The organism is Gemmatimonadota bacterium (assembly GCA_026705765.1).
Taxonomy (GTDB): Bacteria; Latescibacterota; UBA2968; order UBA2968; family UBA2968; genus VXRD01.
In genome coordinates this window covers 115,344-206,620 of sequence record JAPPAB010000104.1, presented here as the reverse complement: position 1 = coordinate 206,620, position 91,277 = coordinate 115,344, and the positions used below count along the sequence as shown (strand labels likewise).

General features: G+C 51.4%; 66 protein-coding genes and 1 tRNA gene (1 of these 67 only partly in view). 39 read left to right on the top strand and 28 right to left on the bottom strand.

The window, feature by feature from the left end:
* The 5 genes from OXH16_14740 to OXH16_14720 form a co-directional block, all read right to left on the bottom strand.
* Positions 1-726: M55 family metallopeptidase (locus tag OXH16_14740; GenBank protein MCY3682656.1), on the bottom strand; the 726-nt coding region annotated here is incomplete at its 3' end.
* A gap of 11 nt (positions 727-737) precedes the next feature.
* Positions 738-1,871 carry a hypothetical protein gene (locus OXH16_14735; GenBank protein MCY3682655.1) on the bottom strand — a complete coding sequence of 378 codons (1,134 nt, stop codon included), beginning with the start codon at positions 1,869-1,871 and terminating at the stop codon, positions 738-740.
* A 36-nt stretch (positions 1,872-1,907) separates the two neighbouring features.
* On the bottom strand, positions 1,908-3,299 hold the full coding sequence (locus OXH16_14730) for a hypothetical protein (GenBank protein MCY3682654.1): 1,392 nt from the start codon (positions 3,297-3,299) through the stop codon (positions 1,908-1,910).
* A 10-nt stretch (positions 3,300-3,309) separates the two neighbouring features.
* Complete coding sequence (locus tag OXH16_14725; protein ID MCY3682653.1) at positions 3,310-4,725, bottom strand: sulfatase; 1,416 nt, start codon at positions 4,723-4,725, stop codon at positions 3,310-3,312.
* Positions 4,726-4,737: 12 nt separating this feature from the next.
* Positions 4,738-5,559 carry a sugar phosphate isomerase/epimerase gene (locus OXH16_14720; protein ID MCY3682652.1) on the bottom strand — a complete coding sequence of 274 codons (822 nt, stop codon included), beginning with the start codon at positions 5,557-5,559 and terminating at the stop codon, positions 4,738-4,740.
* Positions 5,560-5,995: 436 nt separating this feature from the next.
* On the opposite strand from OXH16_14720, the gene OXH16_14715 reads away from it, so the two are divergent.
* The 12 genes from OXH16_14715 (at position 5,996) to OXH16_14660 (ending at position 21,663) form a co-directional block, all read left to right on the top strand.
* On the top strand, positions 5,996-7,000 hold the full coding sequence (locus OXH16_14715) for a hypothetical protein (protein MCY3682651.1): 1,005 nt from the start codon (positions 5,996-5,998) through the stop codon (positions 6,998-7,000).
* A 72-nt stretch (positions 7,001-7,072) separates the two neighbouring features.
* Positions 7,073-8,140, top strand: coding sequence for a hypothetical protein (locus OXH16_14710; protein MCY3682650.1), 1,068 nt, complete (start codon positions 7,073-7,075; stop codon positions 8,138-8,140).
* 14 nt (positions 8,141-8,154) lie between these two features.
* Entirely contained in the window at positions 8,155-8,748 is a 594-nt protein-coding gene (locus tag OXH16_14705; protein ID MCY3682649.1) for a sigma-70 family RNA polymerase sigma factor, read from the top strand.
* Between the two features lie 14 nt (positions 8,749-8,762).
* Positions 8,763-9,212 (top strand): Rieske (2Fe-2S) protein, encoded by a 450-nt coding sequence (locus tag OXH16_14700; protein MCY3682648.1) that lies wholly within the window; start codon positions 8,763-8,765, stop codon positions 9,210-9,212.
* A 138-nt stretch (positions 9,213-9,350) separates the two neighbouring features.
* Positions 9,351-10,616: a DegT/DnrJ/EryC1/StrS family aminotransferase gene (locus tag OXH16_14695; protein MCY3682647.1), complete on the top strand. Its 1,266-nt coding sequence runs from the start codon at positions 9,351-9,353 to the stop codon at positions 10,614-10,616.
* 2 nt (positions 10,617-10,618) lie between these two features.
* On the top strand, positions 10,619-14,026 hold the full coding sequence (locus OXH16_14690; protein MCY3682646.1) for a GWxTD domain-containing protein: 3,408 nt from the start codon (positions 10,619-10,621) through the stop codon (positions 14,024-14,026).
* Between the two features lie 9 nt (positions 14,027-14,035).
* A complete protein-coding gene (locus OXH16_14685) occupies positions 14,036-15,967 on the top strand; it encodes a hypothetical protein (GenBank protein ID MCY3682645.1) in 1,932 nt (643 codons plus the stop codon).
* An 18-nt stretch (positions 15,968-15,985) separates the two neighbouring features.
* Positions 15,986-17,278, top strand: coding sequence for an amidase (locus tag OXH16_14680; protein ID MCY3682644.1), 1,293 nt, complete (start codon positions 15,986-15,988; stop codon positions 17,276-17,278).
* 24 nt (positions 17,279-17,302) lie between these two features.
* On the top strand, positions 17,303-18,370 hold the full coding sequence (locus OXH16_14675; protein MCY3682643.1) for a Zn-dependent alcohol dehydrogenase: 1,068 nt from the start codon (positions 17,303-17,305) through the stop codon (positions 18,368-18,370).
* Between the two features lie 37 nt (positions 18,371-18,407).
* A complete protein-coding gene (locus tag OXH16_14670; protein ID MCY3682642.1) occupies positions 18,408-19,232 on the top strand; it encodes a hypothetical protein in 825 nt (274 codons plus the stop codon).
* Positions 19,233-19,578: 346 nt separating this feature from the next.
* Positions 19,579-21,156: a winged helix-turn-helix transcriptional regulator gene (locus OXH16_14665; GenBank protein ID MCY3682641.1), complete on the top strand. Its 1,578-nt coding sequence runs from the start codon at positions 19,579-19,581 to the stop codon at positions 21,154-21,156.
* 165 nt (positions 21,157-21,321) lie between these two features.
* A complete protein-coding gene (locus OXH16_14660; GenBank protein MCY3682640.1) occupies positions 21,322-21,663 on the top strand; it encodes an STAS domain-containing protein in 342 nt (113 codons plus the stop codon).
* Between the two features lie 51 nt (positions 21,664-21,714).
* On the opposite strand, the gene OXH16_14655 is transcribed toward OXH16_14660, so the two are convergent.
* Positions 21,715-23,259 (bottom strand): hypothetical protein, encoded by a 1,545-nt coding sequence (locus OXH16_14655; GenBank protein ID MCY3682639.1) that lies wholly within the window; start codon positions 23,257-23,259, stop codon positions 21,715-21,717.
* A gap of 191 nt (positions 23,260-23,450) precedes the next feature.
* On the opposite strand from OXH16_14655, the gene OXH16_14650 reads away from it, so the two are divergent.
* The 3 genes from OXH16_14650 (at position 23,451) to OXH16_14640 (ending at position 30,285) form a co-directional block, all read left to right on the top strand.
* Complete coding sequence (locus tag OXH16_14650) at positions 23,451-26,798, top strand: TonB-dependent receptor (GenBank protein MCY3682638.1); 3,348 nt, start codon at positions 23,451-23,453, stop codon at positions 26,796-26,798.
* 126 nt (positions 26,799-26,924) lie between these two features.
* Positions 26,925-29,144: a hypothetical protein gene (locus tag OXH16_14645; protein MCY3682637.1), complete on the top strand. Its 2,220-nt coding sequence runs from the start codon at positions 26,925-26,927 to the stop codon at positions 29,142-29,144.
* 19 nt (positions 29,145-29,163) lie between these two features.
* Complete coding sequence (locus tag OXH16_14640; GenBank protein ID MCY3682636.1) at positions 29,164-30,285, top strand: PorV/PorQ family protein; 1,122 nt, start codon at positions 29,164-29,166, stop codon at positions 30,283-30,285.
* A 138-nt stretch (positions 30,286-30,423) separates the two neighbouring features.
* Here the strand turns inward: OXH16_14640 and OXH16_14635 are convergent, their stop codons facing one another.
* From OXH16_14635 to OXH16_14620, 4 genes are all read right to left on the bottom strand, one after another.
* Positions 30,424-31,209 (bottom strand): hypothetical protein, encoded by a 786-nt coding sequence (locus tag OXH16_14635; protein ID MCY3682635.1) that lies wholly within the window; start codon positions 31,207-31,209, stop codon positions 30,424-30,426.
* A gap of 41 nt (positions 31,210-31,250) precedes the next feature.
* A complete protein-coding gene (locus tag OXH16_14630) occupies positions 31,251-34,178 on the bottom strand; it encodes a putative Ig domain-containing protein (protein ID MCY3682634.1) in 2,928 nt (975 codons plus the stop codon).
* A 515-nt stretch (positions 34,179-34,693) separates the two neighbouring features.
* Positions 34,694-35,749 (bottom strand): zinc-binding dehydrogenase, encoded by a 1,056-nt coding sequence (locus OXH16_14625; protein MCY3682633.1) that lies wholly within the window; start codon positions 35,747-35,749, stop codon positions 34,694-34,696.
* A gap of 15 nt (positions 35,750-35,764) precedes the next feature.
* A complete protein-coding gene (locus OXH16_14620; protein ID MCY3682632.1) occupies positions 35,765-36,745 on the bottom strand; it encodes a GDP-mannose 4,6-dehydratase in 981 nt (326 codons plus the stop codon).
* 187 nt (positions 36,746-36,932) lie between these two features.
* Here OXH16_14620 and OXH16_14615 point away from each other — a divergent pair, with 187 nt between their 5' ends.
* The 5 genes from OXH16_14615 to OXH16_14595 all read left to right on the top strand — a co-directional run bounded on the left by OXH16_14615 (position 36,933) and on the right by OXH16_14595 (position 43,966).
* A complete protein-coding gene (locus tag OXH16_14615; GenBank protein MCY3682631.1) occupies positions 36,933-37,571 on the top strand; it encodes a hypothetical protein in 639 nt (212 codons plus the stop codon).
* Positions 37,572-37,743: 172 nt separating this feature from the next.
* A complete protein-coding gene (locus OXH16_14610; GenBank protein MCY3682630.1) occupies positions 37,744-39,696 on the top strand; it encodes a hypothetical protein in 1,953 nt (650 codons plus the stop codon).
* 4 nt (positions 39,697-39,700) lie between these two features.
* Positions 39,701-40,528 carry a 50S ribosomal protein L11 methyltransferase gene (gene prmA, locus OXH16_14605; protein MCY3682629.1) on the top strand — a complete coding sequence of 276 codons (828 nt, stop codon included), beginning with the start codon at positions 39,701-39,703 and terminating at the stop codon, positions 40,526-40,528.
* 8 nt (positions 40,529-40,536) lie between these two features.
* Positions 40,537-41,928 (top strand): GIY-YIG nuclease family protein, encoded by a 1,392-nt coding sequence (locus OXH16_14600; protein ID MCY3682628.1) that lies wholly within the window; start codon positions 40,537-40,539, stop codon positions 41,926-41,928.
* An 88-nt stretch (positions 41,929-42,016) separates the two neighbouring features.
* Entirely contained in the window at positions 42,017-43,966 is a 1,950-nt protein-coding gene (locus tag OXH16_14595; protein MCY3682627.1) for a hypothetical protein, read from the top strand.
* A gap of 16 nt (positions 43,967-43,982) precedes the next feature.
* Here OXH16_14595 and OXH16_14590 read toward each other — a convergent pair whose 3' ends face one another.
* From OXH16_14590 to OXH16_14580, 3 genes are read right to left on the bottom strand one after another with little or no spacing between them, the layout of a single operon-like run.
* Complete coding sequence (locus OXH16_14590; protein MCY3682626.1) at positions 43,983-45,062, bottom strand: threonine synthase; 1,080 nt, start codon at positions 45,060-45,062, stop codon at positions 43,983-43,985.
* Positions 45,055-46,521, bottom strand: coding sequence for a M81 family metallopeptidase (locus OXH16_14585; protein ID MCY3682625.1), 1,467 nt, complete (start codon positions 46,519-46,521; stop codon positions 45,055-45,057). The genes OXH16_14590 and OXH16_14585 overlap by 8 nt, the downstream gene beginning before the upstream one ends.
* A 27-nt stretch (positions 46,522-46,548) precedes the next feature.
* Positions 46,549-47,331 (bottom strand): M55 family metallopeptidase, encoded by a 783-nt coding sequence (locus OXH16_14580; GenBank protein ID MCY3682624.1) that lies wholly within the window; start codon positions 47,329-47,331, stop codon positions 46,549-46,551.
* Positions 47,332-47,423: 92 nt separating this feature from the next.
* On the opposite strand from OXH16_14580, the gene OXH16_14575 reads away from it, so the two are divergent.
* The 7 genes from OXH16_14575 to OXH16_14545 all read left to right on the top strand — a co-directional run bounded on the left by OXH16_14575 (position 47,424) and on the right by OXH16_14545 (position 54,313).
* Positions 47,424-47,499, top strand: a tRNA-Thr gene (locus OXH16_14575).
* Between the two features lie 293 nt (positions 47,500-47,792).
* On the top strand, positions 47,793-48,251 hold the full coding sequence (locus tag OXH16_14570; GenBank protein ID MCY3682623.1) for a hypothetical protein: 459 nt from the start codon (positions 47,793-47,795) through the stop codon (positions 48,249-48,251).
* Positions 48,252-48,313: 62 nt separating this feature from the next.
* Positions 48,314-50,536, top strand: a complete 2,223-nt coding sequence (locus tag OXH16_14565; protein MCY3682622.1) for a TonB-dependent receptor — start codon at positions 48,314-48,316, stop codon at positions 50,534-50,536.
* A gap of 7 nt (positions 50,537-50,543) precedes the next feature.
* The gene (locus OXH16_14560) at positions 50,544-51,479 is read left to right on the top strand and encodes a DUF4249 family protein (protein ID MCY3682621.1); all 936 of its coding nucleotides are present in this window, start codon (positions 50,544-50,546) and stop codon (positions 51,477-51,479) included.
* A gap of 120 nt (positions 51,480-51,599) precedes the next feature.
* A complete protein-coding gene (locus OXH16_14555) occupies positions 51,600-52,406 on the top strand; it encodes a phytanoyl-CoA dioxygenase family protein (protein ID MCY3682620.1) in 807 nt (268 codons plus the stop codon).
* Between the two features lie 39 nt (positions 52,407-52,445).
* Complete coding sequence (locus tag OXH16_14550; protein ID MCY3682619.1) at positions 52,446-53,429, top strand: Gfo/Idh/MocA family oxidoreductase; 984 nt, start codon at positions 52,446-52,448, stop codon at positions 53,427-53,429.
* The gene (locus OXH16_14545; protein MCY3682618.1) at positions 53,429-54,313 is read left to right on the top strand and encodes a carbohydrate kinase; all 885 of its coding nucleotides are present in this window, start codon (positions 53,429-53,431) and stop codon (positions 54,311-54,313) included. The genes OXH16_14550 and OXH16_14545 overlap by 1 nt, the downstream gene beginning before the upstream one ends.
* Positions 54,314-54,320: 7 nt before the next feature.
* Here OXH16_14545 and OXH16_14540 read toward each other — a convergent pair whose 3' ends face one another.
* From OXH16_14540 to OXH16_14490, 11 genes are all read right to left on the bottom strand, one after another.
* Positions 54,321-55,805 (bottom strand): alkaline phosphatase family protein, encoded by a 1,485-nt coding sequence (locus OXH16_14540; GenBank protein ID MCY3682617.1) that lies wholly within the window; start codon positions 55,803-55,805, stop codon positions 54,321-54,323.
* A gap of 12 nt (positions 55,806-55,817) precedes the next feature.
* A complete protein-coding gene (locus OXH16_14535) occupies positions 55,818-61,490 on the bottom strand; it encodes a C25 family cysteine peptidase (GenBank protein ID MCY3682616.1) in 5,673 nt (1,890 codons plus the stop codon).
* Positions 61,491-61,502: 12 nt separating this feature from the next.
* Entirely contained in the window at positions 61,503-63,011 is a 1,509-nt protein-coding gene (locus tag OXH16_14530; protein MCY3682615.1) for a glycosyltransferase family 39 protein, read from the bottom strand.
* A 62-nt stretch (positions 63,012-63,073) separates the two neighbouring features.
* Complete coding sequence (locus OXH16_14525; GenBank protein MCY3682614.1) at positions 63,074-63,769, bottom strand: methyltransferase domain-containing protein; 696 nt, start codon at positions 63,767-63,769, stop codon at positions 63,074-63,076.
* Complete coding sequence (locus OXH16_14520; GenBank protein MCY3682613.1) at positions 63,766-64,884, bottom strand: glycosyltransferase; 1,119 nt, start codon at positions 64,882-64,884, stop codon at positions 63,766-63,768. The genes OXH16_14525 and OXH16_14520 overlap by 4 nt, the downstream gene beginning before the upstream one ends.
* Positions 64,885-64,985: 101 nt before the next feature.
* Complete coding sequence (locus tag OXH16_14515; protein MCY3682612.1) at positions 64,986-65,960, bottom strand: GDP-mannose 4,6-dehydratase; 975 nt, start codon at positions 65,958-65,960, stop codon at positions 64,986-64,988.
* Positions 65,961-66,141: 181 nt separating this feature from the next.
* The gene (locus OXH16_14510) at positions 66,142-66,969 is read right to left on the bottom strand and encodes a DUF3473 domain-containing protein (protein MCY3682611.1); all 828 of its coding nucleotides are present in this window, start codon (positions 66,967-66,969) and stop codon (positions 66,142-66,144) included.
* A complete protein-coding gene (locus OXH16_14505; GenBank protein MCY3682610.1) occupies positions 66,948-68,042 on the bottom strand; it encodes a glycosyltransferase family 4 protein in 1,095 nt (364 codons plus the stop codon). The genes OXH16_14510 and OXH16_14505 overlap by 22 nt, the downstream gene beginning before the upstream one ends.
* Positions 68,039-69,091: a Gfo/Idh/MocA family oxidoreductase gene (locus OXH16_14500; protein MCY3682609.1), complete on the bottom strand. Its 1,053-nt coding sequence runs from the start codon at positions 69,089-69,091 to the stop codon at positions 68,039-68,041. The genes OXH16_14505 and OXH16_14500 overlap by 4 nt, the downstream gene beginning before the upstream one ends.
* Positions 69,092-69,107: 16 nt before the next feature.
* Positions 69,108-70,112, bottom strand: coding sequence for a zinc-binding alcohol dehydrogenase (locus tag OXH16_14495; GenBank protein ID MCY3682608.1), 1,005 nt, complete (start codon positions 70,110-70,112; stop codon positions 69,108-69,110).
* A gap of 15 nt (positions 70,113-70,127) precedes the next feature.
* Positions 70,128-70,919 carry a phytanoyl-CoA dioxygenase family protein gene (locus OXH16_14490; GenBank protein MCY3682607.1) on the bottom strand — a complete coding sequence of 264 codons (792 nt, stop codon included), beginning with the start codon at positions 70,917-70,919 and terminating at the stop codon, positions 70,128-70,130.
* Positions 70,920-71,080: 161 nt separating this feature from the next.
* On the opposite strand from OXH16_14490, the gene OXH16_14485 reads away from it, so the two are divergent.
* Together OXH16_14485 and OXH16_14480 are read left to right on the top strand one after the other, a co-directional pair.
* On the top strand, positions 71,081-71,665 hold the full coding sequence (locus OXH16_14485) for a hypothetical protein (GenBank protein ID MCY3682606.1): 585 nt from the start codon (positions 71,081-71,083) through the stop codon (positions 71,663-71,665).
* 12 nt (positions 71,666-71,677) lie between these two features.
* Positions 71,678-72,883, top strand: a complete 1,206-nt coding sequence (locus OXH16_14480; protein ID MCY3682605.1) for a mandelate racemase/muconate lactonizing enzyme family protein — start codon at positions 71,678-71,680, stop codon at positions 72,881-72,883.
* Between the two features lie 60 nt (positions 72,884-72,943).
* Here OXH16_14480 and OXH16_14475 read toward each other — a convergent pair whose 3' ends face one another.
* From OXH16_14475 to OXH16_14465, 3 genes are all read right to left on the bottom strand, one after another.
* Complete coding sequence (locus tag OXH16_14475; GenBank protein ID MCY3682604.1) at positions 72,944-73,837, bottom strand: hypothetical protein; 894 nt, start codon at positions 73,835-73,837, stop codon at positions 72,944-72,946.
* A 168-nt stretch (positions 73,838-74,005) separates the two neighbouring features.
* Positions 74,006-74,896 (bottom strand): transporter, encoded by an 891-nt coding sequence (locus OXH16_14470; GenBank protein MCY3682603.1) that lies wholly within the window; start codon positions 74,894-74,896, stop codon positions 74,006-74,008.
* Between the two features lie 16 nt (positions 74,897-74,912).
* The gene (locus OXH16_14465) at positions 74,913-76,100 is read right to left on the bottom strand and encodes a DUF3179 domain-containing protein (GenBank protein ID MCY3682602.1); all 1,188 of its coding nucleotides are present in this window, start codon (positions 76,098-76,100) and stop codon (positions 74,913-74,915) included.
* Positions 76,101-76,241: 141 nt separating this feature from the next.
* Here OXH16_14465 and uvrB point away from each other — a divergent pair, with 141 nt between their 5' ends.
* The 4 genes from uvrB to nadC are packed head-to-tail and all read left to right on the top strand — an operon-like array spanning position 76,242 to position 80,833.
* The gene (gene uvrB, locus OXH16_14460) at positions 76,242-78,230 is read left to right on the top strand and encodes an excinuclease ABC subunit UvrB (protein MCY3682601.1); all 1,989 of its coding nucleotides are present in this window, start codon (positions 76,242-76,244) and stop codon (positions 78,228-78,230) included.
* Positions 78,231-78,237: 7 nt separating this feature from the next.
* Positions 78,238-79,371, top strand: a complete 1,134-nt coding sequence (locus tag OXH16_14455; GenBank protein MCY3682600.1) for a site-specific DNA-methyltransferase — start codon at positions 78,238-78,240, stop codon at positions 79,369-79,371.
* 36 nt (positions 79,372-79,407) lie between these two features.
* Entirely contained in the window at positions 79,408-79,977 is a 570-nt protein-coding gene (locus tag OXH16_14450; protein ID MCY3682599.1) for an MjaI family restriction endonuclease, read from the top strand.
* A gap of 1 nt (position 79,978) precedes the next feature.
* A complete protein-coding gene (nadC, locus tag OXH16_14445) occupies positions 79,979-80,833 on the top strand; it encodes a carboxylating nicotinate-nucleotide diphosphorylase (GenBank protein ID MCY3682598.1) in 855 nt (284 codons plus the stop codon).
* A 105-nt stretch (positions 80,834-80,938) separates the two neighbouring features.
* On the opposite strand, the gene OXH16_14440 is transcribed toward nadC, so the two are convergent.
* A complete protein-coding gene (locus OXH16_14440; protein ID MCY3682597.1) occupies positions 80,939-83,308 on the bottom strand; it encodes a hypothetical protein in 2,370 nt (789 codons plus the stop codon).
* Between the two features lie 335 nt (positions 83,309-83,643).
* On the opposite strand from OXH16_14440, the gene OXH16_14435 reads away from it, so the two are divergent.
* From OXH16_14435 to OXH16_14410, 6 genes are all read left to right on the top strand, one after another.
* A complete protein-coding gene (locus tag OXH16_14435; GenBank protein MCY3682596.1) occupies positions 83,644-84,579 on the top strand; it encodes a TraR/DksA C4-type zinc finger protein in 936 nt (311 codons plus the stop codon).
* A complete protein-coding gene (locus OXH16_14430) occupies positions 84,572-85,519 on the top strand; it encodes a hypothetical protein (protein ID MCY3682595.1) in 948 nt (315 codons plus the stop codon). Before OXH16_14435 ends, OXH16_14430 begins: the two co-directional genes overlap by 8 nt.
* A gap of 103 nt (positions 85,520-85,622) precedes the next feature.
* The gene (locus tag OXH16_14425) at positions 85,623-86,216 is read left to right on the top strand and encodes a sigma-70 family RNA polymerase sigma factor (GenBank protein MCY3682594.1); all 594 of its coding nucleotides are present in this window, start codon (positions 85,623-85,625) and stop codon (positions 86,214-86,216) included.
* Positions 86,217-86,257: 41 nt separating this feature from the next.
* On the top strand, positions 86,258-89,344 hold the full coding sequence (locus tag OXH16_14420; GenBank protein MCY3682593.1) for a hypothetical protein: 3,087 nt from the start codon (positions 86,258-86,260) through the stop codon (positions 89,342-89,344).
* Between the two features lie 146 nt (positions 89,345-89,490).
* A complete protein-coding gene (locus OXH16_14415) occupies positions 89,491-89,877 on the top strand; it encodes a BlaI/MecI/CopY family transcriptional regulator (protein ID MCY3682592.1) in 387 nt (128 codons plus the stop codon).
* Positions 89,877-91,277: the 5' portion of a M56 family metallopeptidase gene (locus OXH16_14410; GenBank protein ID MCY3682591.1), read on the top strand. 996 nt of this gene lie beyond the right edge of the window; 1,401 of the gene's 2,397 nt are visible here — the first part of the coding sequence; its start codon is at positions 89,877-89,879; the stop codon falls past the right edge of the window. The genes OXH16_14415 and OXH16_14410 overlap by 1 nt, the downstream gene beginning before the upstream one ends.

Here is a 91,277-nt window from a genome sequence, read left to right as displayed (position 1 = left end):
GTCTGGTACGGAAAGGCGACCGGGGTCAGGGCGCGTTACTTCCATGATCACAGGGGGTTCGGCGACGAGAGGTTCGATATTTTCGACGATCTCCATTGCTTCTTGTACTCGGGTCTTGATGAGGGCGCGGGCATCCACTGGTGCCATGTGGAGCGCACATAATTCGCCCAGGCCTTCTTTTACAGGTGCTGTGACAATGTTATTGACCCAGCGCTCGGATTCGGTACATGCGTGCAAATCGCCCGATGTAAAGACCCAGGGAATCCCCAGATGGCCACACAAATAAGCCGCCATTTCCATCTCGCCGACTTCGGCACCATTGACGCGATAGATCATCCTGCGGCTCATCGAATGTGCGAGACATCCGTTGGGCGTGCCAGTCATCGCATGCATGCCCAGTTGGATCAATGCGTCAAATCTGGGGGATAATCCCGGCAGCCAGCAGGGGCGGTTGACACCCTGTACGAGTTTTACGCCTGAGATCAATTCTTCTGACAAGATGGTGCGCCCCGCTCCATGTGCGTCATTGATGATTATCTCTTCTACACCCGCTGCAAATAGTCCTTCGGCTGCGGCGTTGACTTCACCTGTCAATAATCGCTGCATCTCTGCGCGGTCGTACACGCCTTTTGCCGTTGTCGCATCTTCCCGGTGTCTCGGATCCCAGTCATCTACTCCGGCTGAACCTTCCAAATCGGTCATCATGTAAACGGATTTTACGGACATGGGGTTCTCCTTCACACGTCAATCACGCACAATTGGCAAATTTCAGATGCGTCGCTGGCGTATAGAATCTGCGAGCTATCTTGCCGCCATACCGGGTGCAGATGGGTTCCGGCATGGGAGTGGTCGAAGACCGGGAGTTCCAATAGTGTTTCAATAGTATCGGTTTCGACATCTACAAGCAGGAATTTGGCTTCTTTTGTCGTGTGGTTCACGACATCTATGACAATGTATTTGCCGTCTGGAGAAAAGGAGGGATGTCCCGATCCCTTTGCGCAGGTTACAGCCAGACGCTCTTCACCGGTTTCCACATCGGTCAATATCAGTTTATTGCCCGGTGAGCCTTCAAATGGGCTGTTGGTCAGTATTTCTCGACCATTGGGATGCCACAGCGGGTGGTTGCCAAATTCTCCTACGCGCTTGAGATTTGAGCCGTCGGCATTGATGACGTACACATCTTTCACTCTGGGAAGTTCGCCGTATTTGCGGTCAAAATGGATTTCGTTGGTGAATACAAACATCATCCGAATGCCATCGGGCGACCATTTGGTGTGCTTGACAAACAAATGCCAGTCGGCAATTTCATCCCGGCGGGGATGGAGTGCCAGACAATCGGCGAGGGTTGCGAGTTGTTTGGATTCCCCTGTTTCTAAATCCTGCGCGAAGACACCGTGTACATCCTTCATTTTTGGCACGTCGTCTTCGGCGTAATCCCCATGCATTGTGTGATAGGCATGCAGGTGTCCAGCAGGTGAAATCATCCGCAGGTCTCCGGGATGCGTACCCGATATGCCGGTGTCCGGATCGACCCATCCGATCAAACGGGTTTCGCGGTCCCGATCCTTAAAGTAGATCCGCGACCCATCCGACGCCCATTGCGCCAGCGCGCCGCCATTGGCGGACATCGCACGGGATTCGGCTACTTTGTGCAAGTTGTCCCCATCGGCATCCACGACGCAAATATCGCCCACCTTTGAATCGGGTGCATCCATGCGGCTAAATGCAATGCGCTCATCTACGGGAGACCACGGGGGTAGATCGTAATACCCATGCACCGACCGCCGCGCATTCGTCGTCAGTTGCAATACGCGCCTTCCAGTCGGATTTATTACTTCAATAGCTTCGGACGTTATGGTATCAATTGCCATGTTATATCCCTCCAATATCGACATTGTTACCTGACCTTATGGGCTGTAATAGTTCCAGGTCATCTTGCTGCGGCGGTAGTGGTCTTGCGACCACAGGCGCTGACGGTCAGAACCCCGATTCTCAGACTCGTTGAAGTAGATGTGGAGTTGGTTGCCGTGCAAGACGATCAGCTCTTCGCGCCAATCTCCAGCCACATCGCCCACATAGAGCCGGTCGGCCTTTTCCTCAAACCGGTGGAGAAAGCGCCCGCTAAGTGGATCGAAGATGCCAATATCCCCGGAGATATGGCGCTCTTTGGCTGCGGCAAGCTGTTTTCGGTCACCCGTCCAATCGATCTTGTGGATGACCTCGACCCCTCTTGTGGTCCAGCCCTCGGGTGCTACATCGTCCATCTGGTAATCCGCGATTTTCTTTCCCTGCGCGTCAAAAACAAAAGGCTTCTGATGCTCGTTATAGCGGCTCCGACACCATATCTCCAGGCCTGGTCGCTCCAGGTCGAACTCGCCGACCGCCGCATTCTGGGGTTCCTGGTGGCGAAAGTGCGTTTCCCAGAAGAGTTGTTCGTGGTTGTAGAGGAAAATGCGATTGCCGCCCCCTTCTTCTAAGGCGACGATTTCCAAGCCCGGTATATCGGGCCGCACGTCGTAGATGAAGATCGAGTCGATGTGACCTTTTAGGGGAATCCGCAGTAAAATTTTGCCATCGGCAGAGACGACCGTAGCGCCGATCACTTCGTCTTGTCCATCTCTATTCAGATCCGCCAGCCGTGCGCCGTTGTGGGCGCAGGCAACGAAATCGTCGCGTTCCCACAGGGGGACAAAATGTCTGCGCCGGAGATCGGCCAGCGCATAGGCCGCCAGAAAGCGCCCCATGCGGTAACCTTTGGCATTGGTGGCCTGGAGGAGTAAATCTCGATCTCCCGCGCCACGGAAATTGGCTACGACCAGGTGCTCCCAGCGTTGGGCGCCTTTGGGGATGGGCGGCTTTGCGGTCCACTGCTCGCGCCCTGTCGTGCCATCAATTACGTGGAGCGTGCCATCCCGGGTAAGGAACAGCACTTCGACCTGTTCATCGCCATCGACGTCTGTAACCTGAACACCTGGGCCGTGATGACCGGGTAGGCCGACGCGCTCTGAGGAGCCGCCTACACAGAGGTCGGTTTCGATTACCCAGAGTTTGCGGCCATCGTGGGAGTGAGCTGTGAGATGATTGGGAACGGTGACGAGGTAATCCATGCGTCCATCGCCATTCAGATCGGCGACAATGAGGCCGCCAGCTGAATCCGTAGGGCCGGGAACGTCCAATTGGATGACGAATGGATTTACGGGGTATTCAGGCCAGTGAGACCGCATGTTCCCAGTGGTGGAACAACTGGCTATCATCAACAGCGTCAGAAGACTTTGCAATGCCAATGTGATTATTCTCATATGCTTTCTCTTATTTCTTTTTGGCAACCGTCCCTTCCACCTTTTTATTTCCCGCCTGCAACCGCGCGGCCTGGCTGGCAGAGCCGATGTGCATGTTGTTATACGCATCTTCTGAGGATTTGAAAGGTCCGTCATAATTCTTGCGGCCGTGCCAGTTCAGGTTTGTGTACATGGGATTGGTATGCCCCACTTCTTTTTCGCGTTTGGCAATATAGGCTTCCATTCGCCCGCGCAACAGGGCGACCATTTCGGGTTCCTGATCTGCCAAATTCGTGGTTTCGCCCGGGTCCTGAATCAGATTGTAAAGTTCCACTTCGGGCTTAAAATGGAAGTCGGGTTCCAGTGCCACGATCAGCTTCCACTCGGGGGTGCGCCAGCCGTGTTTTCGCATCCATGTACACTCGGTGATATAAAATTCCGATTCGTGCGTGTGGCGTTTTCCCTCAATCATCGGAATCAAGCTGCGTCCGTCAAATGCGATGTCTGTTTTTATGTCTAAGAGTTCCAGGATCGTCGGTGTCAGATCTTTGTGCTGATTGTAGCCCTTTACGCGCACGCCTTCGGGCAATTGCCCGGGCAGGCGCATTGCGAGGGGTACTTTCAAGGTGCATTCATACATCCCGTGGTGATCAAAATAACAATCGTGCTCGTCGAGGGTCTCGCCGTGGTCGCCGTTGATTACGACGAGGGTATTATCTCTCAGGCCCAGTTCATCAACACGGGTGAGCAGGTGCTGGATACACGCGTCCATATAGGCGATTTCACCGTCGTATTGCGCCACCACAAAATCGGCGTCGGTAATGCCTGGTGGCATCCAGCTCAAATGGAAATCTCGAAATGGCTTGAATGCTTTTACCGGTTCCATGGTGGTTTTGGACGGGTCGCACGGGTCTTTGCTGTAGAACATCGAATCGTACGGTGGCGGCGGCAAATAGGGCGCGTGCGGATCCATGTGTCGCAAAAATAGGAAAAACGGTTTGTCGCCCGCAGCCAGGCGTTCCAATTCGGGCAATGTCACTTCGTTGAGCAATTCGGCTTTGCGCAGCGGACGTTCGTCCCAACTTCCCCAGGCTCTAAAGTTCACATATTCGTCAAAGCCGCGAGAACTCGGATTTCCCGTAAAGCCCACACACACGGTTTCATAGCCTTCTCCGCTTAAAATTTCGGGCAAGGTGGTGACATCTTCTGTCAACCCGCCGCGGTGGCGCAGTGCCACGACATCAGTCGAAAAACAATCCATGCCCGTGAGCATTGACGCATAAGCCGGTGTGGTGGGGATATGCGCGCTAAATGTGTTTTCGAACAAGACGCCCTGTGTGGCAAATTTGTCGATGTGCGGCGTTGTGAGCCGATTATAACCATAACAACTCATGTGATCCGACCACAAACTGTCGATTCCAAATAAGATTACATTCTGTTTTGCCATGCTATTCTCCAATTAAAAATTTGCGACAATTTTTCTGAATCCATCGCCATAAGCTTTCAAGGTTGCATCTGCATCGTGATCGCTGCCGGGCTTGTGGATTACTTCCACGGAAAAGAAGCCGTCAAATCCGGCATCATGCAATAATTTTAAGGGCGTGACATAGTCCAGGTCGCCTTCCCCGAGACCGACTGTGGCAATTTTTCCATTTTCGGTGTCATAACGCCCGTCGTGTGCGTGCAGGTGTTTGGCCATTGCGCCAATTGTCTGCATGGTTTCTTCTGGTCGCTCCATATAGCGCTGCGTGTGCATGAGGTCCCACAAGACGCCAAGGTTGGGGTGATTTACCTTTTCTACCACTGCGCGCACCTGGGTCGAGACACACCATTCGTCGTGTGTTTCCATCATGACAATGACGCCGCGTTCGGCCGCGTGATCCATTACGCGCTTGTATGCTTCTGCGGTGCGGTTCACCATCCAGAATACTTCGCCTTTACCGCGCGCGCCGCCAAATGTGCGAATCAATCCGGCACCCAGATCGGCCGCGAGATCTATTGCGGCGTTGGCCTCGGCGATGGATTTGTCCAGGTCTGCTGGATCTTCTGCGGCAAATTTTGCCCCGGTAGCTACGCAGGATATTTTTAGTCCGGCATCTTCCATTTTCGCCCGGGCTGCATCTCGGTCAGCCGCAGACATGTCCAGTTCAAAACCCGAGGCGTGTCCCCATCCCGCGCGGGGTTCCAATCCTTCGAATCCATGGCGCTGCATTCCATCGATGACCTGCTCGATAGACCAATCCGGACACACACTCGTCATTGTTCCCAACCGAATCATCATCTGCTCCTTTCCCATTCCAGTGTTGTTCTCGAAATATCGATGCTTAACCTAATGCCATACTTCCACTATCGCAAGCGGAAAAGGAATCAATAATAATAGATCGATTTTTTTTACTCTGTATGGAACGCGCGAGACTATTTTCTGATCTAAGGATACAAGACCGGGGATCGTTTCTGCATGGATGTGGAGAAGGTGTAGCCACATTCCAGGACTTAGCAGTGCGGGTTGTCGGCCTTTTTTATGTGTACAAACTATAACAATTTTAACAATTTATTACAATTTTTATGGGAACGAAGTGACCTGCGATTTGTTTAAAATACTGTAGCCGCAAAGTGCGGCAGATTGATGGTACAGATCGGATTTTGGTTCCGGCCGGACAAAATGTGATCGATGCCTGAGAGCGGTTCACAGAAATTCAACAGTGAGGAGCAAGGCCATGAAAAAGTGGATGACATATAGCATCGCGCTGGCACTGACATGTGCCCTGTGGGGCGGTCAGGATGCGGAGGCGGCAGGACCTGTATTTGTGGATGAAAATGCCGATGGTATTGATGATAATGTGCGAACGTTGTATCATCGTGGGCGCAGGGGTGTGTTGGGACAACGCGGCACATCTTCGCAACTGACCAAAGAGCAACGCGCAGAATTGAAGACTCTGGTTGACGGCTTGAAGGAATCGGATACGTCGCGGGAAGATATTCGCGCGGCAGTGAAGGCCAAATTGGAAGAATGGGGTGTTGAATTTTCCGGACGCCCGGACATTTCTCCCGGTCTGGCAGAGTTGCTTACCGATGAGCAGGAAGCAGAGCTCAAGACGTTGATTGATGGCTTGAAGGAATCGGATACGTCGCGGGAAGATATTCGCGCGGCAGTGGATGCGAAGTTGGAAGCGTGGGGTGTAGAACGTCCCGAACGCGGTTTGGATGCGCTGTTGACTGAGGACCAGGAAGTTGCGATCAGGGTTCTGGTTGAGTGGCTGAGAGCAGAGGGTAAATCCAGGGACGAAATCCGCGCTGCTGTGAATGATCAGCTTGAAGAATGGGGTATTGAACGTCCCGAGCGTGGACTGGCAGCCGTGTTGACCGATGAGCAGGAAGCAGAGCTCAAGACGTTGATCGACGGCTTGAAGGCATCGGATACGTCGCGGGAAGATATTCGTGCAGCGGTGAATGCGAAGTTGGAAGCGTGGGGTGTTGAGCGTCCCGAACGCGGTTTGGAGGCCCTGTTAACCGATGAGCAGGAAGCCGAACTCAAGACGTTGATTGAAGGCTTGAAAGAGTTGGATATATCCAGGCGAGTCATTCGCGCGGCGGTGGATGAGAAATTGGAGGAGTGGGGTGTAGAACGTTCCGAACGCTCGCGAGGCGGGAAGCGCGGGCAGGGGCGGCGGGGTGGACCCCGGGGCAGAGGTCATAAACCGCCATCCACAAGTTCGGGATAATTCACAGGTTCATGGGGAGGGGTATCTGCCCTTCCCCGTTTGATAAACCCATCGCTATAAAAGGGAATGCGTATGAAACGACTGTCAATCTTTGCCTGTGTGTTGCTTTTGGGACTGAAAACAGCAGATGCAGATGTGCTTACAGATGTGACTGTGGGAACGATTTACGATACCAATGTGGATGGTGTTTATGGGGGAGCGAGTGCTTTTGTGACGCAACTTTCCGCTTCTGTGATGCGACCCGTGGAGATGGATGCTTCATATTTGCGGTTCTTTTTTTCGGGCGATGGCTTTTTGTTTGGTCACAATGGCGACAGGACATTTGCCACCAATCGGTTGGGCGTGGATTTTGCGCGCAATCTGAATAGCGGTGCGCGCGATAGGATATTTGCGGGTTTTTCGCTGGCTGCGCGTGCGAATCGCTCTATTTACGATGTGTATGATTATGCCGGGCTGGCGGGATACGTGCAGGGTAAATGGTATAGCGACGAGAATACGATGAAGCGGGTGGGATATCGGCTCAACTGGCGGTCGTATCCAAATTTGAATGTGTCGCGTTATGTCGATCATTACGCGTCTTTTCAGATTAACCATTTTTTGCCCACGCGCACGACATTGAGGGGCGATCTCGGTTTGGGCTATAAGTTGCGCGAGGGGGCTGAAGGACAGGTGGTTTTGGGTTTGCAGGTGGCGCAATCTCTGGCAGATCATACGGGCTTGCGGGTGCGCTATCAGCGGCGCATCAATTTGCGGGCTGCAAATGATGCACCCACGCGATTTAATGCACTAATTTACGGCGATGACGATATATTAAAGGATCGCTACGATTATAGCGGCGATCAAATAACTGCGCGGCTGACCCAGCAATTGCCCTTACAGGTTCGGTTTATTCTGGAAGGCGGGTATGAAAAGCAGTCTTATAAAGACGATCTGGCACGGGATGTCAGTGGCGCGATTTTGCAAGGGGGCGCGTTGCGCCAGGACGAGTACTCGTTTTTTGACGCGTTTTTGGAGTTGCCTTTAACGCAGCGCGTGACAACGGAATTTGGATATGGTATCTCGCGCAATTTTTCAAATGACGAATTTTATCACTACGACAGGCGACAAAGTGTATCTTTTGATTTGACTATCGAGTTTTAGGCGGGAGATTTTCTGTGCCCAATTGGTCAACATGCGATGATAAATTGCTCGTTGGGTATGCTCAAAAGGGGCATACAAAGGCGTTTTCTGAATTGGTGCGGCGTCACCATGTGCGGGTTTTTCATACGGCGTTCGGTATGGTGGGTAACAGGGAAGATGCCGATGATCTGGCACAGATTGCGTTTATTAAGGCGTTTCAGTCGCTTGATCGATTTAAAGGACAGGCGTTGTTTTCAACCTGGTTGTATCGTATCAGTATCAATTGTTGTCTGGATTGGATTAAGTCGCAACAGCGCAAATACGATGTCAAGATGGATGATGAATGGTGGTGCAGGCAAGCAGACGATGAAGCCCTGTTTTCAGGTCCAGAGCGAACGGACTACGCGGTAGAGCAGGGCGAGTTGCGCGATGTTTTGACACAGGCGATGGCGCAGATGCCGCCCATTTTTCGGTCTGTGCTGGTGCTGCGCGAGTTGAATGGGCTGTCGTATCAGGAGATTGCCCGTGTTGAGGGATGTTCAGTGGGTACTGTAAAATCGCGTCTGTTTCGGGCGCGCGCCCAACTTCGCAAATTGTTGAGGCCGTTTTACAAGGCGCTTGTGGCATAACAGGAGGCATATCAGTGGATGATAAGACGGAGAGAAGAGCGTTTTTGACACAGGCCCTCGCGCTTGTGGGGGGGTGCATGTGTGCCGGATGGTTTTCAGGATGTGAGAATGATGTGTTGAAGTCGTCTGGTGTGAGTGTGCAATTTGATGTGGGTAGTGCGCCTGCGTTGGCACAGGTGGGAGGGTCTGTGAAACAAGCTTTTGAAGGGCAAAACGGCGGCGCACCCGTGATTATTTTTCGCCGTGCTGAAGAAGATTTTGTGGTTTTGAGTTCTGTGTGTACACATGAGGCATGTGAGGTGGATTTGCCGGGGGAACGCGATCCACAAATCTGGTGTTCATGTCATGGGGCGAGATTTGACAGGACGACGGGAGCGGTTTTGCGAGGACCTGCTTCTGCACCTTTGCCGCGATTTGAGAGTACTTACGATAACGGGACACAGACGTTGACGATTCTATTTTAAGACGAGTGGCCTGATAATAATAGCAAAAAACCGATCTCTGAAGTTCTAGTGATCGGTTTTTATTTTTTATTTTATGAATACTGAATTGCGCTATATTGTGATACATCGCATAAACTCGTCCATTGAGAGGAGCGGAAAATGTCTGATCTGACAATTGACGGTGGTCCCAGAACTGTTACCGCTTTGATGAATGATTCGTGGCAAGATGTGAGCGATTTGGAGAAGCAGTACGTCAATCAGGTTCTGGATAATAAAGATGACGCTTACGCGCAACTCGACAAGTTCGAAGAAGAGTATCGGACTTTTGTGGGAACCAAACACGCGCTTTGTATGTGCAATGGTACCGCGACTTTGCACTCGGCGATTTTTGCCGCGGGTGCATGCGCCGGGAAAGAGGTGATTGTGCCCTCTGCGACGTGGCACGCGACGATTACGCCGATTTTGCACTGCAATGCCACGCCGGTGTTCTGCGAGGTAGATCCAGAGACGTTTTGTGCCGATCCCGAGGATGTGAAGAAGCGGATTACGCACCGCACCTGCGCGATTGTGGTGACGCATCTTTACGGCAATCCAGCAGATATGGATGCGTTTTTAGATATTGTAAAGGGGACCGATATTGCGCTGATTGAGGATGCGTCCCATGCCCCGGGGGCGATGTGGGGCGATAAGATGGTCGGCTCTATTGGGCACATCGGGTGTTTTAGCCTTCAGGAAAAAAAGCCGGTATCCGGGATAGAAGCGGGTATTGCGACTACGAATGACGATGATCTCTACGATCGCATGCTGGCCCTGGGACAGTGCGGTCGGTGCGACGCGCTGTGGCAGACGGATCGCTTTAAGGCGCTTCGCAATATGGGGTTGGGCGTCAAATACCGCGCAAATCCTCTGGGTATTGCGATGGCTCGCGCGCAGTTGGAGCGCTTGCCGGGGCTAAATGAGAAGCGGATGGCCTGGTTTGGGCGAATGGATAGTCTGCTCAATGAAATTCCCGGTGTGGCTCCGCAAAAGACATATCCCAGGGCGAAGCGAGGCGGCATGTTGCTCTACTCGGGAACGGTTGATCCCGATTTGTTTGGTGCTCCGCTTCCTATTATTATAAAAGCACTGGTTGCGGAAGGGGTGTACGTCGCAGAGACGACGGCGTGGGGGTATAGTGCGATGCACCTTGAGCCGCTTTTTAACGATTTTTCGTTCGATGGTTTGGGCGGGCCGTGGGCGGATTTACCCTCGGAGGCGAGGCGGCCTGTGTGCAATTTGCCGGTGAGCGAGCGGTTGCAGGACAGGAGTTTTTGGCTCGCTACGCCGGTTTCGCCCGCTGCCGAGTGGGTGGAGCAGACCGCACAGGCATTTGCCAAGGTGGTGGCCCACCGCGAGCGTTTGGTTGAGATTGCGAATGGATTTTGATTATGCACTTTTTACTTCTTTTTCTTTTTTTTGCGTTTTTCCCATTGCAGGCGACTGCTGAAGAGGGACGCGTGTCTTCGGAAGGCAGTCTCTCGCTCGGCGTTGATGCATGTAGTTTTCGCGGAGACGATGGTCCTTATGAAGAGGTTGTTATCCGTTTTCCCGCGGCGCAACTCGCGTTTGAAGCACGGGGAGATAGCCTTTTTGTTGCGCGTTATGTGCCGCATCTCGAGTTGTTCGATGAGAATGGCAATTCGGTCAAGAGGATAGAGGGCGAGCGCGTTTTTTCTCCTGCAGAGCGGATCGACGATCCGGAACACTTTGTCTATGATATCGCGCGATTCCAGGTTCCTGCGGGGTATTATCACGCGGTTCTAGAGGTCAAAGCCGTGGGCAATGACCGCCGGGGCCGGGCGGTGTTTTCCATTGAGGTGCCCGAGTACAAGACGGGTCAGCTCGCGTTTAGCGATCTGTTTTTTGTAGATCCGTCTTTTCAGAATTTTGATGCGGAGCCCTTTCTCAAGGCGGGGCATGTTCTTTTACCGTCGCCCGAGCGCGAGGTCAGAGATGGCGCGCCCCTGCACTTTTATGTCGAGCTTTACGAGATCGGGCGGCTCGCCCACAGTGTGCGTTTTCAGATTCGCGACCGTTTTGGTCATATCGTTTTTGACCATCGGCGAGAGTTTCCCACATATCGCGCGGATGCAAAATTTGTCGAGGGGATTCCGCTGCGCGGGTTGCCGCCCGGGACATATACGCTGCGCGTTGAAGCGCATGCTGGTGAGCAGGTTGCGCGTACACAGCGCGATTTTCGCATTCTGGGTTCTCGCGTTGAATTATCGCTTACGGCACAGCAACAGGTTCTTATGGAGAAGATTCTGGCGCGTTTTTCAACGCCAGAGGCTGTGGGGGAATACGCGAAAGTAGATGTGGAGGAACGCGCAGCTTTTATGTACGGGCATTATCTCGAACGGGTGCCACTTTTCGCACAGACGTATATCGCACCGGTCGTGGGATTGGGCAATGGCGAGATGGGGATGGCGATGTTGCGGGCGATAGGTCTCGAGGGAACGCTCAAGAAGCGCGTTGACAAGACGTTTGGCGAGCGTTTGCCCGAGGCTGATACACTTGCGGTACGAATGGCGCGTGATATGGTCGATTTTGTGCTGGAAGAAGATCCACATGATGCACAGGCGTTGACTGCCAGAGCGTTGATCGCGCTTGAGCGTGGTGCGCTGATCGAAGGCGAGGTTTGGGTACGAAAGGCACTCGGTGTTGCCCCCGATTTGCCCGAGGCGCGCAATGCTATGGGTATTGTGAGGATGGGGCGCGGCGATTGGAATGGCGCTGTTGAAAAATTTCAAGAGGCGGCGTATTGGACAAATGCAGAACTGGCGCGTTTTCTCGCAGGGAAGGGCGAGGGTTTGGAATATCTGAAGGCGGCTGTTGAACGTGATTCTACCTATCCTTTTCTCTATTATATGATGGGGCGCGTGTTAGAGCGCAGGGGTGAACTTGCCGAGAGTGCGGCTGCATATAGTCGGCAGATTGAAGTAGATCCCCTGTTTGCGCGCGCGCGGTTTGACTTTGGGCGCGTGTTGTTCAAGCAAGGACGTATTGATTCGGCTACGGTTATTTGGCGAGATTTGATGGAGGCGCGATCCGATTTTCGCAGTTTATGCGTGCATCCACTGCTGGAGGCGTATCTCAATATTGGGGAAACGGGCAAAGCGCACGCGCTGATTGCAGAGGAGTTGCGCACGCTTAGCGATGAGGCGCGCGTACGCGTGGAAGATATTTCACTCGTGGCAGGTCCAGAGGAATTGGCGGAGTACGAGCGTCTGGAACCCGAGGAGCGGGCGCAGTTTGTTCGGGTCTTCTGGCAAAAACGCGATCCCACGCCGGCAACACCTGGCAACGAGCGGCTGGTGGAGCACTATCGGCGCGTTGTTTATGCGTTGCAGAATTTTTCAAAGGATGGACGAAAATGGGACAGGCGCGGCGATGTATATATCCGCTATGGCGAACCCGCGCATGTGAGTAAAAGATCGGATATTCGGTTTGAGACAGATGCGGGGGTGGTGCGGGTAAAGGAGCGGTTGATAGCGGCGCTGTCGCCAGAGGCCAAGCAGGAGATTATCGCGCGGATAGGTCGGTTGCGCACATCGACGCGCGATGTTGAAATCGAGACTGAGTTGGCGGAAACCGTCTCAATCAGCGATTTCGAGTCTATCGATTTTGAGATGAATCCCAATCGCGTGTTTTTTGCCAGGAGAACTGATGATGTGAATACTTATGTTCGCGGCAAGGAACTCTTCGGGCGGGATCGTCCGGGCATGAGTGAGCGTCCGATGCGGGGGATACCGCTTTATCCGGTCAATGGAAGTGAGCCGTGGGAGTACTGGATTTATCCGGATGTGGGCGGGGGTATTGAAGTCGTTTTTACGGCGTTGACGCCGAAGGGCGATTTCGATTTTCCCGATGTTTCGCAGGGGCGAAAAATTGCGCGGTTTAACCAGAGGTTTTGGGAAGATACGCGGCCCGAGGTCGTTATTTCACGGGCGGTGAGCGCGCAACCCGATCGCTATGTACCCGTTGGCAAGGGCGTGCTGGATTTTCACTATGCTTCGGCAGATTTCAGGGGCGCAGATGATAAATCTCGGCTGGAGGTGTATTATGGGGTGCCGGTTTTAGATGCGATTGATGATGGGGGAGAAGAGGTCGTTTTTGAGCGCGGTATCGCGCTTTTTGACAGTAGCTGGACTCCGGTTTATCGCAGGCTGGATCCGATGCCGGTGCGCGTGGAGGAGGGCGGTGTTGAGGCCGGTACACTGGCGATAGATGAACTCGCGCTTCAGATTTTGCCCGGGCGATATTATTTGGGACTTCAGATCAATCATCCCTCTTCTGGTCGTCGGGGTGGATATACGCAGGAACTCGTGGTAGAGGATTATGCGGTCGCGGGGCTCAAGATAAGCGATATAGAGCTTGCGGGAAGGGTGCAAGTAGATGCTTCGGCTACGGACAAAGGTGGCGTCGAGGTTATTTCACTGCCGTCGCGCACCTATAAGACAGGGCAGCCAGTTGTTATTTATTACGAAGTTTACGATTTGAAAATCGACGATTTTGGACAGACAAAATATCGCGTGGATTACCGCATTACGCCCCGGGAAGGCAAACTCAGCGGCGTGCAGGTTCTGCGGGCACTGGGGCGCTTGCTCGGTATTGAAGAAAAGGCCGTTGTTACGATTTCTTATGAGCGGACGGGTACGGGGTCTGACGAGTACAATTATCTGGAGATTGACCCGGGCGAGTCAAAACCGGGGCGTTATGAAATTGCGGTAGCAATTACCGATTTGAATGGCGCGCAAACCGCTGAGAAGACGGTGATGTTTTTTATCAGTGAGTGAGGAAGTTTTATGACGGTACGCGCCTTTCTCATCGGATTGTTCATATCTGTTCTCGTCAGTTTATGGCCTTCTTATACCACGTATATTCTCCGATCTGCGCGTGCAGATTACGCGCATCTCTCCGTTGCAATTCTCCTTCCTTTTCTCTTATTGCTGTTGGTCAACCTCTATTTTTCTCGCAAAAACAAGGGGCTTACGCCTTCTGAGCTTATTCTCATCGCTTCGATGGGGATGGTTTCTGCTCTGACGCAGGGCGAGTGGCTCGCGGGATATTTTCTCGGCGTGATTACGGCACCGGTCTATTTTGCCTCTACCGAAAATGGCTGGGGAGATACATTGCTTACGCGTTTGTTCGATTGGTCTGTTGTTTCCGACTATCATGCTGCGGTTGCTTTTTACGAGGGTTTGCCCGCAGGGGCGGCTTTTCCCTGGGGTAGCTGGATCGTGCCGATTTTCTGGTGGGGGTGTTTCTTTTTGGCGTTTTTTGCTGCCAATTTGTGTCTTATGGTGGTGTTTCGGCGGCAGTGGATGGATTACGAGCGTTTGCCTTTTCCTCTGGCTGCGGGTTTGCTGGAACTCACGGGTGAACACGGGCAACGGGGCACGCTGATGGAGTTGTTGCGCAATCCGCGTTTCAAGATCGGTTTTTTTGTGGCTTTTTTAGTTTTTTCATGGGATATCGTTTCCTGGTTTACCGAGTTGATTCCGCCGCTTCAGGCGAATATTGATCGGCAAATTTTTATCAGCGAGGGATTTCCCTATCTGCGGTTTAAGACAAATCCCCTGACGATTGCGTTTGGCTATTTTACGGAGTCCAATGTGCTGTTTAGCATCTGGTTTTTCCATCTGGTGATGGTGTTGCAAGTGGGGCTGATGAATCGTTTGGGATTTGAGATGGGGTCGCCCGATCCGTGGTGTTCTTATCATCCGGCCGTGGGATGGCAGAGTTTTGGTGGCTTGCTGGCATTTGTTTTATGGGGTCTGTGGATTGCGCGAGATCATTTGTCTGCGGTTTTTCGGAAGGCGTTTACTTCGCGCGGGGGCGATGTGGATGATTCGGGTGAGCTTTTTTCGTATCGCACTGCGGTATTTGTCTTTCTGGGTTGTGTTCTGTTCAGTGTGTTGTTTTTCTGGGAGCTCGGGCTTTCGGGGTGGGCAGCGCTGGCTTTTTGGAGTGCGACGCTGGTGCTTTACCTCGGTCTGGCGCGTATTATTGTGGAGACGGGGCTGATTTATTTGAGAACGCCGATTACTGCACAGGCTTTTACCTGGCATGTTTTGGGGATAACGGGTATTGGGCCGATGCATGCGATGGCGCTGGGTCTGGCGTACACGTTTTTTGCCGATGCAAAGACGATTGGCGTGACTACGCTGGCGCATATTCCGCGTCTTGGTGGGGCTATGAGTCTCCGCCGCCGGAGGCTTGTGCCGCCTGCTGTGGGCATGGCGTTTATCGCTGGCGCGCTGGCGGTTTTTGTGTTTATCATTTATCAGGGCAATTACACGGTGGGGAGTTATAATTTTGGCAGTGTGAGTTTTAATGGCTCGGGCGATGGGGGGATTGGGGTGTGGCTTTTGACTGCCAATCGCATTCGGAGTAATGCGTTAGAGACGGACTGGATGCGTCTGGGTTGGCTGGGGTTTGGCGCGATTTTTACGCTGGGGCTGTACGCGCTTCGCTACCGTTTTCCGGGGATTGCATTGCATCCCATCGGTTTTGCGATTTCGGCATCCGATGTTTTGCGCAGCGGTATTTCGTCGATTTTTATTGTGTGGGTGTGCAAGACATTGATTTTGCGCTTTGGGGGTCTTGAGAGTTACCGGCGCAATACGCCGCTTTTTATGGGGTTCGTGGTCGGTTTTTTGGCGGCGATTGCCTGCGGTGCTATTGTAGATTTCATCTGGTTTCCCGGTCAGGGGCACAAGATTAATGGTTGGTAGTTTTGGGGGATTATGCAAATGAAGAGTGAAAAAACAGCGGCGCATCCGCTGGCTCAAACCGTTGCTGAGTTGCGTTCTGGACAGCGGGATTTGAAGGATTATGTTGCGGACTGTTGCAGACGCATTGATGAATGGGATGGAGATATCCGGGCGATGTTGCCAGAGGCGAATCGTCTGCAGCGCCTGTTGCATGATGCGGCTGGGCTTGTGAGCAGTGGTGAGATTCCGCCGTTGTTCGGCACTCTGGTTGGGGTCAAAGATATTTTTCATGTTGAGGGGTTTGAGACGCGGGCGGGTTCTGGTGTGCCGTCAGAGGTTCTCACGGGTCCCGAAGGCGGGTGTATAAAGGCTTTGCGGGAGGCGGGTGCGTTGGTGCTTGGCAAAGCGGTTACGACGGAGTTTGCGTGCTTCAAGCCGGGGGTAACGCGCAATCCCCGGAATCTGAGTTTTACACCGGGTGGATCGAGTAGTGGTTCGGCGGCTGCGGTGACGGCGGGGTATTGTCCGCTGGCGCTCGGCTCGCAGACTATTGGTTCGGTTATCCGTCCGGCTGCGTTTTGCGGGATTGTCGGTTTTAAGCCGAGTTATGCGCGTATCGATATTTCCGGATTCGTTCATTGCTCTCCGTCGGTCGATACGATTGGGATGTTTACACAGGATGTCGCGGGTATGGAGATGGCGGCTGCGGTTTTGTGTAGTGGATGGCGCGCTTCTGTTGCGAGGTTGAAAAAGCCGGCGTTGGGAATACCCATAGGTCCTTATTTGGATCAGACAGAATCACGGGCGCGGGCGGATTTTGACGCGCAGATACAGGCTCTTAGAACGGTAGGATACAATGTCGTGGAGGTGCGGATGCTCGACGATATTGCCGATATCAATGACCGGCATCGCAATATGATGAAGGGGGAGATGGCAGAGGTTCACGCGCCGTGGTTCGACAAATACGCCTCGACTTATGATGCGGGTACGCGTGCGCTGGTCGAGGAGGGGCGCGCGCTTTCGCAATCCGAGATCGATGTGGGTCGAGTGGGACGCATAGAGTTGCGCGCAGAGGTTGAGTCTTTGATGCAGGCTGAGGGGATAGATCTTCTCGCCTGTCCGGCGGCGACGGGCGCGGCACTGAAAGGACTGGGGAGTACAGGCGATCCCTGCATGAATTTGCCCTGGACGCATACGGGTATGCCGGTGATCGCTTTGCCCGCGGGGCTCGCGTCCGATTCGGGTATGCCTCTGGGGATTCAGTTTGTCGCCCCGTTTCACCAGGACGAGGCGTTGCTCGCCTGGGCGGCACTTTTGGAGCGGGATCTTTAGCATTTTAGCCATAGGAGTTAAAAAATGAAAGCAGCTATTCTCCACAAACCCCACACCCGTGTTTCTGTAGAAGATGTGGATATTGAATCTCCGCATGAGGGAGAAGTGCTTCTCGATATTGTCGGGGCTGGGGTTTGTCACAGCGATTATCACTATGTGGATGGGCATGTAAAGCCTCGCGGGCTTCCTCTGGTTATGGGGCACGAGGGCGCGGGGGTTGTTAGAGAGGTCGGTCCCGGTGTGACCAGTGTTCAGGTTGGGGACAAGATTGTTCTTTCTCTCGATGCGATGTGCGGCTATTGCCGGAATTGCAGCGAGGGCAGTCCGGCGCTTTGTGAGACACATCCAGGAGGTGTGCCGAGTCGCATTTCCAAAAATGGGACGGTTTATTACCACGGGCGGCCCACATATACCGAGCAGTCAATTGTATCGGCGGATGCGTGTGTGAAGGTGCCGGATGATACAGATCTACGGGTAGCGTGTCTGATTAGTTGCGGGGTGATTACGGGTATCGGCGCTGTGGTGAATCGCGCGAAGGTCGAAGCGGGCGCGACAATGGCTGTGTTCGGCTGTGGGGGCGTCGGTCTCAATGTTATTCAGGGGGGTGTTCTCGCTTCGGCGGGGAAGATTATCGCGGTGGATAATGTGCCGTATAAACTGGAGTTGGCAGAGCAGTTTGGGGCGACGCATTTTGTGAATGCGAATAGGGAAGATCCGGTTCAAAGGATCATGGAGATTACGGGCGGTGGAGCGGATTATGCGTTTGAGGTCGTCGGGTTTCCCGCGCTGGTGAGGCAGGCGTTCGCGTCGGTTCGAATGACGGGAACCGCAATTGTGGTGGGGGTGCAGCCGACTGGGGAGGATATATTCATCAATGGTACAGATCTTTTGCGCGACCGCGCGATTATGGGTTCGTGGCACGGTGCTGCCCGCGCCCGCGTTGATTTTTTGTGGATTCTGGATCTCTATCGACAGGGGAAGATTAAATTGGACGAGTTGATATCGCGCTTCCGTCCGCTGGATGAGATCAATGAGGCGTTTGAAGATATGGTTCAGGGGAAAGTGGCGAGGACAGTGCTTGTGTTTGATTGAGGTGAGATCAGGTAAAATAAAAATAAGGAAAAATGCGATGAGTCTTCCAACTGTTCCATTTGGACAATATCAGATCAGTCGTCTCATTATGGGCGACAATCCGATCTATGGATATGCACATTTTAATCAGTTGCTTTCGCAACACCAGCAAGAAGCCAATACATCGGATCAGGTTATGGCGACCTTGCGTCGCGCAGAAGAAGTGGGTGTTAATGCCTGGCAAAATACGCTTACCGAACGCTCGGCTGCCGATCTTCAGCGATACCGCGATGAAGGGGGTTCGATTCATTATTTCTGTCTCAGCAGAGGTGGACACTGGTATGACGATCCTTCACTGATCGACGAAGCCGCCAAACACAATCCCATTGGTATGGCACCTCATGGAAGCGGTGTTGCCGGGCGGTGCTTTCAGGAAAATCGCCTGGACTATCTTCGGGATATTCTCAAGCGCATTCGCGACACGGGTGTTATGGTCGGTTTATCGGTACACAATCCCCGCATTATTGAGATTGCCGAAGAAGAGGACTGGGATATCGACTATTACATGACTGCGCTGTATTATTTGCAGGGGGCACGCGAAGAATTTGAACAAAAATTTGGTCATCAACCCCTGAGTGAAATCTATCTCCGCGAACACCGCGACCGCATGTGTGGTATTATTCGCAGCACTGATAAGCCGTGTATTACCTTCAAAGTTCTCGCGGCTGGGCGCGCTATTAACTCCAGAAATCAGATTCGCGAAGAATTTGATTTTACGCTTAAAAATATCAAATCTAATGATGTTCTTCTGGTGGGGATGTATCAAAAGTTCAATGACCAGCTTGGCGAAAATGCGGCGATGATAGCTGAGTTGTGTCAGTGATAGTGCAGTTTGTGGTGGAAGACTACTTGCAGTTGATACCACACAGAGGCTTATAGCAAGATTGGAGTTACCCCGCTTCGGTGGAGAGTTTAGGGCTTGTGTATCAAGCCTGTGATTGATGCAGCTTTTCACTGTCAGGAAACAGCAAATTGAGGTTTTCCTATCGTGTAATACCATTAACGCTACAGGGTGCAAGCTGGGGTGCAAGCTGGGGTGCAAGTTGGGGTCCAAGTAGGGGCCAAGTAGGGGTCCAAGATAGAGCTGGAGGTCGGAAGATTACAACTTCATAGGGTAAGTCACAGGGCAAGTCGTAAGGCAGTCCGAGGTTAGAAAAAAAGAAGGCGACATGAGCGAGAGCCAGAACATCGAATGGAAAGAGACGTGGCGGGACGAATACCTGAAATGGGTCTGTGGCTTCGCCAACGCTCAGGGCGGCGTACTGGAGATCGGTAAGAATGACCGGGGTGAGATGGTCGGAGTGAAGAATATTCTCCGATTGCTCGAAGAGATTCCCAATAAGGCTCAGGCATTGCTTGGCATCGTGGTTGACGTGAACCTGAAGTCGGAAGATGGCGGGGAATATCTGGAAATAGCGGTTGATCCCTATCCAAATCCAATTAGCTATAAGGGCGAATTTCACTATCGAAGTGGCAGCACCAAGCAGGTGCTCAGAGGCGCAGCACTTAGCCGATTCCTGTTGCAAAAATATGGCCGAACATGGGACGATGTGCCTTTGCCGGGCGTCGATCTTGAGGATCTGGATAGTCGTATCTTTGATGAGTTTCGCCAGCGGGGTGCTGACAGCGAACGCTTGCCACGGGACATTTTGAACGAATCCGATGAGGAAGTCATCGAAAGGCTTCAGTTGCGAGAGGCAGATTTCCTGAAGCGCGCCGCGGTAATGCTTTTTCATCCAGCGCCGGACAAGTTCGTGATGGAAGCCTATGTAAAGATCGGCTATTTTCGCGGTTCGGAACTGCTGTATCAGGATATTGTCGAAGGCGATCTGTTTACTCAGGTCAATCGGACAATGGACTTATTGTACACAAAATATACGAGGGCATTGATTTCCTACGATGGCGTTTACCGTGTGGAGACCTTTCCTGTACCGCGCGAAGCTATGCGCGAAGCGGTAATCAATGCCATCATTCACCGCGACTACGCCAGCCCCACCACGATTCAGATTCGCGTGTACGACGACCGGATCTCGATCTGGAATGCGGTGCAGTTGCCGCCTGAATGGGACGCTGGTCAACTTACCGGGGAATTTTCGTCAAGACCGTATAACCCGCGGATTGCCTACGCATTCTTCCGAGCCGGAATGATCGAAGCCTGGGGACGAGGCATTCGGCGGATCGTGGACATCTGCAAGGAGGCTGGCAATCCCACGCCAAAGTGGGAGTTGGAACCGGGCGGCGACGGTCTGTGGTTGAGGTTCCCCTTCTCCTCCGCGTATCAAGTGACCGATTCCCCTGTTGGTAGTGCCTCTACCCCTAAGACTATCCCAAAAACTAACCAGATGCCTACCCAAGAAACTACCCAAGAACGAATTTTGGCCTTACTCGAAGCCGAGCCTGAACTAACTCAGCGTGTTTTGGCCGAACGTGTTGGCCTTACGCCGGATGGGGTTAAGTACCACTTGACAAAGCTGCGTGCTGCTGGAGCCATCCGTCATGTCGGATCGACCAAAGCAGGTCGATGGGAGGTGGTAAAAAAGACTACCCAAGAAACTACCCAAGAAACTACCCAAGAACGAATTTTGGCCTTACTTGAAGCTGAGCCTGAACTAACTCAGCGTATGTTGGCCGAACGTGTTGGCCTTACGCCGGATGGGGTTAAGTACCACTTGACAAAGCTGCGTGCTGCTGGAGCCATCCGTCATGTCGGATCGACCAAAGCAGGTCGATGGGAGGTGCTAAGGTGAGTTTCTTCAAAGCAAGGAAGTACGGGGATATAAGCACTTTAGGCCAATGAAAAATTTGTTCGCCCATGAAGACTGGCGTTATTGAATGGAATAGAGAGAATAATCGCGTTTATTATTTTTATACTGTTGTAGAGAGTGAAATTTCACTAAGAGAGGCAAATTCAAGTGGATATTAAGTGGGAGCGGAAAGACGGAGTCTTGATTGCACTGCCCAGTGGTCCTATTGACAGTATCACTGCTTCTGAATTGCATAGTGCCCTGGAATCTGGAATTGATCCGGGAGAGCAGGCATTGATCATGGACTGTGAACAGGTATCCTTTATCAGCAGTGCGGGAATTCGGATTTTTCTGATCTTTGCCAGGGAATTTAAGGCATCGGGCAAGCAATTTGGAGTTTGCGCCCTATCGGATCCAATTCGCAAGGTTATGGCGCTCGGGCGTTTTGATCGGTTGGTCGCTGTCTATGACTCTCAGAAAGAGGCTCTTAACGCATTCAAGAGCAGTTGATCTACTAAAAGATGCTCGCGCTATTCGCTCATGAAGACTGGCGTTATTGAACTATAGAGGATCGAAATAGGTCAGGTCAGCGCCGTGATTCTCCATCGCGAGTACGGAGTCTCCTTTAAGGCGGACTTTGATGTCGCGTGTGCGGTGTTTCAATACGATTTCGCGCTCGGCGAGGGGAAAGCGTATTTCGATGGGGGTGTTGACCGAAGGTTCGGGGATTAAGAGATAGCCATTGGAGTACGTGGAGCGGTCGGCGATATCGGACGGATTGACCCAGGTTGGGATGCGGACATATAGAGGTCCGGGGGATTTGACGGTGATTCTCAGGCAGTCATTTGTGTAGGGTGATTCGACTTTGATATGATCGGTTTCACAATCGAAATGGAGATTCACCCGGTGGATCGAGGATTCGGTGCGTACGGCTTCGCGCAGGACTTCGCAGAGTGAGCCGACGCCTCCGCCTACGATGTCTGTATTAAAGCTGATCCGCTCGAAGCCGAGGGGCGCATGACCATAGGGGGCGGGGAAGCCGAAGCCGCCGAGATGCCGGTCTGCGACCTGGCGAAGCCCGTCTATGTTGTGCGGATTGGGCGGGTCTTCGATGAAGCTGTTGTCGCGCAATTGCGAGGGCAATATGTGACATCGCGTGATGCGTTCGGCGTCTTCGAAGTATTCGGTATATCCCTTTCTGCCCAGTACCAGGGCTGTTTCGACAATATCGCCCGTGTTGTTGATCTCTCCGCGGTTGGGACTCGCATTATCTCCACTATTCTCGATTACCCATCCAATTTCATCGCGGATTTCCCACAGTCCATTGTCGTAAAATGCCTTGACCCGGTTGAGCAATTGTGCGTCGTCGAGAAGGTCTGCGAGTTGGGCGAGCGAAGACATGACGCAGGTTGTCGAATGGGTATGCGGTCCGAAGCTCTCGCGGTCGTAAGCGCCCGATTCGAGGAAGAATTCGCGGGTCGTCTTTTCTTTCAGGATTACGGCGAGTTCGAGCGCAGGCCCATAGCCCGTGGCGCGGTAGTATTTGACCAGGGGACCGATTGATCGCGCGATTCCGGTGATGAAGGTATTTTCGCGCACTTCTATGCCGTGCTCATTCCCAAGGCGATTGAAGTCCCAGCCCGAATCCGGTTTGAATAGTTCGAATATGTCCCGGATGCTGTTTTCGGCGATTTCGCGAGCGCGATCGGAGTTTCGATATTTGACCAGCGAGTACAGGGCGTGGAAGCCTTCGCGCACATTGTGGGTTGTGAAGCTGTTGACCGGTCCATCGATTTCCGTGCGGTTGAGGGGGAGCGCGACCGGTCCGCTGTAGGAGAAGAAGGCGGCGTTGGCGTGTTTTTCAATGGCATCGGGATCCACAGAGATGCCGCCTGCATCTTCGGCGTTGAGCAATGCGTTGAGGTGTCGGCCAGGCACGTGCGATTCTGTGTGGACGCCGCTGAACCGCAGTTGCGGATTTGGGCTGACTTCGGAACTGAAGAAGGGTATGTCGTTGTCGTCCGCGTTGAAGACATTGCTCATCATTCGGCAGCCCAGGCGGATTGCGTCGGTGATGTCGGTGGTGTTGATGTTGGAGAGTTTCATTTTGTGAGGGCCTGTTTAAGGGTGGATTTCACGGGGATTTGATATTTATAAATCCCTTTTTTTTTGTAAGATAATGGGTGAACTTTCACTTGACAATAGGAATTGGAGTCTATAAACTTATATTCGGTGTAGAGCTATAAAACAGTATTGTTTTTTCGTCGCAGTTTTTTCACCCCCAAAGGAGGTAGAGCATGAAGAACGTTTACAGCGATGTTTTTCGTCCGCCGGGATTTTGGGTGGCACTGTTGTGTACAGTGTTGCTTGCCTTACCGGTTGGGTTGCATGCACAGACCACGGGGAAGATCGCCGGGCGCGTTACAGACGCGGATTCTGGCGAGCCGTTGCCTGGAGCCAATGTCGTGGTGGTAGGTACAAAGATGGGCGCGACGGTCGATGTCAACGGCGAGTATTTTATTTTGCGCGTGTCGCCGGGCATTTACGAAGTGCGAGCTTCTCTCGTGGGTTATCAGAGCGTTTCCAAGACCGAGGTGGAAGTGCTTTTAGACCGCACCGCGACGGTTGACTTCCAACTCAAGGAATCGACGGTCGAGTTGGACGCTATTGTGGTGACAGCCGATCTCGATCCGGTTCAGATGGACGTATCGTATGCGCAGCAGGCGATTACGCAGGAGCAACTCGAGACAATTCCCGTTGGTGCGCGCATTCGGGATCAGGTTGCCACGCAGGTGGGTTTAGATAAAGATGCATGGGGTATCACCATTCGCGGTGAAAACGCCATGAACATCGGTTTTAATATGGACGGCGTGACCGCGGCGGACAATCGCCATCAGCGCGCTTATACATCTTTTTCAAAGACCGCGATCAAGCAGGTTCAGGTGCTCACAGGTGGTTTTAATGCCGAATACGGGAATATCCGCGGTGGCGTCGTGAACTTTGTGACCAAAGAACCCAGCCAATTTTTTATTTCTGCAGAAGGTACGTACAATCCCGCTGGCAAGAAGCACTTTGGGCCAAATCTTTATTCTGAAGAAAACTGGTGGGATGTGGGGCGTTTTCAGTCCAATAGTCCTACCGAGGACCGCAATGGAGATGGTGAGCCGGACTTTATTGGCTGGAATCAGGAACTCGCAAATCGCACAGCCGGTGGCACACAATGGACGGCTGGCGTAAGTGGCGATCCCATTACCACTGTTGAGCAGGCCAGAGGGATATGGGCCTGGCAGCATCGGAGTCATGACGGAGACGATCCGTATGCCGATGGTCCGTTTAACGCAAACCCGGAAGACCGCGATTACGATTATTTGTGGGATATTACGGTTGGTGGCCCAATTTTGAAAGACAAGGTGGGATTCACGGCGTCGAGCCGCAAAGAGCGCATGGCCTATCCCTTTGATGTGGGCACGGTTTCTTATCGGGACAATACCACACAACTCAAGCTGACGTTTACCCCCACGGCCACGACCAAATTGAGTGTGCAGTATATCCGGGGGTTCCAGCACGGGAGCCATCAGGGCAATAATGTGGGCGTGCCACAGCGCACACAGCAGGCGGTTTTTGAGAACTACACCCATTCGCGCATGTTTATGCCCGCTGCCGATTACCAGAAGATGCAAATTGAGCGCAATCACGGGTTGGTCTCCTGGACACACACTTTGTCGGCCAAGACGTTTTACAACTTGACGGCGCGGTTTGGGAATGTGGATTGGACTACGCAATGGCATCCGCAAAAACTGACCAACGCGCCCGCAATGGCCATCCACACAGATGGTTCGATGGAACAGGTTGATGAGAATAGTGCCGATGCGGCCAGATCGCGGGGTGCCGTGGTTCTAAACGAAGCGCCCTTTGGCTGGAATTACAAGCCCGGTGGTCAGGATATTCTCGGTCTTTTCCTAATGCAGGGCGGTGGCGGCAATAGCCGCGCAGGCGACTGGTCCACCATGGATGATCTCGATATTACGGCTGATTTCACCAGCCAGATTACCCCGCATCACCAGATTAAAGCCGGTGTGCAGGTGCATCACTTCAATTTGCACGAAAATCGGGGTATGGTGCCAGCCGCAGTTCCCGAGTTCAGCGATCCCATTTACAAGGATGAGTACGAAGGCCCGCGCGTCAGTTCAACCGATGACGTGGTCTTTCCGTGGACCGGGCGCAGCGATCCGGACCTGCCCAGTGGTGGCGATATCAACGGGGATGGCGTTTTCAATGAATCGGATGTGCCGTCGGGCGGCGCTACGGGTGACCACAACAACTATTTTGTGAAAACCCCGATCTTCGGCGGCGTCTTTTTCCAGGACAGGATGGAGTATCGCGATATCGTAGTCAATGCCGGTGTTCGTCTGGATTGGCATCGCCCCGACCTTTATTTTGACCTTCCAAATGAAACCCATTTCCCGTGGTTTGGCAGAGATGCCGAAGCTGTTTATCGCGCGGTGCGCAAGGTGCGCCCGCCAACTGATTGGGCTTTCAGCCCCCGTTTTGGCGCGTCTTATCCGATTACGGATTTGAGCAAAATGTTCATCAACTACGGGCACTTTAACCAGATTGTGAACACACGCGATATGTATCGCACGCAGAGCGGTTTGGGACAGTCGCTGGAGTTTTTTGGCAATCCGTGGATGAAGATGGAGCGCACGATTCAGTATGAAATGGGATATGAACGCAGCTTCCAGGGGCAGTATCTTTTGACGGGAACGGTTTATTTCAAAGATGGCGAGAACGAAGCCTGGCCCGCCGTGCGGATCAGGGGCGCATTTAACACGGGCGCTCCTCGCAACACGCAAAATGCCTTTGTGACTGATGCGCGCGGGCTGGAACTGAAGTTGCAGAAGACGCGGGGCCAGTTCTTTACTGGTTTCTTGTCTTATGATATTCGCCAGGCGCGGGTTCGCAACACAGCGTGGCAAGATATCCGCGATGCGAAGACGGTTTCAACACCTTCGATAACCGTGCTTGAGGGTAACCCGAACAATGCCGCGCCGCCATTCAAGGCAAAGCCTCAGATAAAATTGGGCGGCAATTTCCGAACGCCCCTCGATTACGGCGGCGAACAGCGGATGCTCAAGGGCGGTTGGAATTTCGGTTTCTACCTTGATCGCGAGGCGGGAGAGTGGTTCAACTACAATCCAGGCAATGCAGATGCTTCGCTGATCAATGTGCTCAACGCGCAGTGGGTCGATGAATACGCCGCGCACCTGCGCATTTCCAAGATGTTCGATATGCCGGGATCGCCTATGCTGTTCGTAGAGATTTCCAACCCGCTCAACTTCCAAAATACGCACACCCTGGGCGGCGGCAATCGCAACGACCTTTTTGGGACTGCGCCCGAAGACACGCCCAGAGGTGGCGTGGGGAGCTTCAGCGGTGGGCAGGCCTTTGTATATCAAGGCACGAGTACTGGCAATCGCTTCCGCGCGTATATGGAATCGATAGGCTGGACAGTAGATTCAAATGGCAAGTTGCAAGAAGGCAAGCGACCGGGTACCGATGTCCTGGATTTTCCGGATATGCGACGTCCTTCGCTCCTCTTTAGCGACCGGCGAGATATTACGTTTGGCGCCAGGTTTAGTTTCTGAGAAGCTGTTTTAATTTCTTGGGACCTACCCCTCCTTCCCCGTTCGGGCTTCGCTTGTGCGGGGAGGGGCTGGGAGGGCATCTTTAATTTTTTTTCACGTTTACGTCTTAATGTATAGGAGAGAAATGTGATACAAAGACGATTTACAACACTTCTGATATTCGCTGCTTTGCTCATGCCATTGAGCGATGCCAGCGCACAATGGATCGGAAGGATGTGGGGAAACTGGCCCAGTATCGACTATTTCGTCATTATCAATTCCCCGGGTGGACGGGCTACGGGTGTCACCAATCCCGATGTCCGTACTGAAAATGCGCGGGTTATGGACGGGTGGTGGCAGTTTGCCATAGAAGATTTTAATGTTCCTTCCTATTTTGAGCCATTTCAAGGCGATCAGCCCGAGTTGCTGGGCAAGCCATTTACAAAGTTTGTAAATGACTATAAGGAAGACGCGCGGGATTTTACGCGCACGCATTTTGAACTCGGCGATGGTCTTACGCCAAAAATTTATCGCAACCAGCCGCCAACTGTTACGCAAGATGGCGTGAACTTGTCTCAGACGCTGTGGACGATTTTCCCCGACCGCCTCGATCAGGTGATCCCGGATCTGACTGCCGATCTGTTGATCCCGCTCGAAGTGGGGTATGCGGGTGGTCTCACGGAGCGGCGCAGGCTCTATGCCTGGCAAAGTCCAGAGCAGGATGAGATGTTTATTCTGATCCGGAGTTATGGCCGTCCCGATCCGCCCAATGTTCCCGATTCAAGAGTGGGCGCGCGCGGCTCTGCGCCGAGCCCCGAGTCGAGCACGGCCAATCCGGTGTTTAATAATCTTTATATCGGGCAAAACGCGTACATCCAGAGGGGCGGCGGGCAAGGTCCAGCCGGCGAGGTGCGGGATCCGGGTTCAGTAGAGACAGGCTCGCGCCACTTCACGGCAAATCTCGGCGCGCTCGGCGAATGGGATGAGCTTTATTTTTACGACGACGAGCAAAAGCTCTTCTATGCAAGAGACGCCGATTCGGCCAACAAAGCTGGATATCGCTCGGATGGCGATGATCGCGGCGAACCGGCGCCCGCTGAAGGTCACGAGGCACTCGAACTGGCCAAGGCAGCGCGGATTTCGGCTGGCGAGTTTTTAGAGTCCGAATACAAGGGCAAGGTCTGGCTCTACGTCTCGCAAAATCCCACGACTTTTGAAGATTTGTCCGATGGGAACAACTGGTTTATCAACGATCCAAACTCTGAATCCTCTCAACCCCGTCTGATAAAGCGCGTTGAAGGCTCCAGCTGGCGCTCTTCAGATGGGAATACCCGCCCCGAGGTCTATGACTTTATCGTGGAGCCGGGGACGACGCGCGATCAACGCATTTTCCAGAGTGACGCGCCCGACTACCAACCCACGTCTGTCGATATGTGGGCATTTCAGATGACCTGGGGACCGTGGGATATGAAACCCGGAGAGTGGGTTCATATCGTAGAAGCCTGGGTCGTGGCTGGCCCGCATGCAGATGAGAACAAGCGCGTTGGCGCGCAGTGGGCCAATGGTTCGATTTCTTTTGATCAGAAAGAGGCTTTTCTCAATAGCGGACAGGATTCACTGATGAAGGGCGTGGAACTGGCGCGACAGGCATGGGCAAATCGCCGCACGGTTAACGGCACAGTGCAGGGCAAGGAAGTGTCGTGGCCCATCGGGATGGCGCCGAGTCTTCCCCTCGGTCCGTCGTGGCCTTCCAATGTGGCTTACAAATCGGGTCCCGCGCAAAATGAGATCGAATGGTCGGCGGTTTCCGATGCCGTGGGCTACAATCTCTACAAGATGGTCGGTCATGAGACCAATTTGCCCGATCCTCCGATAGCGGTCAATGGCAATACGCTTATTACGGGAACCAGCTATACCGACACAGATGTCGTGCGCGGCGAGCGGTATTTCTACGCAGTGACGGCTGTGGATGCCGATGGGCAAGAGAGCAGTATTTTTGCCACGCGCGGTCTCGGCAATGGCGTGAGTCCATTTTCTGCTCCTGTCAACGATCTGACAAGCGTTCGCGTCGTGCCCAATCCCTACAGTATTTTGGGTGGCAATTTGTCGGATGGCGGTTTTAACTTCACGGGGCAGCCCAACAAGTTGCTCTTTGTGAATCTGCCCGCTCGGGCCATTATTCGGATCTTTACGCTTCAGGGCGACCTGGTCACGCGGCTCGATCACGTTTCGGGTTCGGGCGACGAGGAGTGGCCGCTGATGGCAAATGACAACAACCAGTTTATTGTCAGTGGCGTGTACGTAGCGCATATTACCAATCCCGACACGGGCGAAACCGATATCGAGAAGTTCGTGGTTATTCGGTAGGTCAGACGAGGAGGCTGTTGTGAAATTACATAATATTATCTGGGTCTGTCTGCTGGCATTCGTCCTTTCCGGCGTGCAGGCCAATGCACAATTTGAAGATCCCCGGGTTCTCGGCGGCGAAAAGATTCGCGATCTGGAACCCATTTATCCAAATCAGGAAGAAGTCAGACCTTCGGGCGTGAAATCCGCGCAGAGCGGTTTTGTGTTTCTCGGATTTTCCACAGATGCGCGGCGAGCCGCAATGGCCGATGCGGGCGCGGGTCTGATCGGCGATGCGTCGGGTGCGGTGTTTCTAAATCCGGGTCTGCTGGGGTTCGTACACGAACGACAGGCGTTTTTTACCCATGCCCAATGGATTTTTGAAACGAATCACCAGGTTGCCGGTGCGGTTTTCAAACTCCCAAATGCACCGGGTACCTTTGGCGTGGGCTTTGTCACGCACAGCGCGGGAGAGATCAATGGTACTAAGATCAATCCCGATCCCGCCAGTGTAGGGTTCACGGAGACGGGTACATTTACTACGACGAATTACGCCCTGTCCGCAGGCTGGGGTTTTCAGATTACCGATCGATTTTCGGTAGGGGCAATGGCGCGTTTCGCTCATCAGGGTCTGGGATCGAGTGAGGTCTTTGTCGCTGGCAGTCGGCAAACTCAGTCGAATGATCTCAATGCTTTTGCCGTGGATATCGGGACCTATTTCAATACGGGATTCCGGAATATGGTGATTGCTATGAGTGTGCGGAATTTCAGTCCGGGAGGAGAGTCTCAGTTCCAGCGCGAGCATTTCGAGTTGCCCCGGTCGTTCCGTCTGGGTTTTGTCTTCGATATGATTTCGCTGTTTGGCCGAATCCCTGTGCCGCATCATCTGAATTTGGTCACTGAGATCCACAGTCCGATAGATTTCGACGAGCGCACGCTTGTGGGTGTAGAATATCGGTTCAAGCAGGCGACCTCTGCGATGGGTTTTTCCCTGCGCGGTGGGTATAAGAACAATCACGATCTGGAAGATTATTCGTTCGGTGCCGGTATTGATTACAAAACCGAGGCAGGGAAAGGCGTTCGCATCGATTATGCGTTCAAGCATTTCAATACGACTTTCACCGATCCCGTGCAGATGGTGAGTGCCGCGATTAGTTTCTGATTAACCCTTAAACCAAAAAAACGGCGGTGGATGTATTTCCATCGCCGTTTTTGTTTAGACTACAAAGATACTGGCAGCTACTTAAAATCGAAAATCTTGAAAATATCACAAAATCCGAAAATATAAAAAGAAATACCCTCAAAAATTGAATGCGATCCCAAAGACAGAACCCGTGTTCTTATGAATGAACAGAGGACTAACCGCGATGTCTTGCTTGCGATCATCACGCTTATTTTTTGATCTTATGCTTCTAAGTTTTCTTCCTCCCCACTCTCCGACAATACTGCCAAGAACCTGTACAGGAACGACTAAAATAAGATCTTTTTTTGCAAGATCCTCCCCTAATAATTTCCAGTATAAACTTCCAGCCAAAACACTACCAGACAATGCGCCCACAAAACTTTTGAACCGTTTGTTGCGTTGAGGTAAATACACACCGCCTGCAACGCCGAACATCGAACCAATAATGAAGCTATCTAATGAAAGTGTCTGAGTAGTCAAAGCTACACAGACAAAACCTGACCATCCGACCACATGACCACCCAGAAAACCCAACAAAGATTCACCAAAATAAAGATCTACATTACTTTTATCCACATGACTTATCTGCACTGTATCTGGTGCTACATCTGCCTTTGCAATTAGGCTTTGAATGCGCTCAAAGGTGATCTGTTCCTTCCAAAGACCGCGTCCAATGGTCAAACTCTCTCGATCAACGGCTTTAATATATCCTTGTGCCGTGTCCAGTTTCTCCCACTTCCCTGAGACTTGATCCAGTTCATCCGTCCTATAGATGACCTCGGCATAGACACCGCCTTCAACCTTGCTGCTGTCAGCCTCACCAGCTTCGAGGATCACCCCTGACAACAAGGTCTGTGGCAGACATAGACCTAAAATCAGAACGATTGCTACTATATGTGTCATGTATTCCTCCTGACAAAAAACAGTCTTCTATCCTGAAAAAATCAACCATCATTGGGAAAGTGACTCGAAAATATCAGAAAATCGGCAGTATCAATGGTCCCATCGCCGTTCAAATCCATATCACCATTAAAACCATCCTCGCCTTCTGATTTACCAAACGTCGCCACAAATAGCAAATGATCTGATAAATTGACCGCGCCATCACTATTAAAATCGCCGATCAGACTGACAGCTATAGAAAAACTATTCGTTGCAGTCGTGTTTGCATTATCGGTCACAGTCACAGTAAGTGTGAAAGTTCCTGTCTGTGTGGGTGTGCCTGTGATTTGTCCACTGCTCGAATTGATAGAAAGACCAGAACCCGTAGCAGGGTTGCTGGACAGGGCATACGTGTATGGCGTCTGCCCCCCTGATGCTGAGACCTGAATAGGAGTAATAGCGCTGTTCGTCACAGCACTGATCTTGACTGCTATATCATCTATACCTGCGACTGTCAGTGCTGACGAAACGGGCTTGGACGCAGGCGCATTTACCGTCATAGTGAAAGAACGCTTTACCTTTGTGGGAGCCGCAGTGCCTGTCGCACCACCACTGCCATCACTCACAGTCACTGTTACTGTGAAAGTCCCACTCGCTGTGGGAGTGCCTGTAATGCGACCACTATCTGAAATAGAAAGTCCTGCTCCCTCCTGCGGGGCACTCTCTATGGAATATGTATAGTTCCCTCGACCCCCTGATGCTGAGACCTGTATGGGGGTAATTTCCTGATTCTGAGTCGCTGTAATATCCGATATTGGATCAACGTTCAGAATCGTGGGATCAGCAGAAACAGTCATATCAAACGATGTGGAATCTGCTTTGCTGTTAGCATCTTGTACCTTCACTTTAATGGTGAATGTGTCAGCCTCTGTTGGTGTGCCAGTAATGCTGCCACTCGACGAAATTGAGATAACTTCTGGTTCACCGGATAATGAATATTGATAGGGCGTCTGACCGCCTGATACGTTGACCTGTATAGATGTAATTGCTTTATTCTGAGTCGCTGTCACATTCGATATTGGCGATACCACCAGTCGCTGAATAACACGCAGAGTGAAAGAATGCGTTACAACATTATTGTCAGCATCTCGCGCTGTCACAGTCACATTGAAAGTACCGGTTTGGGTAGGTGTGCCAGTGATACTTCCCGTTGATGAAATAGAGATACCTGCAGGCGCACCAGATAATGAATACGGACCAGATGCTCCTACCTGTATAGGTGTAATTGCCTCATTTAGATATTCCTCAATAGTAGCAGAAGCAGGCGCACCATCCAGGTATATCCCATAGATGGAATTTTGGATTGTGCTGTCTTTTATATCGAAACCTCCTCCCTCCGAAACGACAATGCCTGACCAATCAGTATTTGTCCTTGACAAATTTTGCAGAGGTTCAGATTGAAAAATAACGCCATCTGCAACCAATTTTCCTTTTATGTTCAGTTCTGATTTGTTAAAATTTAGTCGACCAGACTGATTGATATCCCAATTCTGGACAAAATTAATAGTTGTTCCGGGACTAATGGTCAGTGTTGTTCCGTGTAAGACCGTGATATCTCCGCATATAGTGATATTACCGTTCCAGGTTTGGTCTCCAGAAACAACTGGCGGAGTAAATTGGTAAGAGGAGTATATAGTATTTGGATCTATGGAAGATATTAGAGGCTTTCGGCTATAAACTTTATCCGACGCAACAGAGCCAGTCGCAATTGTTTTCTCCCAATTACCTTTATGAGCTGGACCTGATGGCGCCTTATTCTCTCTACCACCAGGACTGGAAACCTCTAAATGTCCCCATTTAATATTTGCTTTTAACCAATCAGGGGCTGATGTATCTGTTTTGTTGGGAATCAAGACAATTTCAGCATTATCAATGACTTCAGAAAAGAGACCATTGGGGTATTCGTAATTGTCTGTCACAGGCCCAAGGATGCCCCCTTGAGGCTCAAACCATAATGCCCTATAAGGATAACTGCCACCACTTTGTAGGCCTGACTCCGATGTGGGGCCGACCCAATCAATGATAGGATTCAAAAAACCGACTCCTGGTACTGGAATTAGGGCACTAAACAAACTTCCGCCTCCTACATACACAAGCGGTCTATCTCCTACAAGAGGCACTTCGGGAGAGCCCAACTGCCCAGGATAATCTGCTTTTGCAGGTCCGTTGTTTCCGTATTTCGCTTTCCGACTCATGGCTTGCCCATGAAAATAAAACTCGATCTCTTGAGCCACTGCAATTGTGGGATTGCGACTCGACACAATAACATTTATGTGTTCCCAATCCCCTTCGTGATTATTTATCCAATCATTATACGGATAAAAAAACCAATATTGAATGACATCCCTCCGACTGCCGCCATCTTCAGTAAATATGTGAGCGTAAATCGTATTGGGAAAACTATCCCTTACACTTTTATAATGTTTCTCCCAACTTCCCTGGGCAGGAGCATTGCGATCAAAGTCTGACCCGTTTATATCCGTTCCAGCAAAATCGAAATGTGCCTTGACTTGGTAAGTATCTGTGGGATGTGATAAATGGCTCCAACGTCCTGTCGCTTCAAATTCAGGATTGAGATTTGCATAACTTCCATTGCTATAATTGATGCCTGTGCCATTAGTTGTTGAATAAGTACCGGTAAAGTTCTTTTTCCAGTCAGAAGCAGAAATTTCATCTTCAACAGCAAGTTGACCTGTTGAGGTATATTTTTTTACGTTAAACCATATATTTCTCCAATCATCTGCGCCAACGATGTTCACAGATTCTGGTGCCTGGGGAATATACTGTGTGCCATTTACTTTGGCACTGTGTAATAGTAAGATGGGCGCAAACTTTTTGGCTAAAAGAAGATCGTCATTAGCCTGTACCCTGCCTGCTTGTCCGGTAAGTAGAACGATTAAAACGCTCAAACACATTAGGTTTAATTTCATAAATGCCACTCCTCCGAAAATATAAAAAGAAATACCCTCAAAAATTGAATGCGATCCCAAAAAAAGGACCCGTATTCTTATGAATGAATAAAGGACTAACTGCGATGGTCTGCTTGCGATCATCACGCTTACATGGTTATCACCTATCCTTATAGTTTAAATAAATTATAGAAGTCTAATTCATTATTTGAAAGACAGGCTATATAACTCAATGCTCTCTGTCAAGAATTTCTTTTCACACGATTCACACGTTTGCCGCACACGTTGGTAAATATAGGTGTGGCTATCGGGATATCCACACCTTTGAAACAGCTATATATTCAGGAGTAAAAGGAAAAGAATGGCTGGCTAAAATGAGAGGTTATTGTGTGAGATAGAGATCAGCCGACAAACAATGAGCAGAATTCTCAGGGGTAGGCGCACAGGCTCTCTGTGCAAATTGGCGGACTAAAAAAATGGAGACTGGTCGCCCAGTCCCCATAAAATATTACTGTATTGAAGCTTTCTCTTAAAATTTATACCAACCCGCCCTTGATCGCTATTTTAATCGCGTCTTTGCCGTCGAGATGGTATCCGCTGTGCAGGGCGTTGAATCCTTCGGCTACGCGGTCAATGGGTATGGTGTGGCTGACGAGGTCTGCAAAGGCGTATTCGTTTCGCTCGAGGATGGGGAGTGCGCGCACAAAGTGTTCGGGCGCGCTTGCCCACACGGCTTCGAGGCGCAGGTTGCGGCGCATAAACATCTGGTTGGGGTTGCAGTCAAAAGATCCCACATCGACAAAATGTCCCATGGCGACATAGGTGCCGCTGTGCCGCAGGAATGTGACGCCTTCGGGAATGGCGGGCAAAAATCCCGCGCATTCAAAGACGACGTCGGCGCCTGCGCCTCGGGGTGTGTTTTCGCGCACAATTTTCGTGCGTTCTTCAGGGTCGGGTATATCGGCAATGTCGATGGTGAGGTCTGCGCCGAGTCGCTCTGCCAGTTCCAGACGCCCTTTGGGACCGCCGACCATGATGAGCCGCCCCGCACCGCTGACTTTGGCAGCGACGAGTGTGAGCAGGCCAATGGCGCCAGATCCCTGTACGACGACGGTATCGCCAAATTGCAAGCCAGAACGCATTGCGCCGTGTACGCCAATGGTAAAAGGCTCGGTGATGACTGCAACTTCGGCGGGCATATCGGTTTTGAGTACGACTGAATCGGGATTCCACAGGTAGATGTATTCGCCAAACCCGCCTCGCAAATAGGGGGCTTCTTCGGCTTGTATAAAACCGTATGCGCCCTTATTTGTGCCGGGTGCGAAGAGAACCCGATCTCCGGGCGCGATGGGATTGCCAAGGTAATCGGTTTCTACACCCGATCCCATGCTGTCGATGATGCCGACATTTTCGTGACCGAGAATGATCTCGCCCTGCAAGCGCTGATATTCCCAGTTGTGCAGGTCTGTACCGCAGATGCCAGCGAGTTCTTGTTTGAGCAAAATTGATCCCGGTTCTGGATCGGGAACGGGATATTCGCGTATTTCAAATTTTTCGCCGCTCATTACTGCGGCGCGTCCAGTGCGAGACATAACAAGCTCCTTGGGTTATGAATTTTTTGAGAATAATCTGAGGTCTGAATCAACCATTTCTTTTACGAGGTCTTCAAAGCCTATGTCGTAAGTCCAGTTGAGTTTGTCCTTGGCTTTAGTGCAATCGCCGATGAGCAGATCGACTTCGGCCGGGCGCAAGAATCGCGGATCGATCTGCACATATTCCCGATAGTCGAGGCCGACATGTGAGAAGGCGATTTCGCAAAATTCGCGCACCGAATGGGTCTCACCGGTTGCGATGACATAGTCGTCGGGCGCGTCTTGTTGGAGCATTATCCACATGGCTTTGACGTATTCGCGGGCGTGTCCCCAGTCGCGTTTGGCGTCGAGGTTGCCGAGCGAGAGGTGGCCGATTTGTCCGAGTTTGATGCGCGCTACGTGGGAGGTAATTTTGCGGGTGACAAATTCAAATCCCCGACGAGGGGATTCGTGGTTGAACAAGATGCCACTGGCGGCGTACAGGCCATAAGCTTCTCGATAGTTGCGGGTCAGGTCAAATCCCGCGACTTTGGAGATGCCGTAGGGTGAGCGCGGATGAAAGCGCGTGATTTCCGTTTGGGGCACTTCTTCGGCTTTGCCAAACATTTCGCTCGATCCTGCAAAATAGAACCGACATTCGGGCACGAGTTCATTGAGGGCTTCGAGGACATAGTGCGTGCCATTGATGTTGATATTGAGTGTTGAGAATGCGTCTTTAAAAGAGGTATCGACAAAGCTTTGCGCTGCGAGGTGGTAACACTCGTCGGGTCGAATGATGCGCACGACATTGTAGATGCTGGGAAAGCTTTCGAGCGATGCGGGATGGAGTTCCACTTTGTGTTGCAAATGGGTAATGCGTCCGAGCCGGTGTTCGGGGTCTTCGAGAGCCACGCGCCTGACAATGCCGTGTACTTCGTAGCCTTTATCGAGCAGGAGTTCTGCGAGATAAGAGCCGTCTTGTCCCGTAATGCCGGTGATTAATGCCTTTTTTGCCATGAGAGTCCTTTCGAAAATGCGGCACGCGTGCCAGCGCAACAATTAATGGGGAATACGAAGGTACGTCAAGTCAATACATGCGTGTTTTCAAAAAGTTCATGGATCTCAGTAAGAGCCATTGACAGTCGGGATTCTTTTGGATATTTTAGACTAAGTGCCGGGGTAGAATCTTTCAGGAGGAGATGCTATGAAATACTGGCTGATGTGTACGGTTGCCGGGCTGTTGGCTCTGGGCGCACCTGCCCAGGCCGATGTGGTTGGTGAAGAAGAAAAGACAGGTGAAGGCGAGGTCAATATAGGTCCTATTCGCGCGGGGCAATTGGAAGTGACGCCGATTATGTCTGTGCGATTTTCCAATCGCGGCTTGTTCTATCGCACGGGAGTTCAAGTGGCTTATTCGATTAGCCGCTGGCATCAAATTGGCGGTTCTTTTATCGCGGGCAATAGACAATACGACCGGCGCGCAGGTCTCGACTCTCCCGACCGGGATGATCTAACGCAAGTGCTGGACAATGCGACAATAGATGCCCGGGGGCGTTATATGACAGTGGATGACGGGTTTGGATCTTCGGTGTCGGGTTTTTATCGGTTGAATATTCCCATTCAGATTAAAAAGCGCACCTTTCCGTTTGTAGAAGCATTTGCCGCACGCGATTTTTGGGGATGGGGCAATGTCAGTGAATTGGGCGGTGGTGCAGGTACGCGCCAGGTGCTGTCAAGACACACGGCTCTGACCGCGATGTATGGGTATTCGGTCTTATTTGCCGGAGAAGACCGCATCAAACGCCATTTTGTAAAGGGTGGTGTGTCGGTGTTTTTTAGATAGAAGCGGATGCCACGAGAATATACTGCTCCCGATCTTGAAATAGGTCGGGAGTTTTTTGTTTATTGCTTCTCGGCCATTGCTCATTGTTCCTCACTGTGTATTTTTATATATTGGGGGATCATGTTTGATGCGGATGTTCTCGATTATATAAAGTAGGAGGAAATATTATAAGATGGCACTTGGGGAGGGAATCGTTGATCGCGATGCACTCGCCGCGCGGAAAAGTGTGACTGCGCGGTCGATCATTACAGGATTGGCACTCGCGTTGCTGGTGATTGGGTGGAATACCTATGTCGAATATATCGCCCACACCGCGCGTATGAATATCACGCATTTTCCGATCGCGTTGTTCGCGCCTTATGTGGTGTTGACTCTGGGCAATGCACTCGCGCGTCGATGGCAGGCTCCCTGGGCATTGACGAGTACCGAAGTGTGGACGATTCTGGCGATGGGATTGGTGGGAGCTGCTGTTCCCGCCTTTGGGCTGACGAGTTATTTTTTGGGTATGATTTCCATTCCCTATTATCTCGCCACGCCAGAGAATCAGTGGGGAAGTTATTTTCACCAGTATTTGCCCAACTGGTTGATTCCCTCCAATGAAGGCGGGGCCATGCAGTGGTTGTTTGAGGGCCTGCCCAGCCCGGATATGCCCATTCCCTGGGGCGTGTGGTTTGTGCCTTTATTTGGTTGGATGACGTTTATTGCTGCCATTGTGGTGGGGTGCATTTGTCTGGCGGTGATGTTGCGCAAGCAATGGGCAGAACACGAGCGGTTGGCGTATCCCATTTTGCATCCGGCAGGCGATCTGGCTGAAGCAGAGGGCAGAGTGCCTCTTTTGAAGAATAAATTCTTTCTTTTTGGCGCGGCCATTCCTTTTCTCATCCTGTCCTGGAATATCATCAGTTATTTTTCACCCGGATTTCCGGTTATCAGCCTGGGACCGGGGTGGATGCCCATGGGCGTGTATTTCCCGCGCATCCACGTGCGGTTTAATTTTTATACTGTGGGTTTTGCCTATTTTGCCAACCTGGATGTGCTGTTTTCCATCTGGGTATTTTATTTGTTTTACTGCGTGCAAGTTATGTTTTACAGGCGCGTGGGGATTAATCTGAGCAATAAAGGTAGTGCTGCAGATGCGACGACCTCGCTACAAGCTGGGGGTGCATTTGTGGCGATGGTTTTATTTGGGTTGTGGATGGCGAGGTTCCACATTCGCGATGTGTTTGTCAAAGCATTTCGCGGAGATCGACAGATCGATGATTCAGACGAGATGCTTTCATATCGCGCGTGTGCATTTGGCCTGCTGCTTAGTCTGATTTTTCTAATTTTCTGGTTCCAGGCGGTGGGCATTAGCTGGGCTGTTGCTATTGCTCTTACGCTGGGTATTTTCGTTACTTATTTGGGCACGGCGCGGGTGATTGCAGAGACCGGTGTGATTTATTTTAGCATGCCGATGACGCCCAATGGCCTCTTGCCCTTTATTTTTGGGCCCAAATCATTTGATGCTTCAACGCTGACGGCATTGCGCCTGGTTGATTCGGTGCGCTCACAGAGCAAAGCGATGTTTATGCCCCCGCTTGTGCATGCGGCGCGCATTGCAGATATGGCGGGAAGAAATAAGAAGCGGCTCATTTTAGGCATTGGATTGACGCTCGTGATCGGTATTGGCGCTGCAATTGGGTACTCGCTTTATCTGGGCTATTTGCACGGGGCTTATAATTTTAACGATTTTCCATTCACGCGCTATCCGCCGCGAACCTACGATGGGCTGGTCAAGGCCCTGAAGGGCGAAGAAAAATGGGAGAGCGAGCGCCCTTTGTTTTTGCTGTTGGGTATTGGCATTTTTGCCGTGGTGAGTCTGATGCGCTACCGCTTTGCATGGTGGCCCCTCGCGCCCATTGGCATGGTCGTGCCGCTGACGCATGCCGTGCATTCTGTTTTTTCTGTTTTTATGGCATGGGGCATCAAATCGATCATTTTACGCATAGGTGGCGTGAATCTCTATCGGCGTTTGCGTCCCTTTTTTTTAGGGTTGCTCGTAGGCCATGCCCTGGGCGTAATCCTGTCGTTTTTTGTCGATCAGATATGGTTTCCTGGACAAGGTCATCGCACGCATTCGTGGTGAGAAAGTGAATACCTATTTTCAAGTATCTGTTGTGCTGTCGCGGGCAAAGGTTGAAATTGTGTCTGCCGAGTTGTTTGAGCTGGGGTGTTGTGGTGTGGTGGAAGAGGATATGAGCGACGGGGTTCGGCTGATAGCTTATTTTGGGGCAGTGGAAAATAAAGCGGATATAGAACAGGCTCTCATGCCCTATGAATGCCGCTTTGAACCCGTACCCGATACGGATTGGACACTGGCGTGGCGTTCTTTTTTTCAGCCCGTTTATCCAATGCCTCGCATGGCAATTTGTCCACCTTGGGACAGGGTGCCCGATCCTCCGGGCGGTTTTACAATCGCGATTGATCCGCAAATGGCATTTGGCACCGGGCATCATGAGACAACGCGTCTGGCACTTTTGGGTTTAGAGAGAAAGATAACATCAGGAAATCGGGTGCTGGATGTTGGAACGGGATCGGGAATTTTGAGTATTGCGGCTGTGAAGTTGGGCGCGGCAGAGGTCATGGCGGTGGATATTGAGGCGGCTGCGATTGAGAATGCCCGGGCCAACTGTGTTTTGAATGGTGTGGATGCACAGGTGGTTTTGATGCAGTGTTCTGTCGATAGGATATCGGGTCTTTTTGATGTGGTGGTTGCAAATATTATCAGCAGTATTTTATTGCCTATGGTTCCAGAATTGGCAAAGCGATTGCATCCCGAAGGGTGCGCGATTTTGGGAGGGATTTTGGATCGCGAGCGCGAGGCGCTTTGCACAGCCCTGGACCAGGCCGACCTGATGCTTGATGAGATGCTCGACGATGGCGAATGGCTGTGTGCGATTGTGCACAAATCCCGATAGGATAAACTGTGAACCAGACTGTTAAGGATCGCATCTACGCTTTTTTGGAACAGCGCGATACGGGTGTACAGGCAGAGGTACTGGCTTCTGAGGCACTGGGATTACACGGCGCACGCGGGCCCATAGCCGATCAAGTGGTGCGCGCGGCTATTGATGATGATCCCCGGTTTGTATGTGATCGCAGTGGACTGTGGTATTTAAGACCTCCGGGACAGGGTAAGACCCTGCGGGAGGTTTCTTTTTTTTGTTTTGGGCTGATCCCGTCTGCGGATGCGGAAGTTTATGCACTTGCGGGGCGCAAGGTGCAGATGGGCGCGCGCGAGACGCTGTTTCCCCCGGTTCAGGTTCGCATGGGTGATCGGGAGAGAATTTTGGATTCTTATGCCGAAGGAGTGAAAGATGCGATTCCCGCAGGATTTCAGTGGTCCAGGATGCGGAGAGATTTGAATAGGTTGTGTCTCCTGATGATGGGCAAAGATGTCGTGGATTCCGGGATTTGCCTGTTTCGTTTGGGGCGGCATTTCTTTCCCGATGTCCGTTTGCATTCTGTCGAGGATCTGGCTTCTGCTATGGGACTGTCCTTTGTGTCAGATCGCGGGGCTGAAGGGGAGGCGAGTCTGCAGGCCGATATTTTGTTGCATCTTTTGGAAAGGTGTGAAGAGGAGGGTCTTAATACTATTGAGGCAGTGACTGCCGCACTGTACCCGGATCCCATTCCCATACATTTTGATGCGTATGCTTTTGACGAGGCATTTTTGAGCGCGTTGCCCGAGTTGCCCGGGGTTTATATTATGAGGGATCGCGAGGGTGGCGTGATTTATGTGGGCAAGGCGGTGAATTTGCGTAGGCGCGTGGGCAGTTATTTTGCCAGAAGATCAGAGCGACCAGAAAAGACACAGCGTATTTTGGATCGGATATGGTCTATGGAAGTCGAGACGGTGGGATCTGAGCTTGAGGCGCTCCTGCTCGAGGCGAAACTGATCGCGCTGTGCCAGCCGGAGTTTAATACGCAGTTCGATGTACACAAGCGCGATGCGGAATTGGGCAATTTGAAAAATATAGTGCTGATTCTGCCATCGGCTGAGCAGGAATGCGTTGAGTTGTTTTGTGTTGTGGATAGTACGTCTTTTGTCCAGGTGCGTGCGCGCAAAGATCTGTGGGATTGGGAGGCGGCAGAGCGTGCGCTATACGAACTCTATTTTATCCCAGAGTCGGAACAGGGCCTTGAAACGGGTGACGCTTTTGAAATTTTGAAAAGCTGGATGACCGCAAAGCGCGATGCGATAAATTGGGTGGATATGGATCGCTCGGGCAGCCCCGATGATGCGTTGCGGATTGTGCGGGAATACGTGCAACAATGCGAGGATGAGGATTGGGAGAAAATTTCCTGGCGGGTGTAGGGGCTTATCCGCAGATAGCGCAGAAAAAAACGCGAGTAATTTGAGCGTTTTTCGCAGATGAAAGACGTAAAACAGATTAGATGGAATTATGGATTTACAATTTGTACAAAACTCGTTCCGTGGTGGGGCTTACGGGATAGGGATAGCGACGATATTGATCTTTGTATTTTCGAGCCTTGCCCATAGCAAAACGCAAGACGAACTGCTCGCCGAGAAATTTTCTCCCATTTTGATTTTGGCAGAAGAACCAGAGAACCCAGGTCGCAGAGTTATATTTCCCGAACCCGTGGACATCATGGGCGCGAAATCCGCTTATAGCCTTTGGTTTTCAGTGAAAGTCTATGGCCGAACAACGGAAGGGAAATACGTGCAAGCGCGTATCGGAAATTACAAATATTCAGATGTAATAAAAGCGTTTCCCAAATTCAATTCGCTTCCCAAAGTCGATTTTTCAAAAAATGAATTTGCTTTTTTACCCAAAGCGTTCATTTATCGGGATACGATATTGTTAGATGTCTTAAAAGTGTTAGAAGCCCGTTCTGTCCAGGCAGGTCCTGTACAGGTGGCAATCCAAATAGATCCTGTACAGGAAGGTTCTGCAAAGATAAGTTCTATAGATATAGCACAAATAGCACAGGTAGATTCGGCTCTTTTTTTTGATCCACATTTTGACTATCCCGGCAATAAGGAAAAAGGCTCTGACACGGAAAACTGGTATCATTATTATGAAAATACCACTCACCCTCGCTCTGGAAAGCATTTTAAGAATACAGCATACGCGCATATTTTTCAGATTGAGAGCAGCGTTCCCGCATATCGGGACAAATTTACAATACGGTATTATTACTTTTATCCTTTTAATGATTGGAAAAACAACCACGAAGGGGATTGGCCGTTCATTGATGTCATTATAACAGACCGCGATACCGATAGGGCGGAGCTTTTTGGCGTGAATTACTCGTTTCACGGTGACAGGTTAAGTTATATAAAAAAGGGCGGCAGAAAATTCAATCCTCAGAAAGAATTCGCACCCGCAGAAGGTGGTAGCCACCCCGTCGTTTATATAGGGGCGGGGTCCCATGGCAGTTTTCCAACCGGTGGTGATTATCCCCGAAGAGTATTGTTTATTGATCTTACGGAACATCTGACAAACCGTGGGATTGTCTTGAGTACTGTGGTTGATGAGAACACAAATCCCGATCTCGCACAATATTATGATTTGGTGCTTTTGCCCACGCCCGATCGAGATAACGCCCATAATATGGGGTTGTCAGCAGACATGAGTTGGTTGGGGGCCGAAGTAAGATGGGGCGAACTCGAAGTGGATTCGCCTTTGGATTGGCTACCGATAACTGCGATTGTCCAAAATAAATCTCCTGTGGGACCGTTTCACAAAAGCAACTGGAATAAATTTGAAACCGGCAGTTATGACAGTACAAAGATTCCTCATACCGAGTTTCACCACTACCCCATTCTTCAAGCGGTTACCTGGCGAGATACCATTGACCTCATGGGTGATATTGTGGTATATCCTGGCGCGACCTTGACGATTGAGGCGGGAACGCTGGTCCGTGCGTATCCCAATATAGATATTCACGACATTGCAGATTCAGTGCGAGTCGATATTGTGAACTACGGAACGATAAATGCCGATGCGTCAGGCGGGCAGCAAATCGCATTTGAAGGTCAAATAACTGAGCATTCTCGACCGAAAGCCGGCGATTGGTATGGCATCCGTAATTACGGCACCGTGACCTTGAAAAATTGTAAAATTCAACATTCTGTGGTCGGTCTGGAGGGCAATGGCATCGAGATACTGGATAATGTGATATTGGTGAACAACACTAAGAATAATACGCCTCTTGTCCCGTGCGATTTTAATGGCGATGGGGCAGTGAATTTTGACGACTTTTTGTTATTTGGTGCGGTTTATGGGAAAAGTTTCTCAGACGAAGGCTTTGACGGTCGCATGGACTTGAATAACGATGGCACCATTAATTTTGCCGATTTCCTCATTTTTGTTAGCTGCTATCCATGAGACCGATCTTTAGCCTCTACTTTCCCAAAGACTTTAGACCGTGGCCCGTGAGGGGAGCGACGACGATTTCGTCTTTTTGAGATGGGTATTTCACAAATGCTGCAATGGCTGTGGCCGAAGTGGGTTCGATGTAAAAGCCCATTTCGGCCATTAGTTTTTGGGCGTTGCGCGTTTCGTCGTCGTCAACGGTGAGGATGGCACCCCCTGTTTTATCAATGCACTGGACGATCTGCGTTGCGCGGGCGGGTTCTGCAATGGCGATGCCTTCGGCGATGGTCGCAGAGGGGTTGCCCGTCCAGGTGGGCGCGAGAGGGGCGCAATGGGCGGATTGAACGGCGATGAGTTTGGGCATGTGGGTGATCAAATTTTGTTTGAGAAGGTCCGTAAATCCGATGTAGGCACCAATCAGTAGCGTTCCATTTCCCGTTGGTATGATGAGTGTGTCTGGCGCATTGAAATTGCGTTGTTCCCAGATTTCATAGGCATAAGTTTTGGTGCCGTGAAAGAAGAAGGGACTCCAGACATGGCTTGCATAAAAGTGTTTTTGCGCTGCGTCTTGAACCGCATGCGCAGTGTCTTCCCGCGATCCCGGGATTTTGTACAGGTTTGCGCCATAGCTCTGGATTTGCGCGAGTTTTGCCACTGATGTGCTGTCGGGGACGTAAATGTCGCAGGCAATTCCCGCACGCGCTGCGTAAGCTGCAACCGCCGCGCCCGCATTGCCCGACGAATCTTCGACCATGTGGTGAACGCCCAGTGCTTTTGCATGGCTGATTAAAACGGTTGCGCCTCGGTCTTTGTACGAGCCGGATGGAAACAGGTGGTCCTGTTTGACGAGGAGGGATTTGCCAGCGATGGTTACGGGTGTCAGTGGTGTGAACCCTTCATCGAGGGTGACGATATGGGTGTCGTCTGCGATGGGAATGGCTTCGCGGTAGCGCCATAGAGTCGGCGGGCGGTGGGGAAGTGCGTCAACGAAAAGCTCGGCCTCAAAGTGGAGATCAAAGAGACCACCACAGGTGCAGCGCCACTGCAAGGTGTTGGCGCTACAGGTTTTTCCACAGATTTGGCATAGCAAGTGTGTCATACTATCCATCTATTTCTCGTGGCGGTTGCACGTTATCGTCCAGGGGGAATATGGGGCGTTGGCATTGGGTAAAGGGCAGGGATTTTAAGTTGGCACTGGTGGAGCCGGGCGCGTCAACAGGTACGATTCGGGCGGCTATTTCTTCGAAGTGAACCCGAAAGCCATTGGGCGATTTGCACACGACCAGATCAAAGTCTCGCGGGTCGAGGCCGCGCGCTTCAAAGACTTTGCGATCCATGATGCTCACCGGGCGCGTGGTCGCCATGATGCTGCAAGTCCCGGCCTGGAGAACAGCCGTGTTGCCCGCATGTCCCGATGTGCCCGTGCCTGTGATATATGCCCCATCGGTGAGGAGTTGGATATAGACTTCGCATTCGAGGGGGGAAAAACGCGCTTCGTCTATGGCACCGCCAATGGGAATGGTTATGGTGGTGCCCACACCTGCGCGAAAGGCCGCTTCAACGGCGGGGGGATCGACAATGGGCAGGAGTGCTCGGCCCTGGTAATTGTGTTCAAACAGGCCCTTGAGAATGGCGTTGCTATCGCCAGATGCGCCCGAAGATGTGGCATCGGCAGCGTCGGAAAATACGGTGAGACCCTGAGTTTCTTCAGCCAGGCGAATGGCGTCTGGAATTGCCGTGAGTGGTGCGGTGAAATGGTCGCGATTATCCCACATGTACTGGGCGATGCGTTTGGCTTCGCGTTGTGCGCGTTCGGGATTTTTGTCGGTAAAGACAATGACGTTGGAGCGCAGGTCGGGTACATCGGTGAAGGGATTGCCGATATAGACCCCGCTACCCAGACCCCCTTCGGAGTTTTCTATTTCCTGACACCAGCGGATGGCCTGACCAAATCGCCCGGTTTTGGTGATGAGTTCGTCGCCTCGCACGAGCATGGGCAATCGGATATGCGCGACGGTGGGTTTGACATTGCCATCGAGAAGGGCGAGCAGGTTGCGCGCTCCCCGTTGCCCGGTTTCGTACATGTCGATGTGTGGATACGTGTGAAAGGGAACCATAATGTCGGATTGCGCGATGAGGCGGTCGGTGATGATGCCGTGCAGATCAAAGGTGGTGACAATGGGCACATTGCCGAGGATGTTGCGAATTTCGGTGAGGACATGTCCTTCGGGATCGACTTCGGTTTCGCCAGCCATTGCGCCGTGAAAGACCATGAGCATCCCGTCTGCGGGTGCGTTGTTGCGAATGCCTGTGAGTAGTTCGTCCATGAGCCTGTTGAGGTCTGCGTCGGCGACTGGACCGCCGGATACAGATGATGCCGAATAGATGGGTACCAGGTCAATGTCTTCGCGTTCGGCAAAGATGTCGAGCGCGCCGGCGATTTCGGTATTGCTGCCCCGCAGTGCGAGGAGTTCATCACCAAATAGTACGTCGAACATATCGTAGGGCGTGCGCGCAGGGTTAAAGCAGGATGTTTCTTGTTTGAAGGCTGCGAGTAGAATTTTCATTTTTTTCTCCCGTGCTTTTGCATGTTCTCAATAATAATCCTGGATGGATTGCAGTGTTCGTCTCACAGTATAGGGATCAACGCGCTCTGCACCGGAAAATCCGCGGCTGGCCGATTGCGCGGATTCGAGCCGTTTATAGCGCACTTCCATAGTGAGTGGCGATGAAAATGCAAAGGGTTTTATGGCGTTTCGCCTGGTTACGGCGTTCTGAATCGTTTCATAGATTTCATTTACTACCCGTTTGGGGTGTTTGCTCACCGCGCAATTCCATCCCATCCCTTGTTTGGTTGTGACTGTGACAACGCCGGGGAAAAAACACTCGGCTTCCGCGGTTCCCTTGTCGTCACTCGAGGCAAAAATGACAGGCACCCCTCGCTCTCCTGCAACGGCCGCGTCTATCGCCATTTCTCCCACTTCTCGTCCGTTGATCTTGATCCATTGATACGTTGCGGAACTGAAGGTATGACACATCACGCCGTCAATAGTATTGTCCATGGCGTGATAACCGACAAATGCTACGCCATCAAATGATTCATCCATGCCGGGAAACCGGTGTTCAAATCCCACGCCGAGCGCGATATCACACCGCTCGTCCAGGAGATCGTAATTTAGATTCAAGCTCCCGCCGTGATTATCCCATACAATGACCTGATCTGCACCGGCTGCAAATAACCCGCGGACGGCCGCATCCGCTTCTCGCGTGGCCTGTAATTTGGCGAACTCCAAATTTCGAGAGGAGTTCAGTGATGCGCCAGGTGATCCCACGCCACAGGCTACGCCTTCACAATCGACAGCGACGACAAATTTCATTGGTACCTCCTTTATTTCTTCCTTCTTGACAGTTTTTAGAGCTTTGTGTATTTTTCGCATGAAACGAGAACAGTACTTTTTTATATCTTAGAGCCATCCTAGCTCAGCTGGTAGAGCACCTGATTCGTAATCAGGCGGTCGGCGGTTCGAATCCGCTGGATGGCTCCATAAAGAAAGGGCTTGTGTCGCTCTGATACAAGCCCTTTTTCTTGGCGTAAAATGCGATGTTGTATTTCGCGACTGTGAGGTATTGACGCACAGTGTGAATTTTTACCACATTTATTTTTTAAAATTTTTAGGCTGGAGAAATTTTGTAACACGTTAAAAATAATGATGTTATAGTTTTTTCTTTTGATTTGAGTCCGTCTGGCACAGGAGTTGCAGTTAGTAGGGATTGCAGTCTGCCTTCAACGCGAGCAGATTTTCCTGAATAATCTGGAACTTTTAGCTGGAGGGACAGTATGAAATACGTTGCGATTCTTCTTTTATTGGGTTTTGCGCTGGGGTGCAATGTGGTTGATCCGGTGTCTATCTCAGGATCGGTGGAAAAAATTTCGCCCGAGGTGTTTGCCAATGCCGCCGTGACTATTTTGCATGAAGAAGGCTATACGATAGAAACAGTTGATCCCGTGGCAGGTGTGGTCACGACGGGCTGGCGCGATGAGTCGAGTTATGCGAGTCAGACTTTTTTCGATGTTTCGCGGCGCACGCGCATTTCGGTTGTAATGGATTTTTTTACCCAAGAGATCAATGTGCAGATGACCAAACAAAAAAGGAGCAGTGAGGATCCCTGGCGCAATGACGGGCTATCAGGTGCCGATAGAGATCGGTTGCGGTTAATTCTCGTGCGTATTCAAGAGCGCATCCGGTTAATTGCCGAGCGCGAAGGAGTTGTTGCTACAAAAAGGAGTATCTGGTGACACGATGACGGGCGATAGGTGTTATACACTTTGTATGTCACAAGTCATTAAAAGGAGCAATAATGAAGTTTTTGTGGGTGCTGTTGTTGCTGTTGTTGCCATTGTCTGTTCGAGCGGCAACGCTGAGTGGGTTTATTGCGGATCAGAGTAATGGCGAGTCGCTGCCCTATGCGAATGTGATGTTAAAAGGGTCAGATAGGCCCATTGTTTCGCTGAGCAATGTGAATGGATATTACGCCATTCAAGGGGTTCCTGAGGATATCCCCTATGTGTTGACTATCTCCTATATCGGGTATATCAGTTTTCAGGATACGCTGACCTTTCGAGCGGGCGAAACCAGGCGGCTCAATGTGCAACTCAAACCCGAGCTAATAGTCGTGGAGGAGATCGTGGTGGAGGGCAAGCGGGAGGAGGAAGAGCAACGCATTCAGCCGGGGTTTGTCGAGGTCGAAACGGCAAAAATCCGCGAGATGCCAGCTATTGGTGAGGCGGATATTTTGCGTTCACTACACCTTTTGCCGGGTATTCAGGCCGCGTCAGATATCAGTTCGGGGCTTTATATCCGCGGTGGGGGACCAGATCAGACCTTGATTTTATTGGATCAAATGCCGCTTTACAATCCGTCGCACGCATTTGGCTTTTTTTCTACGTTTAATCCCGATGCCATTCGGGATATGAGTTTGCACAAAGGGGCTTATCCGGCGAAATACGGCGGTCGTTTGGGATCTGTGCTCGACGTACACAATAAGGACGGCAATCGCAAGGGATTTGATGCCAGCGGTGGAATAAGTCTTATTGCCGCGCGTTTGACACTCGAAGGCCCAACCCCAAAGGGGTCGTGGATGGTGTCGGGACGGCGCACTTATATCGATCCTTTATTGTCTTTTATCCGGGATGAAGACACGGATGTTCCCACGTATTATTTTTACGACTTAAATGCCAAGTTCAATCAGGATTTTTCGGATAATGACAAAGTGCAGATCAGTGGATATTTTGGTCGAGACAATTTGACTTTTGATGTTGACGAGGATTCGTTTTTCGGCATTCGGTGGGGGAATACGGCTTTTCTGGGCAAGTGGACGCATGTGTTTTCGCCCGCGCTATTTGGCAATTTTGTGGTGGCGGGCAGCGATTATGCCAGCAAGATAGAACTGAATATTCTCGATACGCCCATTTTGCTTTCCAACGGTATTACCGATTTTACCATCAAAGGCGATGTGGATTGGTTTGCCGCGCACGACCACGCCTTGAGTGGTGGATTTTTAGCCACCCATTACGATTTTAAATTTTATCAGGAATTTAATCGCTCAAGCCAATTCGACCTGAGCCTGAAGCCCAATTTGCTATCGATGTATGTGCAGGATCACTGGCAGCCCGGCTCTGCAACAGATATTCGCCTGGGCATGCGGAGCAGTTATTTTAGCGCTGGTGATCGCTTTCATGTCGAGCCGCGTTTGTCAATGAGCTACCGCAGGGGCAACTGGCGCTGGAAGGCGGCTGGCGGCTCATTTCACCAGTATTTGCAATTGGTGACTACCGAGTTGTTTAGCGGCGGTGATTACTGGGTGCCGCTGGATGAGTCGGTGGAACCCGGACGGTCCTGGCAGAGTGTGGCGGGTGTGGAGTGGGAACCTTCCGAGCGGTATCAGGCTACTGTGGAAGCCTATTATACCGATATGGCGAATCTGATTGTACTGGACAATCGCATCGCCGCAGATATCGATGCGAAGAACGTAGAGGATACTTTTGTGAGTGGGGGAACTGGGTATGCAACTGGTGTCGAAGTCTTTTTGCAGCGCCGTACCGGACGATTGACGGGATGGATAGGTTATACGCTGGGATGGACGCGCCGCACATTTGCCGAACTCAATCAGGGCAAGGCATTTCCCCCCAAATACGACCGACGCCACGATGTGTCTTTTGTGAGCAATTATCGCCTGGGCCGGTGGTCATTTGGGGCGAATTATGTCTATGGCACGGGGCAGGCATTTACGCCTGCATCAGCGCGTTATTCATTGCGCTCGCCCGCAGTGCCCCACCGTCAAATAGAAAATCTGGTGCTTCCCTCAGACCGCAATAGTGCTCGCTTGTTGCCCTATCAGAGATTGGATTTAAATGTGAAGATGCGGTTTCGAGCGTTTGCGGTGAATGGGGAATTTTACGTCCAGGTGTTTAACGTATTTAATCGGCGCAATGAGTGGTTTGTCATTTTTGATGAGTCTGATCCAGATGTGGTCAAGATGTTGCCAATCGTGCCGACTCTGGGGATTAATTTTAATTTTTAAGAGGCGTATGATGAAATATCTCGTTTTGATGGTGGGCTGTCTGGCCGTGCTGGTGGGCTGTGAGGCCGAGCGCGATCCGTCGAGTCTTTTTGGTCCCGATGCTTCGGGTGTTCTGGTTGTGGATGCGCTGTTGATTGTCGATAAACCCCTGCCTCAGGTGCTGGTTAGTGAGACGGTAAGAGCAAACGTGGGGCATTCTGAACTCTGGGCAGGTGTGGGTGATGCCGAGATCGTGATCACTCAGGGGGAACAGATATTTTTGTACAGCCCGGGTTTCGCCGCGGGGTCTTATCGACCCCCGTCCAATGCTCCGCTCGTTTTGCCAAATACAATTTATAATCTGCGCGTGCAATCACAGGGTAGGGAAGCGACAGCGCAGACGATCACACCGGGCAGATTCGATATTCAAGAGGCGGCATTAATAGATGATGAGACACTCGAGGTCATCCGTCCTTTGAACAGATATGAAGATGGCAATGTGCAGGAGAATCGCGTTATCTATCAAGAAGGCCTTCTGGAAATGCGATTTGATCCGATTCCTGCCAGTGGCTACCACATTGCAATTGAGAGCCTGGATCCGGAATCGGATTTTGTGGTATATTCCGATTTGGTCGATGAAGATGATAGGGCGGAGTTTGAACGATACGGCAGTTCGCCGGCATTTGAGGCCACAGATGGCATCGTGCGCTTCCCCTGGTTTGCGGTGGCATATGCCGGGCCTCATGTCATTCGCATTTATGCGGTTGACAAAAACTGGTTTGATTTGATTCGCTCTGTGCCCGAATTTTTTCAAGATGATGGTGGGAATGCGTTTCAGCCTGGCGGTCTGGCGGGCGACAATTTCGAGCGTCCGCTGTTTAACGTTGATGGGGGCATAGGAATTTTTGGCTCGGCGTCCGTGGATTCAGTGGGTTTTGAGGTGCTGCCCCGCCCTTCGCAATAAAAATTAGTGCACAAATACACTCTCAGGGCATCAGTTATAGACTGACGCCCTTTTTCTTTGCTTGACACAAGTATTTATAGTATTATGATTTATCTCATCAATTTTTGAGGAGGCATAAAAATGACGCCTGAAGAACAGAAAGCATTTTTCTACGATCAGGGCTATCTCGTGGTTGAAGATGTGGTGTCGCCCCAGGAGTTGGCAGAGTGTGAAGAAGAGATTCACAAACTGCATGTGATGGCTGCAGATTTGGCAACTGATGGCGACAAGCGTTCGGGCAGTTTTCAGCGCGAGCCTTATGCGAGAGACAAAGAGCAAGATGGCTTGCCCGTATTGCGGAAGATTGAACAGACGCGCGATTTTTCCAATGTGTTCAAGAATTTGGCTGCACATTCCAAACTGGTGCCTGTGATTCAGAATCTGATTGGGCCCGATTTGTTGTTGTTTCGCAGCACGCTTATGCTCAAGCCCGCGTTTCACGGGTCATCGCATGGTTTTCATCAAGATTCGGCGTATTGGCCGATGGAGCCGCCCGCGCTTGTCACGGTGAGCATTGCATTGACGGATGCCCGTTCGGAGAATGGGTGCATTCGAGTGATTCCCGAAAGTCACAAGTGGGGCATGCAGAAATGGGGCGATATTGCGCGGCCTCAAGATGCAAAGTTGACAGATCGAGAAAATTTGGATATCTCACAGGCTATTGAGGTGCCACTCAAGGCGGGAACAGCTCTTCTGTTTCACAGTTTGTGTGTACACGGTTCTGGTCCCAATAATTCACCTCGCCCGAGGCATACGGCACTCTACGCCTATTTTCCACCTACTGTGCGTTATATGGCGCGGGGAAAGGATTCATCGCGCACATTTCCGGTGATCTCCGGGTTAGAAGGCCGGAAAGAAGTAACGATGGTGGCTGAATCGGCGGCTTGATAAAGATATTATTCACTATAAACCGGGAGGTTCTGCGCGATGTCAAAAGAGAAAATTCGCCTCGGTTTGATCGGATGTGGCGGCAACATGCAACGAGCGCATTTGCCTCGTTTGAAAGCAGATGGCGGCGTGGAGATTATCGGCGTGGTCGATCCCGATGAGAGCCAGGCGGAAGCATTGATGGAGGCGTGGGGCAGTGAGGCGTCGTTTTATGAAGATTATCGCCAACTCGTGCGGAATGAAGCGCTCGATGCCATGCTGATTAGTTCACCCCACGCGCTGCATTATGAGCACGCCCGCCTGTCTTTGCAAAAGGGGTTGCACGTTCTGGTTGAGAAGCCCCTTACTGTTGCGTCTCGGCAGACCAAGTCGCTGATCAATTTGTCGGATAAATTGAAATTGTATCTGGTGGTGGCTTACCAGCGCAATTATATGGCTCCTCATGTTTATGCGCGTGAATTGATTCGGGGGGGGGAACTCGGAGAGTTGCGCGGCGTGGTGGCTTATGTGACACAAAATTGGGGAAGTATCCGCGGCTGGCGTTTGGACCCCGAGTTGTCGGGAGGCGGCATGTTTATGGATACGGGTAGCCATCTCGTCGCTTCTGTATTGTGGATTACGGGACTGGAGCCTGTGGAGGTCTCGGCTTTTGCGGAGAATGCGGGAAAAGCCGTGGATACCAATATGGTGGTCAATGTGCGTTTCAAAGGCGGTGGAGCAGGTACGCTGAATACCTTTGGCAATGCGGCGCATCACGATGAGAGAATCGCTATTCACGGAAGCAAGGGCTGTCTGGTATTTCATTTACACCAGTGGCAGGTGCAGTCGGTTTTGCTGAATGACAAACCAATTGAAATTCCACCGCATATTCAGGAGACGACGCCGGATCAGGCATTTTTTGATCTGATCCGCAACGATGGCGAGGGGTATTCGCCGCCGGATTTCGCTTTGCAAGTCGCCCGTTTATCCGAGGCCGCTTATCGCTCGGCTTCTGCAAAGAAGGCCGTGAAGGTGTCGAGGTAATGCGCCGTGAGCCGCCTTGTGTAGTCGCTATTGGTGCCGTGTTGTGGGATGTGTTTCCCGACGGCGAGCGATTGGGAGGCGCGCCGGCAAATTTTGCCGTTCATGCGGCTGCTTTGGGCGCGCATTCTGCTATGGTGAGTTGTGTGGGAGACGATGCGCGAGGCAAGGCAGCACTTGAGAGTTTGAGCGGACGAGGGGTGGCGATAGATGCCGTGCAGGTGCATGTCCATCGGCCAACGGGTAGCGTGAACGTGACCCTTGTCGATGGGCAACCCACTTATGAAATTGTCGAAGGCGTGGCGTGGGATGCGATTACCTGGTGTTCAGAATTGGCACCGATAGCGCAATCTGCTCACGCCTTGTGTTTTGGAACGATAGATCAACGCGAGGCGCAGAGCCGTCGGGCAATTACAAATTTTTTGGATGCGGCGTCTCCGGATTGCCTGCGCGTGTACGATATCAATTTTCGACAGCACTATCACACGGACGAGATTGTGTGGGAATCTATAGCACGCGCTGATGTGTTGAAGTTAAATGACGAGGAAGTGGCTCTGTTGCGCGATTATGTGGGTGGGGAAGAAGACGTGGATGTTTTTTTGTCAGGTATTCTCGCGCGGTTTGACCTGCAATGTGTGATTTTGACGCTGGGAGAACGGGGATGTCGGGTTGTGAGTAAAGGTGGGATTTGTCAGGCGGCGGGAAAAAGACAACAGGTCGTGAATACGGTGGGTGCTGGCGATGCTTTTACGGCGGCATTTGTCATGCATTTACTCGCTGGCGCACCGATGCAGATATGTGCTGAGCAAGCCAATGCCGTTGGCGGTTTTGTTACGACAAAAGATAGTGGAATGCCGACTTTGCCCGCGCATTTTCGGGTTTTTTAGCGGTCAATCACAAATATCCCAGCGCTTTGAGCCGATCTTCGAGTGCTTTTTTTTCTTCTTCTGTATAAACCTCGTCGTCTGTGTGTGAAGGCTGTGGGGCTGATGGTGCGGGGGTTGAGGGCGCGTTGACTATTGCCTGGCTTTGCATGTCGGTGGGAGTGGGGATATCCATGAGGCCCAGGATAGTTGGTGCGATGTCGCGTATTTCCAGATTGTATCTCTCGCCTGTGTGCGTGCCGTCTTTGAGAATAAAGATACCGTGTTGGGCGTGGTTGGCATCGTCGGGTCCGGTGTCGTTTTCAAGGGTGTGGATGGCGCGATGGCCTATTGTGCCGACAGAACGCCAGTGCAGGTCCCCGAAATAGGCGATCAGATCGGGTGGGATATTGTTAATGGTGCTGTAAATATCCTCGGGTTTGAAGACCCTCGTCGGCAGGGGATTGCCCTTGTCGTCGGGGATGTTCACGATTTTTTTTGAAAGTTCGTCGCGTAAGACATTGTATTGTTCGGGGGGCACAAGGCCTTTTGGTTCGCGACCGGCAATGTTGAGAAAAATGCGCGCGTAATAGCCACCTTCACCCCAGGCTGTGGTTTTTGTCCAGTCGATTTCGAGATCCTCATAAGCCATAGGCTCCTGGGGATATTTTTTTAGTGTCAAATACCCTTCGCGGATCAACCATTCGTTGATACAGATGCCGCCATCGATGCGCTTGGCGCCGTGGTCTGAGGCGAGGAGGATGGCTGTGTCTGTACCAGCCAGATCAATCAGGGATGCGATTTCACTATCGAGATACCGGTAATAGTCGCGGATGGCGTTCACAAATTCGGAATTGGAATCGTGTTTTCGGTGGGTTTGGTCCAGAAAACGCCAGAATCCGTGGTGGATGCGATCTGTGCCCATTTCCACATGCATGCAAAAATCCCATTCGCGGGTTTGCATGAGATGTCGGGTCACGCGAAATCGCTTTTTGGTCATGGCGTAAATTTCTCGGAGCAAGCGCGCTTTGTCATCTGTGCGAAAATCGCGCACATCGATGATGTAGCCATCGGATACGCGCTCGATTTCGGCTTTTAGGCTGTCGGGATAGGTATAGGGACTGTCGTTGCTCGGCGTGAGAAAAGAGGCGATCAGACAGCCGTTGACTGGCTGGGGGGGATAGGTTTGGGGCACGCCTACGAGAATTACTTTTTTGCCCGCAGCAGAAATGATGTCCCAAACCGTATCGTCGTGCACGAGCGTTGAGTTGGCGATAGACAGACGGTCGTAGGAGTAATCGGCGCGGTTGCGAAGCCCGTAAAATCCCAGGGTGCCGGGGTCTTTGCCCGTTACCATACTCATCCAGGCGGGAATGGTGATGGGCGGGATGGTGCTTTTGAGGCTGCCGTAAACCCCGGTCTGGATCAGGTTGTCAATGGTGGGCAGATCATCTCGAAATCGCTGAAAGATCAGCTCGGGCGACGCGCAATCCAGACCTATGACGAGTACTTTCATGATTTTTTCACTTTATCGATATACAATCACTTTATCTTTAATCCGCGCCTGCGATTCGCCATTGTCTGCGGTCAAAGTGTACAGGTACGTATTATTACTCAGCACATGGCCGTCAGCGTCTCGCCCATCCCAAAAAATCTGGTTGTATCCGGCGCGTGCAAATGGCTCTTCAATTCTCTGAACGAGCCGTCCGGCAAGGGTGTAAATTCGCACGGTGACTTCTGAAGGACGCGATAAGATAAATGTAAAATGACCGGTATCGGATACGGGGTTGGGCGCGACCAGTGCGTTCTCTATCGCCAATATTGAAGAGACCTGGAACGATATTGCAATTTTTGCAGGACCATTTCCCAGCCTGTCAGAGGCTTCGACATTGAGCGTATAACGACCATCGGCAAGTGCGTCCGGGGTATAGACAAATGACAGTGTCATGGGGGTAACGGCGCGGTCTTTTATTTTTTCCGATTCGTAATGACTCTCCTGTGCCTCGTCTGTCCCCGAAAGCGATAGGCCAATGCTGGACAAATCAATACCGGCTGTATCGCGCATGGAAATGCGAAATGTCGGTTGGGCGGGCAAATAATCTTCTGGTCGAACTTCGCCGAGGGCATCCAGTGCCGCGATTTCAATTGTTGGCACATCGCGGTCAGAACTCGGTGCAATCCGCACTGGCTCTGTAAGTGTTACTTCGCGGCCGGGAAAAATCGCCTGTCCCTGAAAATTTTCCAATCGAGCCGTCACCTGGTGTTGCCCTGCCCACTGCGCGGTTTGCCACACCAGGCGCAGGGGGACGAGTCGTCCGAGTGGGCTATCTTCGGGCACAGCTAAGCGCCCTATCAGACGCCCCAGCGCGGGAGCGCCGCTATAAAAGGCGACGGATGTGCCCAGAGCGAGGTCTAATGGTCCCCGGTTTTGCACATCGAGATGGAGGTACACGGGTTGCAGTTCCGTTATTTCAAAAGGTTCTGCCCGCAAATTCCTCAGGCCAATATCTGAAAGTGGCTGATATGTGGTGGTCCAGGTTTGCAAGCCGGGAGATGGATTTAATCCCTCTCCGTACAATTTGATCTGAATTTTTAGGCGCGGAATGGCTATACCGCTCAAATTGTGTGTTCCTGGCGGCAAATTTTGCCATTGTGACAATGGGGCGAAACTATTGTTATCGACCTCGGCCAGTAAATTCACTTCGGCTTTGCCTGCGCCCGACAATGCCGTTGTTACTGTATGCCACGCACTCGCCGGTCCAATTGGTTCAGATGTTAAGGTGCCAAAATCGGGCAAGCTCTGCCCTGGATATCGATATATCATGCCTCCGCGCAATTGTCCCAACCACACCGCGTTGTTTACCCAATCAAATTGCCCACCCAAAATATCTGTCTGTGCCTGATCGCTTTCAAATTCTTCGACGAATGCCCCGGTATGTGCATCTACCACGCGCACGCGGTGCGTCATTCCCGTGCCAAATTCGATTAAGTAGATAAACTGTCCATCGGCAATTGCGCCATCCGTAAACAGATATCCAAATCCCGTTTCTGTTGGCTGTACGGTAAATTGTCGCACGACGCGCCAGGCATTGGCCGGATCGAATACGCGCACGGTCCATCCACCGCGTCGCACGCCATTGACGCCTGCAGAGACGTTGTAGATAAACTCGCCGTCAGAGGTAATTAACGCATGGGCATCAAAGGGCAATCCGCGGAACAAATCCAGCAAGCGGTCGGGCACTTCAACGGTATCGATCTGTCCAGTGACGGGCGAAATACGCAGGAGGGAGCGCGCTGTGCGGTGTTCGGCATAGATAAACCCATCGCTGTGAAATGTCGCAGAAATGCTCTGGATAGGTGTTTCAGTCACGATCCCGTAATTTTGCCCCGCTATCGTGCCATTGAATCCCGTGCCAATGCGCGCGAACAAATCGCTGCCGGGATACAAGTCTCGTGGCGTATAGAATCGCTTCACATACAGGTATGTTCCGTCTGTACACAAAACGGCTGTGCCCGCCACACCTTCGCTCAAAAAAGAAGCTTCGGCGGCATTGAATCGGATTGGAGGTGGGGACATGGTGCGCCCTACAGTACCGCCATCAGATAACACGACATCTTCGCCTGTGCCGCGCGATAATGCAGTAGCGCCGTTTTGCTGCCACACCACTTGCCGCTCGGGTACAGAGGATGTTACCACGAAATGTCGCACATCGGACCAGGGTCCCGTTGTCTGTCCATCGGATAATCGGGCGCGCCAAAAATAAGGCCCCGCACGCAAATCCGTCGGTCGCCATAAAATAATGCCCTCGGCGGTGGCCACGTTGCCCGAGCGCATTGTCGCGGTATCTTGAAAGTCGCCAGATCTATTCAGCTCAAATTCGCCCGTTAGATGGAAATGATTTTCCCCAGACCGCACGCCCAATACCACCTGGGCATTTGCGACGGTCTGACTCGGCAATGGCAAGAAGGGAACAGCTGATAACGCACCGAGGACATCGATTTCTACCTCTGTTCGATTATTTGTTTCATCGCCTTCTAGAATCGCATTGGCGTGGTCGGCTATCGCTTCTAAGATATGGCGTCCAGAGCGATTTTTGAGACGCCAGAGCACTGTCACACTATCGCGTATTCCAAAAGGCGGTAAAGCCGCCATGAATAAGGTATCCACCTCGGCGGAATCCAGGTTGCGATCAATCAGGATGATATCTACGCTGCGACCAGGGGAAATGCCCCAGTTTTCCACATGCAGCGTTACCCGAACCGAGTCCCCCGTGGTTAGTTCGCCTTGCCGGTCTAATTGCAACGCCGCATCGCCAAGTACAAAATCCGGGCTTTGCGGTACTGCGATTTGTTGTGCCGGATCGCCGATCAAATTCATTCCCACCAGTCCCAGTTCGCTCGAGGGGAGAACAGCGAGTTCGGTCATTTTACCCAGTGCGAGGCTCTGACCGAAAGCCAGCACGCCATTTTCAAATATGTGCCGGAATAGCGCTGTGTTGAGCTGGTTGTTAATGCGAATAAAAGAGAGGGAAGACGCGGATATGTATGCTATTGCGCCGCCATCGGGTTTGTTGGTCATTTCTTCAGCCAAACTGATGATGCGCGGATCCCAGTATAATCCATTGAGACACGACATTCCGATAAACAGAGGCAGGCGTTCAGCATTTTGAATCTGGCTCAGGTAATTGAATGCGCCTTGCTGAAATGTTCCGGCAAAATATCTGGACATTGATGAAGCGCTGCCGTGGCCCATAAAATTTACAATCAGACGCCCCTCGTTGATCTGCCGAATAACTTCGCGGGATGAGGCATTGGGTTCAGGCGGCGTATCTGCGTCGTGATATACCTTGAAATTCTCCAGCCCGATAGCGTGCGTAATTTTTGCCAGCGTATCACTCGGCGCGATAAATTTGGACGGGTCCTGTGCATCCCAATTTGCCATTAGCGTGATGCGGTTGCGCCATTGCACGGACGGTGTTTCGTCATAAGCGATTACTTTTTGCACAATTGTATTGGCCTGCGATACGCGGCGTACGGAAAATCGCCCTATAAATACATCCATAAACAAATCATCATCTACCCGCCCAAAAAACTCATCGGTAAATGATAGACCGCGGTTGGGAGATTGAAAGGGCATGCCCGGTACGAGGTTGTGACGCGCAATCCAGTTTTGCCCAAATAAATTGCGATAATCAAAGCTGAATTCTCCGAATAACAATACGTGTACGGGGCGTTTTGCCCATGTGTGAAATCCGTATTGTACAAAACGGCGAATGGCCTCGGCATCGACTTGTCCAAAGGAAAATTCGTCATATACATCGGCTATATTGACCACTAGCGTGGATAACTCTTGCCTCTGCCGATGTGCTGCCAGGCGCTCGGCAGCATCCATAAAATCCGCACCTGCAATAATCACGTAATCCGCGCCAGAGAATCCGCGCAAATCATAGGGGGTATCGCGTTCTGCGATTTCAGGTGTTTTTACCGCTGTTTCATCTACCGCGACAAAATTGCCACTTTCGGCAATCTCAATTCTAATCCTCTCGTCATCCCGCGCTGTGCCGATGATCTTGTGCTTGTCCAAATTCAAGACTCTAACCCGTTCGCGTTCAAAATTGGCAATGGAGATTGCGCGCGGCGAAAGCACAATGCCCGGGTTAAAACGCAGCATACCATCTATAGCCTCAAAGCGCTGCGGATAGGTAATCTCCACCCAGTTGAAATACACGTGATCGACGTAGGGAACCGGTTCAAGTGGAAACGAGGGATCGCCGGGCGTTCGCAATACCACGTATGTGGTATCTGATAATGCCGATACAGGTACTGTGCCCGTCGCGATATGGGCGTCCTGTCCGTCCCAGCGCTCTTCTGAGATGAGCGGTCCATCTTGAATTTGTATGACAGCGTAGTGATCGGGGTTTATGTTCTGGTTCAGGGTCAACGAATGCATGCCCAGACGGATTTGTGCGTTGCCACTTGTTTCACTCGCCAGCCCCGGTAAAGGCACGGGCATTACGACGTCTGTGGGCATATCGCCCGGGCGAGACGGGGATGCAGTGCGCTGCCAGAACCAGTGATCGCGGTTGGCATTTCGCGCATGTCCCAGGGCTTCGTAGATAGAATCGATTTCAACGTGTTTGCGAGACCAGAAATGCGTCAAAATCTCATTGGTAGATGTATCCTCAGCGTGTGTATATCGCGAGCCAGATTCTCGACCAATACGCAGGAAATAGACGCGCTCTTTGCCGTAATCGCTTTCAAAATCTCGATCTGGCGCGCGCCGAAATACACCCCAAAACAGCACGCCATCGCCCGCATCTAATACGCCGTCTCCACCATCTTCGATGAGTAGCGGGATTTCTTCCCCGTCTAAAAATATCTGTAATTGATCCAAATCTCCCGGTGCCAATACAATGCCGGATTCGGAGAACCAGCGCGCATCCAATCGGTAGAGACCATCTTCAAATATTCTGATTTTGTAATACGTAGTTGTGGGATCGTACCAATCCTGTACGCGCTTTGTCGCGCGAATGCGCCGCCCGCGCCAAAAGCGCGCCTGCTCGGGGTTGAGCAATCCCTTTTGATAGATAGGCTCAAAATCGTCTGTGTCTCTCAAAAGCCGAATAGAGGGAAGCGTTTCATCCGAGACAAATGATATGCGCACGCGCAACTGTCGCGCGATCCGAAGTCTGCGCTGGACGGGGTCATACTGCACGGGACGCAAAGACAGAATCGCGATTTGTTGATCGCGCAAGATGCCCGTGTGTGCCACAACGGCTTCTGTACCGGGATAAAATCCCGGCGTGTCGTAAATTGTCTGGTTCTTCAGGTAAATCGATCTCGAAAACGGATGTTGCTCAGATCCCAGTAATTGCATCTGTGGCACGGGCATTAGGTCCAGGTCTTCGATTTCCTCATAGTTTGCATCGAGTACTTGAACGACCGCACGAGAGCCATAAGGCATGCCCAGCGTTGCGCCGCGCACAGGTACAGCAGGTGCCCCGGGCTGGTGCAACCACGTCCATCCCGGCACGTCTATGCGATCATAAGGAGATTCTGAAGTGACAGATAGATCGGATGCATCAACCACAATTTCCACCCAGTTTTCACCCGTTGCCATCACGCGCACATCTCCCGCATGTGCGATGCTCGTTGCGATTAGCAAAGTTATTGCGGGGATGTTATGCCAGAAAGTTTTCATGATCGCACCTTTTTACGGCCACAATTTCTCAAATTTACCTTTGTTATAAATTACCACGCGATCCTCCGGCTGCATATTCAGCGCAACTGAGAGAGAATCGGTTGCGTGTATCGCCACACGCCCCCACATTTGGACAATTTCAAAAGGCGGTGTTTGTCCCCGTCCCTTGCTGTGAAACGAAAAGAAGCCGCCTTTTGCAATTGCCAGATCAAAACCCGTATTTGTCCTGTGAATGCGACACGCAAAATCACCTGTCAACCAGACGTGATTTACCATTGTGATTTCAGCTTGCAACGGTTGAGACGACCGCATGGCAAGTGCATTTTTGAGTGCATAAGCAAATAGCGGTTTGCCACTGAACGCACCGGGGGGTGTCCACGCCGAGGGCACGTTGCAGACGAATAACGTGCCGGTGGTTGCCCGGGCATGGGGCATCAAATTGGCAATCGCATTTTCGCTCATTTGCGAAGCTTCGCGCCAGAAAAAGCCCTCGCGTCCGATCACTACCCCGTAATACAGAATTAGAACGGCAAAGAGAGTAAAGAGAACAGGCTGTTTTTTGTTTAGCCAGATAGTAGAGATACCCAGACAAAAGAAGGCGGAGGGCAGATACAAATACCAGTTGTGCAAATGCCCCAATGCCGGGGCGAGGCTCACGCCGAGGAGGAAGATCAGGAGCAGGGAGAATGGGCGACAAAATTTGCGCAGGATGCCGCGACCATGTTGATAAATAAAAATCCCTGCACTTCCGACCACCAATGCAATGCCCAGCCACCAGATATCACTCATCCCAAATTTTGCTACTGCTTTTACGCCGTCGCGCGCCCAATCTATAATTGATACGCGGGGTGTCCCCCCCAATACGCTGCCCAGCACGAGCCATCGGACGCCAAAATATGCCAGCAATGCGATACAGACAACAGCCAATCCGCGCCGCGCTGGTGCTGTTTTCCACGTTTTGCGATACGCGCTGAGTGCCGCGAGTGCAATGGGTAGGGATACTGCCATTTCTTTGGACAAAAAAGCAAGCGCACTGCAAGCGGCAAGTCCCAATAACGCGCCGGTAGAACCGCGCTCCATATATTCTAAAAATAAAATCAGTGAACCTAAATAGAATAACGCACACAAGAGATCTGTTCGCCCGACGATCCAGAAAACAGAATCGGTGTGAATGGGCAGAACAAAAAACAAAAGCGTAGCACCCCAGGCTACCACGCGGTCTGTGGAGAGGTATCGCGCGAATAAAAAAATGAGATACGCGCATCCCGCGTGAATCGCGATATTGTGGATGTGATAAATAGCGGGCGTGTAACCGCCGATTAAATAGTCCAGATAGAACGATAAAACGACCATTGGGCGATAATATCCACCTTGCCCGACCAGTCCCTCCCATCCGGTTGTCAAAGCGAAGACAAAGCCTTTGGATGCCAACTTGAGATGGCCCCAATCATCGTCTAATAACGAGATGCCCGAAGCGATCCACGCCAGTATTGCAAAAGCCACGGCGGTGCATAATTTCAAAAATGTGAGACCTTTTGACATGGGTGATAAAAAATGACTCTGATTTTTTGGGAGATGGTGGTTCAACAGGTGTTCTGCATCTGGACGACCACATACCAGTCGCGTCCAAAATCTCGTATTTCGTAGCATCCGGTAAATCCGCTTGCAATCAGTGCGTTTTCAACCTCTTGTTTGCTGTATAACCACAGCGGGCATCTTCGCAGGCGGTATCGGATGTGCCGCTGCCACGCCAAAAAACCGCCCACTTTTGGAAAGCTCGCGTAAAACTCGCCCGTCACTTCTGTACCCAATTTTTTTAAGATCGGTACGGGATCTTCAATATAATCAAAAAATCCCATCAAACACGCCGCGTCAAATACCCGATCAAAATGGACAGATAGATAATCGCCCAGAACGAGGTCTGCTGTCACATTGAGCGCGTCGATATTGTCCCGTGCGATTTTTAGCATTTCTTCGGCCATATCTACCCCCACGACTTCTTTTTCTTGAAGTGCAAACGCAGCCGTGTATCGTCCCGGGCCACACCCGATATCTAAGACAGAATGAATCTCTTGTTTTTTTGTTTGTTGAAGCGTTTCCTCAAAACGCCGCATCATCACCTGCCGAAATGTGCGATCTACCCATCTGCCGAGCGCGCTTCGATGTCCTGTATGCCCGTAGATCGCATCAAAATTTTTGGCATAAATATCAAAAAACTGCCCGACAGCCCGCGTTGACGAACTGCTGGCGCGACCGTGCCCTACTTTGCGCGATTTCATTTTTTGAGCCTTTGTCGGTAAATTGTATCCAATTTTTGCACCATAACGCGGTGATCCCATCGCGCAATCGCGTGCTGGTATGCGCGTTCTCCAAATGTGTGACACATCTGAGAGTCTTCGATCAATTTTTCCAGATACGTCACCATTGATTTGATATCGCCTTGTGGCACGACAAAACCCGAGTGTCCATGCGTTATAATCTCTCGTATGCCTTCCACTTCGAACGATACTGTAGGCACCCGCGCGAGGGATGCTTCCACAGCAACGCCGGACAAGCCCTCGCGCAAAGAGGAAAGGACATGTACAGAGGCAATCGCGTATGCAGGTGTAATATCCTGAAAAAATCCCGCAAAAATAACCCGATCCGCGATGCCTAAGTCGGCGCAAAGCCGCTCACAAGCTGCGCGTTCGGGCCCTTCCCCTACCAATAATAATCTGGCTCTGGGGCATTGCAATCTGGCAAATGCTTCAATGGTATAATGTTGTGCTTTGGCGGGTGAAAAACGGCCGATATTGATGAGTAGGGGGGCGTTGTCGGGAATGCCTATGTGGCGCCTAAATGCGTCTTTTTTTACGTTGTTCAGACGCCGTTCAAATTCTGTCACATCGATGCCGCTATAAACGATCTGATGGGGAATGCTGCGACCGATGTTTTCCCGATGATAGTGCCGAATTGCGTCTCGACCAACGGCTATGATCAAATCGCAAGCCCATATCGTCATTTTTTCGAGCGCGATGTAGAATTGTCGTTTGATGCGGTTGACTGGATCGTTAAAAACCACACCGTGAAGCCCGTAGATGATATGCTTGCAGCCGACCAATCGCGCGGCGAGGCGCCCGAGCAAGCTCGCTTTGCTTTCATGGGTGTGAACCAGATCAAATCGCTCGCGGTGAATTAATCGCATGAACCACAATAGCGCGCGAAAATCGCGCCAGGGTCTGATTTCCCGGTCTAAATATGGACATATATGCGCGACAACCCCGTGTAGTTTTAACAAATCGTCCCGCTCTATTTGCCGTCCAACGGCGAGGTGTATCTCGTAATCCTTTCGCATGTCCTTCATCGAAAGATACACATTTCGGTCTGCGCCACCACCGGGCGCAAGCCAGGTCATGGTATGGAGTATTTTGGGGCGTCGATGCATAACAAAAATTGGCGTTTACACTTCCCAGGGGGCAATGCAAACGCCGTTTATGAAAAAAAGTAAAGCGGGCATCACGATTCGTAGTATTCAATAATGCGCCGCAATGTGGTATCCAAACTGATTTTGGGGTTATAGCCCGTTAATTTTTTGATCTTGGTCAAATCGGGAACGCGATAATTGAGGTCTTCGTATGAACCCTTTGCAAATGCCTTGTCATAAGGTACAAATTCAATGGGTGAATGGCTTTCCGTCAGTGCTTTAATTTTTTCTGCGAGACCCTTGATACAAATCTCGTTGGTCTCGTGGTTGCCGCCCAAATTGAAAATTTCGCCCGGCGTCTGGTCGTGTTCCATCAATGCTGTCAATCCATCTAAGGCATCTTCTATATCGGTAAAACACCGCCGTTGCTCGCCATCGTTATATACCGTAATGGGATGTCCTAACAATGCCTGCTTGATGAATCGGGGCACCACCATGCCGTATTCTGCACTTTGCCGGGGACCAATTACATTGAAGAATCGCACCATGATCACGGGCAATTTTTTCTCTCTCCAATAAGCCAATCCCAGCATTTCACCAACGGCTTTGGAGGTTGAATAATTCCATCGTGCAACAGTTGTTGGTCCCAATAAGCGATCATCGTCTTCACTAAATGTCGCTTTGCCGTTTTTCTTTCCCGCAACCTCTGAGGTCGAAGCCAAAAGTACTCGTTTTTTCTTTTTATTTGCCAATTCCAACAGGAGTTCGGTGCCCCGGATATTCGTGGTTAAAGACTGCAATGGGTGGTTGATGACGTAATTCACACCTACAGCCGCTGCGAGATGATAAATGACATCACTCCAATCGACTAAGGGTCTGAGCGTTTCTGGATCGAGCACTGTGCCCACTTTCATTTGAAACCGCGGATTCCCTTCGAGGTGCCGCACATTGTCCAGATCTCCAGTTGAAAGATCGTCTAAAACAAAAACTTCGTGGTCTTGCTTCAAGAGCCGTTCGGCCAGATGTGAGCCAATAAAACCCGCACCGCCCGTAACCAAAAACCTCATGTATTCATTCCTTTCCCATTGCCGAGCGGGACATATCTTCCCACAAATACAATCCCCACTCTTTATACATCCCAGGACACAGTATCCCACCCAAAAACATCTAAATATAAGGTCTCGAATGCTTAAAGGCAATTAGAAACCTGACGTGAAACGCACCTTCTGCAGGTGGGGTCTTATGACCTCATCCGTCTTTTCTCGTTTGCATTGCAATTTCACGCAGCGGACAAAAAGAGAAATCGGTCAATAATCGCCGCAATCGAGGTTCTGTGGCTTTCAAATTGGCGTAGTGCGTCAAGCGCGCTTTCCAGTAAAATGCGATCCGTGGATGATCGGGGTCGAGTTCCCACGGATGTAGATAAAAGATCACAGCCCGCCGCTGTTTGGCCACAGCTCGCATATTTGCACGGCTCACAAAATAGGGAAATAGCCTGAAATACGCGCCTCCGGTTACGGGCAATCGCATTTTTCCCACCTGGCGCACAGACATCGGAATTTCGCAAATTGATCCTGAGGTGGTTTTTACAATACGCGGTGTCAAATCAAAATCGGGTATTCCATAGCGCCAGTTATGCACGGGAAAAATACTCGAGTCGCACTGAAAACCGAGTTCTGCCAAGATATCCAGAGCCCATAATGATCGCGCTGTAATGGAGAAATAGGCCGCACGATAGGCGGTTACGGGTTGCGCCGTTATATTGGAGATTGCATCAGAGGCTCGCTGTGTTTCTTCCCGAAATCGCTCGGGCGTCATTTCATAGATCAGGTCGTGAGACCACCCGTGGCATCCCAATTCGTGACCTTCGCGGGCTATGCGGCGTATTAAGTTGGGATAGTGCTGCGCTACTGGTCCCAGGACAAAAAACGTGCCGAGGACATCGTATTCTGTCATGATATCGAGTAAGTGATGGCAACTGCTCTCAAGGCGTGGCTCGCTTTGCGCGGATATCTGATTGGAGATCGGTATGCCCTGGTACCAATCTTCGACATCTACTGTGAAAGCGTGTTGCATTGGTGTCTGCTCCGCTGCAGAAGAGCCAGCAATTGGTCGCTGCTTTTTTCGAGTGCGTAATGCGCGACCACACGGGCGCGGCCAGCAGTTCCCATGCGATTGCGCAGAGTTTTATTTTCGATTAATGTCCCCAAAAATTCGATCCACTCGGCGTCTGTTTCAGCCAAAAATCCGGTTTCTCCATGGGTGACGATTTCGCGGTTGATTTCGACTGGACTGGCCACTACGGGCAATCCGCAGGCCATGTATTGCAGCAATTTGTACCCTCCCTTGCCCCGCGTAAAAGGATCGTCGGGCAGGGGCATCAGGCCAATGTCAAATGTCTGTAAATAACCAACTTCGGTTTCCAGAGCCCAGCTCAGGCGCGCAATTTGCAGATCGGATACAGCAAAGTCACCCGCGCCAATCAAACGCAACTCCAAATTGGGATATTGCCGCGCGAGGCTGGCCAATGGGTCTCGAATCATGTCCAGATACCGCGTTGTCCACTGGCTCCCAATCCATCCCAGTGCGATTTTCTCATCCTCTGTTTTTTTTTCAGGGATATAACGCGCGGTATCAATAGGTCCCGTGATTTGTGAAACACGAGGGCAATAACGGGCTGCAAATTCAGCGGTGTAGGCATTTTCTACTATCGCGCAGTGTGCTGTTTGTAGCATTGCGGGTACGCCCGTTGCGCGCCGCCGGGTTCGCAACCGGTTGATCCATCCCGCGTTGGGGTTTTCAAGTGTAAAGATAGCGTCGTCAAAATCGAAAAATATTTTGTGTTTGTACCGGCGCAACAGGCGCGGTATGGGAAAGGAAAATAACGCTTTTTGTATCAGTATGGCATCGTATTGTGGTGCTGTGAAAACGCAAGTCCATCCTGTCCATAAGGCGCGACAATAGGACAGAACATAGTACAGAATACGCGAGAAAATGCCTCTGGTATTGCGTTTGATCAGGTCATCGGGAGTCACGACTCTGACATCACAGGTGATGCCCGCTCTACGCAATAGGGGCAGATAATCGAAAACCCGCGTGCGGCTGCTGGCAGCTAAGGGGCCATACTGCGCGATAAACAAAATTTTCATATCCAGCCGTGTTGCGTTGTCACGGGCGAGCCAGAATGCTGGCTGAACCAGCCCGGTCCGCTTTCCAATGCGACTTCTCGACCGGTGATAGCAGATTGTTCGGCGGCGAACAGGATTTCCATAATGTGACGCGCCCATTCCCCGTGGGTAGGTGGTTCAATGTCCAGGGCGATGGCTTCGGCAAAGGCTTTCCACTCGTTGTGCATGGTCGAGGGCGGCTCGTCGAAGGGGACGTTCTCCCACTGATTGTTTTTTCCGACTTTGACGTATTTTCCGCCGTGTTCGGAAAAGCGCAGTGTGCCATTTGCACAGATGACATGACATTCGTGGTCGGGCGCACCATCTGCAAATCCAACGGCTACGGCAATGCCTGCCAGGCCGTTTTTATACCGGACAAAGGCCGTGGCAGAGTCATCTGCAGCCTGATAGTGGGCGCGGGTTCCAATAGAGGCTGAGACAGATACAGCCTGTGAACCGATCATCCAGGTGAGGCGATCTACTACGTGTACGCCATTGGTCAACCACATGCCCCCGCCGTGATAGCGGCTGCGGTACTGCGGACGGCGACCGGCGTAGCTCCAGTTTTTGGACATATAACACACGGCGGTGATGATGGGCCCCAGTGCGCCAGAGTCCAGTATTTCTTTTGCTTTGATGCTGGTGCCGTAATAGTGCTGCGTCAGGCCGACCATCAGTTTGACCCCATTATCGGCTGCAGCAGCGACCATGTTGTCGCACTGTTCCAGGCTGATGGCCATGGGTTTTTCCACCAGGACGTGTTTGCCAGCTTTGCAGGCATCAACGGTGAGGCGATGGTGGAGCTGGTGGCCAAGAGTGATGGCGACCGCATTGATTTCGGGGTCCTTCAAGAGGTCGGTGTGGGAGGGATAGCCTTTGGGGATATCGTATTTGCCCATGTATTCGCGACGCTTTTCCTCAATGAGGTCGGCAACGGCGACGATTTCGACATTGTCCAGGGTTTCAATGGCATCGCAGTGAGATCGGGCAATGCCACCCAGGCCGATAATTCCAACTTTTAAGTTATCCATTGTGATTGCTCCTTTTTTAGAACCACCTGATGACAGCACCGATAATGTTTTTGTCTTCGCCGTTGAGGATGTCTCGATAAAGTCCCGGCGCGTCTGAAGATGCGACTTCATGGGTGATGGTGTGATGCCAGGGAAGAACGCCAGTGCCCATGTTTTTGATGACGGCGCGGCGACAGGGGGCTTCGCCATCGTTGCAGGGATAGTACATGGTGAGGCGTTTCCCGTGGGGCGGTAAAAAGTTGTAAGAGATGGGGTGGCGGCCGTAGTTGCCCTGAAGAATGAAGGTGCCATGGGTGCGGCAAAGGGCGATGGCCGGGTCAATGCAGGCGGGTATGCCCGTGCATTCGAAGACGACATCGGCACCGTCGGGGGCGATGCCGCGGACAGCCTGGTTTGCATCTGTGCTCTGAATGAGATGATCGGCGCCGAGTTTTTGTGCGATGTCGAGGCGGTTGGCCTCCAGGTCTATGGCGATGACTTCACAGCCCCGGTGGCTGCATGCAGCGACGACGCCAAGGCCGACGAGACCACAGCCGTACACGACAACGCGGTCGCCCATTCGGGGGTTGGCCATATCCACACCGTTGAGTCCCACGGCGGGCATGACGAATAAGCTGGCGGCGGCTTCATCGACGCCTTCGGGCAGGTGGGCGACAAAGGCTCGCGGTCCCTGCGTGTCCAGGATTGCGGCAGAGGTGTGTGCGCCCTGGCTGGCAGAGACTTTCTGGCCAGATGCAGCGAGGGAGAAGACGCGGTTCCAGCGGTAATAGACGCGGTCGCCAACAGCGAAGCCGGTCGCATCTTTGCCGACGTGTTCGACAGTGCCGACGGCTTGATAGCCCGTACACAGGGGATAGGGTCCGTAGTCGAGCTTTCGGGTGATGGCTGCAAATTCCGTGCCGATGCTGACGCCGGAATACCGGGTTTGTACCGCGATTTGGTCGGGGCGTGGATCGGGAAGGATGATGTCTTCGCAGGCAAAGGTGGGCCCCTCATGGGTGATGAGTGCTGTGGCTTGCATACTATGCCCTTTTTTTTACGGTTTGAGGTATTTGCCGGGGATGCGCGATCCCTCGTATTTTTGATCGGGGTCGCGGTTGGCTATGACTTCGGGGATATCCCCTTCCCAGTAGTCCGGTACATCGATGGTGGGGCGTCTGTGCCAGGCGAGAATCAGGGTTCTGCGCTCGTCTGTGTAATTTCTTCCGGCAGAGTGCAGGATGCGGGCATCGCCCAGAACCAGCGAGCGTGCAGAGACGGGTACATTGACCTCATCTGGATGGTCACTGAACATGATGGGATGCGTTTCTTCTATAAATCGGGCGCCCTGTTCGTGTGCGGGCACCAGTTGATCGTGGAGTGGTATGCGCTTGAGATGGGTGCCGGGGATGACTTTCAAACAGCCGTTTTCTACTGCTGTATCGGTTAGATAGTAGTTTAAAAATATGATCTGCGGCCAGGGAGAGCAACTGATGGGGTCGTTCCATTGCATCCAGTCCTGGTGCCAGTAGAGCGGTGGACCTTTGGGTTCTTTGGTGAGGATGATGATGCCGCCACCGGTTTGGAAATCTCCGAAGCCCAGTTGTTCGAGTGCCCGCCGCGATGGTTCCCATTCCAGCAGCTTTTGGATGATTGGATTGTCTTCACCGCGCACATTCACGTGTTGCCCTTGATATCTAAATTCCTCATGCTCAATGTGATTGGCGATTAGTCGCTCGGACTCACCGCGCAGTTCTTCGATGAACCCGTCTGTCAAAATATCGTCTATGACGCAGTACCCATCGCGGAGCATGTTTTTCCGCGTTTTCAGGGCTGTTTCAGGTGTCATGTTATGCTCCTCTTTTCTAATCCTTTGCCAAATCAGTGGATAATGTCAGCAAAATAGTTCAATGAAAAGGTGTTGTCAAGGTATCGTATCCGAGAGCAAAAACTTGGGTTTTGATTTTCTGAGCAGGGTTCGTTATTTTGTATGAAATGATGGGAAGGCTTATGGTTAATAAAGAGAAATTTGCCCTGTACATTTCTCGGGTTTTAAATCCCGTGTTTGTGCTGGGGGTTGTGATTGTGCTGGTGTCCTTTGAGGCGTCTGGTTCGGGTACCTGGATTGTTTTGTGTGTTTTGATCGCGCTTTTTTTTACTGTTTTCGCGCCCTGGCTCGTGGTGCTGTACCTGCGTCGCTGGGGTGAGATTAGCGAGTTGTTTATTCCAGAACGCCGCGACCGGCTGCGACCGCTTTTCTTTTATTTTGCGAGTTCCTGGGTGGGTGTTGGTGTTCTGTATCTGATACACTCGCCGCCCGCGCTGTACGCGCTGATGGTCTGTGTCGCCGTTCTGGGCACTGTCGCGCTGTTGATAACGATGCAGTGGAAAATCAGCTTACACGCCATGGGTCTTTGGGCTGCCTGTGGTGTGGTGATCGCGCTTTATGGTAGCTGGTGGGCTGTTGTTCCCGCGGGTCTGGTTTCGTGGGCGCGGTTCGTATTACAGGCTCATTCTGTATCTCAGATTCTGGTGGGTAGTGTTGTGGGAGCCGGGGTTGCGTTTCTCATTTTTGGCTATATGCTCAATACATGAATTGGAGGAATTATGAAGATTAAATCCATTGAAGCTGTGAATGTTTCCATTCCACAACAGAAACCGATAACACCCGCGCGCCGTTCGAGCTGGCGGCATTCATCGCCGATTGGCCTACCGATGAATAAATATCCGGAGTTTCCGCCAGATGTGCCGAGCAAGTCGCCGGGTATTGGCGGGCGAGGCGTGTGGGTTAAAATAACTGCTGAGGACGGTACCTGGGGCCTGGGCAGAACGGGATTTGGCGAACCGGTTGCCGCATTGATCGATGCTTTTTACGCGCCGCTATTGGAAGGACGAGACTGTTTTGCTACTGAGCATCTCAACGATATGATGTGGCGGGCTTCCAAAAGGCACGGGTCGCTGGGGTTGTCTGCCTGCGCGCAGAGTGCAATTGATCTGGCACTGTGGGATTTGAAGGGGAAGTTGCTCGACCAGCCCGTTTACAGATTGCTCGGAGGACCATCCCGAGAGAAAATTCGGTGTTATTGTACAGGCGATGATCTCGATTGGTCGATTGAGCTTGGGTTTGAGGCGTTTAAAATTACGAATCCCGTACATTACGAGCAGGGTATCACGGGTATAAATATTATGGAGGAAAAGGTCGCCCTGGCGCGAGAAACTGTGGGCGTGAATGCCGAGTTGATGATTAATCCCGTGATGGCTTACGATGTGGAATTTGCGATTCGTCTTGGGGAAAGGCTCAGACCCTACGAATTGCGGTGGATGGAAGAGCCGCTGTTTCCAGAAGACCTCGAAGGGCATATTCAATTGAAAAAAGCCATGACCTGGATCCCTATCGCAACCGGTGAGGATCACCACACGCGGATTCCGTTTCGCCAACTCGTGGAAAATCGCTGTGTGGATGTCGTGCAACCCGATTTGCACTGGTGCGGAGGGATGACGGAAGCCGTGAAGATTCACCACATTGCCGAAGCCGCCGGGATTAAGAGCAGTCCCCACGGGGGCTGTAATTCGGCTTATGGACAGCATTTTTGCTATGCGATGCCCGAGTGTACTCTGTGTGAGTTTCATTTGAGTACACCCGTGGGGGTACCCCTGGAAGAGGTTGCGCGGATGCCGGGCGTGCCCGTGCCAAAAGATGGCTATCTGGTGCCTTCGGATGCGCCGGGATTTGGAATGGATATTGCCGAAGATTGGATTACGCCCTGGGATCACGGGCGTTTGAGTACGGGTGGGGAGCATGTGATTTTGTAAAAAAAGAAGAGCGGGTGAAACCTTCACCCGCTCCAAATTTGCTCGCTGTGCATTTACAGATTACTTTTCAAAATAAAGCCCTATGCCCCACAAGCGGCCACCGAAGAAATTGCGTCCGGCAACAGGGATGCGCACCGAGGCTTCAATGCTCAGATTTTGGTGCATATTAATGAACACTGTGGGGGCAAGATACGTGATGCCTATATCGTCATTTCCCCTGCTACCTTCTGCGCCAGCGATGCCTTCTAATTTGAGCGCGAGGAGGAGTATGTCGGTGGGATTGACACCGACTTCGGCATTGTAAATTATCTCTTCCCCAGGGTTAAATCCGCTGGTACTGTTTTCCATGCGGAAACGGTATCCCAGATCGAGATTGGCGTAAACGGGAGCGGGATAGAAAGACCGTCCCAATTGCAGAATCAAGTCAATATCTGATTGGCCCGATCCCACGGACATGCCCTCATTTTTATACGCGCCTGCGGGGTCTTGCCCATCGTCATAAGCGCCTGTTGGGGCTTTGAAGCCCAATTTGAGGGTTGCCACAACATCTTGTTGCACGAGGTTGATTTTGGCAAATCCGCGAACGTCTCCAATACCCGATGCGTCCAGAGCAATAAAACCTGGAAAATTAAAATTGTCGTGATCGTATTTATTGCTGATAAAGGGGATTTGTATGCCAATGTCAACGCGGTCATTTATGCCGTAAAAAAAGTCGAGATACACGGACCGTGAATTATATACAGCTGCTGCAGCGGCTGGTCCAAATCCACCTGTATTTCCTGCCGCGTCATATCTTTCTGAGGTCGATGTAATTAAGGTTGTAATTTTGCCCCAAAAATGGCCCTTTTGCAGTGTCCAGGCACCTGCATAAGCAGTATGCGGTAAAAGGACACAGAGGACGATGGCGAGAAGGAACTTTATATACGAGGTAGAATGTGGCGTGAAAGAGGTCATGTTGCTCCTTTCTAATGAAGTGTTTTACCATAAGTAGCCCAGCGGTAGTCCGCTGTTCAAACTACTCAGGTGCGAAAATAAATAAAAGATGGCTATTTTGCAAATGTTTGGAGTTGAAGTAAACGAGAACATTGTGGATAGATGCATAAATCCGAGCGCGGGGTAGCGTCACATTTTGCTCATGAGACCTGAGTATGAAATCCCCGCGGTCCATATATGACCGGCGGGGAAATTGCGTCCACCAGCGGTTATGCGCACCGAGGTTTCGAAGCTCAGGTTTTGAAAGGGGCCTATGAGGAGCGTGGGCGCGAAATAGGTAATGCGTCTGATATCGCTGGATAGTTCGAGACCCAATACGCGGGAAGGCCTGCCTTTGATGCCCTCTAATTTGAGGATGAGGATGAGTTTGTCGATGGGATTATAACCTATTTCTGAGTTTAAAAACCACTCGTCGCCAGGGTCGTAATTGGTGGTATTGTTTTGCAGGCGGACGCGATACCCCATATCGATGTTGGCGTACATTGGAAAGGGCCAAAAAGATCGGCCGATTTGTGCAGTTAATTCAAAATCCCATTGCCCTTCACCTGCGGAAATAATTCCATCCTGGTTTTGAAACTTGCCTGTGGGGGCTTTGGTTCCAACTTTTATTGTGCCCACAACAGGGGTTTGTGCAATATTGATTTTGGCAATCCCTCGCATGTCACCAAAACCCGATGCGATATTCGCCGGTCTGAAGCCGACGTTTTCAAATTCCCGGCGATAGTAGGGGATTTGTATGCCGATGTCGATGCGATCGCTCAGGCCGTAAAACAGGTCGATAAAGAGTGCCTCTGAATTGTAATGTCCATTTTCGCGGTAGTGCGCGCGGTCTCCGGGTTCATAGAGGCGGTTGAGATCGGGTTCGCGTCCTGCACCGCCAACGGCCACATATTCTTCATTTGTCGATTGCGCCATGCCGGTGATTTTGCCCCAGAGATGGCCTTTTGCGAGTGTCCAGGCGCCTGCATAAGCGGTATGGGGTAAGAGTATGAAGAGGGCGAGCCAATAAAAGCAGTGCATAGAGGGATATGTCTGTCTAATAAATTCCGGTATTCTGCCAGAAGGTTGCCCAGGCAAACCAGAAGGCATTGTGGGAAGGTAGTTGTTCTAAGGTCTTATTTTGGAGTGGCCCGGCAATGGCCTCGCCTTTGAGGTTCCAGGTGCTGCCCGTCTCCTGGTCGCGCAGGAGAAAGGGATAGACTGTGTCGCGGGGAAGTGCTTTCTCAAATGTGAGGGTCTGACCATCGACCGACCGATCAAAGGGTATTGCGTATTGCTCCTGGTGGTAATAGACGACGAGAATGGCATTGCCCGCGACTACGTCGTTGATGACGGCTTCTGTCCCCAGGGTGGGAAAGGGATAGGCTTTGGCTGTTTCGCCAAAACGAATCCCCAGTGTGAGGGTCTTTGGGGGGAATATCTGCGCGGTTGGATTGTCGAGCAAACTGGGGAAGGAGGGGAAAAGCGGCGCAGTATTCGGATCTCGATAGTCGCCATAGGGATAGCTCTGGTATCTGCTGGGCGAGTAAATACCCGTATTGGCACTGATGACTCTGGAATCGGGATAGAGTTGTTTCCAGTAGCGCCAGGTGGTTTCAATTACGGGCAGGAGTTGCAATTCGTCGGTTCCACCTTCAACCGGGATGTGGATCATCTGGGGATACAGGATTCCCTGTTGACGGCGATCGTACATGATGAGATTGTTGTTGAATAGCAGACCAGAGACCCCACAATGGATGCGCGATTGGTCGTTGCCCTGTCCGCTAAAGATGAGTCCCGTTCCGGTCAGTGGGCAAAAGCTCACGACAATGGGGTGTTCGCCTACCACATCGTTGATGATTTCGTGCCACCATCCCATGTTGTGGGGATAGGCTTTGGCTTCGCCATTGAGGACCACGCCGAGTACGAGATCTTCATCGCTGAGATAAGCGGCTTCGCTGGATGTGAGTTCGACAAATGGAGGGTCGGTGAGTGCTGGAATGCCATCGGGAGGTACGCCACCCGATAGAATTCTGTCTTTGGGAAAGTCACTGAGAAAATTGCCACCTGCTTGCGGTTCGCGATTGATTGAGCCAGAGGTTTGCGTATTGCCGGATGTCGTGTCGCCAGAGGCGGCAGGAGGATTGCCCGAGTCCCCTGGTCCCAGCGTATCATTGCTCTTTCCCCCACAGGTCATCAGGCCAAATAGCGCGAACAGAATGGTGCTTTTGAAAAAAATTTTCACGGAGACCTCCTGCGAGTTCGCCTGCGGATAGAAATAGCGGGGTTGACCTTGCGTTTCAGTAGTTCTCTGTCTAAATTAAAGTAGTTATGGGGTGTGAGTCAAGGCGCGAACCGACAACTGATTTTTTTAGGGGAAATCGTTATGCCGCGATTTGAAGTGATATCGCCTTTTGAGCCTGCGGGCGATCAGCCCCAGGCGATTGAAGAACTCGCTCAGGGGATTCGGGATGGCGAGTCATACCAGACTTTGATGGGGGCAACGGGTACGGGTAAGACGTTTTCAATGTCCAAGGTGATTGAATCTGTCCAAAAGCCCACGCTCGTAATTTCCCACAACAAAACCCTGGCGGCGCAACTCTACGGCGAGTTTCGGAGTTTTTTTCCGAATAATGCCGTGGAGTATTTTATTTCGTATTACGATTATTACCAGCCCGAAGCCTATAAGCCTGTGACGGATACGTTTATTGAAAAAGAAGCGGATATTAACGATGAGATCAACCGTTTGCGCCTGCGCGCGACAAGTGCTTTGATGGAGCGGCGAGATGTGATCATTGTGGCCAGTGTGTCGTGTATTTACGGTATTGGCAATCCGGATGAATACGAAGATCATCTGGTAATTCTGGATCGCGGTGCAGAGATGGATCGCGATGCTATGTTGCGCAAGCTGGTGGATATTCATTTTACGCGCAATGATGTGGCTTTTGAGCCTGCCGCTTTTCGGGTGCGCGGCGATGTGGTCGAAATTTATCCGCCCGAGCGCGAGCATCCGGTGCGCGTAGAGTTTTTTGGCGATGAGATCGACGCGTTGAGTGAGGTGCATCCCGTGACGGGCGAGGTGCTTGCGGAGCGCGATCGCATTGTTATTTATCCTGCCAAGCACTTTGTGACCAGTGGCAATCGCATTGAAAAGGCTATTGTCCAGATTGAGGTGGATCTCGCCAGACAACTGGAGGCGTTTAATGACCAGGGCAAGTTGTTAGAGGCGCAGCGGCTGGAGATGCGCACGCGCTACGATATTGAGATGATGCGCGAGATTGGTTTTTGTCAGGGTATTGAAAATTATTCGCGGTATATCGATGGGCGAAAACCCGGGGAAGCACCTTATGTGTTGCTGGATTATTTTTCGGACGATTTCCTGATTGTGCTGGATGAATCCCATGTGACGATTCCGCAGTTGCGCGGGATGTGGAATGGGGATCGGTCTCGCAAAGAGGTGTTGATAGAGCACGGGTTCAGGTTGCCCGCGGCATTGGATAATCGCCCGTTGTATTTTGAGGAGTTTGAACAGAAGGCAAGGCAGGTTGTTTTTATGTCGGCTACACCTGCGGATTACGAGTTGGAACAGTGTCAGGGCGTGGTGGTGGAGCAGGTGATTCGTCCGACGGGGTTGCTCGATCCCGAGATGGTGGTACGACCTGTGCGCGGACAGGTTGATGATCTTATTGAAGAATCGCGGGTGCGGGTGGAGCGCGGTGATCGCGTGCTGGTGACGACGCTGACCAAGCGCATGGCAGAGGATTTGTCGGAGTATATGCGCGAGTTGGGTATCAGGGCGCGCTATATGCACTCAGATGTCGATTCCCTCGAGCGCGTGGCAATTATCAGGGATTTGCGTTTGGGTGAGTTCGATGTGCTCGTGGGGGTGAATTTGTTGCGCGAGGGGTTGGATCTGCCAGAGGTGTCTCTGGTCGCTATTCTGGATGCGGATAAGGAAGGGTTTTTGCGGTCGGAACGGTCGTTGATTCAGACGGCTGGGCGAGCCGCGCGCAATGCAAGAGGTACGGTTATTATGTATGCGGATAAGGTGACGGATTCAATGCAGCGAGCTATCGACGAGACAAATCGCCGCCGGGCATTGCAGGAGGAGTATAATCTCATACACGGCATTACGCCTGAGACGCTTTACAAGACCAGAGAAGAGATTCTCCAGACGACGGCTGTGGCAGATGAGAAGGCAGATGAGTTGCCATTGGTTGCCGAAGAGTCGCCTGAGTATGTGGAGGGCACCAATAGGCTAGATATAATTGAGGAGTTGACCCGCAAGATGGGTGAAGCGGCCGAGAATCTGGAGTTTGAAAAGGCAGCGCAATATCGCGATGAGATTGCGAGGTTAAAGGCGGAGGTTGCGTAAGAGATCTATGAAAACGATCCATCAAATATTTTATCGGGATGCGAGAAACTTAAAAGAGATACCTTCAGAGAGTGTCGATCTGGTGGTGACATCGCCGCCGTATCCCATGATTGGCATGTGGGATGACATATTTGGTAGCCAAAATTTGGAGATCCAAAAGGCATTAAAGGCCGGAGAAGGCAAGTTGGCTCATGAGTTGATGCATGAGATTCTCGATTCTGTATGGGATGAAGTGTTCAGGGTCTTAAAAGATGGTCGATTTGCCTGTATCAATATTGGCGATGCAACGCGGAAGGTAGGCAGTGATTTTTGTTTGTATCCAAATCACGCGCGAATATTGAATTATCTCTTAAATATCGGGTTTTCAGCACTTCCCGATATTCTCTGGCGAAAACAAACCAACGCGCCCAATAAATTTATGGGATCGGGGATGTTGCCCGCGGGTGCTTATGTGACTCTGGAACACGAGTATATTTTGATTTTGAGAAAGGGTTCTAAAAGGGAATTTAAGACGGAATGCGAAAAACAGAACAGGCGCGAGAGTGCTTTGTTTTGGGAGGAGAGGAATATCTGGTATTCGGATGTTTGGATGGATATTAAGGGTACGGGACAGAGGCTTTCCGATGAGTTGTCGCGTTTGAGGAGTGCCGCGTTTCCTTATGAATTGGCCTATCGTCTGGTCAATATGTACTCTGTGAAAGGCGATGAGATTCTCGATCCGTTTTTGGGTACGGGTACTACAATTGCTGCTGCGATGACGTCGGGGCGCAATAGTGTTGGCGTTGAAATTGACAAAAGTTTTCAACAGGCAATTCGCCCAATGGCGCGACAGATTGTCGATTTTTCAAATGATTATTTGCGCGATAGGTTAAGGAGACATTTTGAATTTGTCGAAGATCGAATCCAGACGTCGGGACCGTTGAAATATACGAACAGGTATTATGAGTGTCCCGTGGTGACGAGCCAGGAACAGTCCATTTTATTAAATGGCTTAAAGGAGGTGCAAGCGTCTGATGATAATATCTTTGAAGTCAGGTATTCTGAGAAACCTCAGAGTATATATGACCAGAGTAGGAATAAAATGGCCATAGAATCCCTGGACAAAAGTGAAACTCAACTCGACCTGTTAAATACACGATGATCCCTATTGCGCAAAGGTTTATGGATGGAAATTAAATTGAAAAATGCTGAGATCCAGGAGTATGTGAGCGCACCTATCCGCGAATTTCCAAAGTACACGACCCAATTGATGAATCTCGCAAACCAAAATTCACAGGGTACGCGACCAAGAGTTGTTGGGCAAATGAGCGATCTAATTCAGGAATTTCCAGGACAAACTTTTGAAGAATGGGTTATGTGGTATCAAGAACAATATCCCGATGCGATTGATAAAGCGACGGATAGAATAATTGCAATGATAGAGAACTTTAGCGTGGTGTTTCCCAAAATTGACCGGGATTTGGTGAAATCATGGGTAGAGGATCTGGTTCTTGTCAAGACCTTCACCGGACTCAGATTCCAGGAGGCGATTCTAAAAAAACTGGCCGAGATGAAAGGCTGCGATTACCGTTTGGCAGAACCTTACGAAGAATCCCAGGGCATAGATGGTTTTGTGGGAGAAGAAGCGTATTCTATTAAGCCGAGTACCTATCGCTCCCAAAATTTAGCGGAATCCATAAATATAAAAATCATTTTTTACGATAAAAAGAGGGATGGGGTGCTGTTTGATATACCCGAGGACTTTTGAGATGTTAAATAAAAAAGATATTATGCCAGTGATTGAGCGGGCACTGATAGAAGATGTGGGGAATGGGGATATTACGACAAAATGGACCGTGCCATTGACAAAGCAGGCGAAGGCGAAAATTATTGCGAGGGCAGATGGCGTGATTGCGGGATTGGATGTGGCGCAATGGGTATTTGAAGCTATAGAGGAAGCGATTGTATTTGAAGCATATGTCGAAGATGGCGCGCGCGTTGCGGATGGTGATGTTTTGGCTGAGGTTTCTGGTCCCGCGCGTGGGCTGTTGACAGGCGAGCGCGTTGCGTTGAATTTTTTACAGCGCATGTCGGGGATTGCAACGATGACGGCACAGTTTGTAGAAGCCGTAAAAGGAACGAATGCGCGGATTCTGGATACGCGCAAGACTGTGCCGGGATTGCGATTATTAGATAAATATGCTGTCTCTACAGGCGGTGGTGTGAATCATCGGGCAGGGTTGTTCGACATGGTGCTGATGAAGGAGAATCACATTGAGGCAGCGGATGGCATTGGGCCGGCACTTCTTTCGGTGTGGAAAGGGATGGATTTTGAAGGCCGAGAAGTGCCCGTGGAGGTGGAGGTGGAAACGCTATCAGAACTCGATGAGGTTCTCGTTTTGGGAGCAGATCGCGTGATGTTGGACAATATGAGCCTGGATGAGATGCGCGAAGCCGTAGAAAAGGTGCGAAAATTAAAAGGCAAAAGACCCGAGTTGGAAGCCTCGGGCAATGTGTCCTTAGATAGCGTGCGGGCAATTGCAGAAACAGGCGTGGATCTTATTTCAGTGGGTGCGCTTACGCATTCGGTGAAGGCACTGGATATCAGTATGTTGTTTAGGTGACTACTCCCAACGATAGAGCAGTTGGGCTTCTTGTCTATGCTGGACAATCCGAATAGCGCAGTCTTCTGCCAACAAAAAATTTCCCGATGAAATTTTCAGTACTTATTAGTTCTCGATAATCTGATTGTGTTCGTTGTCACCGATGACCTCCCATGGGGTTGGCGCTTCCACTGTGCCTATGAGGTTAATCAGCACCTTGCCAGAGGTTTTCACCCGAATTCCGACAGCATTCGCACGAATAAAACCCAGTACAACAATCGTGATGTCGCCGGTCTCTGACTCGGCACTGATACCGATTCCGTTGTCGCCACTGGCGATAATATTGCCGTCTAAGACAATCTCAATATCGCCGCTATCCGCCGGGCGCGAGGGGTCGTAGAGCACATTTTTACTTTCGGCTAAAATCCCGACGGATCCAGTGCCGGACACGACGATATCACCGCTGTTGTCGATGACGATATCGCTGGCTGAATACACGCGGGTTTCCCCGTCAATGGTGATGTCCCGGCCATACGCCTGGGCAATTATCCCGTGAGAGCGGATGCCACTCGTCTCAATGCGACCCGAGTTGGTGATTTCGACCTTGCCGCTGAGGCCGTGATGTGCCCGCAGCCCAACTGCGTCCTCTCCGCGTGTTGTGATCTGACCGGTATTCGCCGCGTAGGTCAGCCGGGTTTGTCCGGTGGGATCCAGCGGCAACAATCTGAATTTTTCAAGGCGGCTGCGCAAGGCGAGAAGATCACGGAACGGCGTGGTATTAAACCCACGAACGGGGTAGGCGAAGGCCAGAATGCCCGAAGATCTCAAGCCAGTCGTCGAAACGGTTCCCTCATTGATGCCATAAGCTTGACCAGACTTCTTCACTACGACCATAATTCCGTGGCTATTGCGTCCTATTGTCGAAATGACACCCGTGCGGTAGTTTCGCGCATATGCAGGACCTGCAGCATTGGTTTTCGGCCGCGGTTTGATTTCCTCTTGTATGCGGTGGCATCCCTCATTGTTATAATAGGCAGCACAGGTCTCGGAATGAATACCGTCGCTGCCGCCACTCCCTCTTGTCGTTACGCTGCCGGTATTATGCGTCTGCGCTGCGCCCCATAGCGTCTGCGCTACCACTGCGCGGCTGTCATCGCCCGCCACATCAACGGCTCCGTAGTTGATTGAGCGGGCAAATGAGCCGCCGCACTCGACGAACAGGCCGTCTTGCCTGCCTTCGTCCCCAGTGATGAGAATACTGCCGCTCGACAAGTTGATGGATTCGGCAACATGTGTGTCGTCGTGTGGTGCAGCATTCTTGTCGATTTGGTTCGCAATGCCTCGTATCGTTTTATCCGTCGAGTTATTGATTTCTACAGTACCGTAATTAGCTGAATATGTATTTCCACTGCCGCGCGAAACTGTCCGCAATCCTATACCTCTTGTGGATATTTCGATCATGCCCTTATTGACCAGCATCAGGTCGTCGATATTTCCATGCGTTACAATATTTACAGCATTCGCATTGGTCACTTTGATCTTCGCTGTCTCTGTGAATGTGGCCGCGTATGCCTTCTTTTTGTTAGTGAAATTGAGGGCTGAGGTACCGGAGGGAACAGTAATCGTGCCTGCATCGTAATAGACATGGGTGGCGACATCGGAATCAGAGGCTGTCTCTGGATTTAGTGACGTTACCCTGTCGCCTGAGTAGCTATCGGTTACTGGGAGGGTAATTGTGTAATCTTTTACCGGGTATGGCGAAAAAGCTGGCGAAGGGTTGGGCAGAATGAGATTATCACTAAAGCGTACATTAACCCCTCTCTCAGATAGGGCAGGAATGTGCGTATTGCGCGATGTGGCACTCAGCGGGTTATCATTCAGTAAAACCCAGTCGTCCTTGTCCAACCCCGTATTTGCTACCAATGGCGCAATATCCGAGATTGTATTGCCATCGAGATACACCCATCTCAGGCTGGTCAACTCACCTAAGGGTGCGATGGAAGATATATCGTTGCTGTTTACTTTTTCTTCCTCTATCCAATCATAACCAAGATTTAGCCGCGTCAGATTCGTTGCATACTCGAGCCCGGTCAAATCGCGAATGGCTTTGTTGGGTGCGTCAAGGCGCGTCAATTTTGCCATATCCTCTGGCGTAATGGACGCATCGCTTGTTTTGCCGAGAATTTTGGCAATGACCGCATGAAGGTTAGCATCCGGGATGGTAACGCTGCTGGAAATTTTTTTGCCGAAGTCATTGATAAAAATTAAAAAATCAGAAACGCCTATCGACCCATCACTATCCAAATCGTACTTTGCCTGGTATTTTACATCCCCTTGACGTGCGCCAAAATGCGCTACAAATTGTAAAAAATCAGAAACGTCAACCACCCCATTGTCATCAAAGTCGGCAGAAGGTTTATGAGTCTGGGATGCAAGAGATAGCGGGTACGCCAAAAGCGCGATTATTGCGAGGATTGACAATATCAGTTTGCTCATTACGCGTATCTCCCAGGTTTTTAATGAAAAAAATAGTTTTTTCTCAGGTATGTTGAGAACGTTTGAATATGGGCCTATGTTTATTTGCTTACTGGGTAGATATCTGCGGGAGGCATTAATGGGAATAAAAAAAACCGACCAGATTACACCCGAATCTTATCGGCAACGGTATTAATATAACATACTTTGCCTTGTTTGTCAAGTTTGTAAATATTTGATAAATAATAAGTTAAAGGTTGACATTCCAAGTTTATTCGATTACATTTGTTTCCGTTGTGATTCTGTCGTCTCCGCAATGTGTGCGGAGGGTTCTCAAAACCCCAATGGAGGGCAATATGACACAACAGCCGCTCGATGGCGGGACGGGGGTGAGGTGTGTCATTTGCGAGGCGGTTATTTCAGAAGAGCGCCTCAAGGCCGTTCCCTACACGCGTCTGTGCGTGGCGTGTAAGGACAAAGTAGAAAGGGGGAAGATTCGTCTCAAATCCCATTTGCTGGACAACGCGGTTGATGCAGAAGAACCCGAAGTAAAACCCATCGAGGTTCGTGAAGACCGATTGGTCGTCGGTGCGTGGTCAACTGGATTTATGGAGTTGGCTGAGCAAAGCAGCCGGATACACGATCTGCTTCGCGAGGGAAAAAAAGAAGATGCCAGGGCTCTGGTGCAGACTTTGACGGTTGAAGCGCAGGCCGCGCTCGTTGTTCTGGATGAAGATCCAGAGAATATGCTGTCGATAACGGGTATGGATGAAGATGGCAATCCGGGCTATTCGACAGATGTGGTGGCGCATTTGCCCACAGAGATGTTGACGGGGCTAATTGATTATGACCCGGAGCGGCAGGGGTTTAATACGCATTTGATACGCGCTATGACACCGGGTACTTTTCAGCGCACTGTGGAAGATACGTTAGAGCCTATGGACAGTGCCGAGGTCCGGTCAAAGGTATCGTTTGAGTGGCTTCGGGCACTATCTATGCTTGGGGATGCAAATAAGTGTGCCGAATTGCTGAACAGTGTGGATCCCGGGTTGCTCGAAGAAGCTCTGATTCCGTACGTAAAGGATATGCGAATGAATGAGGTCGTGGGGGCTGCGGGCGCGCAGGTTTACCGGCACCAACTCTTTTCCGAAGGCGCTGCTGTGGGTGAAATGCCGAGTACGATAATAGAGGATCCCGTTGTCGGGGGAGTTCTGGACGCACTTTTTGATGCGGATGCCGATTTGATGCGGTCCGTCATTCGCGGGGCGTGGGAGAGGAGGAACGATGAATAGTGAACGGCGTTCTACACAAAATCCACTCGCTACGCTGGATTTGAGTCGGTTTCGCATTGATTCCGAGAGTTTTGTGGGGCAGGTCATTGAATTGGGGACGCGCTTTGAAAAGTTGCCGCAAAATATTGGGGATGCGCTTTTGGGCTTTTTGCGCTTGCAGGGTTTGCACTATGGCAAGCGTTACCGGTCGGGTATTGCAATCAGGCGTGAGGATTTGGAACACGGGGTGCGGCAGGCGCTGATTGCTATGGATCTCGGTTTGGAGGCGCGTGCAGAAAGCGATTTAAACCGGGCTGTGGAAATTATCGCGCAAGGAGATTTTGAAGCGTGCCGAAAGCGCGGGTATGAGATCGCTTTTTTCCGATTGCAAGAAATGGCACAGATGTGTCGGGCGCTGTTACTGCGGCCCGAAGTGAAATTTTTGCAGTCTGAATACCGCGCGATATCCCGCTGGGCAACCGCGGTGCCCGAGACCTGGATGCGTCCCCAGGATGACGAGGAAGATGAATCCCAGTTGGTCGATCCAAAGCGCGATTACGCGGCTTATCAGGTTGCGTTCAGGCGGCTTGCGTTTTTGCGGTCTATTCCCAAAGCTGCGCTGACCGAGGTAGAAATGGCTGTTGAAGCACGCACGTATGACGGATTGCTGCGCAATCTCATTCTGGCACTGGCATTAGATATGGAGTCGCTTTTGCCATTGAAGGCACAGATTGAGGCGTTTCGCCAGAGGTGCTTTGAAGAGGGTAAGATGAGGGAGGATGTGCGCGCCAAGGTGTTTGAGTTGATGGATCGACAGCTCGAGAGCAGTGTTGAAGATACAGAAGATCGCCTGGCAATTCGGAGCGAATTCGAGGCGGAAGTCGAATTTTTAGAGGAGGTGTCCTGCAGTCCTTTCACAGGGGTCTTTTTGTTGCCAGATCAGCCTGAGGGCGATGGGTGAGAGGCACGAGGCATATTTGTAATAGAAGCGCAGTCCATCAGGGCTGCGCTTTTTTTGAACCTTGGGGTATTGGGCGGTGTCGATTCCCACAGGAGGATATTTTTTGACACCATCGGACGCGATTTTGATGCAGCGGATTGTGGCGCGGGATCAAGAGGCTTTTGCGATTCTGTTTGCGCGCTATCAGGCACAGGTGACCGAGAATCTGCGCTGGATAACGCGTGATCCGGTCGCAGCAGATGATTTGACACAGGAGGTTTTTCTCAGGGTTTGGAATCGGGCCTATCAATGGTCGGGGCAAGGGTCTTTTCGGGGATGGTTGTTTCGGATTGCGAGAAATTTGTCGCTGAATCAATTGCGAAGCCAAAATCGCCGCCGCGAACAGCCACTGGAAATGCCTTCGCTTTACGATGAGGAGGACGAAGAGCAACCCGTTCCTGGGTGGATGATCGATCGGGCTGCGCTGGGACCCGATGTGCAGTTAGAACACGCTGAACAGCGGCGCATTTTGCAGGCTTTGATTGATGCGTTGCCAGAGGAAAAACGCGAGATATTTCAGATGGTGTACGAAGATGAGGTGACGCTTCGAGAAGTTGCTGAACAGCTGGCGATTCCAGAAGGTACAGTGAAATCGCGGCTGTTCCACGCGCGCAAGCAACTCGCAGAGGCATGGGGGCGGAGGTATGGAAGGGGATAAACAGTTGAAAAGTGTCTTTTAACATAGAGAGGAGAAATTTGATGAGTCTTTCAGTAAAGGTGCCGTGGCATAAAATTTCGTGGGATGCGTTTGTGCAAAAGGGGTTGCCCGAATTGTTGTCGGATCGGGTGTCGCTGGCGGGGTATCGGGTGGTGTCGAAGGATGAATATACCTGTGAATTGCATCTCGCGATTCAGGGGGGGCAAGAGATTGTGTACAATAATATTCCCCAGCCCGATGAATGGGGGCGGTTTAAGGTAGATGGCTTTTTTCGGACGGTGGTTCCCGCACCGACTGATGTGGATTTGGCGCGTGCTGAAATTCGGTGTGTGGGGGAGCAATTGCGCGATTATATTGCCGAGCGGTTGGAAAATATGCCAGAACTGCGGGGGGATGCCGTTGAAACAGGGTTGCCGTTGGGAGATTGGATTCACGCATTTTTTGTGGAAGAACCCACATCACAGTATTTGCAGGCGACCAATTTGCAGGATATGTACGTTCATTTGCGGCGGGTGACGTTGATCCCAATTATTGGTGAGGCTGATGAGGGGGTAGAAAATTATTATCATCCGTCACACGATGGGCGCGTGTGTCCTTATTGTACGCCTGAGGGACCGAATCTCGCGCGGATTTTAGAGGTGGCTCAGGGAGCGACTATTCGCGATGGCAAGCTGGTTATTGAAGACGATGCGCCTGAAAAGCGGCTGGGGATAGGTGCTTCGGTGGTTCCGTTTTTGGAACACAATGATACCAATCGCGTTTTGATGGGGGTGAATATGATGCGGCAGTGGATTGGCGCGCCGAGTCCCGATATGCAGCGCGATGAGCAGGGTGTGTGGCACGCGTATCACGGGCAATATGACGGCAAGGTTCTGGAGTCGGAACCCGCGCTGGTGCAAACGGGGTGTGAACCGCGCGATCCGCATTTTTGGACGGGGTACAATTTGTTGACCGCGTTTATGGCGTGGAATGGTGATACACACGAAGATGCGCTTGTGATCAGCGAATCGGCGGCGAACCGGATGATGCTGCCCAATCGCGTTGCGCCGGGCGATAAGCTGAGTAATCGACACGGTTTTAAAGGGGTGGTGTCGCGCATTTTGCGAGATGAGGATATGCCCAAATTGCCGGATGGTACGCCTGTGGAGCTTATTGTGAGTGTGTGTGGTTTGCCGTCGCGATTGAATATTGGACAGGTGCGCGAAGCTGTGGTTGGGCGCATTGCAAAGGCCGAAGGGGAGCCGGTTATTATTCCCGTGCTCAATGCGCCAAAAGACGATGAGATACGCGCTCGTTTGAAAGGTTTAGAGCTGGCGGAAGATGGCCTGGAGACGCTGACGCTAAATGGGGATACGCTGCCGCGTCGCACCACTGTAGGGTGGGTGTATTGGGGACGCACGTTGCATCTGGCAGCAGATAAAATTCACATGGGGGTAAAGCCGGGTCAACGCGATCAAGGGTTGGGTGAGACAGAGTTTTTGGCGTTGCGAGAAGCGGGTGCTTTTGGGGTGATTGACGATTTGTTCAATACGTGCGCGGTAGATCGAGATGATGCCGATACTCTATCTGACCGCGTCGTTGCGGGACCCGTTACTCCTGATGCGCCGTCCCCTCAGTTTGATGAGCTAATTGGGCATTTGTCAAAAGGTGGGGTGGCTGTTGGACTGGATGAACGCGGCACTGAGTTTTCGTTGAAACGCGATGGGGATGTCGCGCTTGCGCGTTCGATTCCGCATCCGTGGCTACCGGGGCATTCGTTGACTCATGTGAGTGGGAGAGATGTGCCCCGAGAATTGCGAGAGGCCAATAACCGCTTGAGTGAGATGATCGCCAATGGCGCACCCGATGTATTGATACAGCGAGCGGTTGAAACGCTGTCCGAGCGAGTTCGCGCATTTTGCGAGTTGTCGCGTTTGCAATTTCAGGCGCGCGCGTTGTTCAGCGGGCGTTCGGTGGCTGTGCCTGCTCCTGAATTGCGATACGATCAGGTCGGTGTGCCCAAAGAAATGGCGTGGACGTTGTTTGGGCCGTTTGCAGCGCGAGCGGTGGGAGTTGAAGAAGTGGATAGGCGGTCGAGAAAAGCAGAGAAAGCTCTGGATGCGGCGATGGCTGAGTTATGGACTGTGGTGCTTCGCAATCCCGCGTTTTCGCCAATGGCTTTTGTGGCGTGTCGTCCGGTACGCGTGGAGGGCGATGCTGTGCGCGTGAGTGTGGCGATTTGCAAGATGATGAATATGGATTTTGATGGCGATCAGGTGGCGATTTTTGTGCCAGTGACCGAAGAAGGCCAGCGGTCGGCTGAAGAGCATCTGTCGGCGGTGGCACATCTGAATCGGGATCCGGGGCTAATTGCGCGAGAGAAGGTACATCCGATGCACGATGCGCTGTTTGGCCTGGCGTATATGAGTATGACGGATGAAGGGTTGCAGGAGATTGCGGAGATTGTCGGCGATGGGGTTGAGCGAAAGGGGTTATTTGTCGATAAGCATCAGGTAATGGACTGGATGGCGGATGCGATGGCGCGCGATGGTGCGAAAGCTGCATTGGATCTCTCTGCGCGATTGTGGGATCGGGGTTTTGATGCTGCGCGCAAGACAGGTGCGTCGATGAGTGCGTTTATCGGTTCTTCGCTCGATTGGCCCGATCCACCAGAGGGCGATGACCCAGATGTCTGGCGCGATTATCCCGATGAGGTATCGGCTGTGTTGGCGCGATTTCGCGGATATGACGACGATGATCTCGGGATTCCCGCGCTTCTGGTGGCATGCGGTGCGCGTGCCAATTGGCAGCAGGTTAGACTTTATGTGGCTCCTCAAGGTGTGACGCGGAATGATCAGGGTGGGTTTACGCCCTTGAAGCACGGTTTTCGGGAGGGGCTGACGCCAGAGGAGCTTTTTGCGCGGGCGATTGGTGCGCGCTGGGGTTTGGCCAATGCGCTGGCAGAGATGCTGGCGATTCAGAGCGATCTGGAAACGCAGAGTGCGCCCGGTGGGTATGGTGTTTTGGCGCGGGCGCGCAGGTCGGAAAAGCCGGGCGTGGTATTTGCCCGCGCAGCGCAAAAGGGCGAGCGCGATCCGTTGACGGATGAGTATAGTCGGTTATTTGTGGGGTTACCGATAGACGATTAAAAATAGGGAAGTTTAGAAGCGCAAAAGAGCGGTGGGTTTTGCAACCTGCCGCTCATTTTTTTGTTTAAAAAATGAGATTTTCGCTTGACTTCTCCTAATTGGTTCGTCATATTACTAAAAAATTAGTAAAACTCAAGGAGGGTCTTATGGCTGCGAAGAAACGACTGGCTGAGGCCGAGTGGGAAGTGATGGATGGCGTGTGGCATCTCGCTCGACAGGTTACGGTGCGCGATGTTGTCGATTACCTGTATCCCAATGGCGAGAAGGCTTATACGACTGTGCAGACGATTATGAATATTCTGTTTGAGAAGGGTGTGCTCAATCGGCAGAAGATCGGTCCGGTGAATGTGTACACGCCGACCCTGTCGCGAGAAGATGCGGCGCAGGTCGAGACACGCACGCTGGTGTCGCGCATGTTCGAGGGGTCTTTTGGGGCACTGGCAACCTATCTCGTGGATTCAGGTGAGCTTTCGCAGAAGGAACTGGATGAGTTGCGCGCGCTGATTGAGGCGAGGGAGAAAGGAGGCGTGTAATGGATGCGTTGATCTATTTGGCCGAGGCGTGGTGGCCGCTTTATGCGGTACATTTTGTCGAGGTGTCGCTGTTCATTTTGCTGGTGTGGGCAGTGGATCGCTGGATGACGCTGGATACGCGGTTGCGGTATGTCCTCTATTTGTTGGCATTGGCAAAGGTATTTGTGCCGCCTTTTTATGCCATTCCGTTACCCGAGTTTTTGACGGTATCCGACGATGTCCCGATTGGACCGGTTTATACCGGTGTGGTTTCTGAGGCTGAGGTTGTTGCACCTGTGCAAGTTGCTCCTCTTCCGCTGGCGTTTTATCTGTTTTGCCTGTGGGCTGTTTCGGTTGTGGTATGGGCAGGTGTGACGTTGTGGAAGAATGCGGTGTTTCACCGCGCGCTCAGTTTGGCAGTGCCCGTTGATCTGGCGAGAGATATGGGATCGCGATCGCTGAATGGTGCGCGAGATATGGAGGTTTATGCCAAAGCCAGTCTGCGTTCTCCACTTCTGGTTGGTATCGTGAAACCGAGATTGTATTTGCCATCGCATTGGTCGTCCTGGTCGTCCGAGGAGTTGCGCGGTGTTGTTGCACACGAGTTGGCGCATCGGGATAATCGCGATATCTGGGTGCTGATTTTTCAGGCGATTGCAATGGCGCTGTTTTGCATAAATCCGCTGGTCTGGTTGCTGAACCGAAGGCTGACTTTTTTGCGCGAGTTGCGCTGTGACGAGGCGGTGTTGCGCGAGACGAATTTGACGCCTGCTGAATACGGGCGGTTGTTATTTGGATTTGTCGATAGACGCCCTGCTCTGAGTGCGCTGTATTTCAATGAGCGTGGAACCGCGCTCAAGAAACGGTTAGAGTATGTCCTTAATTTTAAGGAGGACAATGTGAAACGGTCCAGATGGCAGTTGGCAATTCCGATTCTCACTGGTCTGGCGATTGTGCCTTTTTCAATTCGAGAGGCATATACGCATGATGAAGGCGGTCTTGAGGTTATAGAATTGGTCGAGGATGAGAAAAAGCCCGAACTCATGCCAGGGCAACAGACCACGCCGCCTATATCTAGCGATGCTGATAGTAAGAGATCTTTATTGGAGGGGGTCGAAACAAAATCTTTTTTGAAGCAGCTTATGGCTCTGAATGAGAAGGCGGTTAAGGAGAGAGAGAAATTCATAGTGAATTTTACGTTTATGGTTAATTTAGATGGTTCCGTAAGCGATGTGAGCATTTTGAAGGGACCAGAGATATTTCACCAAACAGTTATAGATTCGGTATCTCAATGGCGGTTCAAGCCGGGGCAACACAATGGCAAAGTGTCCATGAGTGTGACTTTTTCAGGTAGAGGGGATAGGGATTCAGGTACTCGCGATAAGCAGCAGTTCAAAGTTGCATTAGATTCCACAGAGCAA

Excerpts from the sequence above, each read along its gene's own strand:
- OXH16_14735 (MCY3682655.1), bottom strand. The coding sequence starts at position 1,871 with ATGGCAATTGATACCATAACGTCCGAAGCTATTGAAGTAATAAATCCG.
- OXH16_14730 (MCY3682654.1), bottom strand. The coding sequence starts at position 3,299 with ATGAGAATAATCACATTGGCATTGCAAAGTCTTCTGACGCTGTTGATG.
- OXH16_14725 (MCY3682653.1), bottom strand. The coding sequence starts at position 4,725 with ATGGCAAAACAGAATGTAATCTTATTTGGAATCGACAGTTTGTGGTCG.
- OXH16_14720 (MCY3682652.1), bottom strand. The coding sequence starts at position 5,559 with ATGATGATTCGGTTGGGAACAATGACGAGTGTGTGTCCGGATTGGTCT.
- OXH16_14715 (MCY3682651.1), top strand. The coding sequence starts at position 5,996 with ATGAAAAAGTGGATGACATATAGCATCGCGCTGGCACTGACATGTGCC.
- OXH16_14710 (MCY3682650.1), top strand. The coding sequence starts at position 7,073 with ATGAAACGACTGTCAATCTTTGCCTGTGTGTTGCTTTTGGGACTGAAA.
- OXH16_14695 (MCY3682647.1), top strand. The coding sequence starts at position 9,351 with ATGTCTGATCTGACAATTGACGGTGGTCCCAGAACTGTTACCGCTTTG.
- OXH16_14690 (MCY3682646.1), top strand. The coding sequence starts at position 10,619 with ATGCACTTTTTACTTCTTTTTCTTTTTTTTGCGTTTTTCCCATTGCAG.
- OXH16_14685 (MCY3682645.1), top strand. The coding sequence starts at position 14,036 with ATGACGGTACGCGCCTTTCTCATCGGATTGTTCATATCTGTTCTCGTC.
- OXH16_14680 (MCY3682644.1), top strand. The coding sequence starts at position 15,986 with ATGAAGAGTGAAAAAACAGCGGCGCATCCGCTGGCTCAAACCGTTGCT.
- OXH16_14675 (MCY3682643.1), top strand. The coding sequence starts at position 17,303 with ATGAAAGCAGCTATTCTCCACAAACCCCACACCCGTGTTTCTGTAGAA.
- OXH16_14670 (MCY3682642.1), top strand. The coding sequence starts at position 18,408 with ATGAGTCTTCCAACTGTTCCATTTGGACAATATCAGATCAGTCGTCTC.
- OXH16_14665 (MCY3682641.1), top strand. The coding sequence starts at position 19,579 with ATGAGCGAGAGCCAGAACATCGAATGGAAAGAGACGTGGCGGGACGAA.
- OXH16_14655 (MCY3682639.1), bottom strand. The coding sequence starts at position 23,259 with ATGAAACTCTCCAACATCAACACCACCGACATCACCGACGCAATCCGC.
- OXH16_14650 (MCY3682638.1), top strand. The coding sequence starts at position 23,451 with ATGAAGAACGTTTACAGCGATGTTTTTCGTCCGCCGGGATTTTGGGTG.
- OXH16_14635 (MCY3682635.1), bottom strand. The coding sequence starts at position 31,209 with ATGACACATATAGTAGCAATCGTTCTGATTTTAGGTCTATGTCTGCCA.
- OXH16_14630 (MCY3682634.1), bottom strand. The coding sequence starts at position 34,178 with ATGAAATTAAACCTAATGTGTTTGAGCGTTTTAATCGTTCTACTTACC.
- OXH16_14625 (MCY3682633.1), bottom strand. The coding sequence starts at position 35,749 with ATGTCTCGCACTGGACGCGCCGCAGTAATGAGCGGCGAAAAATTTGAA.
- OXH16_14620 (MCY3682632.1), bottom strand. The coding sequence starts at position 36,745 with ATGGCAAAAAAGGCATTAATCACCGGCATTACGGGACAAGACGGCTCT.
- OXH16_14615 (MCY3682631.1), top strand. The coding sequence starts at position 36,933 with ATGAAATACTGGCTGATGTGTACGGTTGCCGGGCTGTTGGCTCTGGGC.
- OXH16_14610 (MCY3682630.1), top strand. The coding sequence starts at position 37,744 with ATGGCACTTGGGGAGGGAATCGTTGATCGCGATGCACTCGCCGCGCGG.
- OXH16_14595 (MCY3682627.1), top strand. The coding sequence starts at position 42,017 with ATGGATTTACAATTTGTACAAAACTCGTTCCGTGGTGGGGCTTACGGG.
- OXH16_14590 (MCY3682626.1), bottom strand. The coding sequence starts at position 45,062 with ATGGATAGTATGACACACTTGCTATGCCAAATCTGTGGAAAAACCTGT.
- OXH16_14585 (MCY3682625.1), bottom strand. The coding sequence starts at position 46,521 with ATGAAAATTCTACTCGCAGCCTTCAAACAAGAAACATCCTGCTTTAAC.
- OXH16_14580 (MCY3682624.1), bottom strand. The coding sequence starts at position 47,331 with ATGAAATTTGTCGTCGCTGTCGATTGTGAAGGCGTAGCCTGTGGCGTG.
- OXH16_14570 (MCY3682623.1), top strand. The coding sequence starts at position 47,793 with ATGAAATACGTTGCGATTCTTCTTTTATTGGGTTTTGCGCTGGGGTGC.
- OXH16_14565 (MCY3682622.1), top strand. The coding sequence starts at position 48,314 with ATGAAGTTTTTGTGGGTGCTGTTGTTGCTGTTGTTGCCATTGTCTGTT.
- OXH16_14560 (MCY3682621.1), top strand. The coding sequence starts at position 50,544 with ATGATGAAATATCTCGTTTTGATGGTGGGCTGTCTGGCCGTGCTGGTG.
- OXH16_14555 (MCY3682620.1), top strand. The coding sequence starts at position 51,600 with ATGACGCCTGAAGAACAGAAAGCATTTTTCTACGATCAGGGCTATCTC.
- OXH16_14550 (MCY3682619.1), top strand. The coding sequence starts at position 52,446 with ATGTCAAAAGAGAAAATTCGCCTCGGTTTGATCGGATGTGGCGGCAAC.
- OXH16_14545 (MCY3682618.1), top strand. The coding sequence starts at position 53,429 with ATGCGCCGTGAGCCGCCTTGTGTAGTCGCTATTGGTGCCGTGTTGTGG.
- OXH16_14540 (MCY3682617.1), bottom strand. The coding sequence starts at position 55,805 with ATGAAAGTACTCGTCATAGGTCTGGATTGCGCGTCGCCCGAGCTGATC.
- OXH16_14535 (MCY3682616.1), bottom strand. The coding sequence starts at position 61,490 with ATGAAAACTTTCTGGCATAACATCCCCGCAATAACTTTGCTAATCGCA.
- OXH16_14525 (MCY3682614.1), bottom strand. The coding sequence starts at position 63,769 with ATGAAATCGCGCAAAGTAGGGCACGGTCGCGCCAGCAGTTCGTCAACG.
- OXH16_14520 (MCY3682613.1), bottom strand. The coding sequence starts at position 64,884 with ATGACCTGGCTTGCGCCCGGTGGTGGCGCAGACCGAAATGTGTATCTT.
- OXH16_14515 (MCY3682612.1), bottom strand. The coding sequence starts at position 65,960 with ATGAGGTTTTTGGTTACGGGCGGTGCGGGTTTTATTGGCTCACATCTG.
- OXH16_14510 (MCY3682611.1), bottom strand. The coding sequence starts at position 66,969 with ATGCAACACGCTTTCACAGTAGATGTCGAAGATTGGTACCAGGGCATA.
- OXH16_14505 (MCY3682610.1), bottom strand. The coding sequence starts at position 68,042 with ATGAAAATTTTGTTTATCGCGCAGTATGGCCCCTTAGCTGCCAGCAGC.
- OXH16_14500 (MCY3682609.1), bottom strand. The coding sequence starts at position 69,091 with ATGGATAACTTAAAAGTTGGAATTATCGGCCTGGGTGGCATTGCCCGA.
- OXH16_14495 (MCY3682608.1), bottom strand. The coding sequence starts at position 70,112 with ATGCAAGCCACAGCACTCATCACCCATGAGGGGCCCACCTTTGCCTGC.
- OXH16_14490 (MCY3682607.1), bottom strand. The coding sequence starts at position 70,919 with ATGACACCTGAAACAGCCCTGAAAACGCGGAAAAACATGCTCCGCGAT.
- OXH16_14485 (MCY3682606.1), top strand. The coding sequence starts at position 71,081 with ATGGTTAATAAAGAGAAATTTGCCCTGTACATTTCTCGGGTTTTAAAT.
- OXH16_14480 (MCY3682605.1), top strand. The coding sequence starts at position 71,678 with ATGAAGATTAAATCCATTGAAGCTGTGAATGTTTCCATTCCACAACAG.
- OXH16_14475 (MCY3682604.1), bottom strand. The coding sequence starts at position 73,837 with ATGACCTCTTTCACGCCACATTCTACCTCGTATATAAAGTTCCTTCTC.
- OXH16_14470 (MCY3682603.1), bottom strand. The coding sequence starts at position 74,896 with ATGCACTGCTTTTATTGGCTCGCCCTCTTCATACTCTTACCCCATACC.
- uvrB (MCY3682601.1), top strand. The coding sequence starts at position 76,242 with ATGCCGCGATTTGAAGTGATATCGCCTTTTGAGCCTGCGGGCGATCAG.
- OXH16_14455 (MCY3682600.1), top strand. The coding sequence starts at position 78,238 with ATGAAAACGATCCATCAAATATTTTATCGGGATGCGAGAAACTTAAAA.
- nadC (MCY3682598.1), top strand. The coding sequence starts at position 79,979 with ATGTTAAATAAAAAAGATATTATGCCAGTGATTGAGCGGGCACTGATA.
- OXH16_14440 (MCY3682597.1), bottom strand. The coding sequence starts at position 83,308 with ATGAGCAAACTGATATTGTCAATCCTCGCAATAATCGCGCTTTTGGCG.
- OXH16_14435 (MCY3682596.1), top strand. The coding sequence starts at position 83,644 with ATGACACAACAGCCGCTCGATGGCGGGACGGGGGTGAGGTGTGTCATT.
- OXH16_14430 (MCY3682595.1), top strand. The coding sequence starts at position 84,572 with ATGAATAGTGAACGGCGTTCTACACAAAATCCACTCGCTACGCTGGAT.
- OXH16_14420 (MCY3682593.1), top strand. The coding sequence starts at position 86,258 with ATGAGTCTTTCAGTAAAGGTGCCGTGGCATAAAATTTCGTGGGATGCG.
- OXH16_14415 (MCY3682592.1), top strand. The coding sequence starts at position 89,491 with ATGGCTGCGAAGAAACGACTGGCTGAGGCCGAGTGGGAAGTGATGGAT.